Origin of the sequence: Halorubellus salinus (genome assembly GCF_020567525.1) — an archaeon.
GTDB classification, from domain to species: Archaea; Halobacteriota; Halobacteria; order Halobacteriales; family Natrialbaceae; genus Halorubellus; species Halorubellus salinus.
Map to the genome: position 1 here is coordinate 1 of NZ_JAJCVI010000004.1, position 109725 is coordinate 109725.

The following is a 109725-nucleotide window of genomic DNA, read 5'->3' on the forward strand; positions in this document are numbered from 1 at the left end:
GGCGGCCAGAGCGGTGGGGTGACACCCGTACCCATCCCGAACACGGAAGTTAAGCCCATCTGCGTACCGGGGAGTACTGGAGTGCGCGAGCCTCTGGGAAACGCGGTTCGCTGCCTCGCATTCATATCTTGAAGCCTGCCATCCCCTTTGGGGGTGGCGGGCTTTTCGTCTTTAATGGGGAGTGGTGATGCTGTCCGTGGATTGTGTGTGTTTGTGTTCGCGGAGTGGCGACGCTGACCGTGGATTGTGCTGTGTGTTTGTGTTCGCGGAGTGGCGACGCTGTGCTGGGTTGTTCTTGGGGTGGCGATGTTGTGGTGGGTTGTGTGTAGTCGGACGCGACGCCAGCTGCGAGCCACGCCCTCCCCAGCCGACACTGCTCGGCCGGGCTCGCGGTGCTCGCCCGGGCCGAGCGGTGTCCCTCGCGTGTGTGTGCGCGACCCCGCTTCCCGGTGGTCGCGGGTCGCGCTCGCTCGCGCGCCGTGCTGATGGTTGGGGGTGGTTTCGTGAGGGTGTTCCGCTATGCTTAAATTCGGTGAGTCGGTAGGTGTAGATGCGCCAAGGTGGCAGAGTCCGGCCGAACGCAGCGGCCTGCAGAGCCGCACCCCCGCCGGTTCAAATCCGGCCCTTGGCTTCTTCGTGTGTTGGCTGGTGAGCGCGAGCTGTGTGGTTGGTGGTCGTGTGGTGGGTTCGTCGTGGTGAGTTAGAAACCGTTATACCGAGTGCGTACTTCGCTTCGGTTATGCAACGACGAGCAGCGGCGGCGTACATCGCGTTCTTCCTCGTGATCGCTGCCGGGTCGTACGCGTTCATTGCGACGGCGGACGCGCCTGCGATCACGATCAGTGGTGATGATGTCCGCGAGATCGAGGCGGGCGATACTGTCACTGTGGATGACCGGACGTATACGGTCGCTGAAGTGAAGGCTGAACAGCAGGAGGGTGGTGATCACGGTGGTGGTGGTGGCCTCAAGTACACTATCCGTTTCGAGTGGACGAACGATTCTGCCCGGTATACGGAGTCGTGGGCGGCGAATTCGACTATCGAGTTCGAGAATCAGACGCGTCGCGTCCTGGTGGAGAACGGGACGGATCGCTTCGAGCTTCGGTGGGAGCCGACGGCGCAGTTCCGGCCGGCGTGGAGTGAAGGGGTTCTCTATATCGACAGTGAACCCGAGCAGGGTGGTCGCCAGGACGTTGCGGTGACGTCGTATATCGCGAACTCGTCGAACGAGTCGGTGCAGCCGGTGCGGTTCTCGGAGAGCGATTCGTTCGAGCGTGCTGGGAACCGGACGACGATCGCGAGCGTCTCGAATACGAGTGTCGTGCTGGAGTGGACTGCGCCGCGGACGAATTCGTTCTCGACGACGAACAATCAGAACCTCTCGTTGAACGAGCAGCCGTACGTCGTTCACTTCAAGAACAACGACACTGTTCTGCTCGGTGAGGGGCAGGCTGCGCGTGAACAGCTCCGGGATTCGATCCGGATGAATGACCGGTTCCACGACCGTATCAATGGTGTCTGGGGTGTGACGATCGGGAGTGGGAGTACGCTCGTGCTCCTCATCGCGCTGGCGTTCCTCCCGCGGAAGGAGTGACTCGGGGTTCGTTCCCCGTCGATGGTTGCTCGCGGTCTTCTCGGTCGATTGTCGATGGTCGTTCGCTGCTGCTGTGACTCGCAGCGGTCGGACTACGGCGACCGCCCCGCTGCTCGTCACGTTCGTTCCTCGCGGAAGCGGGCCGGGAGGGACTTGAACTGAAGCGAGACGGTCGCCCTCGCTTCGCTCGGGCGCTGCGACTCGCAGGGTTCAAGTCTCGGTGGCGGCTCCGCTCGTCACGTTCGTTTCCCGAAGCGCGAACGCTTCGACGTCCCGCTCACGACGCTCGCGGGACCCTCGCGGAAGTGGGCCGGGAGGGACTTGAACCACGGTCACTTTGCTCGCTCCGCTCGCTTCGCTCCCTGATTCAAGTCCTCCCGCGTCCGAGTCGCGCTGCTCACCGTCGTTCGCAGCGCGACGTAGCGGGCCGGGAGGGACTTGAACCCCCGACCGTCTGGTTAAAAGCCAGACGCTCTGCCGGACTGAGCTACCGGCCCTCGTTCCTGATTTTCGGACCCGTGTATTTAAGGGTTGTCGATACAGGGGAGAACGCTTAGGGCGGTGCTGGGTGAGCGTTCGTGCATGGATGGTTTCGAGGTGACGGAGGCGGGCGAGGTGCGGTCGATGCTTTCGTCGTTCGTGGAGTACGCGTCGACGCCCGGTGAGGAGGCGGCGGTCGTTGCGTGGTTCGAGCGATGCCTCGACGACTGGGGGTTCGAGACGGTGACGTGGGACGCTGATGCGACTGTGCTTGCGGGACATCCGTCGTTCCCGGACGACCCGACGGAGATCGACGTCGATGGTCGGCCGAGTGTCGCTGGTGTCCTCGAGGTCGGGGACCCCGAGGTGGGGCGGACGCTCGTATTGAACGGGCACGTGGACGTCGTTCCTGCAGGGGAGGGGTCGTGGTCGAGTCCGCCGTTCGAGGCGACGTGGTCGGATGGGGCGGTGACGGCGCGTGGCGCGGCCGACATGAAGGGCGGGTTGGTCGCGGCGGCGTTCGCTGCGCGCGCGGCCGTGACGCGAGTTCGTGACCGTGGACTCGATGGTCGTGTCGTCGTCGAGGGGGTTGCGGGCGAGGAGGAGGGTGGTATCGGGGCGGGGATGGCGGCGCTGGAGTCGCCGTACGAGTTCGAGCGGGATGCGTGCATCGTCGCGGAGCCGACGGAGTTGGCGTGCGTGACTGCGGTCGAGGGGAGTCTGATGGGTGAGATCACGTTGGAGGGGCGGAGTGCGCATGCGGCGACGCGGTGGCGGGGGGAGAGCGTCCTCGATCACTTCGAGCGCGTTCGCGAGGGGCTGCGGGCGTTCGAGCGCGAGCGCGACGACGCGGTGACCGATCCGCGGTACGAGCGGTTCCCGATCAAGTGGCCGGTGAACGTCGGGACGGTGCGTGCGGGCGAGTGGGCGTCGTCGGTGCCGGCGGCGTTGTCGGCGGGCGTCAGGGTCGGCGTTGCACCCGGTGAGACGGTCGCTGGCGTCGAGGAGGCGCTCCGCGAGCGGCTGCGGCTGGTCGCGGACGCGGATGCGTGGACGCGCGAGCATCCGCCGGCGTTCGAGCGTGACGGTATCCAGTTCGAGGCGGCGGCGGTCGATGCGGACGAACCCGTGGTCGATGCGCTCCGTGGGGCGATGCGCACTGCGGGGTTGGACGACGAGCCGCGCGGGGCGACGTACGGTGCGGATTCTCGACATTACGTCGCGGCGGGGATTCCGACGGTGTTGTTCGGGCCGGGGAGTATCGACCAGGCGCACTTCCCGGACGAGACGATCTCGCTCTCGGAGGTCCGTGCGGCAGCGGACGTGCTCGCGGACGCGACGGTCGAGTTCCTCGCGAACGAGTAGGGTCAGCGGCGGGCGTCGGTCTCGTAGCGGTCGGGTGCGTACGCGGCGAGTGCGTCGGCGAGGACGCTACCGGGGGGTCGGCTTTCGAGTGCGGCTTGCCGGCGGAGTTCGCAGTAGGCTGCTGGTGGGATGGTGACGTCGAGGTGTCCGGGCGTGACGCCGTGTGCGCGGAGGGCGTCCTCGATGGGGGTGTCGTCGTCGACGCTGCTGGCGATGGTGCGGACGTCGCGCACGGTGAGGTCGGCGTCGAGGATCGCCCAGGCGAGGTGGAAGCGTGCTTCGCCGGCGAGGCGGGCGACGTGTTTCGCGGCGGTCGGCGCGATGTCGCCGCGCGCGACGTGCAGGCGGACCGAGCGCGGGAGGTCGTGGACGCGCGCCCATTTCCGGATGAAGGAGACGCTGGCGGCGCCGTCGGTGCGTTCGGCGGCGATCTTGTACGAGCCGACGCCGCGGACGAGTGCGGCGCAGGCGGCGGCGCCGCGGAGGACGTAGACGTGGTCGTCGTCGCCGACGCTGCTCGTCGCGAACCGGGCGACGGTTTCGGCGGCGAGCGCGACGCTCTCGGGGTCGTCGGGGTCGAACTGGACGGCTTCCTCGGGGGTCTGCCCCGTGACGTCGGGGTCGCCGCGGATGACGGGCTTCCCGACTGGTGATTGGCGGTCGGCGCGGGGAGCGTCCTCGTCTGGCATCGACCTGTGGTTGGGGGCGTGGCGAGAAAAGTCGTGGGTGCTAGTCGTCGCGCGTCTCTGAGAGGTGCTCCCAGATCTCGGTGCAGCCGGCGCCGGGCTCGACGTCGCGGAGGTGTGCGTCGTCGCGGTCGCCGTCGTGGTCGTCGCTGGTGGCTGGGCCGTCTTCGACGGACTCCGGTTCTGCTTCGACGGACTCGCGTTCCGGGTCGGTGGGTTCGGATTCTGTGTCGGTGGGTTCGGTGGGTTCGGGTTCGGCCATCGTCATGTGTCCTCGTCGTGGAGTTCGGGTGCGACGTCTGCGGGCGCTGTGACGCTGGTGGGTCTCGTGGTCGCGTGGTGGGGGTGGTGCTGGTGGTCGTCGGGTGGATCGTCGGCCGGCGTGTCGGTGGGGGTCATCGGGTCGTCGTATGTGGTGGGTGTGGTTAAACGAGTTCGTGGCGTCACTCGTCACCGGGGCTCCCGGGTACCGGACGATGTTCCCGGTATCTCGGTCGGTCGAGGTGGTGGCTAATCGCGTGCCGTGAGCGGGTTCGTGGTGGTTCGTGGTGTCGTGGACGGCACGGAGGTTTGCGGGCCCCGACGAGACCTAATGCGCGCGGTGTCGAGGGTGGGTATGCCGACTGAATTGCGCGTGCTCGACGATGGTGCGTGGGTGTCCGTCGATAACGAGCGGCGGGTGCCGACGAGCGACGTCTGGCGGTTCGCGGCGACGGATTTCTGTGCGTGTGCGACCGCGTTCGTGCTCCTGGAGGCGTTCACGGACGTGGGCGTCCAGGGCTGCGAGGTGACGGTCGACGGCGTGGGTCGGTGCGTGGATTGCGGCGAGAAGCACGCGTTCTCGGGGCTGGGTGTCGGCCGGGTACTCGAGGGCTCGTTCCGGCCGTATCCGCCGGATGGGGTGCGTGCGGGGAGCGAACCGACGGTCTGAGTCAGGTGAGGTCGACGGGCTGTGTCGAGCCGGGTCGGCGTGTGCAAGTTTCTCCGCTTTTGGGGAGTACCGGGGAGGTATGACGAGACGATTGCGGGTATGACCCCGTGACGCGTGGCTTCGGGTACGAATGGCGACGGACGTCGAGGAGTGGAAGGCCGAGGTGTACGGGACGGACATCCGCGAGCACGTCGAGCGCTTCGCCGAGGAGGGCTGGGCGTCGATCCCGGACGAGGAGCGCGACGCGTGGTTCGAGCGGTTCAAGTGGTACGGGTTGTACCACCAGCGCGCGGGCCAAGAGTCGTACTTCATGATGCGCATCGGGACGCCCGGTGGCGTGCTCGAACCCGGCCAGCTCCGGGTCGTCGGCGAGGTCGCGAAGGAGTACGCGACCGGTCCCGTGTCGAACCCCGAGTTCGGGGACGCGTGGGCGGACTTCACGACCCGGCAGAGCATCCAGTTGCACTGGATCAAGGTCGAGGACATCGTCGACGTCTGGGACGAACTCGAGAGCGCGGGCCTGTCGACCGTACAGGCGTGCGGTGATTCCTGGCGGAACATCGTGTCGTGTCCGGTCGCGGGGAAGGACGCCAACGAGCACGTCGACGCCCTGGCGACGGTGCACGAGTTCCAGCGGGAGTTCAAGGAGAACGACCGCTACAGGAACATGCCCCGGAAGTGGAAGGTCGCGGTGACGGGGTGCCGTGAGGGCTGCGGGCAGGGCGACATCAACGACCTGGCGTTCGAGCCGGCGTCGAAGGACGGCGTCGACGGGTACAACGTCCGCGTCGGCGGTGGGTTGGCGCGCAACGAGCCGCGGCTAGCGCGGGACATCGACGTGTTCGTGCCCCACGAGCGGGCGGCGGCGGTCGCGGACGGGATGTCGGCGCTCTTCGAGGAGTACGGGAACCGCGAGGATCGGTACTCGGCGCGCATCAAGTTCCTCGTCGACGAGTGGGGCGCGGAGAAGGTCCGCCGGGTCCTCGAGGAGGAGTTCGTGGACTTCGAACTCCAGTCGGCGGGCGAGGGCTTCCGGGAGTCGTACAGTTACAACGCGGGTCGGGACGGCGACGGGCACGACGACCACGTGGGCGTGCACTCGCAGGCGGACGGGACGAACTACGTCGGGTTGAACGTCCTCGTCGGGCGGATGGGCGTGGACGATGTCCTCGAGCTCGCGGACCTCGCGGACGAGTACGGGAGCGGCGAGGTGAGGCTCACGCAACGCCAGAACGTCGTCGTCACCGACGTCCCGGACGAGGACCTCGACGACCTCCTCGCTGCGGACCTGCTCGACGACTACGAGCCCGACCCGAGTCCGTTCATGCGTGGCTCCATCGCCTGTACTGGGACCGAGTTCTGTTCGCTCTCGATCGTGGAGACGAAGAACCGGATGGTCCGGTACGCGCGCCACCTCCGCGATACCGTCTCCCTCCCCGACGAGGTCGAGGACTTCCACGTCCACCTCTCGGGGTGTACGGCATCCTGTGCGCAACCGCAGATCGCGGACGTCTCCCTCAGGGGGATGAAGACGCGGAAGGACGGCGAGCCGGTGGAGGCGTTCGACCTCGGGCTCGGCGGTGGGCTCGGTGAGAACCCGCGGTTCGCGGACTGGGTCGGCGAGCGCATCCCGGCGGACGAGGTCCCGGGCGCCATCGCGAACCTCGTCGAGACGTACGAGCGAGAACGCGAGGGCGCGGAGACGTTCAGGGACTTCGTCGAGCGCCACGACGAGAGCGACCTGGAGGACCTCGTCGAGCCCGAGGAGACGAGCTACGAGGACCCGATGATGCACAACACGAAGCGCACGTGGTACCCGTACGCCGAGGACGACGACATGGCGGCGTCGCCCGCGCCGACGGACGGCGACGGCGTCCCGCTGGACGCGGCGACCGGGGACGACTCGGCGCCCGCGGACGACTGATGACGGGAGCGACGCCGACGTTCGCGGGGGTGCGGTGATGGTCGGACGACTGATGAAGGTGAACGCGTACACGACGCTCGACCTCGTCGACTGTCGGGTCCGCACCGCCGACGACGAGGCCGCAGGGCTCGGCGTGGCGAACGCGACGAGTGCGCGCGAGAACCCCGAGCACGTCCGGCTCCGGTTCGAGGCGGACGGGCAGCCGGAGGGCGTGGCGGCGCACGTCGACGAGCTCGAACTCGACCCCGAGCAGGCGCGCGCGCTCGCTGCCGACCTGGAGTCCCACGCGGCGAAGGTCGAGGCTGCTCGGAGCGGCGAGCACGGCGACTGAGTGGGCGTCGTCGACGAGTGCGTTCAGTCGCCGTGGACGAGGTCGGTGACGTCGTCGGAGAACTGTGGGCGGAGCGTGAGTCGGGCGTCACAGCGCGGGCAGTGGACGGCGACGCCGTAGCTCCGCTGGCGTTCGGTCCAGTCGCCGTCGACGGGCGCGGTCCGGTCGCAGTCGGGACAGAAGAGCGTCGCTTTCGGTGGCGTCGCTGGAGGCGGGTCGTCGCTATCGCGTCGCTGGAGGAGGTCTCGGGCGGTCATGGCTGTGGCTAGTGGCTGGAGAAGCATAAGTTCCCTCTGAGCGTGTTTCACCATGGCAAGCGTCGCGCTCACGTGGCTGGAACTCGGGGTTCTCGAGCGGTCAGCCGAGGGTGACGTCGAGGTAGAGCATGACGACGACGCCGACCATGAGGCCGGCGGTGGCGATGCGTTCGTGGCCGCCCTGGTGGGTCTCGGGCACGATCTCGTCGCTGATGACGAACAGCATCGCGCCGGCGGCGAACCCCATCGCGTACGGCAGGAGGGGGGCGACGAGCGTGACGGCGAGCGCGCCGAGGAGACAGAGCGGTATCTCGACGAGCCCGGAGCGGACGCCGGTGAAGACGGCGTACGCGCGCTTGTCGAACCCGGCGTTGATGGCGGCGACGGAGACGGCGAGGCCTTCGGGGACGTTCTGGATGCCGATAGCGAGCATGAGCGCGAGCGCGTCCGCGAGCGCTTCGGTCCCTTCGGCGCCGGTGGCGTTCGCGGCGTTCCCGAACCCGACGCCGACGGCGAGCCCTTCGGGCATGTTGTGGAGGGTGATGGCGAGGATGAAGAGGACGACGCCGGCGACCTTCGACTCGTCGACGGGCGTCTCGCTGGCGTCGTACCCGACGTCGTCGCGGCGCTTCCCGGTGAGGAGGTAGTGCGCGTGGGGCACGAACCGGTCGGCCTGGTCGAGGAAGGCGGCGCCCAGCAGGACGCCGACGAGCACGGGGATGGGGTCGCCGCCGGCGGCGTCGATGCCGGGGAGGATGAGGCTCGTGAACGCCGCGGCGAGCATCACGCCCGCCGCGAACCCGAGCGACCCGTCGAGCGCGCGCTCGCTCGGGTCCTTCACGAACAGCACGAGCGACGCCCCCAGGAGGTTCAGGCCCGCGATGACGAGCCCGCCGACGAGCGCCTGCACGAGGAGGCTGTCGCCGACGAGTTCGACGAACAGGTCCGTGGCCGCGGTCATTCGAATCGAGCGACGCCCGCCGAGGCCTTCAAGCTATTGCGCGTCGTGCGACGGGGAGACGACTTCGATCTCGAACCGACGTTCGAGCGTCTCCTCGCCGTCCAGTGCGCTGACCGCGACCGCGTACTCGCATCGACCGGGGGTCTCGTCCGCTGCGACGTCCACGGGGACGCTGACGGTGACGTCGCATCGTCGCTCCCACGTCCATATCTGCGGGTAGGAGTCCATCACGCCGGCGGTCGGTCCGGGGTCGAGGGTGGCGTCGTTCAGGTGAAGTGCCACGCCCGGGGTCTCGTGACAGTACGCGGTGAACTGGAAGCGCTGTATCCCAGTCGTCCGGACGAGGACGGTCGCGCTGGCGCCGGCTTCGACGGTCGGTTCGTCGCCGTCGACGTCGAGTTCGTCGTCGTCCGTTCGAGTCGTTCCACCGGATGCGTCCAGACAGCCGGCGCTCGCGCCGACCGCGAAGGTGCACGCACCGGCGAGGACGTCGCGGCGCTCCATACTTGACGTAGCGCCGGCAGCCGCAATAACGTTCTCCATGCTGAAACGTCCGTTTTCGTCACGCGAGCCCTGGTCGCCCGCATTTCGGTGGCGCGGGTCCCGTCAGGCGGCGTCGTCGAGGCTCGCGACTTCGTCGTCGCTCAGGTCGATGCCGCTGGCGGCGACGTTCTCCTCCAGGTGCTCGATGCTGCTCGTGCCCGGGATGGGGAGGATGACGTCGCTCGTGTGCAGGAGCCAGGCGAGCGCGATTTGCTCGCGCGTCGCGTCGTGTGCGGCCGCTATCTCGTCGACCGCCTGGTCGTCGTCGAGGTCGCCGGCGGCGAGGGGATACCAGGGGATGAACCCGGCGTCGTTGTCCTCGCACCACTCGAGGACGTCGCGCTCCTCGCGGTAGGAGAGGTTGAAGCGGTTCTGCACCGTTGCGATGTCGACGACGTCGCTCGCACGTTCGAGCTGCTCGACGCTGTAGTTCGACACGCCGACGTGACGGATGACGCCCTCGTCCTGGAGTTCGGCGAGCGCGTGCAGGGAGTCCTCGACGTCGACGTCGGGGTCGGGGCGGTGATGCTGGTAGAGGTCGATGCAGTCGACGCCGAGGCGGTCGAGGCTCGCGAAGTGCGCGTTCTTCAGGTAGTCGGGGTCGCCCATCGGCTTCCACTCGCCGTCGCGGTTCCGCAGGAGGCCGCCCTTCGTCGCGACGAACACGTCCGGGTCGTCGTAGGGATGCAGCGCTTCGCGGATGAGGCGCTCGCTGACGCCGGGGCCGTAGGAGTCCGCGGTGTCGACGAAGTCGACGCCGAGGTCGGTCGCGTGGTGGAGGACGTCCCGCGCGGCGGCCTCGTCCTCGGGCGGGCCAGTGATGCCCTCGCCGCAGAGGCGCATCGCCCCGAACCCGAGCCGATGCACCTCGTCTGTCCCGCCGATTGCGAACGTGTCGGAGTGATTCTCGACCATACCGAGTGGTCGCTCGCCGACGGGGTAGGCGTTTCCCAACCCCCACGGTGATGCCGGCTTCGAATCGGCGGCTGCGTGTCCGTTCGTGGTGCCGCGAGGCGAGCGCCCTTGAACGTCCAGCCCCTCGATTGGGGTATGAGTGGTTGGTCCGAGTCAGACGTGCCGGAGTGCAGCGAGATGACGGTGGTCGTGACGGGCGCGAACAGCGGTATCGGGCGGGAGGCGACGCGGGCGCTCGCGGCGCGTGGCGCGACGGTCGTGATGGCGGTCCGGAGCGTCGACCGCGGGCGCGACGCCGCCGAGGGCATCCGCGACGAGATCGCCGAACGCGGGACGGCGACGCCGGGGAAGCTCGACGTCCGCGAGTGCGACCTCGCGGACCTCGAATCGGTCGCGTCGTTCGCCGACCGCGTCCGCGAGGACTACGACGCCGTCGACGTGCTCGCGAACAACGCGGGCGTGATGGCGATCCCGTACGCGGAGACCGCGCAGGGGTTCGAGAAACAGTTCGGCGTGAACCACGTCGGGCACTTCGCGCTCACCGAGGCGCTCCTCCCGCTGCTCGCGGCGAGCGACGGCGAGGCGCGCGTGGTCACGCAGTCGAGCGGCCTCCACGAGCGCGGCGACATCGACTTCGAGCGGGTTCGGCCGCGGACGGCGGACCCCGTCGACGAGCCCGAGCGCGGGTACGACGAGTGGGCGGCCTACGGGCAGAGCAAGCTCGCGAACGTGCTGTTCGCGCGCGAGCTCGATCACCGCCTCGACGACGCTGACGTCGAGGGCGTGACGAGTACGGCGGTGCATCCAGGGTACGCGGCGACGAACCTCCAGAAGCGCGGCCCCGAGGAGCGCGGCTCGGTCATTCGGAAGTACATGATGGAGGTCGCGAACGCGGTGTTCGCGCAGTCCGCGGCCGACGGCGCGCTCCCGCTCCTGTACGCCGCGACCGCGCCCGACGTCGCGGGCGGCGCGTACTACGGCCCCGGTGGCTTCATGAACATGCGCGGCAGTCCCGAGCGCCAGGAGCCGAGCGCGCGAGCGCTCGACGACGACCTCGCGCGCCGCCTCTGGGAGGCCAGCGAGGAACACACCGACATCAGCTACGAGTTCGACGCGCTCGCCGCCTGAGCGCGACGGGACGCCAGTTCGTCCGTCTCGTCACTCGCCGGCGGCGCAGTTGTTCGGCCCGAGTTCCAGTTCGAACGCTTCGCTGTCGTCGACCGCTTCCTGGCCGAGGTTCGTGGCGATGATGCGCTCGTAGTTGTTCGGCCGCGGGGGCATGCCGTCGAGGATGGCGTCGACGAAGTCCTCGCGGTCGCGCTCGAACGCGGGCAGGCGCTCGCGCAGGGCTCCGACCGTGGCCGCGTACGTCCCGTCGGCGCGGGGTTTCGCGCTCTCGCTCGTGTGCCCGGGCGCGACGAGGACGTCGTCGTCGAGTGCGGCGATCTCCTGGATGGTGTCGTAGAGCTGGCGCGCGGCGTCCTCCGCGCCCGCGTCGCCCTCTTCGAGGTCGGGGCGCGCGACGCTGTCGGTGAATATCGTGTCGCCGGTGAGGAGGACGTCGCCGACGCGGTAGCCGAGGGTCTCGCTCGTGTGACCCGGGAGCGCGACGGCGTCGACGGTCGCCGACCCGACGGCGAGTTCGTCGCCCGCCGAAATGTAGTCGGCGTCGCCCGCGTAGCCGCGGTCCTCGGCGCCGGCGGGGACGAGCGCGGTGGCGTCGGTGGCGTCGGCGACGGTGGCGACGCCGGAGACGTGGTCGGCGTGCACGTGCGTGTCAACGGCGGACACGAGCGCGGCGTCGCGGTCGTCGGCCGCGGCGACGTACTCGTTCGCGAACGCCCGCAGCGGGTCGACGACCATCGCCTCGCCGTTCGAGACGATCACGTACGCGAGACAGCCCGAGCTGGGGCGGTGGAACTGCACGACCTCGACGCCCTCGGGGAGGTGCTCGCTCGGGAGCGACTGGGACTCGTAGAGGCCGGCCCAGCCGCGCATCCCGTCGTCGAGCGCGACGATGTCGTAGCCCTCGTCCGCGAGGAACTCGGCGACGTACAGGCTCGACAGGCCCTTCGCGCAACAGGTCACGATGGGGTCGTCGTAGGACTCGGGGAGCGCGTCGACGAACGACGTGGGCGCGCTGGTCGCGGGGTCGTCGCCGTCGATGAACGCCGTGAACGGGACGTTGATGGCGGTGACGGTGTCGCCGTCGATGTGCCACGTCTCGTAGTCGTCGGGGCGGCGCGTGTCGAGGACGACGACGTGCTCGCCGGCGTCCAGTCGCGCCTTCAGTGTGCTCGCTGTGATCTCGGGGACGACCGCGTCGACGGTGGGGAACTGCTCGGTCATGTACGGGAGGACGCACCCCAGACAGAAAAGTGCGACGCGGACAATACCGGTGCGGCGTCGTCGTCGGGTTCCGCGACGGCTGGTTCGCCGTCGGTCGTCGCCGGACGTGCTCGCGTCGGCGATCGGTGGTCGGCGAAGACGCGGGTGCGTCGGCGATCGACAGTGGTCGCGTCAGTCCTCCAGCGACCCCCGGAGAACCTTCGCGGCGGTGAGGACGGGGTCCCAGACCGGCGAGAACGGTGGGGCGTACGCGAGGTCGGTGCGTTCGAGGTCGCCGACGGTCATGCCGGCTTCGAGCGCGGTGGCGACGGTGTCGATGCGGACGGCGGCGCGGTCGGTGCCGGCGATGGCGCCCCCGAGCAGGCGTTCGCTCTCGCGGTCGGCGACGAGCGTCACCGTCGTCTCCGCTCCCCCCGGGTAGTACCCCGAGCGCGACCGCGTCGTTATCGTCTCCTTCACGGGGTCGAACCCGTAGTCGCGGGCTTCGTCGAGGTCGGTGATACCGGAGCGTCCGACCTCCATCTCGAAGGCCTTCGTGACGGCGGTGCCGGCGACCGTGCCGACGGGTTCGCGGTCCGCGGGCGAGACGCCGCCGTGCCCGCCAGCGTCGCCGTCGCTACCGGTGTCGTGGTCGGTGCGGGCGACCGTGGTGCCGACGGCGCGCCCGGCGCGGTTCGCGGTGAGGCCGAGGGGCACCCACGTCGACTCGCCCGTGACGGCGTGGGTCATCTCGGCGCAGTCGCCCGCGGCGTAGACGCCGTCCACGGACGTCGCGCCGAACTCGTCGACCGCGACCGCGCCGCTCTCGCCGAGCGCCACGGGCGTGTCTTCGAGCAACCCGGTGTTCGGGGCGATGCCGATGCCGACGAGCGCGAGCTCGCAGGACAGCGTCGACCCGTCCGCGCACGTGAGGCCGCCGACGCGCCCGCTCCCGTCGTCCTCCAGCCGCCCGACCTCGGTGTCGAGGTGGAGGGTGACGCCGTGCTCGCGTAGCGTCTCCTCGACGCGTTCGGCGATGGGGTCACCGAACGATTCGAGGACGTGACTGGGGCGCTGGAAGAGGTGGACGTCGAGGTCGTGTGCGCTGAACGCTTCGGCCATCTCCACGCCGACGTACCCGCCGCCGACGATGGCGACGGTCTCCGGGGGTTCGAGCGCGCCACAGCGCTCGACGCGCTCGCGGTCCACGTACGCCTCGCCGCCGACGGCAGCGAGGTGGTCCGCGTCCGTGTCCATGAGGAGCGCTCTCGTCGCGGCGGCGTTGTCGAGCCCGTGCATCGGGAGTGCGGCGTCGAGCTCGTGACCGTCGATGGGGTCGGTGACGGCGTGCGCGCCCGTCGCCACGAGCAGGTCGCTGTACGGTTGCTCGAACTGCCCGTCCGGGCCGTCGACGCCCACCGTCCTCGCGTCGGTGTTCACGCCCGTGACCTCGTGCTCGCGCCGCAGGTCCACGCCGCGCTCGTCGACTTCCTCGGGCGACAGCGACAGGAGGTCCTCGAGCGTCTCGACGACGCCCTCGACGAAGTACGGCGTCCCGCAGTGCGCGTACGATATCCAGCGTCCCTTCTCGAACACGACGACGTCACGCTCGGGCGCCTCGCGTTTGGCCTTGCTCGCGGCACTCAATCCTGCGGCGTCACCGCCGACGACGACGAACGGGTCCGGCATACCCCAGCGTGCGCGTGCCAGCGACAATATCCTTCCCCCGGAATCGCCCGCCGCGCGCACGACCGCGGGCCGCCCTCGGCGCGCTCGCCGGCGGGCTGGGTAGCGGGCTGGGTCGGTCCGACGGGCGGCGACCGTTCCCGGCGTCAGACGACGGCGTCGCTGGAGTCGACGGGCGTCACGGAGTAGTCGACGGTCGTGGTGCCCTTGGTGGCGCGGACCTTCCCGACGAACGCGGAGATCTCCTCGAGGCTGCCTTCGAGCACGAACAATTCCATGCACTGGTGGTCGCCGACGTGATTGTGGAAGTTCGACTTCACGAGACCCTCGTACTCGTGGCGGAGGTTCATCATGCGTTGCTCGGCGTTGCTCGTCTCGAAGTCGAAGAGCACGGTGATGACGCCGATGAGTTGGCGGTCCTCGAGTTGCTTGTCCTCGAACTCGCCGAGCAGGTTCCGCGCGCCCTCGCGGAGGACCTCCGACCGGCCCGTGTAGCCGTGTTCGTCGGCGAACTCGTCGATTCTGTCGAGCAGTTCCTGGGGCATCGAGACGCTCGCAACCGTCATGATACTAACGGAGGTGCTTTCAGTTAATAAGGATTGGTAATCCCGCGGCGGTCGACCCGTCCCGCGGGTGGATTCGAGGTCAGGCGGTGCCGGAGCCGTCGCCGGGTTCGTCGGCGCGCTCGTGGCCGGCCCAGCCGGCGGCGAACGCGAGGACGCCGACGACCGCGCCGGCCGCGACCGCGGTCGTCGTCTCCAGCGACACGACGTCGACGTAGACGACGGCGCCGACGGCGACGAGCGCGAGTCCGAACGCGCCGACCGCGTCGACCGCCCAGCGCGCCGGCCCGGCGAGCTCCTCGACGAGGAGCGCGACGACGACGAACGCGAGGATGGCGGCGAGCGCGCCGGCGCCGACGCCGACGATGCCCGCGCCGATGTCCGCGGTGGGCGCGAGTGCTTCGATGACCGCGACGGCGACGACGCCGAACGCGACCACGGCCGACCCAGCGGCGACGAGGAGACGGTGGAGTAGCATGACTGGAGAGACGCGTCCCAGCGTCAAATAGACCGAGTACAGGTCTCAAACCCCGAGAAACGCACGATGCGGGCGTCTTTTCGGGACCGCGCGCTCGGCGTCGGTCGGGCAAGCGATCGCTTCTCGGAGTCGGTCAGACGAGCCGTCGTTTCTCGACGGTCACGCGATAGACGGTGCCCTCGTACTCGACGTACACCATCGCTGCGACCACCTCGTCGCTGGTGGAACTGACGCCACCCGGCAGCGACGCGACGGTCCGGTTCAGCGTCCCGAACTGCTGCTCCGAGACGGTGACGAGCGCGTAGCCGTCCGCGTCTTCGGCGGCGCGGGACAGCGCCTCGTGCACCGCGTCCACGTCGGCGAGTTCCGGCGCCGACGCGTCCACGGTCGACGCGTTCCCCGGTGCCATGTCGGTGGCTGCCGCGGCCACCGAGTACTCGACGCTCGTTCCTGGGCCACCACCCGGGCCGGCCTGGCAGCCGGCGAGCGCGACGACGAGGACGGTGAGGACGGCGGCGTGACGAAGCCGGTGCACAGCCCCGCTTTCGTCGACTGGCGTGTAAAAGCTCCTGCCTCGAAATCCCGGCCAGGCTCCGGCGTCCGCTACGGCCAGAGCCCGCGGGTCGCGTGCGCGTCCGCGACCCGGGAGAGCGCGACGACGTACGCCGCCTCCCGCCACGTCACGTCGCGAGCCTCGAACTCCTCGCGGACGCGACCCCAGGCCGACTGCATCTCCGCGTCGAGCTCCTCGTGAACGCGCTCCAGGCTCCACGTCCGACGGTTGATGTCCTGGAGCCACTCGAAGTAGCTGACGGTGACGCCGCCCGCGTTCGCGAGGATGTCCGGGATCACCGGTATCCCGCGCGCCGCGAGCACCTCGCTCGCGCCGCTGGTCGTCGGCCCGTTCGCGCCCTCCACGACGAGGTCGGCGGTCACGTCGTCGGCGTTCTCGGTCGTCAGGACGTTCCCGACGGCCGCGGGGACGAGGACGTCGACGTCCAGTTCGAGGAGTTCGTCGTTCGTCACGGTCGCCGGCGCGTCGTGGCCGAGCACCGCTTCGGGCTCCTCGTCGTGGGTCGGGATGGCGTGCGTGTCGAGCCCGTCCGGGTCGTAGATCCCGCCGTTGACGTCGCTGACGGCGACGACGTTCGCGCCCCAGTCGTCGAGGAGGCGCGCGGCGTTCGCGCCGACGCTCCCGAACCCCTGGACGGCGACGGACGTCCCGGCGAGGTCGTCGCCGTAGTACTCGACCGCCTCCCGCGCGACGAGCGCGACGCTCCGCCCGGGCGCCGAATCCCGGCCCTCGCTCCCGCCGACGACGGGCGGTTTCCCGGTGACGACGCCGGGCGTCGTCTCGCCCTCCTGCATCGAGTACGCGTCCATCAGCCACGCCATCGTCTGCGGAGTCGTCCCCATGTCCGGCGCGGGGATGTCCGTGTTCGGGCCGATGACGTCCCGGAGCTCGCCCGCGAACCGGCGCGTCAGCCGCTCTAACTCCGCGTCGCTGAGCGATTTCGGGTCGACGGCGACGCCGCCTTTCGCGCCGCCAAAGGGCAGGTCCATGACGGCGCACTTCCAGGTCATCCACATCCCGAGGCCGACGCACTCGTCGCGCGTCACGTCGGGGTGGTATCGCAGGCCGCCCTTGAACGGGCCGCGGACGCTGTCGTGCTGCGCGCGATACCCCGTGAAGACGTCGACGGTGCCGTCGTCGCGCTCGACCGGGACCGTCACCTCGTGGACGGCCTTCGGGTGCGCGAGGCGCTCGACGATGTTCTCGTCGACGTCGAGCAGGGTCGCGGCGCGCCGGAGCTGTCGTCGCGCGGTCTCCAGCGCGGACTCGGGCTCCGAGCCGTCGCTCGCGGCGGCCGCGTCGTCGTTCGTGGTTGATGTCGACGCCATCTCACTCGAGGGGCGTTCGTCGGTTCCGGAGCGCGCCCGCGCAGTCGGGGCACGTTCCAGGGTTGTCTTCGGCGACGACGATACTACCGCACTCGAAGCACTCGTACGGCGACGCTTCGTTCGGGTCCTGTCGTACGTCTTTCATGGTTACTCGAGCACCGCGTGGGTCGGCGTCCTCGCTTCGTCCGCTCGGCCCGCGCCACGAGTGCTCGCCCCGTCCTACCAGCCCACCGCAGGAGTGCTCGGTCGTTGGTCATCGAACCCCGCGACGAGATGGGGGTTGACGTCTAAACCCGCGAGGGTTCGACCCCGGACTCGCCGCCCGTGAGGCAGTCACGGTTCTGGCGGCGTCACCGGCGCGTGGTCGTCGACGAGCGCCGCGAAGAGCTTCCGCTGGACGGTCCGGACGTGCTGGTAGAACGCCTGCGGGGACACACCAAGCGAGTCCGCGACCGCCTCGCCGGTCGCCTGCCGCGGCGACTCGAAGAACCCGCTGTAGTACGCGGTCTCGAGCACCTCGAGCTGTCGGTCCGTCAGGCGGTCCAGCACCGTCGCGTAGAACCCGTGCTCGGACGGCTGGTCGCGCGTCTGCTTCGACGCGAGTTCCACGTCGTCGAACCGCTCCTCGACGAGGCGCGTGACGTGGCGCGCGTCGACGCGACCCGGCACGTCGACGGTGAGCGTCGTTCCCCCAGGGCTCGACTCGACGCGGTGGACGACGACGCCGTGGTCGGCGAACTCCGCGGCCAGGAACGGCCCCGCGAGCGCGAGCCGGACCACGCCACCGTCGTCGCCGCCGGCCATCCGCCGAGCGTCCTCGACGCCGGCTAGCGACGACGCGGCGTCGACGACCGCGTCCACCGGTGCGCCCTCGACGGACGCGAACACCTGACTCCCCGTCGCAGTCTGCCGGACGCCGCCCTCGTACGCGACCGTGCAGTCCGCGGCCGCGGCGAGGTCGGCGAGCACGAACGAGCGGTCGGCGACCGCGAACTCGACGCGCGTCGTCGACGCCGTGAGGAGCGCTCGCTTGCGCTCGCTCGCGCTGATGGCGGCCGCTATCGTCTCCGCGAGCTCGGCGAGCACCGTCCGTATCGTCTCGTCGAACGCATCCGGCGTCTCCGCGTACACCGTCAGGACGCCGTGGGTCACGTCGTTGTACGCGAGCGGGACGCTCAACACCGACAGGAAGTTCCGCGCGAGCGCTTCCTTCCGCCAGGCGGCCGCACGCAGGTCCGCGGCGACGTTCTCCACGACGCAGGGCTCGCCGGTCGCCGCCGCGCGCCCCGCCGGGTCGACGCCCGCGTCCGCGACGTCGACCGTCCGCGCGTCGAGGTAGTCGTCGTTCGCACCCGCCCACGCCGCCGGTTCGACGGTGTCCGTCGTCGCGTCGACGCGCCCGACCCACGCGAACCGGAAGCGGTCGTCGGCGGTCAGGTGCTCGCAGACCGTGTGATCTATCTCCTCGCGCGTCTCCGCGGCCACGAGCGCCTGGTCGATCTCCCGGATCGTCTCGTTGATGCGGTTCAACGCGGTGAGCTCGTCGTTACGCGCCTGGAGCTCTCGGTCCTGCCGGCGGAGCCGGGACTCCCGACGCACGCGGTCGAGCGCCGCCTCCGCGGTCGCCGCGAGCAGGTCCGCGAGCTCGCGCGTGACGTCGTCGAACGCGCTCACGTCGGTCGACCCGGCGACGAACACGCCGTGGTTCCCCAGGGGGATGTACGCCGCACTCCGGAGGTCCGTCGCGGGGTTCGCGAGCCGGTCGGCGTCGTGGACGTCGTCGAAGAACAGCGACTCGTTCTCGACGAAACTGTAGCTCGTCAGGTCTCGGCCGTCGGCCTGGACCGACGGGAGCGCGCCGTGGACGTCCCGCATCGCTCGCGTGTGCGCGGCCGGCCGCAGGTGGTTCTCGTCGGCGTCGAACAGGTACACGGCGCTGGCGTCGAGGTCGAGGACCGACGCGGTGTCGTCGACGACGTGTTGCGCTATCTCCTGGTCGGTCTCGGCGTACAGGAAGTCCCGCGCGGTCTCCTGGAGCGTGGCGAGCGCCTGCTCGCGTTGCTTTCGCTTCGTGATGTCGCGGCAACTGTAGAGGATGGTGCCGTCCTGGATGGCGACCTCGCGGACGTTCACGAGGAGCGTGTGCTCGCGCCCGGCCTTGTCGGTCGCGGTCGTCTCGATGTTCTTCAGGACGCCGTCGTCCGCGAGTGCCTCGCGGTCGAAGAGGTCCTCGCCGAGGAGCGCGTCGATCGTCCCGAGGTCGCGGATCTCGTCGGCGTCGTACCCGAAGATGAAGTGGACGTTCGGGCAGACGTACGTGTACTCGCCGGCCTCGTCCGTGATGAGGACGGTGTCGGTCATGTTGTTGAGCGTGACGCGATGCAGTTCCTCGGACCGCCGGAGGTCGCGTTCGAGCGCGACGCGGTCCGCGATGTCGACGCCGTCGACGACGACGGCGACGAGGTCGCCGCGGTCGTCGGTGACGGGGCGCGCTGACAGTTCGACGACGCCACCGGTCGCGTCGTCGTCGCGGACGACGACGGCGTGCCCGAACTCGCCGTCGAGCGCGGTCTCGACGATCCGATGGACGTCCTCGCGAGCGCCCGCGTCGTCGCTCGCGTCGTGGTCGGTGGCGAGCGACGGCGTGGACGCGCCCGGGTCGGGGCCGACGCTCGCGGGCGCGTCGGTCCACCACGGGAGCGTCCAGAACGGGTCGCCGACGAGCGCGTCGACGTCGGCGTCGACCGCGTCGCGGGCGGCGCCGTTGACGCGAGCGAGCGCGCCGTCGGGGTCGAGCACCCACGTCGCGGTGCGGTCGTCGTGGAAGATGGCGTCGAACTGGTGGGCGCGGTCGCGGCGCGTCCGCGACCGGCGCGCCGCCCGTATCGCGCGCTCCGTGCGTTCGAGGACCGCGTCGATGCCTCGGTCGGTGGCGACGTCTCGGTCGTCGTCGACGGCGACGTACTCGGTCGCGCCCGCGGCGACCGCGTCGCTCGCGAGCGCCTCGCTCCCGTCGGTCGCGGCGAGCACGACGGGGAGCGTGGTCGTTCGGCCGCGGACCGCGTCGACGAGGTCGACGACGGTCGCGTCCTCGGGGGCGTCGTCGGCGAGGACGGCGTCGACGTCCTTCGCGGCGAGCGCGCCGAGGGCGTCCTCGCGGGTTCGAACGCGGTCGACGGTCGCGGCCGTCCGGTCGCGGAGTGCGGCCGCGAGCGTCGTCGTCCACGTCGTCGTCCCGACGAGGAGGAGCGTCGACGCGTCCAGTACGGTCTCGCTGTCTGTGGTCGAGTCGTGCATGCTGGGGGAACCTGCGTGGGGGACGCGGGCGCGATGCGTGCGTCTCGACTCGCTCTAGCGTCCTCGCGACTATAACCCTCGGTATTGACATCGAAACCCCTCGAACCGAGACGGGTTTACAGTTAAACCAGCGGCTGTGCGGGGCTGCGAGGGGTCAGATCGAGACGACGTCGCCGACTGCGGGCGCGCTCGCGTCGTAGCCGTCCGCGCGGAGGTCCTCCGCGAAGCGCTCGCAGTCGTCGCCGTGGTTCACGAGCACCTCGCTCTCGCGGTACGCGTCGAGGAACTCGCGGAGCCCGGCCTCGTCGGCGTGCGCGGAGAAGTCGTACTGCTCGACTCTGGCGCTCACGGGCATCCGGCGGCCGTCGAACTCGGCGCTCCCGGTCTCCAGGAGGTCGCGGCCGGGGGTGTCCTCGACCTGGTAGCCCGTCATCGCGACCAGGTTCGTCGGGTTCCCCGCGACCTCGGGGACGTACGTCATCGCGGGCCCACCGGAGAGCATCCCGCTCGTCGTGACGATGGCGGCCTTCTGCTGGCAGATGCGCTTGCGCTGCCCGTCCCGGCCCGTGACGAAGCGGGCGTGACTCGTCGCGCGCTGGAGGGCGTCCGCGTCCCGGACGAACCCCGGGTAGTTCCCGAGCATCCGCGTCACGTCCTTCCCCATGCCGTCGACGTAGCACGGGACGTCGTGCGCGTCGCACACGAGGAGCATCTCCTGGGTGCGCCCGATGGCGAACGCCGGGACGACGACGGTCCCGCCCTCCCACAGGGTCTCCTCGACGGACTCGACGAACCGGCGCTCGACCTCGCTCCGGGCGTCGTGACTGACGCCGTAGTACGTGGACTCGCAGAGGACGACGTCGGCGTCCGGGCGCGCGGTCGTCCCCGAGACCAATCGTTGAGCGTCCACGTGGAAGTCGCCCGTGTAGAGCAAGCGCGTGTCCCCGTCGTCGACGAGGACGTGCGCGCTCCCGGGGATGTGGCCGGCGTTGAAGAACGTCACCTCGTAGCCCGCCGCCTCGAACGGTTCGCGGTAGCCGTGGGTCTCCGAGACCTGCGTGAGCCGCTGGACGTCGGTCTCGGTGAACGGGCACTGGAGGGTGCCGCCGTGGAGCTTCAGGGTGTCGCGGGCGAGGGTGAGCGCGAGCTCTCTCGTAGGTGGCGTCCAGTGCACTGGCGGACGCGCCGTTCCGGAGAGCAGGGCGGGGACCGCGCCGGCGTGGTCGAGGTGGCCGTGGGAGACGACGACCGCGTCCGGGTCCGGCGTCTCGATTGGCGTCTGCATCGGCGTGCCCGTCAGCAACCCGAAGTCCAGGAGGAGCGAGTCGTCGACGAGGATGGCGCTCCGACCGACCTCGCGGGCACCACCGAGGAAGCGAACGTCCATGCTGCGTTGAGAGAGCGAAGTCACCGGAGGCACTTGCGTTCGTCGCTCCCGGACGCCGTAGCGTCGCGGTCAGTCGTCGGCCGGTCCGACGTCGGGGAGGCGCGCTGGGTCGATGCTCGGCGGGGCGTCGTCGTCGCCGGCGCCGGTCGTGACGATGAGGCGCATCCCGCGACGCACGCTCATGTCTATCTCGTGGACCTGGTCCTCGGGGAGGAGGACGAGGCGGCCCGCGGTCGGGTTCGGGCTGTTCGGGAGGAAGACGTTGTACACCTCCCCGCCAACGAACTGCTCGACGGATTCGGGGCTCTCGCCGGTGACGAGGCCGATGGAGTACACGCCCTCGCGCGGGTACTCGACGAGGACGACGCTCTCGTAGGCGGTGTTGCGTTCGACCAGCGAGTCCGCGACCTGACGGATGCCGCCGTAGATGGTGGAGACGAGCGGGATGACGTTCACGACCCGGCCGACGCGCCCGAACAGCTGTCGGCCGACGCTCATGTTCGCGAGGAACCCGAGGAGGACGACGCTCCCGACGATGAGGACGACCGCGAGGAGCTGCGCGGCGACCTCGACGTTCCCCGTGTACTGCGTGAGTCGCGTCCCGGCGACGACGGGGTTGACGAACTGCAGCGACCAGTTCACGAGCAGCCGCAGGACGTACAGCGTCAGGGCCAGTGGCGCGATGAGGATCATCCCCGAGACGAAACTACGCTTCAGCGCGTTCGTGACTCGCATACTGGCGTGTAGCCCCGAGCCCTGTAAACCGTGTCGGGCCCTTTGATGGGGCTCGTGGACGACGTGGACGTATGAACGCCGTCACGACGCTCGTTCCGTCGCTCGTCGCCGTGGTCGTCCTCGTCGCAGTCAGTGCATTGTTCTCCAGCAGCGAATCGGCGCTGTTCTCGCTCTCGGACGACTGGGTGACGGGACTCACCGCGGACGGCGAGACGACCGACGAGCGCGCCCTGGACGCACTCCTCGAGGACCCGCATCGGTTGCTCGTGACGATACTCGTCGGGAACAACGTCGTGAACGTCGCCATCTCCAGCATCGTCACGCTACTCGTCGTCGAGTTCGTGCCCTCGGGCGTCGCGGTCGTCGTGGCGACGCTCACTGCGACCGTCCTCGTGCTCGTGTTCGGCGAGATAGTCCCGAAGGCTTACGGGCTCGGGCACGCCGAAACCTGGAGTCTCCGGGTCGCTCGTCCGCTCGCGCTCGTCGAGCGCGCGCTCGGCCCGGTCGTGACGATGTTCGACGCGAGCACGCGTCGGCTGACCGCGCTCGTCGGTGGAGACCAGCGCATCGAGGAGCCGTACCTCGACGAGTGACCCCCGCGGTCGAGAGCGGCCGGCTCGCTCGCGAGTCGGTCGACGCCGCTAGTTCAGCGTCCAGAACCCGGCGGTGAGGTACGTCGCGAACAATACCCACGCGAGGTAGGGGAGCATGAGGGCGGTCGCGCGGCGGTCGACGCGGTCGAACAGCGCCATCGTCGCGAGGATGGCGGCGTCGAGCGCGAGGATGACCGCGAGCCCTGCCGCGGGCGACCGTGCGCCGAAGAACGCGAACGACCAGGCGACGTTCAGTGCGAGCTGGACGCCGAACAGCGCGAGTGCGCGGTTCCGGACCGGGTGGTCGCGTCGCCGATAGACCAGGTAGGCGGCCGCGCCGATGGCGGCGAACAGCACGGTCCACACCGGCCCGAACACCCACGACGGCGGCGTCAGCGGCGGCGCGGCGAGCGTCGGGTACCACGACGCGACGTCGCTCGCGGTGAACGCCGCGGGAACGATGCCTGCGAGCTCCGCGACGACGATAGCGGCGAGGAGGCCGGGGACGTCCCCTCGACCGAGGTCGTCACCGACGGACGTCGTGCCCATACCGCTCTAGACGCGTTCCTTCCGCATAAAACGAGCGTGCAAGCGGCGAGGGGATGGGCGACAGCCGGGCCGTTCCCGCGGAGTCGTTCACCCGGCGACCGGGGTTCGCGCTCGCCGAGTCGATGGAATTACTGTCGCCGGCACCCTGACTGGAGGCGTGTACCAGGGGTCGCGTCGCGCGGTCGTGAATCCGGTGAGTGGCAGTGGCGACCACGCGGACTACGTCGAGCGCCTGCTCGTCGGGCGCGGGTTCGAGGTCGAACGCACCCAGGGCGAGGGTGACGCTGTCGCGTTCGGGCGCGACGCGGTCGCGGACGGCGTCTCGGAGGTCTGCGTCTGCGGCGGCGACGGCACCATCAACGAGGTCGTTCGCGGGCTCGCGGACGCGGGCGGACTCGGGGACGTGACGCTCTCGGTCGTCCCGGTCGGCACCGCGAACCTCCTCGCGGGGAACGTCGGCATCCCGGACATCCGGCGGGGCGTCGAGATCGCGGACACGGGCGACGTCCGGAGCCTCGACGTGGGGTTCGCGGACGGTCAACCGTTCCTCGTCTCCACCATCGCGGGGTTCCCAGCGGACGCAAGCCTCTCCGCGAGCAGCGACCTGAAGGCGCGCCTCGGCCCGCTCGCGTTCGTCGTCACGGGCGCACAGGAGGCGATAGAGTGGAACGGCATCGACATCGAACTCGAGGCCGTCACCGACGCGGGAACCGAGGAGTGGACGGGCGAGGCGCTCTGTCTCCTCGTCGGGAACGCGCGCCGGTTCGTCGCCGAAGGCGGACAGGGCGACATGGAGGACGGCGCGTTCGACGTGGCGGTCGTCGAACAGATGCCGGCGGCGAACGTCGTCGCGGAGGCACTCGGCCAGCGTCTGCTCGGGCAGGATACGCCGGGCGTCACGCACCTGCAGGCGAGCGAACTCCACGTCACCGCCGACCACCCCATCCGGTTCAGTCGCGACGGGGAACTCGCCGAGCACGACGGCCTGAACCTGTCGGTGCGCGAGGGCGCGCTCGACCTCCGCGTCGGCGACAGCTACGAACCCGACCCCGTGTAAAAAGGAACGGCCCGAGTGTGGCGGTCGTGCGACCGGTTATCCGAGCAGGTACTTCAGCCAGCGGTTGTTCTGGACGACGTCGAGTTGCTCGATGCGTGCGTCGAGGCCGAGGATGCGGCCGGCGCCGAACGCGCCGAGCCCGAACAGGAGCACGGCGTACACGATGTGGTCGTCGACGACCCAGCCGTGCGCGAGCGGGAGCCCGGCCATGAGGCCGCCTTCGAGCGCTGCGGCCCAGTAGAACAGCATCATGATTGCGCCCCAGAATGCGCTGAACCGGACGAACGCGCCGAGGATGAGCGCGAGCCCGGCGAGTGTGAGCCCCCACATGTTCAGGATGTCGATGAGGGGACTGCCCGCCATGTTCGACCATACCCCCATCAGGGGGTTGCCCTCCGGGATGGCGTTCGCGAGGAAGCCCGCTGCCGTCCAGTTGTTCGCCGGGTCCGCGTCGAGGTACGTGACGAGTTTCGTCACGCCACCCTGGAACAGCACCCACCCCATCACGACCCGCATGAGGAACATCGAGTACCCCACCCAGTGCTCCGAGTATTCGAACGTGACGCCGCGACCGAAGATCTCCGTCTCGAGTCTGTCTTGCGTTGCCATGCATGTGGGCTGTCACCAACCAACGGTATAACTGATGCAGTTCTTTCATATGTCCGGAGGGCGGTAGAATCGTCCTAACTGCTCGAAATACTCGATAAGGTCTGCTCGAACGCCGGCTTCGAACGAGCCTACCAAACCAGTTAGGTATCCGAACAGGTTAGGCAGCGTCCGACCGCCGGTTCGACTCGACGGTCGTCCGACGACCGATGTCCCTGCAACGCTAGCCCCACGCTACCGGTACGGGTCCTTGCCGACGTCGGGCGGTCGTCGGATGGTGAACTGCGCGTACCGGTTCCCGTACGCGAGCGCGAGCGACCCGACCCACCAGTTCCAGCGTTCGACCGCGTCAGTGCAGTCGTCGGGCGCGTCCGAGAGGTGGTCGACGATGACGTCAGCCGTCAACTCGGAGCCGGCGTCCTCGCGATAGTACCCGCTGTCCCGGAGGTCGACGGCCTGCCTGACGACGACGCGAGACTCGCCGCCGTACTCGCGTTCCAGCGCCAGCTCCAGTCGACCCGGTTTCACGACGGGAGATACGAGCGCGGCCCCCATACGTGCGTCGGCCCACCGGCTCCACGAGCATCCGGCGACCGCCAGGTCGCCGGTTCCGTTGCGGTAGCCGTCGCTGTGCGGTGTGGCCGCGGTCGCGTTGCGGCCGCGGTGGCGGTGCGGCGGCGGTGCGATGCGACCGCGGTCGCTGTGCGGTGCGGCCGCGGTGGCGTTGCGACCGCGGTGCGGTGGCGGTGTGGAGTCGTTGCGGGTGCGGGTTCTGCGGTGGGTTCGCGTCGATATGGCTGCGAGCCGGGTTTCGATGGTGTTTTTTACGCGCTCCGTCTGGGTCCCTCTATGCCCAGTTTCAACGTCGTGGTTGGTGACCCCGAGTCGGGGCTCGCGCACCAGCTCGAGGTCGATGGACAGGATGCGAACCGTTTCGTCGGGAAGGAGATCGGTGACGAGGTCGAGGGGAGTGCCGTCGGGCTCGACGGGTACACGCTCGAGATCACGGGCGGGAGCGACGACGCTGGTCGCCCGATGAGCGGCGACGTCGCCGGCCCGAACCTCAAGGAGGTCCTGATGAAGGCGGACGGTGTCGGCTACAATCAGGATCGCGACGGGAAGCGAAAGCGCCTCACGGTTCGTGGGAGCGAGATCAGTGACGCGGTCGTCCAGATCAACGTCACCGTCGCCGAAGCCGGTGAGGAGTCCGTCGAGTCCCTCCTCGGGCTCGAGGACGACGAAGACGAAGCCGACGAGTAACGCCGTTCTCGGGTTCGGTGCGTCGTAGGTTTCCTGAGGGCGTTGCCCTCGGCGCGCACCGGGCTCTTGCTTCTCGAACCGGATAGCGACGCGTCCGGCGTCGTCGTCGCGTCGCAGTGTCGGCGGCGAGTGCGGTCGGAATCGAGCGTGTGCGCGTTCTCGGAGTTGATTCGTCGGGAGCGACGGGTTTAGGCGTCGCCGTCACGCAGAGGAAGTATGGCCGACCGCGTTTCTTCGGATGCCGTGCCGACGGTGCGAGCGACGCTCGTGAAGCACGGTGCGATGGATCGGTTGCGGGTGGAGATACCCGCCGACGAGATGGATCGGTTCCCGGCAGGGGACGTCGTCCGTGTGGTCGTCGACGGTGACACGCGTCACGCCGAGGTCAAGCGTCACCTCACGGACGATACGTACCTGCTCGCTGGTGCGTTCGACACGCCCGACGACGCGCGCGACCGGTCGGGCGAGGACCGCCTGGCGGCGTGGTGCGAGGACGTGAACCGCCAGCCGGGCGGGTCCGTGCTCGTGGACGTCGTCGAGGAAGGGTTCCTGTACGGGCTGCGCGCACCCGGCGAGAAGTCGTTCTACACGGCGCACGAGGCGCCCGACGAGAGCCTCGCGGACATCGCGGAGCAGGTCGAACGCGGCGAGTGACGGTCGTTCGAGCGACAGTCGCCGTCGACGACCGCGTGGGGTTCTCGTGGTCGTCACTCGGGGGGCGAGTCGAGTAGAGTAGGTGAGGTAGATTCCTAGAGGCGGGGGAGGAACGAGTACAGCAGGAAGCCAAACGCGAGGTGCTGGACCATCGTCCGTTCGACGGTCTCGCGGACCTCGCGTTCGTCGTCGATGGCGTACTCCTTCGTCCGGACCTTCTTGTGCATCTTCAGGACGTCCTCCTCCTCGAGCTGGTGGAGGCTCGGATAGACCGTCCCGGGGCTGAGTTGTGCGTCGAACAGCCGCGTGAGGTCGGAGATGAGCTCCTTCCCGTGGGTCTCGCCGCGCAGCGAGATGAGCATGAGGAGTATCTCGTCCAGGTTCTCCTTGACGATGTCCTCCTCGAAGTCGACGTCGTCGGTCGGGAGTGCCGCCCGGACGTCGTCGAGCATTTCGTCGAGCTCGCGCTCGACGGTCTTGTCGTCGGCCTTCGGCGTCGACCCGATGAGCAACTCCACCTCGCTGCTCTCGTCGTCGTCGCTCGTTGCCGATGCGGTCAACTCGTTGAACACGCTTTGTGCGTTGTCGGATTCCTCGTACATCAGTCGTCACCTTCCCTCCGAACCGGCCTCCCCCTGAGACACGACCCACGTACCCACGTAGCGTGTCAAGAGACCGTTCCAGAGTACACTCGTACATTGTAGCTATCACACATAAGTGGTGTGGCCGTTATCCGGCAAGTGACAGTTTTATTCTGGCGTCTGGGGATGTAGACTAACCATTCCGGATACGGTCCAAACGTCGGCTATATGGGCTATATATCCGGTTCTGTGGAATCGGGACTCGACTCAGAAACTAAAAACGAATGGGTAGTGTATAAGAAATCTGCCTGTAATTTCGGCGTGGGCGTGAATCACGAGCATGCGATGGGAGCGCCCGAACCAGGCCCACGCGAACCCGGCTCCCGCGGAGACGCGAACGACGACCGAACCGTCGCCGACCGATTCGATTTTTGCGGATCGATTCGATCTTCGCCGATCGAGTCAATCGTCGCCGATCGCTTCGATGACCTCCTTGCGCGCACTCCGGTCACCGAGTTGCTTGTCCACGCGCCGCTCCGCGAGTCGCGCCAACATCAGGTGCTCCTCGAGGTCGTCGCCCGCGATCTTCGCGACGTACTTCAGCGACCGCGCGTGCGTCCCGAACGGCGTCCCGGAGAGCGTCTCCAGGGGATACTCGAGCGTCGCCGGCTCGTCGTACTTCTTGTTGTGGATCTCCGAGAGCGACAGCCCGCGGATGTACCGGATCATCTCCTCGCGGACCTCGCTCGAGATCCACCCGAGGCGTTCGTAGTACCGTAGACAGTTCAGCGCGCCACTCGTCCCGAACGTCTCGCCGAGATACCGTGCCCACTGCATCGTCGTCTCCATCCGGTCCGCGGACTTCGATATCGACCTGAGGTACGGTTTCTCGCGCTCCATCCTTGCACGAACACACCACCGCTGTCCACTTCAAGCGTCGCGTGAAATCGAGACCTGAGTCGTCCCCTTCGGAACCGCCGCCGGGAGGCGGTTAGACCGTGATGAGGGCGTCGACGACCATGCGCGTCACGACCGCGGTGAGCGCGCCTGTCCACGTCAGCATCACGAAGTGCACGTATCCACTCACCTGGTGGCCGCGGTCACTCACGCGCACCATCACCGACGACAGGAGCGCGTTCAGGACGATCGTCAGGAGCAGGAGGAACTCGATGACCTGCAGGTCGTACCCTTCGACGTTGATGAGGAAACTCATCCGACCGAGGTCACCCATGTCGTCCATGATGGTGATCATCATCTCGACGGTCTCCAGCCCGACGAAGAACGCGAACACCGACGCCGCCGTCAACCCGTAGAGGACGCCGATGAGCGTCGTCGTCGCCTGCTTGCGTTGCTCGCGGACCTTCATCACCTGACTGTGGTTCCGCGAGATGACCTGCCCGAGGTGCTTCGGCTCGCCACCCATCCGACGTCCCTCGACGTACATGTCACCGAACTTCTGGATGAGGAACGACCCAGTCTCGGCGGCGAACAGGTGCCACGAGCGCGTGGTGTCGATGCGCATGTGCAGTCGCTTGTAGAGGTTGTCGATGTTCTTCGTGAGCGCCCCGAAGTCCTTCTTCCGGAGCGACTCGAGGACGCTCCCCGTCGACGACTGCTTGACGGACTCGACCGCGCCGAGTGCGCGCACGAAACTCGGGAACTCCTCGTCGCGAACCTGCACGCGCCGTTCCTCGCGCCGAACGCTCCACCCGGGGATGATGAGCGGCGTCACCGGCAGCGCGGCCATCACCGGCAACGGCAGGACGTCCGGCGAGACCGGTGCGTACCCGAGGAGGACGACGCCGACCGCCGCCGCCAGGACGATCGACAGCCCGACACCGAGCGCGAGCCGCGCCTTCACGTACCCGAGCGGGTACGTCAACGACTCCGGCTCCCGGTACCACAGCGGGTCGTTCGGTGAGACGGTGTGGACCGCGTACACGAACCCGGCCTGGACGATGACGAACAGCCCGATGACGGCGCCGACCGCGACCGTCGGGTCGATGCCGACGATGACCGGGATGACGATCGCGAACACGAGGACGAACGCGGTCGACAGCATCATCGACAGGTACAGCTCCTTCATGACGTCGAGCTTGTTCAGGTCCGCCTCGTACCGGATGACGAACTGCTGGATGATGGAGTCCTGCTCGTCCATCAGGAACTCGCTTATCTGCTGGCCGGACCCGACCGTGTACGCGAGCCGTTCGAGGAAGTCACTGAGGAGGTCGGAGTTCACCTGGTTCGCGCGCATCCGGCAGGCGTCGTCGAGGCTCTGATTCCACGTGTCGACGAGCGCGACCAGGTGCCCCATCTCGTCGGCCAGCGCCTGATACTCGTCCTCGCCCGCCAGCGTCCGGAAGATCTGGACGCGGTTGATGTTCGTCATCGACAGCACCGTGATGTGCGTCAGGAACAGGTGGAAGCGCTGCCGTATCTGCTTCCGGGAGCGGTCCTGGACGGCCTTCGGGTAGAGGAGTGCGGCGAACACCGCGAACACGCCGAGGCCGACGAGCGGCCCGGCGACCGTGAGCGGGAGCGAGACGACGAGCGCCGCCGCAATCGACCCGACGGCGAACAGGACCGACGGCAGGACGACCACGAGCAGGTACGTCCGCATCGGCATGTCCATCCGTCGATACGACTGCTGGAGGTCCTCGAGGACCGTCCGGATCGATATCCCGCTGTCCGATTGTGCTGCCGCCGACATGATGTTACATCGTCACGCTCTGCAGTCCGGTGACGTCTATCGGGAGGCCCTCCATGCCGTCGCGCTGGTAGCCCTCGATGGCGTCGTTGACCTCGTGGTACCCGAGGACGTCCGCGTCGATGAGCTGGCGGATGATCTCCGCGCGCCGGTCGAGCTCGTCGTATATCTTCCGCGTGTCGTTGTACCCGAGCAGCGTCGCGATCTGTTCCTCGAGCACGTACGAGTTGTTCCGGCCGGTGAACTCGACGTTGTCCTCGCGCGGGTCCCAGTTGAACGCCTGGCGCGTGATGACGCCGTCCTCGTAGTCGCTGTACCCCTCTATCTCCTGTACGGAGGTGACCCGGCGGAGGACGTCGTCGCCTTGCTTCACGCGGTTCTGGAAGAGCGCGACGTCGCAGTTGTCCATGAACGTCTCCGGGACGTTGATCGGTGCGCCCGTGAACCGCTGGATCATCGAGACGATGTCCGACGCGTGGAACGTGAGCATCACGGGGTGCCCGGTCTGGGCGGCCTGGAACGCCATCTGGCCTTCCGCCCCACGGACCTCCCCGACGATGATGTAGTCCGGGCGCGACCGGAGCGCGGCCGCGACCAGGTCGAACATGTCGACGTCGCTCGACTCGTCCTCGCCCTGCCCCTCGCGCGTGAGGAGTTGCTGCCACGTGTCGTGGGGCGGGATGACTTCGGCGGTGTCCTCGGCGGTGTATATCTTCGAGTCCTGCGGGATGAACGACAGGCTCGCGTTCAGCGTCGTCGTCTTCCCGGACGCCGTCTCACCGACGACGAACACCGTCTGCTCGTTCTCCAGACAGAGCCAGAGGTACGCCGACAGCTCGGGGCTGAGCGTCCCCCACTTCGTGATCTGGAATATCGAGAGCGGGATCTCGTCGCCCTGCCGGATGGTGAGCGACGGGCCCTTCACGGAGACGTCGTCGGAGTAGATGATGTTGATACGCGACCCGTCCGGGAGCGTCGAGTCGACGATGGGGTTCGAGTCCGAGATGGGCGAGTCCATCCGTTCGCCCATGTTCCGCAGCCACGTGTTGAACGCGTCCGGGTCCCCGAAGTCGACGTTCGTCTCCACCATCCCGAACGTCCCGTGGTCGATGTTGCACTGGTGCGGGCCGATGACGTGGATGTCCTCGTTCTGTGGGTCCTGCATCACCGGATCGAGCGGGCCGAGGCCGACGATGTCCCGCTGGAGGTGGTACCGGAGCGCCTCGTACGTGCGCTGGTCGACCGTGACGGACCCGCCGAGCCCGCCGGAGAACGACCCGATGGCGCCACCGACCGACACCACCTCGTCGAGGAGTGCGTCCAGGTGCGCCTCGAACTCGTCGTCGTCGTTCGGCGCTGGCCGCGACACGCTCCGGTCGAGGATGCGCTGGCGGGCCTGCGCGTACACCTCGCGCTGCTGGTCGTCGAGCTGCGGTTCGATACAGTAGTACGTCTTGCTCACGCCGAGGTCGCCGTACACCTGGACGAACACCTCGTCGCTGATGCGATAGCAGACGTTCGGTCGATCGGCCTCGTAGTCGCCGACGTTCTCGACGAACAGCGGGTACTCGCCGAACTCCGCGTGGAACTCCTCCAGGTGATTCTGGAGGTGCGGGTGGTCGTCTGCGTGCTCGCGCAACTGCGTCGTCATCCGCTGAGTACCGTGTTCTGACATAGGTGTGTTAGGCGATCGTCCGGTTCACGATGGTCAGTCCACGCCCCTGCTGGACGTTGAACGCGATCCCGTCGTCAACTGGCTGCTTCATGTTCGAGAACCGGCGGACGCGAACGTTCCGCCGGATCTCCTGCCCGACCTCCTCCGTCTCGATCTGCATGAAGACGTCCGCGGTACTCCGGATCGGGCGGAGCGCGCGCTCGGTCGTCGACTCCGGGTCCGCGGTCAGGACGACCGTCTTCCCGCGACTCGTCATCCCCTGCAGGAACGTGAGGACGCTCTCCATCTCGTGGTCCTCGTCGCCGTGCGCGGCGATCGCGTCGAACCGCGGGTCGTTCCGGAGGAACGCCGAGAAGGCGTCGACGACGATGACGTCGCCCTGCCAGAGCGTGCTCGGTTCCGTGAGCTTCGACAGGAGCTCGCGGCGGTCGCCGCCGCGGTGCGTGTCCACGTCCGCGTGCAGGAACAGTACCTGCCCGGAGAGCATGTGGTCGACGATGTCGTACGAGAGCGAGTGCATCTGCTGCATGAAGTCCGCGGCCGTCAGCTCCGTGGAGACGTACGCGACGAACGTGTCCTCCTCGGCCATCCCGTAACACATCCGCTGGGTCCACACGGACTTCCCGGCGCCGTCGACGCCCTCGACGAGCACCAGGCTGCCTTCGGGGATGCCGCCGCCGACGGCGTGATTCACGCGGTCGGTGTCCTCCAGCCCGAGCGAGTAGTGACCGTTCACCTTCATACGTAGAAGGTGAACACCTCCCGGTCGCCGTTGATGACGAGCACGATGCGGTGCTCGCCCGGCGACAGCGACTCGTCGACGTCGAGACGCAGCACGGTTCCGGGCCGCCAGCTCGACCCGTCGAGGACGGTCATCTGCTGGTCGCTCGCGGGGACGTACTCGCCGTCGACGAGGACGTCGACCTTCCCGGGTTCGGCCGGGAGCGTGTTCGACCCCGTGTTCTTCACGAGTACTGACACTTCCGTGTTGCCGTCGTCGTACACCGCACTCGACCCGGGGTCGGAGATCACCTCGATCTCGGTGTCGATGCGTTGCTCGGCGTCCACGCTCCGCGTATCTATCGCGTCACTCACCTCCGCGACGTTCGTCACCATCGTCCCGGCGACGCTCGCCGCGATGATCATCGCCGCGATGAAGAGGATGAGACTCGACACGGGACTACTCGCCATCGCCGTCACCTCCGTCGCGGTGCGGCCGTACGCCCGCGTCGCGGTGCGTCCGTACGCCTTCGCCGCCGTCGATGTAGGTCGTAGCGTGGCTCATATGTCGGTCTCCGTCTCCGCGATCCCGAACTCGGTGACGACCTTCACGCGATCCGGCCGCGTCGACGTCGACACCTCGATGCGCAGCGTCTCCCCGGGCACCCAGATGGTGCGCGTGCCGTCGCCGGCGACGCTCGTCGCGTACCCCTGTCGGTACGCGCCGTCGACGAGAACGTCCGTGTCCGCCACGGACAACGTCCGCGACCCCGTGTTGTTCACCCGCACCACGAGCGCGTCCGTCGTCGCGTTGTACGTCACGTTCCCGAGCTCGATGTCCGAGTTCCGCTGGGACACCGCGCGATCACCGCGGTCGTCGACCGCGGTCTGCACGCGCTCGTTCGCGGCACTCATCATCGGGTACGCGGTACTGATCGCTATCAGGACGCCGACGAACAGGACCGCCATCGACCCGCTCGTACTGAAACCCATCCTATAACCCCGTGTCGTCGATCGTTCGCTGGACCGCGTCCAGCTTCATGATGTACTCGTAGCTCTCTGCGTGATCCTCCGCGGTGAGTTCGTTCGGGTCGCGACTCGGGTCGACGTTCATGTCGAGGTCCGGCCCCGAGATGACCGACTCCAGGTACGCCTTGACTCGCGGACTGATCCACCCGATCTCCTCGTAGTACGCGACCGCGCGCAGCGTCGCCGCCGGCCCGGCCGTCGACACGAGACTCGTCAACCACTCGAAGACGATTATCTCCGTCGCGTACGTGTCCGCGAGCCCCGCGAGCGCGACCGCGCCACTCGACGGGGCGTCCTCCCGGTCCCACGAATCGGCGTCCTCGCGCCACGTGCCGGCGTCGCGCCGAACGTCGTCGAGTTGCCCGCGTTGACTCGCCGGTTCCGGGTCGTGTTGACTCATCGATTCCTCGGCCGTCGTCGGCTCGACCTCGATCTCGTTGTCGACTGGTTCATCGTCCTGTCTCCCCGCGGCATCCGCCGCGTCCTCCTTGACGGCGACGGTCCCGCCGTCGTCCGACGCCGCAGCCGCCTCCTCGTCGGCCGCCTCGTCCCCCGCCGCGTCGTGTTCCGCGCGAAGGTCGTCGAGGCCGACCGTCACCGCGTCGTCGTCCGTCGCCTCCGCCTCCGCATCGTCTTCCTCGTCCTCCTCGTCGTCGGCGTCCGCGCCGTCGACGACCGCCTCCACGACCTCGCCGTCCGGATCCGGTTCCTCGCCGCCGACGACACCGAACCCGTCGGCGTCCGGGTCGGCGTCGCGCGTCGGCCCTTCCATGAACGGATTCACGTCGGCGGTCAACTGGTCGTAGATACCGAGCAGCTGGCGGACGGTGTCGTTCACCTCGTTCAGTTGCTCGGCGACGTCCTGCTGGGAGCCCTTGATGGTCTCCAGCTCGGACTGGTTCTGTTGCATGCTGCCTTCCATCTCGTCGAGGCGTCCTTCCAGCGCCTCGACCTGCTCCTCCTGGTCGAGTTCCTCGAGCTCGACGTCGAAACTGGACTCGGGCGGACCCGACGCGTCCTCGCTCCCCTGCGCGTCGTCGGACTCGGAGCCGGAGCCACCGCTGGCGTCGTCGCGGCCAGCGCGATCTTGGCTCCCCTCCGAACTCAGGAAGTCGGCGAGGACGTCTCGAAGTCCCATCTGTGGTGTGATTCGTGGTCGTGATTCGAGCGAGTCGGCCCGAGCGATACCGGATACGCCACCTGTCAGTACCGTGTAGACGACTAAAGAAGCGCGTACACCCTCGCCCCGCGTTTCGAGGCGTGAGTCGAGACTCGAATCGGCCAACGAGGGCATACACGTCTTGAATAACCGAACTCGCGTTCACGTACTCGGGGGCACTCCCCCCGTATCTCGTGATGAACCTTCCCGACTCGCCCCGGCACGGGGCTCGTGGCCGCTCCCGGTCGTCAGCGGACGACCAGCGAGCTGCCCAGCCCTGTGGCCGACGGACGGCCGAGTCGGGGACAGTGCGTCCTCACGCGAGGGCGTACGCGAGTCGGGTACGTTCGGTCACGGATGGTGAACTACCGATGCACGTACCCGAAGCACACGACAGACGCGGTCAAGTCGGTATCGGGACCCTGATCATCTTCATAGCGATGGTCCTGGTCGCAGCCGTCGCGGCAGGTGTCCTCATCAACACGGCGGGGATGCTCGAAGCGAAGGCGTCCGATACCAGTCAGGACTCGCAAGCACAGGTCTCCAATCACATCGTCGTCGTCAGCGCGGTCGGCGAGGTCGACTCGTCGAGCGATAGCGTCGACACCCTGAATCTGACGTTGATGAAGGCAGCCGGCGCCGGCGACATGGACCTGGAGAAGGCGTCGTTCGAGTACATCTCGGACAACGCCGCGGTCTCGCTGAAGGAGAGCCACCCCGCGGTGAATCTGACGAACACCGATGGCAGTGGTTCGAACGTCCTGAACAGCAGAGACGACCGCATCGTATTGACGATTCGCGTCGACAACACCGACCTCGAAGGGCCAGGTGGACTCCGGTCAGGCCAGAAAGCGATGCTCACTATCGTCACGGCTTCGGGGGCGAAGTCACTCTACGGAGTGAACGTCCCGCAGACGATCAGCAACGAGAAGTACGTGAAGGTGTGAGCGCTGCTGGCGGTGCCCCTCGCGGGCACACGATAGAAAACAACGTATGACCACGAACGAACCCGACACGAACGACACGACGCCCGAACGTGCTCGCAGCGGCGGCAGGTCCTCTGAACGGTCCGGGGGCGTGCTGTCGCCCGACGAGCTCGCGCTCGACGACGACGAGCACGTTCGACAGCTCGACGACGACCGCTACCTCGTCTCTACCGGCGGGACTGGGTCGTCGCCGAGTGGTGGGCGAGCACGCCCGACCCGCTCCGATGGGGGTCAGGTGGTGACCGACGGGTCGCCGTCGCCCACCGAGGCATTAGCGCAGTCGCCTGCTGGGTTCGGAGTCGATCTGGCCGTCAAAACCGAGGCCGGTGTTTCGAGACGCCGGGTAACGTCGAACGACATTCGGGAGGTGTTCACCGAGATGCTACGCTGGTACGCGCTCCAGCTCGATTCGGACGCGGATCCGGCGGAGACGCTCGCGGTGTTGCGGGCAGCCTCCGAGCTAAACTTCTGAGCGATTACTGATACTTTCTGGTAGGTTTTCCAACTTGTTAGCGGCGGCGTTCGGCCGAACGAAATCACACGAACCACACACAGGCAGCGGTATACGAGCACCGTTCTGGGCCTCGTTTCGAGACCTGAGTCGCGCCCCGAAACGGCGACCGAACTGATACAGCCCTTGATAGTAACCCGGATACATGCACTATTCGGGGCGCATCCCCACACGACAAAGAATGATAGTGGAAAACCCTACGAACGACGACGAACGCGGTCAGGTCGGCATCGGCACCCTGATCATCTTCATTGCCATGGTGCTGGTCGCCGCGGTCGCAGCCGGCGTGCTCATCAACACCGCCGGACTGCTCGAGGCCTCGGCCTCCGACACGGCCTCGGACTCGCAAGCACAGGTTTCGAATCAGATCACGGTCGTCAGCGCCGTCGGAGAGACCGACAGCAATGACGAAATTCAGTACCTGAACTTCACGGTCATGAAGTCCGCGGGGTCGGGAGACATCGACCTCGGGAACACGAGTGTCCAATACCAGAGCGACGACAAGGCTGAGACGCTCGGATTCGGTACCTCAGGTGGCGCGAACACGTTTATTGTGACCGCCACGGATAGTGATACTGCACTCACGGCGTCGGATGACATCGTCCTGAACGACACGGACGAGCGGAAGGTCATCACGATCAACCTCGCTTCAGGCGCAGTCGACGACACGCTCGCAGAGGGCGAAGATGCGACGGTGAAGTTCGTCGACCAGTCCGGCGCGACCACCATCTACGGTGTCGATGTGCCGAACACGGTCAGCGGTGAAACGTACGTCTCGGTGTAAACAATGATGCAACTTCAAGAATCCATGGAAGGTGAACGCGGTCAGGTCGGTATCGGCACCCTGATCATCTTCATCGCGATGGTCCTGGTCGCTGCGGTCGCAGCCGGCGTGCTCATCAACACTGCCGGACTGCTCGAGGCCTCGGCCTCCGACACGGCCTCGGACTCGCAAGCACAGGTTTCGAATCAGATCACGGTCGTTAGCGCCGTCGGGGACGTTGATAGCGGTAACGTTGCCGAGCTTAACTTCACGGTCATGAAGTCCGCGGGTTCGGGAGACATCGACCTCGCGAACACGACCGTTCAATACCAGAGCGATGCCAAAGCCGAGACGCTCTCGTTCGACACCTCGGTTGGTTCGAACTCGTTCATCGTCTACAATACGGACGGGGACACGGCTTTGACGGTTGCAAGCGATGACCTGGTCCTCAACGAAACCGACGAGCGGAAGGTCATCAGCATCGATCTCAGCGGGAGTGGTGTCGACGACGTCCTCGCCGAGGGCGACGAGGCGACGGTGACGTTCGTCGACCAGTCCGGCGCGAGCACGATCTACGGCGTGAACGTCCCGGACACGATCAGCGGCGAGAGCTACGTGGCGGTCTAACGGCACATCATCGACCCGGTATCGTCCGGGTGAGCTCGTCCCCGGGCGCATCCCGCTCCGGCGTTGACGCCGGGGATGCGCCGGTGGCACGCGGCAGGATGTGTGCGCCGCTGGCAGCGCGTCTGGCGCCGGCCGGATGCGCTCGTGGACCCGCCATCCGAACCGAGGAATGATAGTGGCGGACCCAGTTCGAGGCACGACACACCGACGCCGTCACGCACGCACGTGACGGAGGCGTGGTCCCAGGAGGCCCACGCCGCGTCGGTCCGGTACGCACGAACGATCGAGGAATCGCGAACGACCATACGCTTCGGCGTATCCCACATCGGTAGGCAACCCGAGTCGGCCCGCAACGAGCCGACTCACAGTTCACCCAACGCGCGGCCGGTCTCGCGTGACGACGCGACCACCGGCCACTCGCAGTCTTTCTTTCGACGCCACGCTCGACAGCGACAGCCGGCGGAATCCTGCGCAGTCGCCGCGGCGCGTGCACGCACGTTGCGAGCGCCGGGAACACGCGGAGTTTTTCAGCCTCGACCGTCGAGTACGTCCCATGACCGACGTCAGTGCGCGCCGGGAGGCGTTCCTCGCCGGCGACCAGCCCGACGACGTGGCGATCTACCTCGCGGACGACTACGTGGACGACCTCGGACGCCTGGAGAAGTACGGCGTCCGGACCGCCGAGGGTATCGTCATCGTCGTCGACGGCGAGAGCGGCCGGAACGCGTTCCACGCCGCCACCGGGATGGACGCGATGAACTTCGCGCAGGGTGCTATGGGGACCGAGAGCGAGATCGGCCACGACCTCACGACCGGCGAGTGCCCGGACGCCGAGAACGACCCCGACACCGACCACGTCGTCCAGTTCGTGTTCGCGTTCAGCGAGGACGAGAAGGACGACGACGAGTTCGACGGCCTCTACACCGAAGGGGACGTCGTGCACGCCTACGCGCACTGTGCGTGCGGCGCGTCGTACTCCGACAAGTGGCTCGCCGCCGAGGACTGACCGCGAGTCGCCACCGACGGCTCCGGCTCGGTCCGCGAACCCGCGTCAGAACGTGACGTCGCTGCTGTCGACGACCTCGCCGAACAACCAGTCGGCGTGCTCCAGCGCGTACGTCTTGTGGTCGTCTTCTATCGCACCGATGGCGTCCTCGACCAGGACAGGCCGATAATCTCGAAGGCCCGCGGACCCGGCGGTGTGGAGGACGCAGACGTTCGCCAGCGTCCCGCAGAAGACGAGGTCGTCGATCCCGCGTGCGGACAACCACCCGTCGAGTTCGGTGTCGTGGAACGCGTCGTACGTGTGCTTCTCGACGACGTGGTCGTCCTCGTGGACGTCGAGTTCGTCGACGAGCTCGGCGTCCCAGGAGTCCTCGAGGACGTGCTCGCCCCACTGCTCGAACTCGTCGTAGTAGTGCGCGTCCTCGAACTGCTCGGGCGGATGCACGTCGCGCGTGAACACCACGCGAACGCCGGCGTCGTGCGCCCGGTCGACGAGGTCGCTGACCGGCTCGACGGCGTCCTCGCTCCCGGGCGCGTACAGGCTTCCCTCGGGATGACAGAACCCGTTCTGCATGTCCACCACGACGAGCGCTGCGGAATCCGAGTCTGCGTGCATACGTGAACGTCCGCCCGCCGCCCTCCTAATCCTTCGGCTCCGACCGACGACCAGACCCGGTACGTCCCGTCAGCCGACTCCGCCAGGGCCGGCCACCAGGTGCCAGGTCGCTTCGACCGGGCGTTTCTTTAATTCGTAGCCCCCGATGATAGCTATGAAGCGACTGGCAACCGTCCTCGTGGTCCTCGCCGTCGTCCTCGCCGGCTGTAACGCGCCAGCCGGCCCCGGAACGACGACCGGCGACGCGACCGAAGCGACCACCGTCCCCGAGACGACCAGTACCGCGCCAACCACGACGGCCACCAACGACAGCGACGACGCACCAGCCGATCCGAGCGAGGACGTCCTCGGATGGGAGGACGGCGTCTGGGCGAACGAATCCATCGACGTCGACCAGTCCGACGGCCTCACGGACGAGGAGATAGATGCGTTCGTCTCCCGCGCGATGGCGCGCGTCGAGGTCATCCGGAACAAGGAGTTCACGGAACGCGTGCCCGTGGACGTCATCCCGCGTAGCGAGTACGCGAACCAGTCCAGTAGCTCCGGGACGCCGAAAGCGCAGTCCGACTGGAACAACCAGGTCTGGGAGGCGCTGTTCATCTCCAGCGAGGAGAAGAACGTCACCGACCAGATCTCGCAGTTCTACTCCTCGGGCGTCGGCGGGTACTACAGCCCGAGCGAGGACGCCATCGTCATCATCTCGGACAACCCCGACACGCCAGTGATCAGTAACGCGACGCTCGTGCACGAACTCCAGCACGCCCTCCAGGACCAGTACTTCGACCTCACGCAAGCGAAGTACCGTGCCCCGACCCAGGACGGGAACCTCGCCGGTGACGGCGTCATCGAAGGCGACGCGAACTACGTCGAGTACGTGTACGAGGACTACTGTATCAACGGCACGTGGGACTGCGTCGCCACGCCCTCCAGTGGCGGTGGTGGCGGCGAGTTCAACTTCGGGATCTACGTCACGATATTCAATCCCTACGCTGACGGCCCGAACTACATCGACCGCCTGAAGCAGGCCGGTGGCTGGGAGCTCGTCGACGAGGTCGTCCGGAACCCGCCGGCGTCGACGGAGACCGTCATCCACGCGCGGACGCCGGACGAGGTGGAGCCACCCGCGACCATCGACTACGAGGACACCGCGACCGACGGCTGGGAGACGTTCCCCGGCCAGGGCGTCGATGGGTACGATACCGTCGGTGAGGTATCGATCTACTCGATGTTCTGGTACGCGTCGTACCCCGAGCGCGCCGGCGGGCTCGGCCAGGACATCGTCGACTGGCGCGCGCTCCTCAGCGCCGAGGGCGAGTTCGACCGCTACAACTACAGCGCCCCGCCCTCTGACGGGTGGGCGGGCGACCGCGTGTATCCGTACACGTCCGCGGACAGCGACGAGGACGGCTACGTGTGGGTGACCGAGTGGGACACCGAGCGCGACGCCGAGCAGTTCCGGACGGCGTACCTCGAACTCCTGAACGGGCTCGGCGCGGAACAGGTCGACACGAACACGTGGACGGTCTCGGAGGGCGCGTACGCGGACTCGTTCCGCGTCGTCATGGACGGGACGCGCGTCGTCGTCGTGAACGGGCCGGACGTCGACGCGGTCGACGCCCTCAAACCGGAGTACGCGTCCGGGTCGACGAACGCGACCGCGCCGACGAACGCCGTCGCGGTCCTCGCCTGATCGGTGACGGAGGTGGCCGGGTCGCCGCGTGAACGCGCGACCGGCCGCGACCGCTCGCACCACTCCTTTTACACCGCGGCCGCCAAGTGCACGTGATGCGTCGCGTTCTCGTCGTCGCCGCACTCGTCGTCGTCGTCGCGCTCGCGGGCTGTTCGGGACTCCTCGACGTCGGCGGCATCGAGGAACCCGAGTCGAACCGACCCGACCCGAGCGAGGACGTCCTCGGGTGGGAGGACGGCTACTGGTGGAACGACTCGGTCGCCGTCACCGCGAGCGACGGCCTCTCGAAGGGGGAACTCGAGGTCGTGACTGCGCGCATGATGGCACGCGTCGAGCGCATCCGCGGCCACGAGTTCACCGAGGACGTCCAGGTGAGAGTCCTCTCCCGCGAGGAGTACCGCTCCGGCGGGAGCGACGACCCGCAGGGGACGCCGACCGAGGAGCAACTCTGGGAGGCGACGTTCGTCGTCGGCGAGGACGCCGGGGTCGCGGCGGCGTTCGACGAACTGTACGGGTCCGCGGTCCAGGGGTACTACACGAACGGCCGTATCGTCGTCATCGGGAGCGGCTCGGACCTCGGCATCTCGCGGGCGACGCTCGTGCACGAACTCGAGCACGCACTCCAGGACCAGCAGCTGACGCTCCGCGTGGACGGTCGGACGCGCGACGCGACCCTCGCCGGCCGCGGCATCGTCGAAGGCGACGCGAACTACGTCGAGTACCGCTACGAGCAGCGGTGCGCGAACGGGACGTACGACTGCGTCGACGTCCCGGAAAGCGAGGGCGGCGGCGCACCGCCGGCGTACAACCGCGGGCTGTTCGCGTCGACGTTCGTCCCGTACGCCGAAGGGTCGACGTTCGTCGCCGCGCTCCACGACCGCGGCGGCTGGGACGCCGTCGACGCCGCCTTCGACGCACAACCCGAGAGCACCGAGCAGGTCATCCACCCCGACGCGTATCCCGACGAACGCCCCGACGACGTCGTCGTCGACGACCGGTCGAACGCGGCGTGGAACCGCGTCGGGAGCCCGCAGGTCGTCGGCGAGGCGACCGCGTACGCGATGTTCTGGTACAACGGCCAGATCCCGAACGAGCACTACGCGAGCAACGACGACCCGCTGTCGCGGTTCACGTACGACCACCCCATCACGGCGGGCTGGGGCGGCGACGAACTGGTCGCGTACGAGCACGACGGCGCGTACGGGTACGTCTGGAAGACGACGTGGGACAGCGACGCGGACGCTCGCGAGTTCGCCGACGCGTACCGCGAGCTCCTCGGGTCGAAGGACGCGACCGTACGCGGCGACGGCGTGTTCGTCGTCCGCGACGGCGCGTTCGCGGACGCGTTCCGTGTCGTCCGCCGCGGCGACACCGTCCTCGTCGTGAACGCGCCGACGGTCGACGCGCTCGACGGCGTACACGAACCCCGAAGGCAGGGCTTCGCACGCGCTGGGACCGACTCGCTTTTCGGCGGGCCGCTCGAAGCCCGCGTATGAGCGAGACGTTCGACACGATCCCCGACGACGCGGTGCTGTCGGGGCGGGCGACGGACGCGTACTTCGACCGGACGGTCGAAGCACTCGAAGGTGCTGGCCGGAACCCACACGTGGTCGCCGAGGTGACCGCAGACCAGTTCCCGGACGGCGAGTTCGAGGTGTTCGCGGGCGTGAAGGACGCCGCAGCGCTCCTCGAGGGACGTGACCTGGACGTACACGCGCTCCGCGAAGGCCGCGTGTTCGACGGCGGGCCGGTGATGCGTATCGCGGGCGACTACCTCGAGTTCGCGCGCCTGGAGACGTCGCTCCTCGGGTACCTGTCGCACGCGAGCGGGTTCGCCTCCGCGGCGCTGCACGCGCGACGTGCGGCGCCCGAGTCGAACGTCCTCTCCTTCGGTGCACGCCACGTCCACCCGAGCATCGCCGCGGTCGTCGAACGGAGCGCGCTCCTGGCGGGCCTGGACGGCTTCAGTCACGTCGCCGCGGGCGACGTCCTCGGACGGGAGGCGAGCGGGACGATGCCGCACGCGCTCATGCTGTGCTTCGGGCGCGGGAACCAGGAGGCTGCGTGGCGCGCGTTCGACGACGCGGCGCCCGCGGACGTCCCACGGATCGCGCTCTGTGACACGTTCACCGACGAGAAGGACGAGGTGCTGCGTGCGGTGGACGCACTCGGCGACGACCTCGACGGCGTCCGCCTCGACACCACGGGCAGTCGCCGCGGCGACTTCGCGCACATCGTCCGCGAGGTCCAGTGGGCGCTCGACGTACGCGGCCACGACGACGTCGACGTCTTCGTCTCGGGCGGACTCGGGCCCGCGGAACTCCGCGAACTCCGAGGGGTCGTGGACGGGTTCGGCGTCGGGAGTGCCATCACGGACGCGAACCCCGTCGACTTCGCGCTCGACATCGTCGCGGTCGACGGCGAACCGGTCGCGAAACGCGGGAAACTCGGCGGCGTCAAACAGGTGTACCGGACCGCGGACGGCGCACATCACGTCGGGCTCGCCGACCGCCCCGGCCCCACGGACGGCACGCCACTCCTCGAAGGGCTGCTCGACGACGGCGAACTCGTCCGCGAGTTCGACCTCGCGGACGCGACCGACCGCTGTCTCGCCGACGCCCGCCGCGTCGACTACTGACGCGTCGCTCGTAGCGATTGCTGCAGTCGGGTGGCGAGCAGGCGACTCGTCGCGGCCGCTCGCGTCGACGCGAGTCGCACTCCCGCCTGGACGTCGACGCACCCACGCGTCGGGCACGCCGACGGTCGCCGCGGCTCCGCACTTGAACGTTCGCTCCAGAACCAGCACGCTGCAGGGCGCTCGACCGCTAGCGGAGCTCCTGGACGCTCCCGTTGGGTTCGCGCTCGCGGAACACCTGCCCGTCGAACAACGTCACCATGACGTCCTCGCGCTCGTACGCGTTCGGCGCCAGGCCGGCCTTCCGGCAGACGCGCGCGAGGTACTCCTCGGGACTCCACCCGTGCTCGAGGGGAACGGTGGGGTAGAGCCATCCGGACTCGGTGCCGGTATCGATGGCGGCGCCGTGACGCCCGATCTCGATGTCCGCGACCGGGTCGTCGGTGAGGACGACGTTGTTCACGTAGCACAGCGAGACCGTGAGGTTGTCGAGCTCGGAGGGCGTGATCTCGGAGCCACACGAGTCCTCGCTCGCCGCCTTGATGGCGGCGTCGACGATGACGTGGCCGACGCGTTCGTCGCTCTCGTAGCCGCCCGCGCACCCGCGGAGGCTCCCGCGGCCGCGAGTGGACTCCAGGCGGACGAACGCGCCAGTTCGCTCGTAGAAGGCATCACGCATACTCCCGGGTTGTTCGCGCTGCCCGTTGACGACGAACGACTCGACGGCCTCACGAGCGAGTTCGACCGCTCGCGCACCGTCATCGTACGAGAAACTAGCGGTTGTCGCCTTCGACATACACGTATTACCGGGAGGAACGCTCTTGAACGCTTTCGTTTCGACTCGACCGGTCACCGCAGGAGTTATCCACGCAAGCGGTCTACGTCGAGTCGGTAGAGAGAGCCCGGCCACCGCTGCCCTTCGCGGGGCGAGCGAGGAAAGTCCCCCCACCGTCCGGGCAGGCGACTGGACGCAAGTCCAGAGCGGGAGACCGCTGGCGCTGGAACAGAAACGAGACCACTCGCCGCGAGCGATGAGGCGCAAGCGGTGACGCGAGTCACCGCCTGGCGCGAACGGCGCGAGCCGTGAGCGCGCGAACCGACCCGCGAGGGAAGGGAGTTGACCCGCCGAGCGAAACGGGGTCCTCGGACCCCGATGGCGAACGGGCATCCGCCCGTGAGCCGCGACCGGCGAGAACGGGTGGAACGGCGAATCCTCGCCGGTGCAAGTCCACACCACAAGGTAGCTCGGACACGGATGTGGACGCTCAGCCGAATGCCGGGCCGAACAGAAGGGGGCTTACTCCTCTCAACCACAACACTTCGTCGAGCGGTCGCTGTGCGGTGCGCCCAGCGGGCGCGCCGTCGCAACCGCTCGCAAAACGTCGGTGACAGGGCGATCTATCCGAGACCTTCGAACGGTGGGTCGCGTGGCCGAGCGTCGGCTGGGGAGGGCGAGGCTGCGGTACGGTCGCGGTGACCCACTCCGTGCTGCCACCACCCGAAAGATACCTCGCATCCTGCCGAGAACGCGCTCGCATGGACGAACTCGCTCGCACGAACCACGTCTACGAGAACGACAGCGACGCGTTCGTCGAGAAGTACGAGACCGAATCGATCGCCGCACGCTTCTGGGACGACGTCGACCCGAAGTTCCCCGGCGACCGCGTCCTCGACGTCGGCTGCGGCCCCGGCCCCGATACCGCGACCTTCGCAGCCCACGACTACGAGGTCGTCGGCTTCGACCTCACTCGCGCCTTCCTCGAACGCGCCACCGAGACCGTCGACGCCCCGTTCGTCCGCGGGGACATGCGTGCGCTTCCCTTCGAAGCGAACGCGTTCGACGGCGTCTGGGCGTCCGCGAGCCTCGTGCACGTCCCCCGCGACGACGTCCCTGGGACGCTCCAGGAGTTCCGGCGCGTCCTCACCCGGCCCGGGACGCTCGTCGCGACCCTGAAGCGCGCGGGCACCGACCGCCACGTCGACGACGACCGGTACTTCGAACGCTACCGTAGCGACGAACTCCGCGCGCTCGGCACCGACGCCGGACTCGACGACGTCACCGTCAGCGAGAGCGGTGACCGCTGGCTCGAACTCACCGCGCGCATCGACGACTGACCGCGGCGAGGCGGTCGCGAGGACTACCCCTCGAAATCGTCCTCCCACCGGAACACGCCGTTGCGCTGCACGACCTCCCCATCGACCGCCAGGCGCGACTCTTCGCTCACGTCCGCGATCATGTCCACGTGCACCGCCGAGTCGTTCCCCGACTCGCCCTCGGGGAGGTTCGCGTCGTACGCACGCCCCACCGCCAGGTGGACCGTATCACGCATCTTCTCGTCGAACAGGATGTTGTCCGTGAACCGGTCGATACCCGGATTCATCCCGATACCGAGCTCGCCGAGCCGACGTGCGCCCTCGTCGGTATCGAGGATGTCCCCGAGCACGTCCTCGTTCACGCCCGCCGAATACTCGACGACCTCGCCGTCCTCGAAGACGAGGTGGACGTCCCGCACCTGCTTCCCGCGGAACGTCATCGGCACGTCGAAGCTCACCTCGCCCTCGGTTCCATAGGGTGCCGTGAACACCTCGCCGCTCGGCAGGTTGCTCGAGTTGTACGCGACGCTCGCCGCCGAATTGACCGCGGTCCGCCCCTCGATCGACATCGAAACATCGGTGTGGTCGCCGACGACGAGCCGAACCTCGCTCCCCGCGTCGAGAACCTCCTTCATCTGCGCCATCTCGTCCGCCAACGCCTGCCAGTCCCGGAGGATCGCGTCGTACACGAAGTCCTGATAGGCCTCGTACGACATCTCCGCCTGCTGGGCGAGCGCCCGCGTCGGATGCAGCGTCGACACGTAATCCAGGTCCATCCACGCCTCCCGGAGCGCCTCCTGGGCCTTCGAATGTGCCGCCCGCGTCTCCCCGTCCACGTCGACGGTCGCACTCGTGTTCCGACTCGCCCCCAACCGCAACCCGACGTCCGCGTTCTCGACGAGTGCCAGCTCGTGCTCGCCCACCTCGAAGTCACCCGGATGCGCCCGCAGGTACGCCCGACTCGCCTCCGCCGACGCGTACAACTGCACCATGTTCGCCCCACGCTCACCGATAGCCTCGGCGACCGCGACCGCCAGCTCGTGCGCGCCCTCGCTCACAGACACCACGACGTCGTCACCGGACTCGATGCGCGCACTCCAATCGACGAGCACCTCGGCGTGCTCCCGCACTCGCTGATCCATACCCGACCCACCGACCGCCACCCACAAAACCAGTCCGCATCCACCGCCCCACACCACGCGAACCCGCCTACTGCTTACGCACCGTATAGTTCGTCCCCACCTCGTTCATGTTCAACTCGTCAGCACGCCGCTTCGCCGACTTCCGATCCACGAACGGGCCCTCCACCTCACGCGAACCCACCATCACGTAGTAGTCGCTCATCGAACCCCCCTATCCAGTCCACGACAAAGAGTCTCACGACTATCCGCTCGCGGAGAGGTCAACCGGAACAGGCGAGCATGGGCCCTGACGGGATGATTCAGTGCGGTATCGTCTCTCCGAGAGCTCTCACCGAGCCGTCTAAACTCGGGTCCGCCACTCCGTTGAGCCGATGACGTTTTTCGATACCCAACTCCCCAGTATCGCGCAAAAATAACGTCAGAATTTCACCAATTGTGACGAAAAAGACGACCAACAGCGATCCCCCCGCAATCGCAAGGGGAAGGCTGTCAGGAGACACAGATAGGCTCGTGGAGACGAGATCTACTGCGGACAGCGCTCCGACCGTCCGTGTTTCTCGGACCACAGCGTCGTCGTCGGGGAGACTACGGGACCAGACGACGGGATCCCCGAGTTGTGGCATGGATCGTCCGCACCCTTAATATCGCGTGCGTCGCCGTCGCTGCGTTTATGACCTATCGTTTGACAATCCACTGGGTGGATACGCTATATAATGGTCGACCCGACAACTGCACCGCTCGCTGAAACCGTCTCACATCTCCTGCTCGCGGCTGGCCTCGGTGCGCTTATTGGTCTGGAACGGGAGCAAAGCGAGTCGGGCGGATCGTTCGCTGGGAGCCGAACCTTCCCGCTGATTGCACTCTATGGGGCGCTCGTTCAGGCGTTTTTCCCGGCCGTGCTTCCGCTCGCTGTGGGAACGCTCGTCGTGCCTCTCACCGTAGCCTACGTCGGAAAAATCTGGTACGAAGAGGATATCGGCTTGACGACGCTCGTGGCCGCCCTCGTGACGGTCATCCTCGGTGCAATGGCGATGTATTCAGACCAGGGTGCGGTCGTCGCTATCATCGCCGGCGGCGCCGTCACAGTGCTCCTCTCGGTGAAGGATTCGATACACGAGTTCGCTGATCGGATCGAAGAGAACGAACGGCGGGCGTCGGCGAAGTTTATTCTCGTCGTCCTCGTCGTGCTACCTGCTCTTCCCGACCGGTCGCTTGACGTCCTCTATGGGCTCAATCCGCGGTTCATCTGGTTGATGGTCGCCTTCGTCACTGGTCTCGGATTCGTGGCGTACGTACTCGGACAAGCGCTCGGTCCCGAACGAGGGATCGCCCTCACCGGAATCGTCGGTGGTTTCGTCTCGTCCACGGCAACGACGGTCTCGATGGCGGAGAAGACGACCCAGAACGCGACGCTCTATCACGTCTGTGCCTTCGCGGTCGTCACCGCCTCGATCGTGATGTTCCCCCGAGCACTCCTCGAGATCGCGGTTGTCAACCCCGATCTGCTCTCGAGCGTCGCGCTACCACTGGGAGCGATGACTGTGGTGGGGGTGGTTGCTGCCGTGGGGTTGTACTGGCGGACTGCATCCGACGAGACTGTCGAACCGGAAGAACTCAAGAACCCACTTCGCCTGCGGCCAGCCCTCCTCTTCGGGGCGATATTCGCGGCCGTGTTGCTCATCTCCGAGTATGCCAACCAGTGGTTCGGCGCATCGGGCGTGTACGTGACGGCGTTCTTCTCTGGTCTCGCCGATGTCGACGCAATGACGATAACGTTGAGTCAACTCGCCGCGGAAGGAACAGTCTCGACAGAGGTCGCCACGACGGGGATCGTGATCGCGGCTATCGCAAACACGTTCGTCAAGGCCGCATTAGCGTGGGTTCTCGGCACCCCCAGGTTGGGCCGACTCGTGTCGATTGTGCTCGGCATCGTCGTCCTGAGCGGTCTGACCATTCTCGTCATTTGAACTGAACGATTGTCCAGGAACATCCACGTCGAATATCGTCTCGCAAAGGTGCGGGAGGCCAACTACTTCACCGGAATCGAGCATCTGGACCCGGGAGAGAACCCAACTTCTATGTAATCATCAAGCAATCTTCGTGGACAACGGATAGATGAGTCCTCTCTCATTCCTCTTTTCTTTGAGCGCCGGATGGCCGCTCCGGCTTCTCCCGGGACAGTTGCCGGTCTCGCTCGACGTGGTCGTCGTACTGGCAATCATCGCCATCGTCTTCGTCCTCTTCGTTACCCAGCCGGTACCGATCGACGCCACCGCGGTCGGCCTCATGGTCGTACTCGTCCTCCTCGGCGAGTGGACAGGCGTGTCGCCGGAGCAGGGAGTCTCTGGATTCTCGAATCCCGCCACGCTCACCGTACTGGCGATGTTCGTCCTGAGTGAAGGTGTCCGACGGACCGGCGTTATCCAGATCCTCACGCGAAAATTGATTGCGTTCGCCGGGGACGACGAGTTCCGGCAGTTGCTCGCCACGGTCACGCTCTCCGGACCGCCGGGCGGGGTGGTCAGCAACGTCTCGGTCGTCGCCGTGTTGATCCCCGCCATAATGAACCTCGCTCGGCAAACGAAGACGTCGCCCTCGAAGCTCCTGATTCCACTGTCGTTCGCCTCGATGCTCGGCGGCATGCTCACCGTCGTCGGGACGATAACGAACCTCCTGGCGAGCGAGGTGTGGGTCCAGGTGGGTGGTCCCGACGCACAGCCGTTCGATCTGCTGGAGTTCACGCACCTTGGCGCTATCGTCTTGCTCGTGGGGATCGTGTACCTGCTCACCGTCGGTCGATATCTCACCCCGGCACGGATCGAGCCGGCGGAGTCGCCAACCGACGCGTTCGGTATGACCGATTATCTCACCGACGTCGTCGTCATGGAGGACTCGCCGCTCGTCGGTTCCCGGGTCGGGGAACTGAGCGAGCGGGACCTCGATCTCGACGTGTTCCAGGTCGTCCGAGGTAACCGGACGCTCGCCCGCGGACTCGGATCGGAACGGATCCGGGCCGGCGATGTCCTGTCCGTCAGGGCCGACCAGGAAACCCTCCAGGAGGTCATCGAGCAGGACCACCTGCAGCTGTTACCGGAGGTCCTGGAGGCGGCCACGGAGGACGATGCGTCCCTCCCGCCCGGCTTCTCGCCACGGCATCACGGCTGGGAGCCGCCCGACGCGGAGCGTAGCGACTCTCTCGCCGAGGATGAGACGTCTAGCGAAGACACAGAAGAGGACGGCGACGAGACGGATGGAGAAGCTCCCGACGAGGAGATCGAACTCACCGAAGTCGTGCTGTTGCCCGGGCCCTGGTCGAGTCGGCGCAGCGGTGTCGCAGACTTCGAGCGCGACTACGACGTGACAGTCCTGGCGATCCGACGCGGCGACGAGGTGATCCGTCAGCGCCTCCGAGAGGTCCGGTTACAGGCCGGCGACGTCATCCTCGTCCAGGCGCCCGATCAAGTGCTCGATCGCGTCGCGAGGGACACGAACGTCGCCGTCGCGGGCGAGGACAGGTGGGAGGACTTCGACCGGTCGAAGATCCCCATCGCATTGGGGATCCTCGCCGGTGCTCTCGGACTCGCGGCACTCAACGTCCTCACACTCATGGTGAGTGCGCTGACGGGCGTCGCGGCGATGTTCTTCACGGGCATCCTCACGCCCGAGGAGGCGTACGAGGCCGTCGACTGGGAGGTGATCTTCATGGTGGCGGGTGTCATCCCGCTCGGTATCGCGGTCGAGGCGTCCGGGACGGCGGCCCTCATCGCCGACCTTGTCGTTTCTGTCAGCGGTCTCCTTCCCGTGATAGCGGTTCTGGGGCTGTTCTACCTAGGAACTGCGATCATCACGGAAATGATCAGCAACTCTGCCAGCGTCGTGTTGTTGCTACCGATCGGGGTCGAGGTTGCTGGCCAGCTCGGCGTCAACCCCTTCGCGTTCGTGATGGCCGTGACCTTCGCGGCCAGCACACCGCTACTGACGCCCGTCGGCTACCAGACGAACCTCATGGTCTACGGTCCAGGCGGGTACAAATTCACGGATTTCGCACGCGTCGGCGCACCCTTACAGTTGATACTAACTGTCGTGACGACTGTTGGTATCGTGTTTTTCTGGGGCCTGTGACTTTAGTACAGAGGTTCGGATGCCTGTGGCCTTGGGGAGTACTCGTTGACCAACCTATTTCACTGAGATGACAGGTACGCCAGCACGGCGAATTACACGTTCGGTAACACTACCGAGGAGGAACCGACGTATACCCTTCCGACCGTGAGTCCCCATTACGATGCAATCGACATCGTGCTCCTCCGCATATCTGACAATCTCGAGATAGGGTGGGCCAGTCAATACCGAGGTTTCAGTCGGCAAGTACGTCGACGATTGGACCTTCTCGAGGGCGAGGTCTAACGCCTTCTCTCCGATTTCTTCAAGCGCTTCTCGTAGCCTCTCGACTCTCTCGCCGTTGATTACCTGTCCTATCTCAGCGACGTAGATGATATGCAGTGTCGCGTCGACAGATCTCGCCAGTTCTCCCGCATGTTCAACAGCAGTATGTGCACACTCGCTCCCATCAGTTGGAACGAGTACTGAATTGATGTCTGCATCGACAACCGTCTCCTCGTGAACGGTCATGACTGGGACGGGAGACTCGCGTAGGGTTAGTTCTGCGACGCTCCCGAGGACAGCCCGGCTGAGGCTAAGTCCACTTCTGCCCCGAGTTCCCATCACAATACAGTCGATACTGTGTTTGTCTGTGTAGGTGAGGATCTCTTGATGAATTGACTTTGTCTTTTCAATGACCGCCCTCGTGGCCTCGACATCAGAAGAAGCAGCCAATTCGACAGCCGTTTGTACTGCTTCCTCGCCACTTCGGTCGGGGGCGTTGACACCATCAGTATCAGTGGAGGGTTGGTCGTGGTCGAGGACGTGAATCACGTGTAGTTCCGCGTCAAACTGATTGGCAAGTGTAACAGCTGCTTCAGCCGCGGTCGACGAGGCTTCACTGCCGTCAGTCGGCAGTAGAATGCGTTGGTACATGCTTTTTTTATCTAACTGGGCTATTGGACGTTGTCGAGATAAACGGTTCTCCTACCCGCGGTATCATCCCGGTTCTTGGACGGTTAGGTATCGAACCTGTACAGCTACGTTGCGACCTGCAATCTCATCAATACGGGTGTTCAAACGATCACCCAGTTCTGGTGGGGCTTCTCCTCGAGGAGCACCGATCAAGATAGTTACCTTGGAGGGACGCTGGGCGAGGAGATTCTCCGAATATTCGAACTGGACCTCGAGTAAAACGAACTCTGAATAAACCGGTTCCTCGAGAATTGATTGGATATCATTTTGAATCGATTGCTCGGAAGTGGCAGTCTGATACGAGGAGAACGTAACAGTTCCGAGGAATGCAGAAAGGACCAAAATGCTAATCAGGAGAATGCCAACGCGTTTGACGAATGTCTTTCTCGTCTGCTCCATACGGAACCATTTCTCAGGCCGGTATCCCATATACCAGAGCACAAGAAGTGCGGCGAGATTGATCGAAAGGACGTTAACGAGGAGCAACACGCCGGAGCCCACCGCGAGTGCCGTATTCCCCCACGCGATGGCGATCCCGACCGTCGCTGCGGGAGGGACGAGTGCCACTGCAATCATGACGCCAACTAGTGCCGACGAGAGTCCCGAAGCAAGGCTAATCACTCCAGCGGCACCGGACCCGAGGGCAACCATGAGTGACAGGACGTCCGGGCGAAATCGTTCTCGTATTTGCGAGATAGACAGGATATCTAATCCAGGTGGGACGAGATTCCCTGTTCTGATGAGAATCGCGAAAAGAGCGGCACTCGCTACTGTGAGTATGGCCCCGATGATCTGCAGCTTGACACCGTCTCTAAAGAGGTCGCGGTCCCGGAAGACCGTGCCAACGCTTGTAGCCATTGCGGGGCCAATGAGCGGTGCGATCACCATCGACCCGACGACGACCGCAGCAGAATCCAGAAGCAGTCCTGCCGTCGCAATAATCGCACTCACGATTGTCATGCCAGCATATATCGGCATGGACGCTGGGACGAGCTCCTCAGCAGCGCTTTGGAGTTCTTCGCGGGCGATCTGCTCCGGTCTCTCTTCATCTTCCGTGAATTGTTCCTCGAGTTGGTCGTAATCGCGTGAAACAACGGTTTGCGTCTCGACTGTCACTGTAACCGCGTCGTCGTTTATGCCCGTTTCCCGGAGACGATCCAGGATGGGTTCGACAGCATTCGTCGGGAGCGGAAAATGAAGGGCACAGGTGTATTCACGGTTGCTCGTTTCATCAGTGAGCGTATAACTGATGCCTTCATCGTCCAGAATATCGAGAACAGCGTCCTGCTTCCCTACAGGGACAGTCACAAAAACGAGCCGAGCCATAGGTGCTACAACTCGCCCGCACCCGATAAATGGTCTCCCGTCTGGTTTTGCCCCCTACCGATATCGAAGGGTGGCGACTGTTCTGAGCCGAATCTGGCGTTGGACAACAGGATCGAACACGCATTCGTGACGGGACGTCTCCTCTCACGGCGTGAGAAATCCTTCGTGTAGAGAAAAATGGGTCAGGGGACTTCCCTGAGCGACTCCAAGTAGATTCAGTGACTCTGAATGCCATCGTGTATTGGTCTGAAAGGCTCTGGTGAATCACTAGACGGGCGGTCGGCGCGCTCGTCGTCGTAGAGGCGGTCCTGCGCGACGAAGTACAGGCGGAACAGGGGCGTCGTCTCGAGGCGATAGCTCGGGACGGCCGACGAGTCCGGGGGCAGGAGTGGCTGGTGCTGGTAGTCGAAGCACGTGGTCCACGTGTCGCCGCCGATCTCGAACGTCGACGTCGGCTTTCCCGACGCCCGCCAGCCGTCGTGGTCCTTGCGGACGGAGTCGAGCGCGTAGTACGGCTTCAGCGCGTACTGCATGAAGTGCAGGTGCGCGTCGAACTCGTGGCACTGGGGCCGGACGAACTCCTGGAAGCTCACGGCCGGCCCCCGTAATGATCGAGGCGCTCCCCGGGCCGACGCCAGTCCCAGGAGGTCGTCTCGCGAGCCTCGACGTCGTAGAGACGAGAGGCGCGGACGAACTCGGTCACGCGAGCATCACCCCGAGCGGCACGAGCGCGCCAGCGAGCAGCAGGAGGAAGCCGAGCGCGGCCCGGAGCTTCGGGTTCACTCGCCGTCACCTCCTTCGGTCGGCGCGGACCGCTGGCCGCCACCGAGGCGCTCGAGGCGACGCGAACAGCCGTTCCGATGGCCGGCCTCGGAGACGCCGTCGGTGAGGCGGGTGCAGCGGGCGCCACACTCGGGACACCGGAACTCGCGCGAGGTCCGAACCTGCGGCTTCGCGGTCTCGCGAGCACGAAGGACGTCGGCGGTGATGCCGATCTGGTCGGCACTCACGCGCACCACCTCCCGAGGCGGGTTTCGGCTAGGAAAACCCGCCGACGGCAAGGGTGGGCGTGTGCTCGTCGGTTGAAACCCTCCTGAGGCGGCCGCGAATCGAGAGCGCCAGACGCCTCTATCCGGCCAGTACAGGCGCTAAGGAGCGAGGTTCCGCGAGCACTCAGAAACGGGTTGCTCGCGAGTGGGCCCTGGCGGATTCGAACCACCGATCACCCGGTGTCCCACAGTCGTGACACCCACGCCACCGCGACGTTTGTATCAACGAACTGATATGAGCCGGGGGCTCTAACCAGACTAAGCTAAGGGCCCTCTGTCGGCGTTTACAGACAGACCCTCTTGAGTCTGCCGGATACGCACCGTAGCGCCGTCTAATCAGTCACTGCCCGCCCTGGCGTGCACGAATCTCGGTAACCAGTTCCTTCGCCCCCTCGACGACGACGCAATCCAGGCCCTCGCGCTCGTAGTGGTCGAGTTTCCGCTCGAAATCCGCCTCGTTCGGACGCTCACCCGCAGCGAACCCGTTCACCTCGACCCAGAGGTCGACCTCCGGCAGGTAGAGGTCACTCGTCCAGTTCGTCTCCGGGACTTCGGGATGAACCTCGTACACGACGTCTCGTTCGTGCAACGCGGTCGCGACAGCCAGCTCCAGTCGGCTGTCGAGCGTCGCTCCCTGCGGTCCCTCGCACGAGACGCCGTACCGCTTGCCGGCGTCGACGTCCGCACGTTCGCACGCCTCGCGCCACGACCCGAACCGCTCTTTGATGGTATCGTCACCGTATGCACCCCGCTCGGCGTACTGACGTGACGTCAGGTGGTCGCTCTCGACCGCCTGCTGGACCGCACGGAGGTCCTGTAACATCTCCGCCGTCTCCTCGGGTCCGTACGCCTCTGGCTGTCCACGTTCCAGTCCCACATCTTCGAGCAGGTCGTTCCAGCCCCTATCGAGTCGCTTGTATATCGTATTGAGCGACGGGAATCGGTCGTCGTTCGCCGCCTCCTCGGTCGTCGGCGCCTCGCCATTCTCGGCAGCATACGCCAGCACGGCCTCCCGCAAGTCCGCGTAATCTCCATCGTCCGTCGCTCCGGTGTGTTGGTTCCCGTAGAACTCCCCCATCGAACGAATTCACGCACTGAACCACCATAAAACTACCATATTAATAACATATTGGTTCGCTTGGTGCCTCCCCGAGCGTCGGTTGCTTCGACAGACCACGGGTGCCGCGTTAAGAGTACTGCGAGGGTGAGAGTCCGGCGGCTATGGGGTGGTTGGTGTGGGAGGAGCGCCGTCGCCAGGACTCGAACCTGGGACAACCACGTTAACAGCGTGGTGCTCTACCATCTGAGCTACGACGGCTTCTGCATTACTGTGTTGACGCGGGTCGCTGTATAGGGCTTTCGTTTCGCCGTCGGGCGTGTGGGGGTGTGTCGTGTGGTTTGGGCGCGCTGGCGTGGCTGGCTGTGGTGGTTTCGATGGGTTTTCCGTTCGAGGCGGTGAGTGGTGTGGTATGAGCGACGAGGCCGACGCCGGCGAGGGTGACGACGCGTTCGAGCGCGTGGTGGGCGAGGTGCGCGAGTGGGTCGACCCGGACGAGGGCGAGTGGGCGCGGATGCGCGAGGTGGCGGGCGAGCTCGCTGCGCGTGCGGAGGCGGCGGTCGCGGACCTGTGTCCGGCGGCGGACGTGATGCAGGTCGGGTCGACGGCGCGTGGGACGTGGATCGCGGGTGACCGCGACGTGGACCTGTTCGTGCGGTTCCCGCCGGACGTGGACCGCGAGGACCTGGAGGCGTGGGGGTTGGCGGTCGGGCACGCGGTCCTTCCGGATGGGCGCGAGGAGTACGCGGAGCATCCGTACGTCAAGGGCGAGTACGAGGGGTTCGACGTGGATTGCGTGCCGTGTTATCGCGTCGACTCGGCGAGCGACATCCGGTCGGCGGTGGATCGGACGCCGTTCCACAACGAGTACCTGGAGGCGCGACTGGACGACGACCTGGCCGCGGACGTCCGCGTCACGAAGCAGTTCCTGAAGGGGATCGGCGTGTACGGGAGCGACCTGAAGACCCGCGGGTTCTCGGGGTACGTCACCGAGTTGCTCGTCCTCGAGTACGGTGGGTTCCGCGAGTTCGTCGAGGCGGCCGCCGAGTGGCAGCCGCCAGTGCTCCTCGACCCCGAGGGGCACGCGGCGGCGTCGTTCGACGACGCGCTCGTCGTCGTCGACCCGACGGACCCCGAGCGGAACGTCGCGGCGGTGTGCTCGACCGCGAACGTCGCGCGCCTCCAGCATCACGCGCGAGCGCTCCTCGACGACCCGACCGTCGACCGCTTCCGGCCGCGCGACCCGGACCCGCTTCCGGCGGACGCGGTCCGCGAGCACGTCGCGCGTCGCGGGACGACGCCGGTCGCGCTCGACTTCGCGCCACCGGACCTGGTCGACGACCAGCTGTGGCCGCAGCTCCGCCGGTCGCTCGACGGTATCGTCGACGAGCTCGACCGCCGCGGGTTCGACGTGCTGCGGGCGGCGACGTTCGCGACCGACGACCGCGAGCGCGCGGCACTGTTCGCTGAACTCGAGGTCGTGGAGCGTCCGACGGTGACGCGCCACGACGGCCCGCCGGTGCACGTCGACGCACACGCGAAAGGCTTCTACGAGACGTACGCGGCAGACGCGGACGCGTACGGGCCGTTCGTCGACGAGGACCGGTACGTCGTCGAACGCGACCGCGAGTTCACGACCGCCACGGCGCTCCTGGAGAGCGACGCCGTGTTCGACGTTCGTCTCGGGACGCACGTCGAGACCGCACTCCGCGAGGAGTACGACGTGCTCGCGGGCGACGCGGTCGCGGAACTCGCCGACGACTTCGGCGTGGAACTCGCTGCGTACTTCGACCCCGCGCCCTGACAGCGAGTCGGTCCGACTCGCTGTCAGTCGTCGAGCCCGTGGAGGTCGCGGGCCTCGTCGAGGAGGTCGCGGACGTCGTCGCTGACGTCCTCGTCGGTCGGGATGGGGTCGCGGCCGTCGAACGTCTCGTGGACCATCGCCACGCCCTCCGCGAGCACGTCGAGGCCGTAGCCGCCTTCGAGCACGAACCCGATCGGGGCGTCGACGGCGTCGGCGAGTGCGCGAAGCCGGTCGGTCATGATGGCGTACCCTTCGGTCGAGACGCGCATCCGCGAGATGGGGTCGTGTCGGTGCGCGTCGAACCCGGCGGAGACGAGGAGGAGGTCGGGGTCGTAGCGTTCGATGGCTGGTGCGACGACGTCCGCGATGGCGGCGGCGTAGTCGGCGTCGCCCGCGCCAGCGGGCAGCGGGAGGTTCAGCGTCGTCCCTTCGCCGTCGCCCTCGCCGATCTCGTCCACGTCGCCCGTCCCAGGGTAGAGTCCAGCTTCTTGCAGGCTCGCGAAGAACACGCGGTCGTCGTCGTACCAGATGTCCTGCGTGCCGTTCCCGTGATGGACGTCCCAGTCGACGATCGCGACGCGGTCGACGTCGCGCTCGACGAGTGCGTAGTCCGCGGCGACCGCGACGTTGTTCACGAAACAGAACCCCATCGCGTCGTCCTCGACGGCGTGATGCCCGGGTGGGCGACCCAGCGAGAACGGCGTCTCGCGGCCCTGGTCGCCGTCGAGCGCGCTCTCGGCGACCCACTGCGCGATACCCGCGCTCTGGAGGATGGCGTCCCAGGACTCCGCGACCGCGACCGTGTCCGGGTCCCAGTCACCGCCGCCGGCCGCGCAGAACTCGCGGAGCTCCTGGACGTAGTCGGCGTCGTGCACGCGCTCGACCGCCGACAGCGCCGCGGGGTCGGGTTCGACGTACGCGACGCCGTGCTTGCGCTTCAAGCCTTCGCGGATCGCGCGCAAGCGGTCCGGCGTCTCCGGATGCCGCGGCCCGGTATCGTGGTCGAGGCACGTCTCGCTGTAACCGAAGTTCATCTGGAGGTCACTCGAAGAGCGCGAAGTACGTCTCGATGTCTTCAGCCTTCACTGTACGTCTGTCGGCGTGTCGCGCGAGCGTCGCCGCCGCGCTCGCGACGTTGTCCGCGTAATCCTCGAGGATGTCTGCGAGCGCGATCCGGGCGTCCATCGACACGCGATACGAGTTCCCGATGTCGATGCGGGCGATGCGGTCCACGGGCGCGATCGGGAGTTCGAGGTCGTCGCCGTCGAGGTCGGCTGTCACGCCGAAGTCCGACGCCATCAGCGTCTTCCGGCCGTCCTCGGTGGCGACTTTGGCGGCGTCCACGGCGAGGTCGGCACCGTGCTCCTGGATGCGTCGCGCCAGTTCCTCGGCGGCACCGGCGCTCACGCGGAGATCGCCTGCGTTCCGTCGAATGATCGTATCCACCGGCGCGAACGGCAACTCGACGCTCATACACAACCCCGGGTTCGGCCACGCCTTAGTAGTTTCCGTAAACGTAACGAGGGCGACGGAGAACTGCCGTCGCGGACGCTCGATACGTTACGGCGATTATCGGTTCGACGGCTCCACGAACGCGACGCCACTCCACGGTCAGACGACGTCGTCGGCGTCGACGCGACCGTCGACGAGGTCGCCGCGGACCGTGACCTCCTGGCCGAGGTGGACGTCCGCCTCGGTGTCGACGCTCATCGTCTCCTCGCCGTCGTCGAGCACCACTGGATTCCCGGCCTGCACGACGGTCCCAGTGAACTCCACGCGCTCGCCGTCCTCGCGGGACTGCTGGGCGGCGACCGCGCCACCACTCCCGCCCTCGCTCGCCGACGTCTCGTCGCCCGCGGACGACCCGGTCCCGGTCGACGCGTCGCCGTCGTCGCCGTCGTCCGCGAACGCGTCCAGACCGGTCGCCTCGTCGCGCTCGCCGTCAGCTTCGGCGGCCGCGCTCGTCGCGTTCCCGTCCAGTACCGTCACCGACGACCGCCAGCCAGCCGACGCTTCGAGGTCGTCCTGCCAGCCGTCCTGTATCTCGACGTCCGCGAACGCCACGCGGTCCCCGGGCCCGATGTCGTAGTCCGCCTTGTCGCCCCAGAGCGCGACGCGGATGTCCCCGGAGTCGTCCTGCACGCGCACGTTCCGCACCTGGCCCTCGCTGCCGTCGTCGCGGTCGAACGTCCGCTTCGGGTCCGACGACCGCACCACGCCCGCGATGTCCACGGTCGTATCGAGCTCCAGCTCCGCGATCGGGACCGACTCCGGCTCGTACGCGATCTCCTCGTCGAGCCCCTCGATGGCGCCGCGCTCGCCGACGTGCAGTTCGAGGTCGCCGTCGCGCTCGCGCGTGTACCCGTCGACGACCTCGACGCTATCACCCGCCGCGACCTCGTTCACGGTCTCCGCCTGCCCGTCCCACATCGTCACGCGAACGCGCCCGGTCTCGTCGCCGAGCACGAGGTTCGCGACCTTCCCCTCGCTCCCGTCGTCGCGGTCGAACGTCCGCACCGACTCCGTATCCAGGACCTTCCCCTTCACGTTCACGTCCGACAACCCGAGCGAGAGGCCGTCGATCGTACTCTCACCGGAGACGTCGACGTTCACGTCCGTATCCGGCGCCGGCTCGACGTCGTCGACGTTCACCTCGACGCCGTTGTAGCCCTCCTTCGGTCGGCCACCGACCTTGAGGACGTCACCGACCTCGAGCTCCTCCTCGGCCGCGTCCGCCTTCTCGTCCCAGAACGCGAGCCTGACGCTCCCCGTCTCGTCGGCGACCTCGACGTTGATGACGCGGCCGTCCGGCTGGTCGTCGCCGTCGCGCTCGAACGCGCGCTTCTCGCCGACCGACGTCACCTTCGCGACGAACTTCACCTCCTCCATCCCCGGTTCGACGTCACTCACACCCTCGACTTCGCCGTCCTCGAGTTCGTGCGCGACGAGCATCGCCGCGGACTCCTCGTCGGCGAGGCCACCCATCTGCTCGACCTTCGCCTCCACCGCCTCCCGGAACTCCTCGATGGAGACGTCTGTCTCGAGGTCCTCGTAGACGTCCTCTATCGCGCCCATAATCGTACGGTTTCGCAGGGTTGGCCGCCGCTTAAGCGTTGTCCTCTCGTCGTTTCGGCGGCCCCAGTCCGCGGCGGTCGTCGTCGGCGAATACTCGGCATCGACGACCCTTGCGCGGACCGCTACAAGAACCCTCGGCCCGCGGCAGCGCCAGAACCGACCGGGTGGTCGTTCTAGCGCGTCGCGTCAGCGACGACCGTCGTCTCGCCCTGGGCCTTGTGCTTCACCGTCACCGACTTCGGAACGCCGTTCTCCGTCCCGATCCCAGCCGTATACTCGACCATCCCGAGGCACTGCTGGCACGCATCCTCGTCCGTCTCCACCGCTTCGAACGTCACGGTCAACGCCCCGTCACTCAACTCGACGTCCACGAACGCCGCCTCGTGACACGGATCACTCGTGGGTATCTTCCCGTCGACCGACACCCCACTGTCACCGAACGACGCGGTCGCGGAATTCTCGCTCCCACATCCCGTGTTCACGGTCTCCAACGACCGATCCCCGAGCGACACCGACTGTTCGGTCGTCGGCGCCGCAGTCTCAGTCGGCGCCGTCGTCGTCGACCCACCACCATCGCCCTCGTCGGTCGTCGACTCGTCACCACTCCCTGTCCCGTCGCTCAAACACCCAGCGACCGCCAGAGAGCCAGTCACCACACTCGCCCGTTTCAACAGCGTACGTCGCTTCATACATCACCGAAAGACTCCTGTTTTCAAAGCCCTTTCCCACGGTGAAAAATTACTTTCAGCCAACCCGCGCGCTAGCAGCCCCCACGCGCCGCCCCGCGATTCCACCCACCAACATCGTAACCCTCTTGTGTACCACCGCGAAACGTAGAGATGAGTCCGGGTAGGGTAGTGGACTATCCTCTTGGCTTGCGGAGCCAGGGACCGGAGTTCAAATCTCCGTCCGGACGTTTTCAGCGGACAACAACGACGAGCGTAGCGAGGAGTGCGTCCGCTGAAAACGGACGCGCGGAGATTTGAGCAGGGAGCAAATCTCCGATTTGCGACCGAGTTCAAATCTTCGTCCGGACGTGCCCCCGCTCGCTGCGCTCGCGGGGACTCCGTCCGGACGTTCTTGTGCTTCTTCGACGAGCGTGAGCGGTGTCTGGGCGTCGGTCGCGGCGTCGTGTGCGGGGTCGTGGTGGGACTGAAGGCAAGGTGGTTTGGGGGTTGGGCGAGTACTGGTTCTCGTGCAGACGAACGTTCGTGCGGGTGTGGCGTTGTTCAACGACGGGTACTATCACGCGGCCCACGATCCGCTGGAGGCGGCGTGGTTGGTGAGCGACCGCGACGACACCGATGGGCGATTCCTGCAGGGGCTCGTGCAGTTGACGGCGGCGGTGCATCACGCGCGTGGTCGGAACTGGGAGGGGTGCGTGGGGCTCGCGGAGAGCGCGCTCGCGTACCTCGACGACGTCCCCGACGCGTACGGTGGGGTGGACGTGGCGCTCGTCCGGCGCGTGCTCGGGACGCTCGCGACCGACCCCGAGGTCGTCGAGCGCCGGTCGATGCCCGAACTCGCGGTCGACGGGGAGCGCGTGACGCGCGACCGCCTCGGCCTCGACGCGGTCGAACTCGTCGCGCAAGCGCTCGCCGAAGAGCGCGGGCTCGACGAGACCGTCGTCGAGCGCGCCGCGGCGTACGCTCGCGAGGACCGCGAACGCGACGCGGGTGCGGGGGAACTCGCCGCGAGCGGTCGGAACGAGGCCGCGAAGCTCGAACGGTTCCTCGTGGACTTCGCAACCGCCGACGACGACTACGGGATCGTCTACCAGCGACTCGTCGACCACGTCGAGCGCCGCGACCACCGCGCCAGCGACGTCGACGGACTCTTCGACTGACAGCGGCCGCTCGCTCGGCTACGACCGTTCGTTCGCGTGGTCACTCGCCGCCGGCGCGACGCTTCCAGTCGCGTTCCTGCGTTCGCTCCTTCACGTGCCGTTGGCCGTCGGCGACCTCGTCGCTGGCGCGTTCGCCGAACGCGACGATGTCGTCGAGGAACTCGTCCTGGTACGTCTCGAGGATGTCGTACGACCAGCGACCCTGGTCGTCGGGGTGCGCGCTCTCGATGACGCCGCGGGGCAGGAAGTCGTCGCGGATGGCGTTCGCGAGGTCGTCGTGCCCGGCCTCGCGGAGGCGGTGTTCGGCCTCGGCGAGGTGGTCCATGCCGCGGCCGGTCGCGTGGTGGAACGCGACCAGGTGGCCGTGCGCGCGGTGCAGGTGCTCGATACCGAGGTCTATCTCGTGGAGTGCGTCGATCTCGACCGACGACAGCCCAGAATCATGTGCTTCGTTACCGGTGGACATGTATATGGGTACGTGCTGCTCGGACTTAGCGTTCCGCCAGTTCCAGGGTCGCGACGAGAACTCTCACGGAACCAACACCTATACCGCTGGCGTCCGTCGACCGGAGTATGCCAGACGAGACCGTGCACACGTCCACGCGGATGGCGTCGCGAGAGGCGATCGGCGCGTACCTGCATCGCGTCGCGAACGCGTTCGAGCGCGGCGACCCCGCGCCCGTCGACGACGGCGTCGCCGTCGACCTCCCCGCCGAGGCGGAGATGGAGGTCGACGTCGAACGAACCGGCGAGCGCCTCACGTACGAACTGGAGTTCGCGTGGCCCGAAGCCGACGGCGGCGTCGACACCGACGCGAGCGTCGACGACGGCGTCGACGAAGACGCCGGCGGCCCCGACAGCCAGGCGACGTTCGAGCTCTACGAGGACCGTGCGAGCGAATGGCGATGGCGGCTCCGTCACGACAACGGGAACATCATCGCCGACAGCGGCGAAGGCTACGGGAAGAAGGCAAACGCCCGGAACGGCATCCAGAGCGTCCAGCGCAACGCCGCCGGCGCCGACGTCGACGAACAGGACTGAGCGACGAGAACCGGAACCGTCGACGAGCGTGCCGGTTCTCCCGAACGCTCAGGCGTCTGGGAACGTGGCAGAGTTGTCCATCGGCTCGTAGCCGAGGACCGCCTTCGCGTTCTCCAGGCTGTAGTACTTCCGGTCGTTGTCGCTGATGCCGTACACGATCTCGTAGTCGTAGTCGGCTTCGATGCAGCGCTGGAAGAGGTGCCCGCAGTCGCGGTAGGAGAGCCACATCGCCTGCCCGCGCTCGTAGTCCTTCGGCGGGTGTTCCTCGGTGAGGTTCCCGATGCGGACGGAGACGAAGCTCAGGTCGTGTTCGTCGTGGTAGTATCGACCGAGGAGTTCGCCGGTCGCCTTCGAGACGCCGTAGAGGTTCCCGGGGCGCGGAAGTTCGCTCCCGTCGAGCAGGAAGTCGTCGTGCTCGCGGTAGAGGTCGGGCTTGCGTTCGGTCTCGAAGTGCTTGACGGCGTGGTTCGAGGACGCGAACGCGACCTTCTCGACGCCCTCGTCGACCGCGGCCTGCAGGACGGTGTGCGTGCCGTCGATGTTGTTCGAGAGGACGCTCGACCACGGCGCGGTCTTCCGTGGGTCGCCCGCGAGGTGAACGACCGCACCGCAGCCCGCGACGGCGTCGCGGACCGCGTCCTCGTCCGTGATGTCCGCGACGACGAACTCGCCGGGGTAGTCGTCGGGGTCCGTCGGCGGGTCGCGGTCGAGCAGGCGCCAGTCGTACTCGTCGCCGGCCCAGTCCAGGAGCGCGGTGCCGACGTGCCCGCGAGCGCCGGTGAGGAGGACGGGGTCGTCCATTCGTGTGAGCGCAGGCGCGGCGGCGACAAGAAGCGTCCGGTTCCGTTCGACCGCGACCCGAACGGGTTTCCGAATCCGGGCCGACCGTCCGCGTATGACTGCCGACGACGAGAGACCGGCCGACGTATCCGACGACGAGACATCGCCGAGCGATGCGGCACCGCCGACGACCGGCGAGGCGGCGACGTTCGAGGCGGGCATCAAGTTCGGGTCGCTCTATCATCAGTTCGCGGGGACGCCGGTGTCGCCGGCGAGCGCGGATAGCCTCGCTCGAGCGATGGAGGAGGCCATCGAGAACCAGCCCCATTGCGAGGACGTCCAGGTCGCGATCCGCGGCGACGCGCTCACGGCCGCCATCGACGACGCGGGCGCGGACTACGTCGAACTCACGGGGTCGCTCGTGGACGTCTCGATGCGCATCGAGTACGAGGACGTGACGGTGTACACGAGCATGGCGATGCAGGACGGCTACCCGCTGATGCAGGTGGACTCGGTCGAACGCGACTGACCAGCGGACGCGAGCGCCGAGGAGCCGGGTCGCGCCTCGGGAGTCGGTCGTCGCGGCGCGGGACCGCACCTCGTCCGGAACCCGTCGTCGCGGCGCGGGACCGTACCTCGTCCGGGGTCGGTCGTCGCTGTCGGTCCACGACTCGGATTCGGCGTCGAGGGGCGCTCTCGAAGCCGATTTCACTTTCACTTTCAGGCGGGTATTTAACCTCCTCGCGGGCGTCGGTCGTGGCATGAGTCAGACCAGTCTCGACGACGACGAGCTGTTCGGCGAGATGGCGTCGGAGATGCGCGAGGACGTCGAGGACGCGCTGGAGAAGGCACGCGAGAACCTCCCGGAGGCGGACGACGTCTGGGAGACGGACGCGGACAACGTCCTCGGCGTCCTGAACGGGCTGCGGTCGGCGCTCGACGTCGGCGACGCCGAGGACCACCTGCGGGACGCGAAGAAGGCGTTCGTGATGGGGAAGCGCGCGGACGCGTTCGAGGACGCCGAGGACCTCGAGGAGGCCATCGAGACCGTCGAGGACCTCGTCGGGACGATCGAGGACGCGCACGACCAGGTCGGTGACCTCGCGTCGACCGTGCCGGAGCTCCGCAGTACGCTCGAGGACGCACACGCCGACGAGGACGAGGACGACGAGTAGCGTCGCTGGTCGACTGGGCGGTCGCGTGACGGCGTCGGTGTGTTCTCAGTACTCGTCTTCGAGCGACCGGAACGGCGCGTGGTCGACGGTGTTCGTGGTGACCGAGAGCGGGGCGACGCTGACGTCGCCGTCGGCGAGCGCTCGCCGGTCGGTGCCGACCGGGTCGGTCACCGCCTCGTCGCGGTCGGGGCGGAGTGGGTCGTAGAACGCGCTCGTGACGGCGTAGCCGTCGTCGCGTGCGTCGACGCGCAGCGAGTAGTCGTGGACGGGTTCGGTGAGCCGCAGGTGCGTGTCCGCGGTGGTCCTGGTGGGGACGTTCACGCTGAGGTACGCGTCGCTCTCCGTGAGTGCGCGTGGGTCGAGTGCGTCCACGAGGCGGCGGGTGACGGTCTGGGCGTCGTCGAACGCGCTCCGGTCGAAGTCGACGAGCCCGCCTTCGACGGGGTCGTACGCGGAGACGGCGATGCCGGCGTGGCCGAGGAACGCGGCTTCGGCGGCGGCACCGACGGTCCCCGAGCGCCCGACGTTGTCCGCGCCGACGTTCGGACCGTCGTTGCAGCCGGCGACGACGAAGTCCGGGTCGTCGACGACGTGCAGGCCGTACGCGACGCAGTCCGCGGGCGTGCCGGTGACGGCGTGCCCGCGGTCGTGCTCGTGCACCTGGAACTCGCGGGTGGCGCGGCGGCCGACGCCGCTCTGGTTCGCTGCGGGCGCGACGACGGTGACGTCGGCGACCTCGCTGAGGGCGTCGTGGAGGGCGGCGATGCCGGGCGCGTCGATGCCGTCGTCGTTGGTGAGGACGACGGTCGGGTCGGCGGCCATGGTCGCGAGTAGTCAGCGAACGTTCCAGAAGGTGTCGGTCCATCGACCGACGAGCGGTTGGTCGGTCAGTTCGCCGCGTGGGTCACGTCGAGGGTGGCGGTGACGGCGACGGTCGTGTCGGCGTCGAGCGACACGGTGGCTTCGAGCGGGCTGTCTCCGGTTCGGTCGACGTGTGCGTCGCCGACGAGCTGGGGGATACACCAGTACGGTCGGTCGACGAGGTCGACGCCGCGGTCGACGGCGAGCGCGAGCGTTCGCGGGTCGGCGAGGAGGGCGCAGCCGACGGGGAGCGTGAGGTGGTTCCCGCACGTCTCGCAGTCCGCGACCGCGTGGATGGCGTGCCCGTCGCCGCGCGTGTCGGTCTGGTTCGCGGTCGCGTCGTCGACGGTCGCGAGCGCCGTCTGCATGCGGCCGGCGCATTCGGGGCAGACGCCGTCGACGGCGAGCGCGAAGTGCGAGCGGACGCGGTCGTCGAACGCGGCGAGGAGCGCGTCGACGCCGCCGTCGTCGAGGTGTGCGCCTGCGGCGCCGGGTGGGAACGGGTAGCGCGTGAGGACGCGCTCGCAGTCGTGGCACGCGACGGCGAGCCAGGCGTCGCCGTAGCTCGCGTGCAACGCGGCGGTCCGGCAGTGCGCGCACTCGCCCGGGACTGGCGTCGGGCCGAACGCGGGCTGGTCGGTGTACGTGCCGGCGGCGAGCGCGGCCGCCGCCTTCCATCCTGGGTAGCGAAGGCGATAGCCGTCGCCGGTCTTCGCGACGAACGCGCCGACGAGCGCGTCGAGGTGGTACGCGAACTGCGCGGAGACGTCGACGCCAGCGCGCTCGCGTAGGGTCGCGAACGACGTCGGGTACGGCGTCTCGGGGTCGGCGTGCGCGTCGAGGAGCGCGCGGAGGATGGCGACGCGGTGCTCGTTCCCGGCGAGCGCGAACGCGTCCGCCGCTGCGTCGTCTCCACTCACATCCGTACTCGCGCCGCCAGGCCCAAATCGGTTCGTGTCGAAATAACTACTAAAACGCGGGGTAGATTACGGTTACAACGCACCAGCCCGTGTCTCGTCTCGATGCGAACGCCGTCCCTGCCGTCGCGGCCACCCACGCTCGTCGCGAAGTACTATCTCTATCAGGCGACGATGACGTTCGGGTTCTTCTCGCCCATCTGGGTCGTGTTCCTGCTCTCGCGGGACCTCTCGTACACGCAGATCGCGCTCCTCGGGTCGCTCTCCGCGGGCATCTCCGTCGTCGGCGAACTCCCGACGGGCTACGTCGGTGACCGCTGGGGGCGCCGCACGAGCCTCCTCCTCGGCGCCACGCTCCTCGCCGGCTCCGTGTACGCGCTCGCGGTCGCCCAATCCTTCGCGGGATTCGTCGTCATCTACGCGCTCTGGGCGCTCGGCGGCGCGTTCCGCTCCGGGTCGGGCGACGCCTGGCTGTACGACGTCCTCGACGAACGCCTGGACGCCGACCGGTACACGACCGTCCGCGGCCGCGGCGGCGCCGTCAACATGACCGTCGGCGCCGCGTCCATGCTCGGCGCCGGCGCACTCTACGCGATCGACCCCGCCCTCCCGTTCTGGATCGCTGGAACGGTGAACGTCGCCGGCGTCGTCGTCCTCCTCACGATGCCGACCGTCGACCCGACACCGTCCGACGGCGACGACGGAGCCGGGGACGATGCCGACCTCGGTATCCGCGAAACAGCGAGCGTCCTCCGCACGGAACTGTTCGCGCCGCACGTTCGCTCGGTCGTGCTCGGCGTCGCGTTGTTCTTCGGCGCGACCATCACCGCGGACAGCTTCGTGCAACCGATCGCCGTCGACCACGTCGGCCTCTCACCGACCGCGCTCGGCCCGCTCTACACGGCGTTCTCGCTCGTCGCCGCCGTCGCGAGCTACAACGCCGACCGGCTCCAGTCCGCGCTCGGGCGACGGTCGGCACTCTGGGTCGTCCCCGTCGTCGTCGGTGCACTCCTCGTCCTCCCCGTGGTCCTCGCGCCGATCGTCGCACTCCCGGTGTTCTTCGTCCTGAAGGCCAGCAAGCAAGCGCTCCACCCCATCGCGAGCGGGTTCGTCAACGACAACGTCGACTCCGTCGGCCGTGCGACCGTCCTGTCCGCGGCGTCGATGTGCTACGCAGCCGTCAGATTCGTGCTCAAGCCGCTCGGCGGTCTGGTCGCGGACGCCTTCGGTCCGCTCTCGGCGTTCGCCACCATCGGTGCGTTCCTCGCCGCTACCGTCCTCGTCACGCGCGGTCTCGCCGCTCTCACCGAGACGACCGAGGCAGACGCCCCGGTTCGCGCCTGAGCGGTCGACCGGTCAGTCGCTCGTCCGGTCGGCGAGCGCGTCGAGGACGCAAGCGAGCGCGTCCGCTGCGTCGTCGAGCATCGCCTCGCCCGTCGCGGCGTCACCGTCGCGCGGGTCGCCGACGACGCCGTTCGCGCTGAACGCGTCGGTGTCGTGCGCGACGTTCACGCCCGCGACCCAGTCGCCCCACCGGTCGCTCGCGCCCGCCGCGGCCTGCTCGACGCGGTCCTCTCGCACGAGGTGTGGGGCGACGTGCCGGAGGAGCGCCGTCTCGCGCCCGCCGCCGTGCCCCATCGGAACGTCGACGTCCACGACGTCGAACCACGTGAACGCCGCAGCTGCGGCGGTACCGTCCCGCGTCAGACGTGCGGTCACCTCCCGCAACGCGTCGACGTTCCCGCCGTGCCCGTTCACGAACACGACCACGTCCACGCCGTGACTCGCGAGGCTCTCCGCGGTCTCGCGGACGTACGCCCGGAACGTGTCCGGCGACACCCATAGCGTCCCCGCGAACGCCCGATGCTCCTCCGCGACACCCACGGGGATCGTCGGCGCAAGCGCAACGGTCGCGTCGTCGTCCTCGCGCTCGTACGCCTCGACGCCCGCCTCCGCGACCGCCTCCGCCGCCATGGCGTCCGTCCCCAGGGGCGCGTGCGGGCCGTGCTGCTCGGTGCTCCCGACCGGTACCACGCCGACCTCGGGGTCGGCGTCCCGCACGTCCGTCCACGTCGCATCCGCCAGGTCCATACCACGCACGTCGCCCCCTGGTCGCAAGAAACGCACGCCCCACGCACCCGGCCCCCCACCACCCTTCTCCGCGCCACCACCCTTCCCCGCGCCACTCCCGCCACCCTATTCGTTTCGGGCGTGGACATATGCAAACTCGACGCCAACGTCGAGACATGACGCGCACCGTCGAACGCGCCAGCACGGACCCGGCAGGCGACCAGCCGACCCCGCTCTCCGGCGAACACGACGCCGACGCCGACGAGTACACCGTGTACCCGACGTGTGCCAGTGACGACGACCTCGTCACCACGTGGCTCACCGTCGACGCCGACGCCGTCGTCGACGCCACCGACTGGCGGTGACGGTACCGCCCACTGGCGTCCTGCGGTCCCAGCCACCTGGAACGACCTGTCGTTTATAATCTAACGCGCGGCCAACCGTCACACGAGGCGAGACTCCATGGCCGCACCCACCTCCACGCCAGACCCCGGCACCGACGACGACACCGACCCACTCGTCCAAGCACGCCGGTCACGCGACGACGCGGCCTCCGACCCGCCGACCACCGACGTCGAACTCGTCACGCTCGTCGACGACACCACCGACGGCGAACGCCACACCGTCTGCCCCGCCGAGAGCGACGCCACCGACCTCGTCACCACGTGGCTCACCGTCGACGCCACCGTCGTCTGCGACCTCCAGGACTGGCGGTGACGACCGCGGCGACGCGGACCGTCGGCGTCATCCGTCGCCCGACCCAGACCCGCCGGCCGAGTCGTCGCTGACCGCGTCGCCAGCCCCCGCCTCGGTCCCGCCCACCACCTGCAGCGTCACCACGAACGCCGCACCGCCCTGCGGAGCGTCTCGAATCCGGACGTCGCCGTCGACCGCCGAGACGAGCGTATCCACGAGGTACAGGCCGACACCGGTGCCCTCGCTCGCGAGTCCCTTCGCGCCACGGCCGAACACCGCATCGCGCTGGTCCGGCGGGACGCCCGGCCCGTCCTCCGCGACCGTCACGCGGACCACGTCGCCGTCGACGTCGACCGACACCCAGACCTCGGGGTCGTCGCCGTCGTTGTGGACGACCGCGTTGTTCAGGAGGTTCGTGAACACCGACGACAGCAGGTCGTTCCCGTGCACGAGAACGGACGGGACGTCCGCGACGTGGAACGTCGCCGCCGGGAAGTTCGACCGCGCCTTCGCCACCTCCGCATCGAGCACCGCCGGGAGCGACAGCGGTTCGCCGTCCATCGACCCGCCGCTCGTGATGGTCTCCATCAGCTCGCGGACCGTGTCCGTGATGTCGACGACGTGCGTCGCACTCTCCATCACGAGCTCGTAGTCCGCCGTGGCGGCGTCGTCGAGGTGTGGTTCGAGCAACTGCGCGTGCCCGTGGAGGACGTTCATCTCGTTCCGGATGTCGTGACGGACGATGCGGTTCAGGACCGTGATCTCGCGCTCGCGCTTCCGGCGTTCGGTGATGTCGCGGAACACCGCCACCGCACCAACCCCCTCCTGGAACCGCGACCGCTCCACGTCGAAGTACCGCTCCTCGTCGTCGACGACCAGCGTCACCTCGTCGCTCCCGAGGACGCTCGCGCCCGCCGCCCGACCGCCGTCGACCGCCGCCGCGTCGTCGCGCTCCCCGACGTCAGTCGTCGCGCCACCACCGTCGCTGGCGGCAGTCCCCGGATCACCGCCGCCGGTGTCGTCGCGGTCGGCCGTCGCCGCGACGTCGAGCACGTCGTCGAGGAACGCGCCCGTGACCGACCGCCCGCCGACGAGCGCGACCGCCGACGGGTTCGCGTCCACCACGCGCCCGTCGTCGTTCAGCACGAACACCGCGTCCTCCATCGTCCGGAACACCGTCGTCCGCGCCACCGGGAGCGTCTCGAGCAACTGCAGGCGCTCGACCGCGACGTAGAACCCGACGACCTTCACGGTGCTCGTCACCGCCAGCGTATCCAGCGGCACCACCCGAAACCACCACAACACCACCCCGCCCATCACGAGCGCGATGGTACCGACGAGCACGCTCGTCTGCACGCGGAACCCCACTCGGTCGTGGAACACCCGCACGAGCAACGCCACGCCGACCACGATACACCCCACCATCACCGTCGCGTACACCCAGTACAGCGGCCCGAACGACGGCACGAGCAACCCGCCGTCGAGCCCGGTCACCGAGTACAGGAGGCCGTCCCGACCGTTCGTCCACGCCGCCGCCTGCGTCAGCACCACCACCACCGACAGCAGTCCGCCGACGCGCCAATCCACGAGGTCCTCGTTGTCCGTGTACTCCACCGCCATCAGCATGTACCCCACCGCCATCGCCGACACCCCCAGGAACCGCCAGTTCCACCAGAACAGCTTCGTCCCGAAGTCCGTCGCCGACACCTTCAGCGCCACCACCGCCGACAGCAAGACCACTCCCGACACGTCGAGCAGGAACCCCTTCGCCGCGCGACGGTCGCGATGCCGCCACAGCAACCCCCATAGCGTCCCCGACACCACGAACGCGACCACGTAGGGAAGCACCAGGGGCGTGAATTCGTATGACACCTTGAACCACTCGCGGAGACTCACCGCATGCTATGGAGGACACCATCAAATGCCTGTGGGAACCCCCGCCGACGCACGGACCCACCACCCCACCGACGACCACACGCCGAACGCGACGGACGCGAGCGCGGAAACGACGTCCCGGCAGACACCGGACGCCAGAGCGGCCAACGACGCGAGAAACCGGCCACCAGCAGGCAGCCACACGCTCGTGGCGGCAGGAGGAACGGGAAACGGCGTCCTGGCGGACGCCGTATGCTGGTGCGAGCAGTTCAGTCGTCCTGGTCGACTTCGATACGGTTCTCGCGGTTCTTCGCGCGTTCGACGAACTCCTGGGGGAGCTGGTCGATCTCGCCGGCCTGGACGCCCCAGAGGTGCGCGTAGAGGCCGTCGTTCGCGATGAGGTCGTCGTGCGTGCCGCGTTCGACGATGCGGCCGTCCTCGAGTACCACGATCTGGTCCGCGTCCTTGATCGTCGACAGCCGGTGCGCGATGGCGAACGTCGTGCGGTCCTCGGCGAGTTCGTCGATGGAGCGCTGGATGAGCATCTCCGTCTCCGTGTCCACGTCCGAGGTCGCCTCGTCGAGCACGAGCAGGCTCGGGTCCTTCAGGATGGCGCGCGCGATCGAGATGCGCTGGCGTTGCCCGCCCGAGAGCTTCACGCCGCGTTCGCCGACCTCGGTATCGTAGCCGTCGGGGAGGTTCTGGATGAACTCGTGCGCTTCCGCCATCTTCGCCGCCTCCACGACGTCCTCGCGGTCCGCGTCGAACGTCCCGTACGTGATGTTCTCCTCGACCGTCCCGTAGAACAGGAACGTGTCCTGGCTCACGTACCCGATGTGCCGGCGGAGACTCGGGATGGTGACCTCGCGGAGGTCCTGCCCGTCGATCTCGATACCGCCGTCGTCGACGTCGTACATCCGGAGCAGGAGCTTCAGGACCGTCGACTTCCCCGCGCCGGTCGGGCCGACGAGCGCGAGCGTCTCCCCGCCGTCGACGTCGAAGTCGATGTCCTCGACGATCATCTCGTCGTCGTCGTAGCCGAACGACACGTCGTCGTACGTCACCGCGCCGTCGTCGACGACGAGGTCGCTCGCGTCCGGGTCCTCCGCGATCCTGGAGGGTTCGTCCATCAACCCGAAGATGCGCTCGGAGGAGGCGCGAGCGCGCTGGTACATGTTGATGATCTGCCCGAACTGCGCCATCGGCCAGATGAACCGCTGACTGAGGAGGATGAACGCGACGAACTCACCGGGCGAGAGCGTGCCCGTGAAGATCCACGGCGCCGGCTGGCCGTTCAGCGTGTTGAACACCCAGAGGCCGCCGACGAAGAACGTCACCACGAATCCGACGCCCGCGAGCACGCGGAGCGCGGGGAAGAACTTGATGCGGGTGTTGATGGCGTCCCAGTTCGCGTCGTAGTACTCCTGGCTGACGTCGTCGACGCGGTCGGACTCGAAGTCCTCCGTGTTGTACGTCTTGATGACCTGGACGCCACCGAGGTTGTTCTCCAGCCGCGAGTTCAGTTGGCCGACCGACGAGCGGACGTCGGCGTACTTCGGCTGGATGATGTTCACGAACTTGTACGTCGTGAACCCGATGAGGGGGACGACGACGAGCGTGACGAACGCGAGCTGGGCGTTGTAGTAGAAGAGGATGGCGGCGATCCCGAGTACCATCACCGAGAGGCGGAACGCGGAGTTCATCCCGTCGTTCAGGAACCGCTCCAGGCGATTCACGTCGTTACTGAGGATGGACATCATCTCCCCGGTCTGCTTGTCCGCGAAGAAGTCCATGTTCAACCGCTGCATCTTGTCGTACGTGTCGGTGCGGACCTCGTGCTGGATGTGCTGCGCGAAGCTGTTCCACCCCCAGTTGCGCGTCCAGTGGAACGCCGCCCCACCGAAGAACCCGAACGCGATGAGCCCAGCGGACAGCATCAGTTGGGCCTCTGGGTCGTTCAGCGGCAGCCAGGCGTCCGGGACGAGCCACAGCGAGAACTGCTGGTCGCCGTCCGGGTTGAACGTCGTGTCGAGCGCCATCGCGAGGATGACCGGCGGCATCAGGTCCAGCAGGCGCGCGACGACGCTCGAGAGCAACCCGACGACGAACGCGAGCCGGTTCTCCGCGCCGTACTCGAGGAACAGCCGCTTCATCGGGTTCTCGGCCTGCTCGCGTTGTTCTTCGAACGGGTCGTCGTCGGCGTCGTCGAGTTCCATTGACTTACTCCTTGAACTGCGGACGGTTATGGCTTGTTACGTTTCGAAACCGTTGCCGGTAGTCCGACCGGCGAGCGCGGTGCTCGATCTGTATCATGGCTGCATCGTCGAACCCTCGTACAAAAAATCGGTCTGTGGTTCGGTAACGTCTCACGGTTGCGGTCGAGGTTGCCGACTCCGTCACCGGAGCGGTTCGGACGCCAGCCGTCGTCGACGCTCGCCGCGAGGCGTCACTTCGGGCAGTCCGTGCGATTCGCCGTGCCGTACGTCACGTTCACGCGGTCGCCCGCGTCGATACCGTTCGCGGCCGCGTACCCTCGCGGCACCTCGAGCACCCACTTCGCGCGTCCCGGCGCGCGGATGGACTCGCCGTCCTCGCCCGGCTCGGGTGCCCGGAGCGACGTCACCGAGTTCACGCGGCCGTCCGCGCCGACGTAGACGATGTCGAGCGCGAAGTCCATGTCGCGCATCACGTACGTCACGTTCTCCTCGCGCGGATGCACGAACCACATCCCGCTGCCGTTCGCGAGCGACTCGTGGTCGCTCAACCCCGTGATGCGTTCCGGCCGCCGATCCGCGACCTCCACCACCACGCACGTCGTCTCACCCGTCTCGGCGTCGGTCACGGCGACCACGCCGACCTCGTGGTTCGTCGCCCACGGGAGCGCGAACCCGCCGAGCTGGTAGACGACCGCGGCGACGAGCACGACGAGGACGAGCACCACCGCCGCTCGCCCCGCCTGCGTTCGGTCCAGTTGCACGCGCGAACCGACGCACTCGACGAGGAAAGCGCTTCGGAAGCAAGCGAAAGCGGTATGAAGACGCGTCCGCTCTCGTCGACTGCGGGCACGTGGTCTAGTTGGTCATGACGCTTCCCTTACAAGGAAGAGGCCGACGGTTCGACTCCGTCCGTGCCCACTCACCCGGCCGGCACGCAGCCGCGTGAACCGGTCGCGCACCCGCGAAGCACTTTTCGGGCGTTCGCGACACCAGTACGCGTATGCATCCGACCGTCGACGTCCGCCCCGCCACCTTCGACGACGTCCCCGGTATCCGCCGAGTCGCCCACGACACCTACCACGCCGCGTACGGCGACCTCGTCGGCGCCGACGCGCTCGACGCCCAGCTCGACGAGTGGTACAGCGAGGACGGCGTCGAGAACCGCGTCCTTCGCGACGCCTCGACGCTCCTCGTCGCCGACCACTCTCGCGACGGCGTCGTCGGGTACGCCTCCGGCGGCCCGACGCCCGCCGGCGACGACGACCCGGACCCACCCGTCGACCAGGCGATGCTCTACACGTGCTACGTCCACCCCGACCACTGGAACGACCGCATCGGCCACGCCCTCCTCACCGCCATCGAGGACGCCCTCCGCGACCGCGAGTTCACGCGCATGGTCGTCCCCGTCCTCGCCGCCAACGACCGCGCCCGCCAGTTCTACGCCGACCACGGCTACACGCACACCCACGACGACACCATCACGTTCGCCGGCACCACGCTCGACGAAGCCATCCACACCGGCGACCTCTGACCGATACCGCACCGATTCGAAATCCTTTTACAACGAACCGCCCGACGTAGAAGCGTAAGCCGCCTTAGCTCAGACTGGGAGAGCACTCGACTGAAGATCGAGCTGTCCCCGGTTCAAATCCGGGAGGCGGCACTTCTGGCGTGAACAAGACGACGAGCGCAGCGAATCGTCCGTGAACGCCAGAACGCCACCCGAACGGATCTGAATCAGGGAGCGAACGCAGTGAGCGACCGTGGTTCGTAATCCGGGAGGTGGCACGTTTCGAACCCGTGAGCGACAGCGACCGGGTGAGGAGACGACGCGGAGTGGAGTGTCCGTGTTGTCGTGTGGCGTGTGGGTGCGTCGACGGTGGTGGTTTCGATGGTGTATCGTAACGTTTTCGCGTGGGATTCGCGGAGTGGTGGTCGTGTATCGCGTGCCTCGGCGTGTTGGTCGTGCGGGGTTGGTGGTGACGCCTGTGGCGTTGGTCGTGGGTGCGTTCGTGGGGCCTGGGGTGGTCGAGCTCGGGTTTGGTGGGGTGCTTGCGGTGGTGGGCGTGCTCGCGGTCGTGGTCGATGGCCGTCGTACCTTCGAGCAGGGGTTCGAGTTCGGTGACGGGCCCGAGTTCGTGCTCGACGACGGTGCCCTTGCGGCGGTTCTGGCGACGGTCGGTGCTGCGGGAGCGACGTACGCGTTGAGTGTGCACGTCGGGTTCGGGCCGGTCGTGGCGTCGGCGGTCGTCGGACTCGTGGCGGGGGTGGGGTTGGTGGAGGCCGACGCGGCGGCGTACTGCGGGTCGTTCGTGGGGATGGTGTCGCCGGGCGTCTTCCCGTCGGTCGCGGCGGTCCTGGTCGCGGGACTGATCGCTGGTGTCGCGTTCGTCGCCACGCGCGAGTCGTTCGCCGGGTTCGGTGGGAAGTTGGGGACGCTGGCGTTGTTCGGGTGCGCGACGATGGGGCTGGTCCTGGGCGTCGAGTACGCGGCGGCGGGTGGCGTGTCGTGGGCGAGTGCGCTCGTGGTGGTGCCGACGGCCGTGGTCGCGGCCGTGCTCACGGTGGCGTTGCGCGACCGGTTCGGGCTCGGTGCGGTGGTCGCGTCGGCGCTGGTCGGGGTGGTGGCTGGCGTCGCGCTCCCGGCCGTCGTCGCGGGCGGTGGCGGGCGGTTGGCGGCGGTCGCGTTCTGCGCGTCGTTCGTCGGGATGTCGTCGCGCGAGCGACTCGGGAGCGCGCGCTCGGTCGCGGTGGCTGGCGCGGTGTGCGGGCTCGTGTTCGTCGTCGCCGCACCCGCGTTCGCTGGTGCGGGCGGGAAGCTCGGGACGACCGCGTTCGTCTCGTGTCTGGCGGTCGCGGGCGGAGACCGCGCCGTTTCGGTGGTCCGCGACGGCGACGGCGCGCCGGCGCTCCGGTAGCTGGGTCGTCCCGTGACGTCCGTCCCGAAGCGACGGTATCGGGGAAGCGAACCGTTTTGCGGGTTCGTTCGCTTGAGCTACGCATGAGCGAGCGTTCGTCTGGGTTGTCGCGGTGGAAGCGACCGCTGTTGTTCGTGATGGGGCCGCTGTACGTGCTGGCTGGCGTGACGCACTTCGTTGCGCCGGACGCGTACGAGCGCGTGGTGCCGCCGGGGTTCCCGCGGCCGCGCGAACTCGTGTACGCGTCGGGGGTCGCGGAGATCGCACTTGGCCTGGGCGTGCTGCATCCGGAGACGCGCGAGGCGTCGGCGTGGGGGCTCGTGGCGCTGCTGGTGGCGGTGTTCCCGGCGAACGTCTACATGGCGGTCGGCGACGAGGCCGTCGAGGAACTGCCGGGCGGCGTCGAGCCGTCGGACGCGGCGCTGTGGGCGCGACTCCCGCTCCAGGCGGTCCTGGTGGCGTGGGCGTGGTGGTACACGAAGCCGATGGACGACGCCGTCGAGGACGACGCCGTCGCTGGCGAGGAGACGTCGGCGTAGGGATTCGACGCGGGCGTCCGTGCTTTCTCGGTGCCGGAGGTCGTAGCGCCGCGTATGGTTCGCGTGTTCGTGAGCGACGGCATGGGGATGCTGGAGGGACTGGAACCGATGGTCGGCGAGCGGTCGCGTGGCGACGTCGAGTTCGCGTGGACGGTCGTCGACGACGTGGACGCGCTGGTGTCGGCGGCGGCGGACGCGGACGTGCTCGTCGTCGGGCCGGACGCGCCGGTGACCCGCGAGGTCCTCCAGCGGGTCGAGCCGGCGGTCGTGGTGCGCGCTGGCGTCGGCGTCGACAACGTCGACGTGTCGGCTGCCCGGGACCTGGGTATCGTGGTGACGAACACGCCGACGTACTGTCGCGAGGAGGTCGGCGAGCACGCGCTCTCGTTGACCCTCGCCGCGGCACGTCGGCTGTCGACGTACGACCGGGAGACGCGCGCCGGCGAGTGGGAGTGGCGGACTGCGACCGCACCACGGCGGCTCGCGGCGTCGACGGTCGGGTTCGTCGGGTTCGGCGCGATCGCGCGGTCGGTCGCGTCGGCGTTCGTGGCGCTGTTCGACGACGCGGTGGCGTACGACCCGTACGTGGACGCGGCGCTGGCGGCCGAGCACGGCGTCTCCCTCGCGGAGTTCGAGGTGGTGTGCGAGCGCGCGGACGCGCTCGTGGTGTTCGCGCCGCTGACCGACGAGACGCGCGGGCTCGTCGACGCGGACGCGCTCGCGGCGCTCCCCGAGGACGCGGTCGTCGTGAACGTCGGCCGGGGCGCCATCGTCGACGACGACGCGCTCGCGGCGGCGCTCGACGACGGCCCGGTCTCGGCGGCGGCCCTGGACGTCCTCCCGACGGAGCCGCCCGTCGATTCGCCGCTCGTCGGCCGCGACGACGTGCTCGTCACGCCGCACGCGGCGTGGTACTCCACGGAAGCCGCGAACGACCTCCTGGCGACGGTCGCGGAGACGGTCGCCGCGGTCGTCGACGACGACTCCGTCCCCGAGCGCGTTCGCGTCGCCTGACCGCGACGCCGGGCGGGGTCGCCGCCAGGACGAGATGCGACGCCGGGGTCGTCGACGGCTGTCGAGGTTTTTGTGGCTGGCCCGCGACGTACTCCCATGACGCGTATCGCGCTCATCGCGCACGACGACGAGAAGCCCGAGATGCTGGACTTCGCGGCGACCCACGAGCCGTACCTGTCGACGATCGACATCGTGACGACGGGGACGACCGGCGAGCGCATCCGCGACGAGGTCGGGCTGTCGGTCGACCGGAAGGCGTCGGGGCCGATGGGTGGGGACCTCCAGATCGGGGGGATGGTTGCGGAGGACGCGCTCGACGCCATCGTCTTCCTGCGGGATCCGCTCACCGCGCAACCTCACGAGCCCGACATCTCCGCGCTCCTCCGCATCTGTGACGTGCACGACGTCCCGCTGGCGACGACGCGCACCGCAGCGGAGTACGTGCTCGCTGGCGTCGCTGCCGAAGACGGCGTGGAACTCACCGAGTGACTGGCTGCCTGGCTGACCCGTCGGTCAGTCGTTCGCGTCGGCGCGTTCGAGGTCGGCGAGCGCGTCGTGGAGGCGGTGGTTTGCGTGCGTGCCGTGGATGAGGTGGGCGGCGCCGGTGGCGGTGGCGGCGTTCCACCAGCGCGCGAACCGGCGGCGGGCGCTAAAGCGCGAGGTCATCGCGACGGCGGTCCGCCACGCGCTACTCCGGCACTCGTCGATGGTGACGACGGTGAGCCACTCGTCGACGCGACCGAGGTGGTCGTCGACGGCCGCGATGCCGGGGGCGTCGCGCGCGGCGAGCGCGTCCTGGGTGTCGTCGACGAGCGCGTGGATGACGTCGATGACGGCGTCGTGGTCGGCGCGGCGCGTCCGCCGGTCGGCGTCGATGCCGGCGTCGACGAGCGCGAGCGAGAGGTCGTAGTTGATGTGCGCGTTCACGCCGAGCGCGGCGTCCTGCGCGACGAGACAGCGCTCGGCGCGTGCGGCGTCGAACGCGAGCACCCACGGTGCGGGAACGGCGTCGACACGCCCGGTCTCGTAGCGGTGGACGGCGCGCCGGTAGTGGTTCGCGAACGCGACGAGGTACGCGCGCACCCACTCGGCGTCCGCGAACTCGCCGCGGTCGACGCGGTCGGCGACCGCACCCGTCATCCGCGCGTAGACGGAGAGGAACGTCTCCCGGCGGTCGCCGGTCGCCGCGAAGCGGTCCCGGAGCGCGACGAGTCGGTCGTGGGCGTCCGCGACGTCGACGTACGCGTCGGCGGTGAGCGCGACCACTTCGGGGTCGGCGCTGCCCGCGGCGTCGTCGCCGCTCGGCGGTGCGTCGTCGTCGCCGGTACGTGCGACGCGGTCGCCGGTGGGCGTTGGCGTGCGGACGTGCGTCGCGGCGGCTCGCAGTGCCCGCCGCCGTCGCGACCCCGGGGCCGCCCTCGGTTGCATACCACGTACAGACGGGCTGGAAGCATAACGATGCGTGTGGTCGACGGGAGGCCGTGAAGGACGGGGAAGTCGGTCAGTCGTCGCTGGTGGGGTGTGGGCGTGCGAGTGGCGACGTCCTCGTCGACGACGGTCCGACTCCGACCCACCGCCAACGGCCACGTCGGTTCGTCACCACGCCACCGAACCGGTGCGCTTTTTCCGGCATCGGCCGTCAACTCGCAGTCCCGCTCATGGACCTCGACACCTTCTGGTACTACACGCGCTGGCACCACGCTGCCAACCGCAGGCGCTACCGCGCACCCGCCACCCCGCGACGGCTCGTCGACGCCGACCCCAGCGACGTCGAGCACTACACGAACGCCCTCCCGCTCACGCACGGCCTCGGACGCGTCCGCGGCGGCGACTGGGACGCCGACCAGAACCGGACGCCGCTCCGCGAGACCGACACCTACCGCGGCCTTCGCGAGCGCTTCGAAGACGGCCGCGACTGGGTCGACACGGCGCTCTACGCGCAGGCCGTCGACCGGTTCGACGACCAGCCCCACGTCCGCGGCTACGAGAGCATCGAGGCGTTCCGCGAGACGCGACTCCCGTACCTCGACGACCTCCACGACGCCATCGCGACCGAGGGCTACCGGGCGAACGCGGCCGCCGCGGAGGCCACCGACGACCGGGAAGCCGGTCACGTGCCCGCGGACGCCGACAACCCCTTCGAGACCGCGTACGCGAACAGACTGGAGCCACTCGTCGTCGTCGCTCGCGACGGCGAGTTCGTCTGGATCGAGGGCTACCATCGCTTCGCCGTCGCGGACCTCCTCGACCTCGACGCGATACCGGTACAGGTGCTCGCGCGCCACGAGCGCTGGCAGCGCGTCCGCGACGCGGTCGCTCGCGACGGTGTGGACGCGGCCGACCTCCCCGCGGGCGTCGCCGCGACCCACCCCGACCTCGCGGACGTCGTCGACGACTGACCTCTCGACCGCTAGTCGGCCGAGGTTCGCGACCATCACCGATTAATTCTTAACGCATCGCTCGGAACGTTGATACGATGACGGTCCTCTCAACCGAAGACGAAGGCAAGTTCCTGATGGACGCCGAAGGCGAACAGATCGGCATCGTGACCGAGGTCGACGCCGAGGCGCAGGTCGCGTACGTCGAACCGGAACCCGGCATGGCCGAAGCCATCGTGCAGGGCCTCGGGTACGGTGACAAGGACGACGACGACATCGAGGTTCCCGCCGAGAGCGTCGAGACCGTCACCGACACCGAACTCCGCGTCAGCACCGACCTCTAGCGGTCGCGGACCCGACCTCGTTCTGTCGACGACGACCCGGGAGCGACGGCGTCGAGCACCGGCGTCGGCCCCACGGCTCGCCGGCGTCGACCGCGCCGACCGCGTTCAGTGGGTTCCGCGGACGTCAGTACTGGACGACCGCGTTCAGGATGCCGGCGGTCTGGCCGACGCCGGCGAGCGCGATGGCGGGGAGCGCGAGCGCGACCCCGCCGACGCTCCCGTAGAGGAACGCGAGCGCGCCGACGCCCGAGAGGACGCCACCGGCGGTGTACACCCAGTCCGCCTCCTCGCGGTCGAGCACCCGACCCGTGTAGGCGAGCGCGATCGCCGGAACGAGCAACCAGCCGAACACCGTCGCGCGCAGCAACGTCTCGCCGGCGTCGGTCGCGAGCGCGTACGTCCCGACGAGCGTGATGCCTGCGCCGACGACGATGACCGCGAGCCACGCGCGCAGGACCGGATGCGTCTGCATGTCCCGCCAGGACAGCACGGCGAACGCGACCAAGACGACGTCCATCACGACGTGCGCGACCAGCGCGGTGTGCGGCGACGCCACCTCCAGGTGCGCGAGCGCCGCGAACGTCCACGCGAGCGGGACCAGTCCGGCCGGTGCGGTCTCGCGGACGCGACGGAGCATCCTACGCTCGCTCGCGGACGACGTCGACGGCGTCCGAGAGCGCCGCGTCGTCCTCGAGCGCCGAAAGCACCTCGCTCGCCGGTTCCTCGAGCGCGAACGCCGGCCGGCCCTTCCCGACCGCCGACGACTCCCCGTCGTCGACGCGCACGACCGGCCCCTCGACCTCCAGCACGTTCAGGCCGCGTGCGACCGCCGCCTCGTCGAGCGACCCGACGACGGCGTCCGCGAGCGCGTCCGTGCAGTCACCGCACGCCGTCCGGACCGCCGGCGCGTGCGCCGGCGTCTCCTCGACGGCTTCGAGCGATGTGAGTCCCAGCAGGACGACCCGGTCCGACAGCGACAACGACGAGAGCTCCGAGTCCATACCCGTCCGTGCACGCGGCACACTCAAAGGAATACTGGTGGTTCGCGTCCGGCGAGAAGCGCCCGCGGCGTCGTGGTCACCTCAGCTGTCCGGCCCGGCCTTCTCGGTCACCCGGAAGTCCGCCGGCGGTGCGAGGATGCCGGCGACCGTCCCCATCGAGTGCACGACCGTCACGACGGGCGCGAGCGGGAGCGCGAGCGCGAGCGGCACCTGGTCGGCGTCGTCGTAGTACAGGACGCCCCGCAGGTACCAGAACACCGTGAACGCCGCGAGCAGGACCGACACCGCGAGGAACAGCGTCGCGTAGACGACGGTCGCGCCGAGCAGCGACAGCGGGACGACGACGAGCGTCACGACCGGCGACAGCGCCCACGCGTAGTTCCGGACGCGCGTCAGCACGCGGTATCGCGTCGGCAGGAGGCTCGTCGCGTCGAGGTTCCCCGCCGCCCAGCGCCGGCGCTGCTGGAGGATCTCCGTGAGGTTCGGCGGCGCCTCGTTCCGACACACCGACTCCGAGAGCGCGAAGTCGACGTCGAGCTGGCGAGCGGCCGCCCACACGAACGCGGTGTCCTCGACGAGCGTCTCGCGGTCCCACGTCACCGCGTCCTCGACCGACGACCGGACCGCGATACCGCCACCCCACGCGAACAGCGGGACCGAGAGCCGCGCGAACGCGCGCTGTTCTATCTGGACGCCCATCCGGTAGACGTCCGCGAGGTACGAGAGCGCCGACCCCGTGTGTCGCGGGCGTTCGCGGAGCTGGACGACGTCCGCGTCCGGGAGGCCCTGCCAGTCCGTGAGGAGGCTGTCCTCGTCGAGGTACAGCACGTACTCGCGGTCCGTGTCGAGCGTGCGGCGCGCCCACTCGATGGCGCGGCCCTTCCGGACGGCGTCGCACTCGAAGTCCTCGGGGACGACGTGGACGTCGGCGCCCGCGACGTCGATGGCGTCCTCGGCGACGACGTGGACGTCGTCGAGGTCGTCCGGGAGCGAATCGACGGTCGCCTGGACGACGTCTTCGGCGTCGATGGTGAGGACCCGCACCTGGACGTCGTCGCCGCCGTACTCGGCGGGCGGGGGCTCGTAGCCCGCGCCGACGACGTACGCGAGTGCGAACCAGACGACAGCGGTCCCGGCGAACAGTGCGGCGGTCGTCCATAGCGTCAGCTCGAAGAGCGATTCGACCGTGCCGGCGGCCAGGGGCGTGACGCCCGCCGTCGCCGCGCCCGCGAGTACGAGCACGGCGGCGACGACGGCGAGCGCGACGCGTTCGACCTTCATCGTGGGCGAGGCGTGGCACTCGGGGGCCTTCAACGGGTGACGCAGTTCGGGCCGGTTCGCCGTCGTTCGACGGGATTCATTCCGTTCAATCGCCTGCAGGCTTCGGGCTGGGTCACGAACCGGGACTGGATCACGTGCGTCGAGCCGACCGCCGAACGCGCTGGCGAGACCGATGGCTTGAAGTTCTGGACGGTTCCAGGGTAGCGTCCGCAGTTCCCGACCCGTCTCGGGTCGCGGCCACGCGCGCTCCTCGCAGCACGGCTCCGTTTCGACTGCACGCCGGCTAGCCTGCGGGTTGTCGGTCTCGACGAGAAATCAGGGGGTCTGGGTGGGCTCACTCTTGGGCGGCTTCGACGTCCGCGCGCCGGTAGGCGTTCCCGTCGGCGTCGTACACGACGTACGCCGTCATCGGCGCCGGATCCGGCAGCTCGACGTCCCCGAGGCGGCCGTAGTGCGCGACCTCGGTCAACGCCTCCCCCGGCGGTTCCTGGTACTCGATGCGGACGAGCGCGTACCCCGTCATCGGGTACATCGACTCCCGCTCCTCGCGCGCCGTCTCGAACCCGTCCGGTCCCTCGTCCTCCGCCGCCGCGTTACCGGGCGTCGACTCCTCCTCGTCCCAGGTCGCGTACTCGTCGGTCCCGTCCTCGACCATACCCAACCCACGGCCGCCTGCCACGAGAACGCACCGGTCTACTGACACTGTCCCGGCTCGTCGACCCCGACCCCGTCCCGCGTTCGACGTTCGTCCGACTCCACCACGCAGAGCAATCGATAACTGAACAAAAAACCTAGAGATGTCCTAATATGTGGCCGTATGGCTCTTTTTTGGTAACATTAGTTCCAGATGTTGTGCTAGCCGGTATACTTATGAACTTATGTCCACAAGCAGTAGTCGCGGCGACAGGCCGCGTCGGTATCGTCAGGATGGCATCGTACGCCGTCTCTGTGAGCACGCGCAACTCATGCTAGACGGTCGTGAGTGGCTGCACGACCGTCATCCACGATTCTCAACCCGCGAGCGCCGCCGCCGCGGCGACGAACGGACCACACCACGAGAGTATACCCTACACGACGCGTCCTGTGCAATGCACTATCTATACATATAATGCCATTCTAGGAGTTTCAACAATCCCAGGCATACGCTTATATCCGATGTCGTCGACACTCCAATCGTCATGAGCATCCAACAGTCCGCCGCCATCGCAAAGCCCCAGACCCTCCCCGAGGACATCACCTCACCGCGCGCGAAGCTCGTCTACCTGTACCTCGACGTCACCGAGGTCGCGACCGTCGAGGACCTCCAGGGGTGCCTCGACATGAAGAAGATCGACCTCCTGAGCGTCCTCAACAGCCTCACGAGCGCCGGGCACGTCGAAAGCGACGACGGCACGTACGCCGTCACCGCCTGAGGACACCCCTCGACGACGTCCAGCACGCGTTCGCGGATCCGCGAACGCCGACCACCGGTGCGCACTCAGATCCCTCCTCGGATGCTCTCTCGACCACACCGAGTCACTCGCTCGCACGTCTCACGAGCCGGTCGCTCGCCGACCCAGCGACCCGAGCGACGCGGCGGTTCGCTTCGAAGCGCTTAACTGCGCGCTCGGCGGACGTTGCCGTAATAACCATGAGCGACAAGCCGGCGTCGATGTACCGGGAGATCTCGAAGCCGCCGTACACGCGGCGCGAGTACATCACGGGCATCCCTGGGTCGAAGATCGCACAGCACAAGATGGGTGACGCGGGGAGCGACCCCGAGGACTATCCCGTCCAGATCAGCCTCCGCGTCGACGAGGAACTCCAGATCCGCCACGGGAGCCTGGAGGCCGCGCGCCTCTCGGCGAACCGGCACATGATCAAGACGCAGGGCGAGGGGAACTACAAGATGATCCTGCGGAAGTTCCCGCATCACGTCATCCGGGAGAACAAGCAGGCGACGGGCGCAGGTGCGGACCGCGTCTCCGACGGGATGCGTCAGGCGTTCGGGAAGGTCGTCGGGACGGCCGCCCGCATCCAGAAGGGCGAGCGGCTGTTCACGCTGTACTGCGACGTGGACCAGGCCGACGCCGGCAAGGAGGCGTTCCGGCGCGCGTACAACAAGATCAGCCCGCCGTGTCGCATCGACGTCGAACGCGGCGAAGAGCTCCTCATCTCGTAACGACGCGCTCCGTTTCTCGCGTCGCCCGCGCCTCGAACCAGGAGCGTGAGCGCTCGCTCGCGTTCGTGACTTCGGCGCTTCGTGACTTCGGCGCTTCGTGACTTCGGCGCTTCGTGACTTCGGCGCTTCGTGACTTCGGCGCTTCGTGACTGCGACGTCGGCGGTCGCGTCGTCGACCGCGGGCTTTTGTAGCGCGCCGCCCGAACGAGCGGCCATGCTCCGCCTCGCCGCCGCGAACCGCCAGGAGACGTTCGAGCGCATCCGCGAGCCGCTGCGCGAACGCGGCATCCGCGTCGAGCACGTCCCGGTCAGCGAACGCACCGTCGACCTGACCGGCGACGGCGGTATCGCGGGCGTCGACGTCGCGCTCGACGCGTTCGACGCCGGGTTCGTCTACCCCGGGCGGCTCATGGAGGGTGCCGTCGCGGACGCGCTGCTCGAGGTGCCGTGGGTGAACGGTCGCGACGCCGTCCTCGCGTCGCGGAACAAGGCCGGTGTGCTCGCGACGCTCGCCCGCGAAGGCGTTCCCGTCCCCGAGACGACGCTGGTGTCGAACCCCGTGGACGAGGCCGACCTCGTGGCCGCGTACGAGCGATTCGACCCGCCCGTCGTCCTCAAGCCGAACTCGACGACGCGCGGCATCGGCGTCGCGAAGGTCGGCGACGCGGACTCGTTCCTCGGCGTCACCGACTACCTCGATCTCGTCCACGACTACCGCGCGACCGGCGACAAGGCCTTCGTCGTCCAGGAGTACCTCGCGGACGCGACCGACTACCGCGTGATGGTGCTCGACGGCGAGTACGTCGGTGCCGTCGAGCGGTCGCTCCCCGACCGCGAGCGCGCTCGCGGCCGCTGGAAGCACAACGTCCACCGCGGCGCCGAGGCGACCGGCGTCGACCTCGACCCCGAGTACCGCCGGCTCGCCGAACGCGTCGCCGACGTCCTCGACGTCGACCTCCTCGGCGTCGACCTCCTCGTCACGCCCGAGCGCGCGGTCGTCAACGAGACGAACGCGCGCCCGACCGTCGACGCCGCAACGAAGTACGACGACGGCTTCTACGACCGACTCGCCGCGCTCGTCGAACGCACCGCTCGCGAGGACCGGGACTGAGAGCGCGTCCTCGCGAGCGCGAACGCGATGCGTCTCGAGGCCGTCGTGCGCGAAAGAAGCCGCCGTAGCCCGCGGTTACTCGAGGTCGATACCCGCCGAGGAGTCCGCGCGGTCGAAGACGACCTCGAGGACGCCGTTGTTGTACGTCGCGGTCGCGGAGTGCTCGTCCACGCGCACCGGGAGCGACACGCGTTCGTCGTACTGTCGGTGCTCGGTGTGCGCGCTGATGGTGAGCGTTTCACCGTCGCACTCGAGCTTGATGTCGTCCTTCTCCACCCCGGGAAGGTCGCCGACGACCCGGATCTCGTCGTCGGTCTCGTGGACGTCGACGTGCGTGTCGGCACCGAACCCGGCGTCTCCACCGTCGAAGTGCACGTCCGAGCCGTCCCCCATCATGTCGTTCATCATCCGCTCTATCTCTCTGAAGAAGTCGTCGAACGGCTCGTCGTTGTCGTCACGCCGCATGCCTCCCAGTAACGTCAGCGTACTCAAAAGCCTTCTGTCCGCGGGAATCCGTGTCATGGTCTCCGGCGTGTCGACGTGAACGCTGACGGCGAGCGCGTGGTGCTCCCGCGACGTCGGTCGCGTTGGGGGTAGGTTGATGACGGCCGCGCTCGCGCTTGTGGCATGAACGACCCGTTCGACGCGATGTCGTACGTTCTGCGGTCCCGGAACCGCTTCGCGATCCTGGAGGCGGTCGCGGACCGGCCGTGCGAGCGGTCGGCGCTCGTGGTGAGGACCGAGAGCTCGCGGGTGACGGTCGGTCGTATCCTTCGAGACTTCGAGGAGCGAGCGTGGGTGACGACGGACGGCCGCGAGTACGTCGCGACCGTCGAGGGGCGAGCGCTCGCGAACGCGGTCCGGGCTGCGCTCGACGAACTCAAGGGCGTCGAGCGCGTCGCGCCGCTGCTCCCGGAGTTCCCGCTGGAGGACGCCGTCCTCCCGCGGGGTGCGCTCGCGGCGGCGTCCGTGACGACGCCGAACGCCGCACAACCGCTCCGGCCGACGCAGCGCCTGACCGAACTCGGAGCGAACGCGGACGTGGTCCGCACCTACGCCGTCGGCATTACTGTGGAGGCGACCGAGGCCCACCTCGAACTCGTCCGGGACGCCGGCCAGCACCTCGAGTTACTCGTTCCGACGACCGCGCTCGAGGCGGCTCGTCAGACGTCGGCGGTCCGCGAGCCGCTTTCGGCGCTCGTGCGGACGGACGCTGTCGTCGCGGTCTGCGACCCGGACCCGACGTTCCCGTTCGTCGCCCGGTTCGACGACCACGCGGTGCTCGCGGCGACGACCGACAACGGGACCATCGCTGGCATCGTCGAGTGGGAGACCGACGAGATGGCGGCGTGGGTCGACGACCGGCTCGACGACCACCTCGCGGCGAGCGACCCGTTGACGCCCGCGGAGTTCCCTCCCTGACGACGCTCAGGGGCGTTCACGCCGTGACCGAGCGGTCGCGGTGTGACGGCGCGACCACCAAGTAAGGTCTTGACGTCGATGCCCGTGGTTGTTGTATGTATACGGTGGGAAGCCGTAACCAAAGGGCTCGTACCTGGGTTACACTCGCTGTGGTAGTTGCGGTGGTCGCGAGCACGGTCGTCGTCGGACTCGGGCCGGCGACGACGGCGAACGCGGCGTCGTCGACGATCGTCGTCGCGGCGGACGGGTCGGGTGACTACGAGAACTTCTGGTTCGCCATCGACAACGCGTCGGCGGGCGACACCGTCGAGGTCAAGAGCGGGACGTACTCGTTCAGCGGCGGAACCGACCTGAACGTCCTCGACAAGCCGCTGACGATCCGCGGTGACCCGGCGCCGAACGCGGTCGGTCCGGGCGCGGACGCGCCCGTCCTCGCGGACTACAGGTTCGGTGTGCCGTTGACGCTCACCGCGAACGCGTCTGGGACCACCATCGAGGGCATCGTCTTCGAGGGCACGTACGCGAGCAGCGGGCTCTCGCTCTCGCTCGCCGCCGACGAGACCCTCTCGGGCGTCGTCGTCCGTGACAGCGAGTTCCGCGGTATCGACCGGACCGGCAAGGTCGGTATCGACGGGGACGAGATCGACGGGAGCCTCGACTCGTTCGTCGTCGAGCGCGTCCGGTTCGCCGGCTCGGGCACGGACGGCGGCCGCTTCGGCGTCCAGGTGACCGACGGCGGCGCCGCGGCGAGCGGGACGACGTACCGGAACGTCGCGTTCCTCGACAACGAGTTCGAGAGCGTCGGGCAGGCCGTCGAGATCCAGCAGGGGACCGACGAAGGCGGACTTTCCGACGTCGTGTTCCGTGGGAACGTCGTCGAAGGTGCGCTCGACACGATGGACTACGGGTTCGCGCTCGACACGTACGCGCGGAACGCGAGCATCTCGGGGCTCACCATAGCGGACAACGACGTGAACGTGTCCTACACGCCGTTCGACGTGACGACGCGCGACGAGGGCCACGACGTCACGGACGTGCTCGTGACCGGGAACGACTTCGAGACCCGGAACGAGCAGGCGATACTGTCGGTCGCCGGTGAGCCGTCGACGCCGGGGACGATGGCGCGCGTCGCCATCGAGAACAACACGTTCACGTCGAGCGGCGACATCCGGAACGTCCTCCTCGTGACCGCGAACGACGGCGTCGCGGTGTCGGACCTCGTCATCTGCAACAACATCATCAACTCGACGGGGGAGGCGGACGCGTTGAGCGTCGCGTTCTCGGAGGCCTCGGGCGTCGACATCAGCGGGAACGAGATGAACGGCCCCGACACCGGGTCGAGCGGGCTCGGTATCTTCGTCGACGCGCCCGACCAGTACACTGGCCTCGTCGTCGAGGACGTCTCCATCGACGGGAACGTCATCGATACCGGCGGGGAGGGGCTCACGTTCCACACGCAGACCGAGGCGGGCGTCCTCCGGAACCTCTCCATCTCGGGGAACGTCGTCACGGGCTACAATCAGGTCGCCGTCTCGCTGATCGGGTCGATGCCGAACGGGACGTTCAGGGACGTCGCGATCCACCGGAACCGCGTGCGGATTCCGACGTCGAACGTCGCGGGCATCAACGTCTTCGGCGCGGGCGAGGCGGAGACGAAGTACTTCCCCGCGAAACCGTTCACGTTCACGAACGTCTCGGTGACGCGCAACGACGTGACGGCGGCCGAGCAGGCGTTCTCGCTCGAGACGCGGAACGCGCGGTCGACGGACGCGGTCCGCGTGGACGGGAACCGGCTCGCGATGACCGCGACCGGCACCGACCTCCCGGGTGACCCGAACGGGATGACGCTGGAGCTGTTCGGGACGGATGCGGTCGACGACTTCGACCTGAACGTGACGAACAACACGGTCACGGGCGCGCCGACGTACGGCGTGTCGGTGACGGCGACGGTCGGACAGACGACGCGGTCGAGCGCCTCTGTTCGTCTCGTCGGGAATCACCTGAACGACAGTGGGGTCGCGGCGCTGTACCTGTCGACGGCGGACTCGCAGTACCGGACGCGGGCGGGGAACGTCACGGTGACGGGGAACAACGTGACGAACAACACGGTCGCGTTCTACAGCGACGCGTGGGGGACGCTCGCGGCGACGGGGAACTACCTCGCGGGGAACGCGGTGACGGCGGACGGACAGGGCGCGGTCACGACGAACACCGCGGGCAGTGCACTCGCGCTCGACGTGTACGACCCGGCGACGGACGGCCCGGACGGCGTCGTGGTGTCGTGTCCGACGGTGACGTCGGGCGCGGACGAGTCGTTCCTCCAGGGCGACGACACGCCGCCGGTCACGTCGTTCGAGGTCTCGCCGACGACGGTCGCGGTCGGTGAGGACGTGTCCGTCAACGCGAGCGAGTCGACGGACGACGTCGCTATCGCGGGCCACGTCTGGACGTTCGGCGACGGCACAACGACGTCCGGCGAGAACGCGACCCACAAGTACGCTGCCGCTGGGGACTACACGATAACGCTCTCGGTGACGGACGAGGCCGGGAACGTGAACTCGACGACGCGCTCGGTGACGGTGGAGGCCGCGACGACGACGACGAGTCCGCCGCCGACGACGACGAGTCCGCCGCCGACGACGACGAGTCCGCCGCCGACGACGACGAGTCCGCCGCCGACGACGACGAGTCCGCCACCGACGACGACGACGACGGAGTCGAGTCCGCCGCCGAAGTGGAGTCCACCGGCGACGCAGCAACCGACGGAACGTCCAACGACGGAACGCCCGACGACGGAACGTCCAACGACGGAACGCCCGACGACGACGGAGCCGACCACGACCGCTGTACCGCCGACGGCGACGGCCACCGCAGCGCCGACGACGACCGCTGTACCGCCGACGGCGACGGCCACCGCGGCGCCGACGACGACCGACGCGGCGACGACGGCAGCGCCCCCGACCGCCACCGGGACGGCGACGGCCATCGACGATGCGACGACCGCGCCGACGACCGCAGCGTCCACGACCGACGGGTCCGCGGCACCGACCACGAACGCCTCGGGCGGGACGGCGACCGAGACGCCCGACGAGGGGAGCCCCGGGTTCGGCGTCGCCGTCGCCGTCCTGGCGGTCCTCGCGGCGCTCGCGGTCGGTGTCCGGCGTCGCTGACGCGTCGACGAACCGTCACGGCGACTGACCGAGCGGTTCGCCGTGCGACGACGGACCCGATTCGATGACGAACCGGATTCTATGGGCGACCGGCGAGCCGATAGCGGACGCTCGCGGTCGGCGACCGGAGGAATCTGCGGTTGATTGAAGGAATCTGTGGTTGGTGCGTGGAACGCGGTGGTCGTCGCGGTGGTCGCGCCGCCTACAGCCCTACGCCCATCGCGTCGTTCGTCGTCTCGATACTGGATGCCTGGTCGTCGGTGCCGAGGACGGCGCGGATGGCGTCGACGTTCTCGGGGACGACGTCGGACTCCTGGTGGATGGCCTGGAACAGGTAGAGGTCGTCGTCCTCCATCGTGACCGATTCGCCCCAGATGCAGTTCTCCCAGACGTCCGCTCGCGGCCGGCCGCGGTCCATCGCGTACTCCTTGATGGCACCGGCGCCGTCGAGGTCGAGGTGCTCGGGGATGACGAACGTCCGCGATTCGCGCTCGAGGAGGTCCCGCACCGCGTCCGCGCTCGGGCGGTCTTCGAGGGTGACGTTGATCGAGTGCATGTGCATGAGGGTCGCGGGGACCTTCAGGCCGAGCGTGTCGATGTCGAGGTCCGGGAAGATGGTGTTCACGTCCGGGCCGTGGTGGCTCGGGAGCCCGACCGGGTTCGGGAGGATGTCGTTGATGGGGCCGCGTCCGGTCTGGGCGGGGTCGCCGCCGCGGCGGACGAGCGTCGCGCGCACCTTCTCCACGCCGTAGGCTTCCTCGAGGGGTTTGACGAGGCGACTGAGGCCGGTGGTGTTACAGGAGACGACGCGGACGACGTCCGCGCCCTCGACGGTGTCGTAGTTCGAGCGTGCGTTGAAGCTCGCGTCCGCGGCGTCGGCGTCCTCGCCGCCCTGGAGGAGCGCGGGCGTGTCGTGCTCGCGGTACATCGCGACGTTGTCCGCGCCGATACCCGAGGGGCAGGCGTCGACGACGATATCGGCTTCGGCGACGAGTTCGTCGACGGTCCCGGCGAGGTCGATGCCGGCGTCGTCGAACAGCTCGATGCGGTCCTCGATGGCGGCGTACAGCGGGTAGCCCTTGTCGACGGCCGTCTCGGCCTCGAAGTTCGGGCGGGTCTTCGCGACGCCGACGACCTCCATGTCGGGTTGTGCGCGGACGGCGTCCGCGACGCGCTTGCCGATCGTTCCGTACCCGTTGACCGCGACCTGTATCATGCGCGAGGCTGCGCCGGCCAGCGTCCTAATAGTTCCGAGTGCAGTCGCGTCGACGCGCGGAAAGCCCGGAAGAGGGACTCGCGAGCGAGTACCTTTCGAGCGTCCGTCGGGACGTGGGTCGGCGATGTCCCTCCCCGGCACAGCTTTATTTCACAGGGCAAATGTTTATTACCTATGCTGTTGTCTCGAAATCTAACGTGCTTGCAGCTGCCACCTTCGTCGCCGGTCTCGTGCTGTTCGTCGGCGGCGTGAACGCCGTCCGCCCGCCCGCCGAGTACAGCGAACGGCCGGCGCGGCTGTTCGCCGTCGGCGGCCGACGCTCCGCGCTCAGCTACGTCCAGACCGACGGCGCCGTCCTCGGCGTCGTCGGGCTGTTCGCGATGCTCGCGTCCACGCTCGTCTGACCGTGACGGGACCCGTCGAACTCGGCACCGGTCTCGCCGCAACCGGCCTCGTCGCGCTCGCCATCGGCGCCCTCCAGCTCCGCTCGCCGACGTTCTGGCTCGCGTTCGCGTGGGGTATCCCACCCGGGCCCGAGCCCGGGTGGCCCGAGTACGCGGTGCGCGTCTTCGGCGGCGTCTTCGTGTGTCTCGGGCTCGCCGCGGCCGCCGGCGGTGCGTTCGTCGTCTCGACCGCGCTGTAGCGTCCAGCTCGTGTCGTGCGCTGCGTGGGTCGCCCTCGTCGCTACGCGCGTCGTGGCCAGACGACAAGACCTAATCCGGTTCCGTTCGGAGTCCGCGCCATGAGCGACCTTTCGGCGCCGGCGCGAACCGCCATCGAGCAGTGCATGGACGTCAGTAGCGGCGAGAGCGTGGTCGTCGTGACCGACGACGAGCGCCGCCCCATCGGCGAGGCGCTGTACGACGCGGCCCTGGCCGCGACCGACGACGCGACCATCCTCCAGTACCCGCCTGGCGAGAACCACGGCGAGGAACCGCCGGCGGCGGTCGCGGCGGCGATGGCCGCTGGGGACGTGTTCCTGGCACCGACGTCGAAGAGCCTGAGTCACACGCGAGCGCGGTCGGCGGCGACCGAGGCGGGCGCGCGCGGTGCGACGCTCCCCGGCATCACCGAGGACGTGTTCACGACCGGCTTGGACGCGGACTACGAGCAGATCGCGGCGCACTGCGAGGACGTGCTCGCGCAGGTCGCAGACGCCGACGAGGTCCGGGTGACGACCGACCTCGGCACGGACATCACGTTCGAGGCCGGCGAGCGCGAGTGGCTCGCGGACACCGGGATGGTGCACGACAGCGGGGACTTCTCGAACCTGCCCGCGGGCGAGGTGTTCGTGGCGCCCGAGACCGCGAACGGTCGGTTCGTCGTCGACGGGACGATGATGCCGTACGAGCGCCTCGACGACGACCAGACGCTCGCGTTCGACGTCGAGGACGGCCAGGTCGTGAACATCGAGGACGACCGCATCGCCGAGCAGTTCGCGGACCTCGCCGAGGAAGCCGGCGACGTCGTCTACAACCTCGCCGAGCTCGGTATCGGGACGAACGTCGCCGTCACGGACCTCGTCGGCTCCGTCCTGCTCGACGAGAAGGCCGCCGGAACGGTCCACATCGCCATCGGCGACAACGCCGGCATCGGCGGCGACACCGACGCGCCCATCCACTCCGACGGCGTCATCCAGGACCCGACGGTGTACGCCGACGAGGAGGTCGTAGACCTCCCAACTGTCGAACGGCCGTAGGCCGTGAGACGGCGAGGCGGTCGACCTGCCACAGCCCTAGCTCGCTCCGAGAGCACTCGCGAGCGGCGAAACCACTTTGACGCCTCCGCGGGTGGGTGCGAGTATGCGAGTACTGCTTGGAGTGGCCGGTAGCGAGGAGTCGATGCGGGCGCTCGAGTCGACGGTCGAGCGCGCGGTCGAGGCCGGCGACGACCTCACCATCGCGGTCATCGAGAAGGACGACATGGCGCAGTCACCCGACGACGTCGCCGACGAGGCGCGCACGGTCGCGGAACGCCACGGCCTCGACGTCGACGTACGATACCTCGAGGGCGACCCGGGCGCGTCGCTCGTCGACACCGCCGAACGCGAGGGGTTCGACGAACTCGCGATCGGCGGCGGCACCGAGAGCCCGATGGGGAAGATCCGCCTCGGGCCCGTCACCGAGTTCGTGCTGTTGAACGCCACGACGTCCGTTCGACTCGTGCGATGACCGGGAATCGTGCGTACCCCGACGACGCGACGAGCGGGTTCCCGACGCCACCGCGGTCGTTCGCGGACCGCGAGGACCGCGAGATCCGTATCGACGCGATCGACGAATCGCACCTGGACGCGGTCGCGGAGATGTACGTCGCGTTCGACCCCGCCGACCGCGCGCAAGGCATCCCGCCGGCGGGCGAGGAGCGCGTGTACGACTGGCTGGACACCATCTTCGAGGAGGGGCTGAACGTCGCGGCGTTCCACGGCGACGACGTCGCCGGGCACGCGACGCTCGTCCCCGACGAAGCCCACGGGGAACCCGGCGAGCACGCGTACGAGCTCGCCATCTTCGTGCTGCAGGCGTACCAGCGCGCCGGCATCGGGCGAGAGCTCCTGGAGACGCTCCTCGGGCATGGGGCGAGCGAGGACGTCGACCGCGTGTGGCTCACGGTCGAACGCTGGAACAGCGCCGCCGTTTCCCTCTACCGCGACGTCGGCTTCGAGACCTGCGGGAGCGAGAGCTTCGAACTCGAGATGAGTCTCGTGCTCGACACCGACCAGTAGCGACCCCGAGACTTCGGTGCGTCTCTCAGACGGAGAGGAGCGGCTGGCTCGCGTAGAGGAGGACGTACTCGGCGGCTTTCGCGAGGACGTCGCCGCTTTCGCTCATGGATTCGCGGGGGACGACGAGGAAGTCGGCGTCGACCTCGTCGGCGGTGTCGAGGACGACGCTCCCGGGGTGCTGGGTCTTGCGCGTCGTCGAGAAGCCGTACGCGGTGGAGTGCCGGAGTTCGACGCCGTGGTCGGTGGCGATGGGTGCGACGTCGTCCATGAACGACTGGCTGTCGCTGGAGACGTCGTCCGCTTCGACCGCTCCTTCTTCGACGGCGCGCACGACGTCCTGACCGACGACGTACACGGCGTACACGCTGGCGTCGTACTCGTCGGCGATGGCGACGGCGTACTCGACGGCGCGGACGGACTCGTCGCTGCCGTCCACGGGGACGAGGACGGTGTCGACCGAGAGCGCCTCGGCTGGCGCGGGCGTACTCATGGCCGGCAGTGCGACGCCGGGCACCAAAAAGGTGCGTGCGTTCGCGTCGCGACTGCCCCGGCGGGGTCGTGGTCGGCGTCGACTGAGGGTGCGTCGGGTGGCTTTAAGCCACGGCCGGTCGTTCCCTCTGGTATGTTCGATTCGGTCGTCGTTGCGACGGACGGCTCCGAGAGCGTGCAGCGCGCGGTCGACGTGTCCCTCGACTTCGCGGAGCGGTTCGACGCGACGGTGCACGCGCTGTACGTCGTGGACGCCTCCGAGGTGGAGTCCTCGCCGGAGTCGGTGCGGGACGAACTGCGGAGCGCGCTCGAGGCGGACGGTGAGGCGGCGCTGTCGGCGGTCGCGGAGCGCGCGAGCGTCGACGTCACGACCGCGGTCCGCGAGGGCCGTCCGGCGGCGGAGATCACGGCGTACGCTCGCGAGGTGGACGCGGACGTCGTCGCCTCCGGCACGCGCGGTCGGCACGGCGAGAATCGGTTCCTCATCGGAAGCGTCGCCGAGCGCGTCGTGCGGACGTGCGACCGCCCGGTGTTGACGGTGCGGCAGCTCCAGGAGGAGTAGCGAGGGGTCGGCGACGACCAGCCGGTGCGTTTCGCGACCGCCGCGAGCGCGTTCCCGAGGAGCGGCTGGCGGGTCCAGGGGGAGGCGTGGCGGCGGAACGCGCGGAGACGATGCACGGTCGTCCTGCAGGCACCTGATTCAAGTGCCTGCTGGTGGATACCACGAGACTGACCGTCCGGCCCGTGCACTACGATGCCCAACGACAGTCGCTTGTCATATCAGGGTGGGGTATTTATGAGTATGATTCTTACGGTGTCGCATGGACCGGGGGGTAGTGGAACGCCGGCCGTGCCTACCGATACTGGCGCTCGGCGTCGCCTACCTCCTCTTCGCGGTCGTTCACGTCACGCGGACCCCGACGGATCTCTTCGCGTCCGCGGTCGAATCGTCGCTGCTCGGTGCGTTCGCCGTCGCCATCTGTTACGGGAGCCGACGGGTCGCTCGACTCGATCTCGACGTCAGGGAAGGCGTCGAGGCGCTCGCGGTGGTCGTCGCGGCGGCGCTCGTCGGCGTCGTCGTCGCCGCGACGCTCGTCGCGATGCAGCAGGTCGAGGGCGTCGACCTACAGAACGTCCCGGTACTGGTCGTGACCGGGTCGGCGGCGACCGGCACGCTCGGCGTCGCCGCGGCCGAGTACCGCGAACGGCTGCGCGCCGAGCGGAGCGAGCTCCGCGACCAGACCGTCACGGTCGCCCGCCTCCACCGGCGTGTCACCGTCCTGAACCGCGTCCTCCGGCACAACCTCCGGAACGAGATAACCGTCATCAGCGGGTACACCGAGCTCCTCTGCGACGCCGAGGCCGACGTGGCGAAGCGCGAGCTCGTCGAGACCATCGACGAGCACACCCGGAACGTCGACCGGCTGAGCCGACAGGCCAGGCGCCTGCACCGCGTCTGGGAGACGGACGAGACCCTCCCGGTCGACCTCGCGGACGTCGTCCGCGAGAGCGTGCACGACGTCGCCGCCGCCCACGAGAGCGCCGCCGTTGCCGTGGACGTCCCCGAGTCGGCCGTCGCGGCCGTCCACCCGCACTTCCGGTTCGGCGTGCAGGAGGCGATCGAGAATGCTATCATGCACAACGACCCCGGGACGGACGTCGCGGTCACCGTCGAACGCACGCCGGACGCGGTCGTCGTCGAGGTCGTCGACGACGGCTGTGGCATCCCGGAGGATGAACTCGTGGCGATTCGTGAGGGCTCTGAGGACGCGCTCACGCACTGCTCTGGCCTCGGCCTGTGGCTGCAGTACTGGACGGTCGTGCTCTCGGACGGGTCGCTCGCCTTCCGCGAGAACGACCCGTCCGGGACCGTCGTGGAGATGCAGGTTCCGCCAGCGTCAGCGTAGTCGACGGCACCGCCGACGCGCGAGCGCGGCGACGCGAACCGCCGCCTACTTGCCGCCCGCTCGCCTCCGTCGGGTATGGACGAGTCTCTCATCGAGCAGGACGACATGTCGCTCGCGCGGAAGTCGGTACTCCCCGGGACGGGGTTCTTCGTGCCGGACGAGGTCGACGAGGAGCGCCGGGAGCGCGAGGCCGCCGAAGCCCTCGACGGGCAGTCGGTCGCTGTCGTCGCGGACCCGGACGCCGACGGACTGGCCTGTGTCGCACTCCTCCGGGAGGCCTACGGCGACGCCGGCCTCGTGCCGGCGGGCCCGCACGACCTCGAGGAGGGCATGGAGCTGGTCGCGGAGTACGGCGAACCCGGTATCGACGTGTTCGTCTGCGACCTCTGCCCGGACAAGTTCGAGTACGTCGACGAGGAGCTCTCGGCGCTCGTCGAGACCGCCGCGTCGGTGCGGTGGTTCGACCACCACCAGTGGGACGACGACGTCGCCGCACAGGTTCGCGACGCGGGCGTGGACCTCGTCGTCGGGAACAGCGACGAGGAGTGCACCGCCGACGTCGCCGTGCGCTCGCTGGACTTCGACTTCGACGAGCAGTACGTCGACCTCGCCGCGGTGACGCGCGACCACGACCTCTGGCTGCGCGAGGACCCGCGGAGCGACGACCTCGCGGACCTCGCGTACTGGCTCGACCCCGAGGAGTACATCGAGATCGTCCGCGAGGGCGGCGCGGACCTCCCCGCGGACGCCCAGGAGTTGCTCGCGGAGCGCCGCGTGGAGAAGGAGGCGCTCATCGAGAAGGCCGTGGACCGCGGCGAGATACGCGAGGTGAACGGGTGGACGGTCGGCGTGACGTACGGCCGGTGCTCGCAGAACGAGGTCGCCGAGGCGTTCCGCGAGCAGGGCGCGGACGCGAGCGTCGTCGTGAAACCCGCGGGGTCCGCGAGCATCCGCGGCACCGACGCGTTCGAGCGCTGCCACGAGGTCGCCGCGCAGGTCAACGGCGGCGGCCACCCGAAGGCCGCGGGCTGCAAGCCCGACATCTACGACGACATGCTCGACTACGCGCACCACTGGACGACCCGCGGCGCCACCGCGAAGCAGGTCATCCTCGACGGCTTCCGGTACCTCGAACCCGAGGACGAGAGCGGAGCGGACGAAGCCGACGAGGACGACGTCGACGCGGACGCCGAGTGACGCGGAGGTTTACGTCTCGCGTAAACCTAGCGCTGTATTTCACTCGGTGACGGGGTCGAACTCGACCGCGACGTGCTCGCCGACCTCGAACGCGAGGTCGTGCCCGACGAGCTTCACCGCGTAGTCGCCACGCTGCCCGCAGAACAGCGAGATGCCGTGGACGGGCTCGGCGTTCGCGCGCACGCTGACGGGCCGCCACGCGACGTCGTTCGCGCTCCCGGGGCTCGCGACGGCGTCGCCGACGTGCTCGCCGAGCAACTCGACGCGTCCCGTCGCGTCGGAATGGACGCCGCCGGCGTCGTAGTGCTGGAAGCCGCCGTCGAGCGCGACCGTCTCGCCGTCGACGTCGGCGGCGAGCCCGTAGAACGCGCCGGCGTCGTCGTCGCCGCCGCTCGGGTTCGGGAGTTCGGGGGCGTCCAGGAGCGCGTACGTCTCGTTCGCGCCGACGACGGTCCCGGTGCCGTCCCAGTCGAGCGGAACCGGGTCGACGCCGACGTCGAGGGGGAGCGATCCGCCAGCGCGGAGGTGGTTCTGGTCGTGCCGGCGGAACCCGACGTGGAGGTGGTTCGGGACCCAGCGCGCGAAGAACCCCGCGCGGACGAGGTCGCCGAGGTCCTCGCCGCGCTCGACGCGGTCGCCGACCGCGACCGAGGGGTCGACGTGCATGATGCGAGCGACGACGTCGCCGCAGTCGACGACGACGAGATGGTCCTCCGCGGGCGCGTACGGCTTCGGCGGCGCGCGCACGGTCTCGGTCGCGACGACGTCGCCGGTGACAGGGCTCGGTGCGGTGCCGTCGAGCGGGTACAGGTCGACGGCGCACCCGTGGTCGTGCGCGGCGTACGGCGAGTTGTACAGCGTGTACCGCCGGTAGCGTTCGAGCGCCCCCTGCGGGAGGGAGACGACGCCGTCCTCGTCGACCGACACCGCGGCTTCGACGGTCATGCTCGGTCGCGGGTTAGTGGCGACGTGCCTAAACCGGCGCGGTCCGACCGCTGTCGTATGGAACCGATTCCGTCGACGCTCGTCGTCCGCGGCCGGCTCGCCGACGCGCTCGCGGACGGCGCGGCGACCGCCCAGCTCCGCGACCGCGTCGCAGAGACCGGCCAGCCGGTGGTCCGCGTGTGGGCGCCGGCGCGCATCGTCGCGTTCGGCCGTCGGGACACCCGGAGCGACGGGTACGACGCCGCCGCGGCCGCGGCGCGCGAGCACGGGTTCGAGCCCGTCGAGCGGAGCGTCGGCGGTCGCGCGGTCGCGTACGACGGCGAGACGACGCTCGCGTTCGCCCGGGTCACGCCCGTCGACGGCGTCCGCGGCGGCCTCGACGAGCGCTACGACGCCCTCACGCGCGACGTCCGCGGCGCGCTCGCGGCCCTCGGCGTCGACGCCGTCGATGGCGAACCCGCGGAGTCGTTCTGTCCCGGCCAGCACTCGCTGCGGACGCCCAACGGTGGGAAGCTCGCCGGCCTCGCCCAGCGCGTCACCCAGGGCGCCGCCATCACGAGCGGCGTGCTCACCGTCGCGAACCACGACGAACTCGCCGCCGTCCTCGAAGACGTCTACCGGGCGCTCGACGTGCCCTTCGACCCCGCGTCCGTCGGCAGCGTCGCGCGAGCGGGTGGCCCAAGCGACCCGGACGTCGTCCGAGAGGACCTCGAGGACGCGCTCGTCGGCGACCGCGAGCGCGAGGTCGTGGACGTGACGGCGGTCGTCGACGCGTAGGCGTCGCCGACGACGCGTCGGCGCTCGCGGACCGGAGGGTTCAGGGCGCTCGCCGGTGACGCGTCGCGTATGCTCTTCCGGAACGCGACGCTCGCGGACGGCGAGACGGTGGACGTCCGCGTCGAGGACGGCACGATAACGGCGGTCGGGGACCTGGGCGCGTCGACTGCTGCCGACGAGACGGCCGTGGACGCGTCGGGCAAGCACCTGCTCCCGGGCGCCATCGACGCGCACGTGCACTTCCGACAGCCGGGGTACGGCCACAAGGAGACGTGGGAGACCGGGTCGCGGTCGGCGGTCGCCGGGGGCGTCACGACCGTCGTCGACCAGCCGAACACGAGCCCACCCACCACGACAGGCGAGGCGTTCGACGAGAAGGCCGCGTTCGCCGACGCCAGCCACGTCGACTGGGGTATCAACGGTGGCGTGACCGCGGACTGGGACCCCGAGAGCCTCCTCGACCGGGCCGTGTTCGCGCTCGGCGAGGTGTTCCTCGCGGACTCCACGGGCAACATGGGTATCGACGCCGAGCTGTTCGCGGACGCGGTCGCGAAGGCCGGGGACGCGGACGTCACGGTGACGGTGCACGCGGAGGACGCGACGCTGTTCGACGAGGCCGCGCTCGACGACGCCGGCGACGGCGTGGGGCGGGACGCGAACGCGGACGCCTGGAGCGCGTACCGGACCGCCGACGCCGAGGCTGCGGCGGTCGAGCGCGCGTGCGACGTCGCCGCGGACGCCGACGCCGCGCTCCACATCGCGCACACCTCGACGCCCGAGGGCGTCGACGCCGCGAGCGACGCCGGTGCGACCTGCGAGGTCTCCCCGCACCATCTCCTGCTCTCCAGGGCGGACCTCACCGGCGACGACGCCCCCGACCGACCCGAGGACCGCCAGCCCGGCGACCCGCTCGGGACGTACGGTCGCATGAACCCGCCGCTGCGGAGCGAGGCGCGTCGCGAGGACGTCTACGAGCGCGTCGCCGACGGCACCGTCGACGTCGTCGCGACCGACCACGCACCTCACACCGTCGACGAGAAGGAAGCGACGCTCACGGACGCCCCGAGTGGCGTCCCCGGCGTCGAGACGATGCTCCCGCTCCTCCTCGAGGAAGCCCGCGCCGGCCGCCTCGACCTGGAGCGCGTCCGCGACCTCGTCGCGACGAACCCCGCCGACGTCTTCGACCTCCCCACCAAGGGCGCCGTCGCCGAAGGGATGGACGCCGACCTCGTCCTCGTCGACCTCGACGACCCCACCACCATCGACGGCGACGCCCTGCACTCGAAGTGCGGGTGGACGCCGTTCGAGGGCTGGCAGGGCGTGTTCCCCGAGCGCGTCTACCTCCGCGGCGACCTGGCGTACGACGCGGGCCGCGACACCGGCGGCCCCGACGCCGACGACGCCTTCCCGGCGGGCGCTATCGGCGAGAACGTCAGAGAATAAGCCGCGACGCGACCGCGCTCAGACGCCGAGCGCGACGAACTCCACGACGCCTGTCGCGAGCATCGCGCCACCGCCGAACCCGCCGACGCGCGCCATCGCACGCCGCGAGTCCGCCTCCGTCCAGTCCGTGTTCGTATCCAGGTGCTCCTGCATGTTCTCGAAGCCACGCCCAGCCATCGCCGACCCCGACCACCCCAGGAGTCCGAGGCCGAACGCGAGCGTGCCGAGCGCGAACGCGAACTGGGCGGCGCCGACGACCGCCCACCCGCCGGCGACGACGAGCGCAGCGAGCAACGCCGCGCCGACGACCGCGCCAACCGCGACCGCACCACCGACGAGCTTCGCGCGCGGCCACGCGTACGCTCGAACGCGCTCGCCCACCGTCGCCTCCGCGTCCATCGCGATCAGTCGACCGCGTCCTGCATCCGCGGGTCCAGAGCGTCACGCATCCCGTCACCGAGCAGGTTGAACCCGAGCACCGTCAGGGCGAGGAAGAGCCCTGGGAAGAACGACATCCACCAGCGCCCGGACTGCAGGCCGAACTCGACGCCGTTCGCGAGCATCTTTCCCCACGACGGCGACCCCGGCGGCGCACCGAAGCCCAGGAACGACAGTGCGGCGATGTCGATGATGGCGAGCCCGAAGTTCAGCGTCGACTGGACCGTGATCGGCGCGAGCGTGTTCGGCATGATGTGCCGGAACAGGATGCGCGGGTCCTTCGCGCCCAGCGCCTCGGTCGCGTCGATGTACTCGTCCTCCAGGACCTTCAGCGCCGCTCCACGGACGACGCGCGCGAACCGTGGCGTGTACACGAGCGTCAACGCGATCACCGCCTTCCAGAGCCCCGCGCCGAAGATCGCGACGAGCGCGAGCGCGAGCAGGAGCGACGGGAACGCCAGCAGGACGTCCATCGTCCGCATGATGACGTTGTCCGTCACGTCCCCGTAGTACGCCGCGAGGATACCGAGGGTCACGCCCAGGACCGTCGAGATGCCGACCGTGATGGTCCCGAACTTCAGCGCAATCCACGCGCCGTACATCGTCCGCCGGAAGATGTCTCGCGCCGCCTGGTCCGTCCCGAACAACAACTCGTTCGCCGCGGCGGGCCCGCCAGCCCACCCGGGCGCCGCCCGGTCCGGGAACGACCCGCCGAGCCGCGAGGACTCGAGCGCGCCGAGGTCGTAGAACACCCTCGCGTAGACCGCTATCAGCAGCATCGAGAGGATGATGCCGATCCCGATGAGAGCGAGGCGATTCGAGAGCAAGTCGCTGAGGAACGGCGAACTCAGGATACGCTGGAGGCGACCGCGTTCCTCGCGTTCCGCGCCGACGTCGGTGGTTTCGGTACTCATGTTACTGTTGGATTCTGGGGTCGAGGTAGCTGTACGTGATGTCGACGCCGAGGTTCACGAGCGTGAACAACAGCGCGAACGTCAGGACCGCACCCTGGACGACCGGGTAGTCCGTCGCGTTGATGGCGCTCACGATGAGCGTCCCGATACCGCCGATACCGAACACGGTCTCGGTGAGGACCGCGCCACCCAGGAGCGTCCCGAACTGGATGCCGACGACCGTGATGACGGGGATCATCGCGTTCCGGAACCCGTGCTTCATCACCGTTATCTTCGCACCCTGGCCTTTCGCGCGAGCGGTCCGCATGTAGTCCTGCCTGATGACCTCGAGCATCGACGACCGCATCATCCGCGAGACGAGCGCCATCGAGTACACGCCGATCGTGATCGCGGGCAGGAACAGGTGCGAGACCGCGGACAGCCACGCGACCGGTCGACCGAGGAGGAGGGTGTCGATGGTGACCATCCCCGTCAACGGCAACTCCATCCCGAGGAGCGTCCAGGAGTTATCGAGGAAGATCGTCGACCCGATGCGGCCCGCGGCCGGGAAGATACCGAGGTAGCCCGAGAAGAACAGGATGAGGAGCGGCCCCGACCAGTAGATGGGCACGGAGATACCGGCGAGTGCGCCGATACGCGTCGTGTGGTCGAGCAGCGAGTCCTGCTTGATCGCCGAGAGAATCCCGAGCGGGAGGCCGAGTGCCAGCCCGATGAACTGCCCGTAGAGCGCGAGCTCGATGGTGACGGGGAGGCGAGCGATGAGCACCTGCCGGACCGGGTTCCCCTTCGAGACCTGATACGAGTTCCCGAAGTCGAACTGGACGACGTCGACGAGGAATCGTCCGTACTGGACGAGTATCGGGTCGTTCAGCCCGAGGTCCTGGCGGACCTGTCGGACGACCTCCTCGGACGCGCGCTGGCCGGCGATGATGCGTGCCGGATCACCACCCGAGAGATGGAGGATGGCGAACACGAACGTCGACACGCCGAACAGCACCGGCACGAGCAACAGCAGTCGCTTCGCGATGAATCGCTTCGAGACCATTCCTGTGTTGCTTCGTCACACAGACCCTCTCAATAAAACACTTGCCATCGACACCCGAGAGTCGACGCCGTCATCCGATTCTTCCAACCGCCATCCACTCCGAAAACACTCCGAGCGTTGACTCGAACGACGCGGGTCCACTCGAACGCCGTCCTCGGACCCGAACGAACCACTGCCGACCGCGACAACGACGATAGCGGCCGACGGCCGGTGCGACGACCGGCTTACTGTAGCTCGACGAGCTCCAGGTACGGACCGCCGACGGAACTCACGGTGAACGAGTCCGAGACGACCGCCTCGTTGATCGCGCGGATCGTCTTCGCGTGATCCACGAAGATCCACGGCGCCTCGTCGTGCGCGAGCTTGCTCGCCTCCTGGTACTTCTGCTTGCGCGTCGCCTCGTCGTACGTCGACTGACCGTCACGCACCAGCTGCATGTACTCCGTGTTCGCCCAGCCACCGACGTTCAGGGTGCTGTAGCCTTCCGTGTCGAAGCTCACCCAGTCCTGGCCGTCCGGAACGGCGTCCATGTCGACCTTCGGGTCGAGGAGGACGTACAGGAAGTTGTCCGGGTCCGCGTTGTCGGTGTACCAGCCGAGGAAACACGCGTCGTGGTTCCCCGCGGACGTGTAATCGAGGTACGAGGAGAACGTCGAGAACTGGTTGATGTTCACCGACAGCCCGATCTCTTCGAGGTCGGACTTCACCTGGTTCGCCGTCTGGATCGGGCTCGGGTTGTACCCACGCGGGTTACTGAACGTCGCGAGCTCGAACTCGATGTCCGTCGCATCGGCTTCCTCGAGCAGCGACTCCGCCTGCTCCTTGTCCGTCGGGTACGGCTCGACGTTCGGGTTCCGCCCCATGACGCCCTCCGGGAGCGGCTGACCCGTCTGGACCGCGAAGCCCTGGTAGATGTCGTTCACGATCGCTTCCGTGTTCACCGCGAGACTGATGGCGCGGCGGACGCGGCGGTCGCGGAACGCCTCCTTGCGCGCCATGTTGAACGCCATGTACCCCGTGTTGATGCCGGGCTTGGACTTGATCTGGGCGGTGTCAGCCTCCTCGATGGTCGTCGAGGACTCCGCGCCCAGGTTGTCCGTGATGTGCGAGTCGCCGTTCACGACGTCCTGCGCACGCGAGGAGTTCTGCCCGATGGTCTTGAAGATGACCTCGCCGACGTTCGGGCCGTCGCCGAAGTAGTCGTTGTTCGCGGCCAGGCGAACGCGCTGGTTCGAGTTGTCGAGCTCGTCGAACGAGAACGGCCCCGTCCCGATGGGGTTGGTGCCGAGCTCGGTCTGGTCGTCCAGGCCAGTGATCTGGTCCTGGGAGAGGATCGCCGCGGCGAACATCGCGAGGTTACGGAGGAACGGCGCGTACTTCTGCGTGAGCGTGAACTCGACGGTGTACTCCGAGGAGGCGTCGATGCTGTCGACCCAGTTCCCGAACGTGAACCCGGCGTACCCGGAGGCGTTCTCCGTGCCGAGGTAGTACTCGTAGTTCTCGTCCGTGAACCGTCGGATGGTCGCCTTCACGTCCGCGGCGGTGAAGTCGCTGCCGTCGTGGAACGTGACGTCCTCCTTCAGTTCGAGCGTCGCGGTGGTCCCGCTGAGACTCCAGCCGTCGCTCTTCGCGAGCCCGTCGCTCAGGGCTCCGCCGCTCCCGGGCTGGAACTGGATGAGCTGGTCGAAGATCTGGTTCGTGACCTTCGCGACCTCCCCGCTCGTGGTCTGCTGGGGGTCGTAGTTCTCGGGGTGGTCGCCGCGTGCGTACACGAGCGAGCCACCGCCGCCGCCGGTCAGACTCGAGATACAGCCAGCGGTCGCGGTGGTCGTCGCCGCCGCGGTTGCCGCACCGGCTGTCTTCAGGAAGTCACGTCTCTCCATACCGTTGTCACCATCTGCCATACCCAACGCCACCAAGGCCATCTATATAAACATACGTGATACCCCGTCGCGCGACCTGGGAGCCTGATAGCGAAAGCTGCCGCTTACGGATTACGGGCAGTATATAAATTTAGGATGACCGTACTCTACGTGCCGTCGCCGTCGACCGACGACACGTCCGCCGCTCCAGAGACCGCGTTCGCCGGCTGCTCGTAGAGGTGACACGCCGCCGGATGCTCGTCGTCCTGGAGGACCGGGCTACGCGTCTCGCAGACGCTCTCGAAGTGATCCGCGAGCGTCGCCGCCGCACCCTCCCAGTCGTCCCGCGCCAACTGCTCGAACGCCTCGTCGAGCAACGCGCGGGACTTCCCGCCGACGACCGACGGGTCCTCGAACAACTCGCGCCACAGCACGTCAACGAACGCGTCCACGGAGGCTGGCATACTCCCACTGCCGTCGACGGCCGTTCCGCCGTCCGTCGCCGTCACCTGGGACTCCTCCGCCGCCATGTCCCACGCCAACGCCAGGTCGATGGACTCGTCCTCGATGCGCTGCCGGACGCTCATCACCTCCCGGTAGGCCTCCTGGGGGAGGTCGACGTGCTCGGGCGGGATGACCTGCGGGCAACGCGTCCGGAAGTGACAGCCCGACGGCGGGTCGATCGGACTCGGTACGTCCCCTTCGAGGATGACGCGGTCGTCCGTGTTCACGGTCGGGTCGGGAACCGGAATCGACGACAGCAACGCCTGCGTGTACGGATGCTTCGGGTCCGCGAACAGCGACTGCGTGTCCGCGACCTCCACGACCTCGCCCAGGTACATCACCGCGACGCGGTCGGAGACGTGCCGGACCACACTGAGGTCGTGCGCGATGAACAGGAACGTCAACCCGAACTCCTCCTGGAGGTCCTCCAGGAGGTTCAGGATCTGTGCCTGCACGGACACGTCCAGCGCACTCACGGGCTCGTCGCAGACGATGAAGTCCGGGTCGACCGCGAGCGCTCGCGCGATGCCGACGCGCTGGCGCTGCCCGCCGGACATCTCGTGGGGGTACCGGTCGACCTGGTCGCGCGACAGTCCGACCTCGTCGATGAGCTCCAGCACGCGCTGGCGCTGCTGTTCGCGTCGACTCTGCCCCTCCGGCGGTCGCTCCTCGGGCAAGTCGTGGATTTTCAGGGGCTCCATGAGAATCTGCCCGACGGTCATCCGCGGATCCAGGCTCGACAGCGGGTCCTGGAAGATCATCTGCATGTCCCGGCGCTTCGCGCGCAAGTCCTGCCCGGACAGGTCCGCGAGGTCCTCGCCAGCGAACACCACGCTCCCGTCGGTCGGTTCGAGCAACCGGAGGACGGTCTCGCCGGTCGTCGACTTCCCACAGCCGGACTCGCCGACGAGCCCGAGCGTCTCGCCCTCGCGGATGTCGAAACTCACGCCGTCGACCGCCTTCACGCTCTGGGGCTCCCGCGACAACCACTTGTCGAGGAGGTCGTCAGCCCGCGAGAAGTGCTTCTTGAGGTCCCGCACCTCGACGAGCGGCTCGCCGATCGCGGTCTCGTCGTCCGACCGGATGCCCTCCTGGCCGCTCGCGTACTCGCCCTCGTCGAACTCGTCGAGCACGCACTTCGAGACGTGGTCGACGCCCACGCCGCCGTGCTGCTTGTAGGGGATCTCCTCGCCGACGCACGCCTCGTGCGCCCACGGACACCGGTCCGCGAAGTGACACCCCTCGTCCATGTCGATGAGGTCCGGGACGTTCCCCTCGATAGGCGTCAACCGCTCCTTGTCCTCCCGGGGAATCGACTCGAGGAGCGCGTACGTGTACGGATGCGACGGGTTCGCGAAGATCTCCTCCACGGGCCCCTCCTCGACGACGTTCCCCGCGTACATCACCGCGACGCGGTCGCACGTCTCCGCGACGACGCCGAGGTCGTGCGTGATGAACAGGACGCTCATCCCGCGCTCGTCCTGCAGTTCGTTGATGAGGTCGAGGATCTGCGCCTGGATGGTGACGTCGAGCGCGGTCGTCGGCTCGTCCGCGATGAGCAACTGGGGCTGGCACGCGAGCGCGATGGCGATGAGGACGCGCTGACGCATCCCCCCGGAGAACTCGTGGGGGTACTCGTCGAGCCTGGCGGTGGGCTCCGGGATGCCGACCTCCTCGAGGATGTCGACGGTGTCCTCGAGGACCTCCTCGCGCATCGCATCTCCGCTGAACTGCGGGAGGATCTCTCGGACCGCGTTCCACCACGTGTCCGGAGAGCGGTCGCCGTACCGATGGAGGCGCAGGCTCTCCGCGACCTGCTCGCCGACCGTGACCGCCGGGTTCAGCGACGTCATCGGGTCCTGGAAGATCATGCTCATCTCGCCGCCGCGCACCGACCGCATCGCCGGTTCGGGCGCCTGCGTCAGGTCGACGACGCCTCGACTCTCGTCGACGAAGTTCGGCGCCTGCTTCGGGTACTCGTTCGCGAACCGTTCAGCGAGGTCGCGGTCCTGGAACTCGACGCTTCCCTCGGCGACGTAGCCGGGGTCGTCGACGAGCCCCATCGCCGACAACGCCGTCACGGACTTCCCGGACCCGGACTCGCCGACGAGCCCGACGGTCTTCCCTTCCGGGATGGTCAGGTCGAAGTCCTCGACCGCGCGAACGGTCCCTCGCTCGGTATCGAACCGGGTGTGCAGGCCGGAGATGGAGAGTAGATCAGTCACTATCCGCACGTGGCTCGGCCACCCGTGAAAAACGTTTCCACACGAACCCCGTCGCGTCCACGCGAACCTCGTCGGGTCGAAGATGCGTTCGTCGCGCCGACGAGCGGAGACTGGTGGTTCCGCCCGTCGGGCACGCGCTCGCTTCCAAAACCCTCTTGGAGCGCGGTCACGCGGAGTCGAGCATGAACGAGGACCACGTCGACGTCGACCCGGAAGAGCACCTGCCGCCCGAGGGCGTCCTCGACCACTGGGACGCGGTCGTCGCGGACATGGAGGCGACGGTCGAAGAGTACCGCGAAGAGGGGTGGGACGTCGTCGAGGTGTTCCCCGGCGACATCGCGCCGACGTCCGGGCAGCACGCGACCGTCGACCGCTTCGGCCTGGACCTCGTCGTCCCCGGCGAACTCGCGCGTGAGCTCTCCGAGCTCGTGACGGCCGACGACGCCGCGTTCGACGCGTGCTCGGTGTTCCGCGCGGTCGAGACCGGTATCGTGTTCCTCGTCATCGTCGTCGAGGATACCGACCGCGGCATCGCCGTGATCGCACCGGCGTTCTACGACAGCGACGACGAGGTCGCCCAGGACATGGTCGAGCGAGCGACTCGCGAGGGCGAGATGCGGACGCACGTCCGCGACCTCTCCTCGGAGCACGTCGCGACGTTCACGCACGACGACCCGTCGCTGTTCTTCCCGCCCGCCAAGGAGTGAACTCGCGTCCCAGCGCGCGAGCTCCGTGGCACGTTCGAACCCCGAGTCACCACGCAAAGTAGTCATATTTCCAACTACTGTCGGACATTGGTTGCCGGAGTGACGGCATCCG

Annotated in this window: 115 protein-coding genes, 7 tRNA genes, 1 rRNA gene, 1 other RNA gene and 1 pseudogene; 58 read left to right on the top strand and 67 right to left on the bottom strand. The window is 68.2% G+C overall.

Features of this window, described 5'->3' with window-relative positions; translation table 11 throughout:
• The 3 genes from rrf to LI336_RS11150 all read left to right on the top strand — a co-directional run.
• Positions 1 to 119: ribosomal RNA gene (rrf, locus tag LI336_RS11140) — 5S ribosomal RNA — on the top strand; the annotation flags it as partial.
• 435 nt (positions 120 to 554) lie between these two features.
• Positions 555 to 631 (top strand) — tRNA-Cys (locus LI336_RS11145).
• 108 nt (positions 632 to 739) lie between these two features.
• The gene (locus tag LI336_RS11150; RefSeq protein WP_227133217.1) at positions 740 to 1594 is read left to right on the top strand and encodes a head-tail joining protein; all 855 of its coding nucleotides are present in this window, start codon (positions 740 to 742) and stop codon (positions 1592 to 1594) included.
• Between the two features lie 423 nt (positions 1595 to 2017).
• On the opposite strand, the gene LI336_RS11155 is transcribed toward LI336_RS11150, so the two are convergent.
• Positions 2018 to 2091 (bottom strand) — tRNA-Lys (locus LI336_RS11155).
• An 85-nt stretch (positions 2092 to 2176) separates the two neighbouring features.
• Between LI336_RS11155 and LI336_RS11160 the strand changes: the two genes are divergently transcribed.
• Positions 2177 to 3439 (top strand): M20/M25/M40 family metallo-hydrolase, encoded by a 1263-nt coding sequence (locus LI336_RS11160; protein WP_227133218.1) that lies wholly within the window; start codon positions 2177 to 2179, stop codon positions 3437 to 3439.
• 2 nt (positions 3440 to 3441) lie between these two features.
• Here the strand turns inward: LI336_RS11160 and LI336_RS11165 are convergent, their stop codons facing one another.
• The 3 genes and pseudogenes from LI336_RS11165 to LI336_RS20165 all read right to left on the bottom strand — a co-directional run bounded on the left by LI336_RS11165 (position 3442) and on the right by LI336_RS20165 (position 4524).
• Positions 3442 to 4128 (bottom strand): DUF7119 family protein, encoded by a 687-nt coding sequence (locus LI336_RS11165; protein ID WP_227133219.1) that lies wholly within the window; start codon positions 4126 to 4128, stop codon positions 3442 to 3444.
• A gap of 40 nt (positions 4129 to 4168) precedes the next feature.
• Positions 4169 to 4270 (bottom strand): annotated as a pseudogene (locus tag LI336_RS20555) (DUF8595 family protein); the annotation flags it as partial.
• Between the two features lie 119 nt (positions 4271 to 4389).
• On the bottom strand, positions 4390 to 4524 hold the full coding sequence (locus LI336_RS20165) for a hypothetical protein (RefSeq protein WP_264475405.1): 135 nt from the start codon (positions 4522 to 4524) through the stop codon (positions 4390 to 4392).
• A gap of 217 nt (positions 4525 to 4741) precedes the next feature.
• On the opposite strand from LI336_RS20165, the gene LI336_RS11175 reads away from it, so the two are divergent.
• The 3 genes from LI336_RS11175 to LI336_RS11185 all read left to right on the top strand — a co-directional run bounded on the left by LI336_RS11175 (position 4742) and on the right by LI336_RS11185 (position 7311).
• Complete coding sequence (locus LI336_RS11175; protein ID WP_227133220.1) at positions 4742 to 5056, top strand: DUF8134 family protein; 315 nt, start codon at positions 4742 to 4744, stop codon at positions 5054 to 5056.
• A 130-nt stretch (positions 5057 to 5186) separates the two neighbouring features.
• Entirely contained in the window at positions 5187 to 6980 is a 1794-nt protein-coding gene (locus tag LI336_RS11180) for a nitrite/sulfite reductase (protein ID WP_227133221.1), read from the top strand.
• 37 nt (positions 6981 to 7017) lie between these two features.
• Complete coding sequence (locus tag LI336_RS11185; protein WP_227133222.1) at positions 7018 to 7311, top strand: DUF6360 family protein; 294 nt, start codon at positions 7018 to 7020, stop codon at positions 7309 to 7311.
• 23 nt (positions 7312 to 7334) lie between these two features.
• Here the strand turns inward: LI336_RS11185 and LI336_RS11190 are convergent, their stop codons facing one another.
• The 4 genes from LI336_RS11190 to LI336_RS11205 form a co-directional block, all read right to left on the bottom strand.
• On the bottom strand, positions 7335 to 7568 hold the full coding sequence (locus tag LI336_RS11190) for a DUF8106 domain-containing protein (RefSeq protein WP_227133223.1): 234 nt from the start codon (positions 7566 to 7568) through the stop codon (positions 7335 to 7337).
• A 100-nt stretch (positions 7569 to 7668) separates the two neighbouring features.
• On the bottom strand, positions 7669 to 8529 hold the full coding sequence (locus tag LI336_RS11195) for a ZIP family metal transporter (RefSeq protein WP_227133224.1): 861 nt from the start codon (positions 8527 to 8529) through the stop codon (positions 7669 to 7671).
• A gap of 33 nt (positions 8530 to 8562) precedes the next feature.
• The gene (locus LI336_RS11200; protein ID WP_227133225.1) at positions 8563 to 9033 is read right to left on the bottom strand and encodes a hypothetical protein; all 471 of its coding nucleotides are present in this window, start codon (positions 9031 to 9033) and stop codon (positions 8563 to 8565) included.
• A gap of 102 nt (positions 9034 to 9135) precedes the next feature.
• The gene (locus LI336_RS11205) at positions 9136 to 9987 is read right to left on the bottom strand and encodes an aldo/keto reductase (protein WP_227133226.1); all 852 of its coding nucleotides are present in this window, start codon (positions 9985 to 9987) and stop codon (positions 9136 to 9138) included.
• A 135-nt stretch (positions 9988 to 10122) separates the two neighbouring features.
• Between LI336_RS11205 and LI336_RS11210 the strand changes: the two genes are divergently transcribed.
• Entirely contained in the window at positions 10123 to 11115 is a 993-nt protein-coding gene (locus LI336_RS11210) for an oxidoreductase (RefSeq protein ID WP_227133227.1), read from the top strand.
• Between the two features lie 30 nt (positions 11116 to 11145).
• Here LI336_RS11210 and LI336_RS11215 read toward each other — a convergent pair whose 3' ends face one another.
• The 10 genes from LI336_RS11215 to LI336_RS11260 form a co-directional block, all read right to left on the bottom strand.
• A complete protein-coding gene (locus LI336_RS11215; protein ID WP_227133228.1) occupies positions 11146 to 12336 on the bottom strand; it encodes an MBL fold metallo-hydrolase in 1191 nt (396 codons plus the stop codon).
• Positions 12337 to 12507: 171 nt separating this feature from the next.
• Positions 12508 to 14004, bottom strand: a complete 1497-nt coding sequence (locus LI336_RS11220) for an FAD-dependent oxidoreductase (protein WP_227133229.1) — start codon at positions 14002 to 14004, stop codon at positions 12508 to 12510.
• A gap of 143 nt (positions 14005 to 14147) precedes the next feature.
• Entirely contained in the window at positions 14148 to 14567 is a 420-nt protein-coding gene (locus tag LI336_RS11225) for a CopG family ribbon-helix-helix protein (RefSeq protein ID WP_227133230.1), read from the bottom strand.
• Positions 14568 to 14646: 79 nt separating this feature from the next.
• Positions 14647 to 15042: a DUF8147 domain-containing protein gene (locus tag LI336_RS11230; protein WP_227133231.1), complete on the bottom strand. Its 396-nt coding sequence runs from the start codon at positions 15040 to 15042 to the stop codon at positions 14647 to 14649.
• A 133-nt stretch (positions 15043 to 15175) separates the two neighbouring features.
• Positions 15176 to 15577: a hypothetical protein gene (locus tag LI336_RS11235; protein ID WP_227133232.1), complete on the bottom strand. Its 402-nt coding sequence runs from the start codon at positions 15575 to 15577 to the stop codon at positions 15176 to 15178.
• A gap of 68 nt (positions 15578 to 15645) precedes the next feature.
• On the bottom strand, positions 15646 to 16944 hold the full coding sequence (gdhB, locus tag LI336_RS11240; RefSeq protein WP_227133233.1) for a glutamate dehydrogenase GdhB: 1299 nt from the start codon (positions 16942 to 16944) through the stop codon (positions 15646 to 15648).
• Position 16945: 1 nt separating this feature from the next.
• Positions 16946 to 17089 (bottom strand): rubrerythrin-like domain-containing protein, encoded by a 144-nt coding sequence (locus LI336_RS11245; RefSeq protein WP_227133234.1) that lies wholly within the window; start codon positions 17087 to 17089, stop codon positions 16946 to 16948.
• 188 nt (positions 17090 to 17277) lie between these two features.
• Positions 17278 to 20241, bottom strand: a complete 2964-nt coding sequence (locus LI336_RS11250; RefSeq protein ID WP_227133235.1) for a bacterio-opsin activator domain-containing protein — start codon at positions 20239 to 20241, stop codon at positions 17278 to 17280.
• A 154-nt stretch (positions 20242 to 20395) separates the two neighbouring features.
• Positions 20396 to 21628 (bottom strand): MBL fold metallo-hydrolase, encoded by a 1233-nt coding sequence (locus tag LI336_RS11255; RefSeq protein WP_227133788.1) that lies wholly within the window; start codon positions 21626 to 21628, stop codon positions 20396 to 20398.
• 69 nt (positions 21629 to 21697) lie between these two features.
• The gene (locus LI336_RS11260; RefSeq protein ID WP_227133236.1) at positions 21698 to 22363 is read right to left on the bottom strand and encodes a DUF502 domain-containing protein; all 666 of its coding nucleotides are present in this window, start codon (positions 22361 to 22363) and stop codon (positions 21698 to 21700) included.
• A 71-nt stretch (positions 22364 to 22434) separates the two neighbouring features.
• Between LI336_RS11260 and LI336_RS11265 the strand changes: the two genes are divergently transcribed.
• The gene (locus LI336_RS11265; protein WP_227133237.1) at positions 22435 to 22956 is read left to right on the top strand and encodes a DUF21 domain-containing protein; all 522 of its coding nucleotides are present in this window, start codon (positions 22435 to 22437) and stop codon (positions 22954 to 22956) included.
• Positions 22957 to 23004: 48 nt separating this feature from the next.
• On the opposite strand, the gene LI336_RS11270 is transcribed toward LI336_RS11265, so the two are convergent.
• Complete coding sequence (locus LI336_RS11270; protein ID WP_227133238.1) at positions 23005 to 23505, bottom strand: TspO/MBR family protein; 501 nt, start codon at positions 23503 to 23505, stop codon at positions 23005 to 23007.
• 193 nt (positions 23506 to 23698) lie between these two features.
• On the opposite strand from LI336_RS11270, the gene LI336_RS11275 reads away from it, so the two are divergent.
• Positions 23699 to 24562: a diacylglycerol/lipid kinase family protein gene (locus tag LI336_RS11275; RefSeq protein WP_497007372.1), complete on the top strand. Its 864-nt coding sequence runs from the start codon at positions 23699 to 23701 to the stop codon at positions 24560 to 24562.
• Positions 24563 to 24598: 36 nt separating this feature from the next.
• Here LI336_RS11275 and LI336_RS11280 read toward each other — a convergent pair whose 3' ends face one another.
• Both LI336_RS11280 and LI336_RS11285 read right to left on the bottom strand, forming a co-directional pair.
• Entirely contained in the window at positions 24599 to 25171 is a 573-nt protein-coding gene (locus tag LI336_RS11280) for a DoxX family protein (RefSeq protein WP_227133240.1), read from the bottom strand.
• Positions 25172 to 25402: 231 nt separating this feature from the next.
• Complete coding sequence (locus LI336_RS11285; protein ID WP_497007373.1) at positions 25403 to 25723, bottom strand: WNWW family protein; 321 nt, start codon at positions 25721 to 25723, stop codon at positions 25403 to 25405.
• A gap of 294 nt (positions 25724 to 26017) precedes the next feature.
• Between LI336_RS11285 and LI336_RS11290 the strand changes: the two genes are divergently transcribed.
• Positions 26018 to 26428, top strand: coding sequence for a 30S ribosomal protein S6e (locus tag LI336_RS11290; RefSeq protein ID WP_227133242.1), 411 nt, complete (start codon positions 26018 to 26020; stop codon positions 26426 to 26428).
• Between the two features lie 216 nt (positions 26429 to 26644).
• On the top strand, positions 26645 to 27082 hold the full coding sequence (locus LI336_RS11295; protein WP_227133243.1) for a DUF7112 family protein: 438 nt from the start codon (positions 26645 to 26647) through the stop codon (positions 27080 to 27082).
• A 95-nt stretch (positions 27083 to 27177) separates the two neighbouring features.
• Here LI336_RS11295 and LI336_RS11300 read toward each other — a convergent pair whose 3' ends face one another.
• The 8 genes from LI336_RS11300 to LI336_RS11335 form a co-directional block, all read right to left on the bottom strand.
• Positions 27178 to 27684 carry a PadR family transcriptional regulator gene (locus LI336_RS11300; protein WP_227133244.1) on the bottom strand — a complete coding sequence of 169 codons (507 nt, stop codon included), beginning with the start codon at positions 27682 to 27684 and terminating at the stop codon, positions 27178 to 27180.
• Positions 27685 to 28125: 441 nt separating this feature from the next.
• The gene (locus LI336_RS11305) at positions 28126 to 28563 is read right to left on the bottom strand and encodes a FlaD/FlaE family flagellar protein (RefSeq protein ID WP_227133245.1); all 438 of its coding nucleotides are present in this window, start codon (positions 28561 to 28563) and stop codon (positions 28126 to 28128) included.
• A gap of 91 nt (positions 28564 to 28654) precedes the next feature.
• Entirely contained in the window at positions 28655 to 30373 is a 1719-nt protein-coding gene (gene arlJ, locus LI336_RS11310; protein WP_227133246.1) for an archaellar assembly protein ArlJ/FlaJ, read from the bottom strand.
• 4 nt (positions 30374 to 30377) lie between these two features.
• On the bottom strand, positions 30378 to 32045 hold the full coding sequence (flaI, locus tag LI336_RS11315) for an archaellum flagellar ATPase motor FlaI (protein ID WP_227133247.1): 1668 nt from the start codon (positions 32043 to 32045) through the stop codon (positions 30378 to 30380).
• A gap of 7 nt (positions 32046 to 32052) precedes the next feature.
• Positions 32053 to 32787: an archaellum protein ArlH gene (gene arlH, locus LI336_RS11320; protein WP_227133248.1), complete on the bottom strand. Its 735-nt coding sequence runs from the start codon at positions 32785 to 32787 to the stop codon at positions 32053 to 32055.
• Positions 32784 to 33236 (bottom strand): archaellum stator protein ArlG, encoded by a 453-nt coding sequence (gene arlG / locus LI336_RS11325; RefSeq protein WP_227133249.1) that lies wholly within the window; start codon positions 33234 to 33236, stop codon positions 32784 to 32786. The genes arlH and arlG overlap by 4 nt, the downstream gene beginning before the upstream one ends.
• A 90-nt stretch (positions 33237 to 33326) precedes the next feature.
• Positions 33327 to 33758, bottom strand: a complete 432-nt coding sequence (arlF, locus tag LI336_RS11330; protein WP_227133250.1) for an archaellum stator protein ArlF — start codon at positions 33756 to 33758, stop codon at positions 33327 to 33329.
• A 1-nt stretch (position 33759) separates the two neighbouring features.
• Entirely contained in the window at positions 33760 to 34932 is a 1173-nt protein-coding gene (locus LI336_RS11335; protein WP_227133251.1) for a FlaD/FlaE family flagellar protein, read from the bottom strand.
• Between the two features lie 392 nt (positions 34933 to 35324).
• Here LI336_RS11335 and LI336_RS11340 point away from each other — a divergent pair, with 392 nt between their 5' ends.
• The 5 genes from LI336_RS11340 to LI336_RS11360 all read left to right on the top strand — a co-directional run bounded on the left by LI336_RS11340 (position 35325) and on the right by LI336_RS11360 (position 38846).
• Positions 35325 to 35900: a flagellin gene (locus LI336_RS11340; RefSeq protein WP_227133252.1), complete on the top strand. Its 576-nt coding sequence runs from the start codon at positions 35325 to 35327 to the stop codon at positions 35898 to 35900.
• Between the two features lie 130 nt (positions 35901 to 36030).
• Positions 36031 to 36411 carry a DUF7500 family protein gene (locus LI336_RS11345; RefSeq protein ID WP_227133253.1) on the top strand — a complete coding sequence of 127 codons (381 nt, stop codon included), beginning with the start codon at positions 36031 to 36033 and terminating at the stop codon, positions 36409 to 36411.
• Between the two features lie 220 nt (positions 36412 to 36631).
• A complete protein-coding gene (locus tag LI336_RS11350; protein ID WP_227133254.1) occupies positions 36632 to 37234 on the top strand; it encodes a flagellin in 603 nt (200 codons plus the stop codon).
• A gap of 24 nt (positions 37235 to 37258) precedes the next feature.
• Positions 37259 to 37840 (top strand): flagellin, encoded by a 582-nt coding sequence (locus LI336_RS11355; protein WP_227133255.1) that lies wholly within the window; start codon positions 37259 to 37261, stop codon positions 37838 to 37840.
• 553 nt (positions 37841 to 38393) lie between these two features.
• Positions 38394 to 38846, top strand: coding sequence for a DUF5807 family protein (locus LI336_RS11360; protein WP_227133256.1), 453 nt, complete (start codon positions 38394 to 38396; stop codon positions 38844 to 38846).
• A 45-nt stretch (positions 38847 to 38891) separates the two neighbouring features.
• Here the strand turns inward: LI336_RS11360 and LI336_RS11365 are convergent, their stop codons facing one another.
• The gene (locus LI336_RS11365) at positions 38892 to 39461 is read right to left on the bottom strand and encodes a cysteine hydrolase family protein (protein ID WP_227133257.1); all 570 of its coding nucleotides are present in this window, start codon (positions 39459 to 39461) and stop codon (positions 38892 to 38894) included.
• 145 nt (positions 39462 to 39606) lie between these two features.
• On the opposite strand from LI336_RS11365, the gene LI336_RS11370 reads away from it, so the two are divergent.
• The 3 genes from LI336_RS11370 to LI336_RS11380 all read left to right on the top strand — a co-directional run bounded on the left by LI336_RS11370 (position 39607) and on the right by LI336_RS11380 (position 43789).
• Positions 39607 to 41151, top strand: a complete 1545-nt coding sequence (locus LI336_RS11370; protein ID WP_438267280.1) for an Hvo_1808 family surface protein — start codon at positions 39607 to 39609, stop codon at positions 41149 to 41151.
• 95 nt (positions 41152 to 41246) lie between these two features.
• Positions 41247 to 42647: an Hvo_1808 family surface protein gene (locus LI336_RS11375; RefSeq protein ID WP_227133259.1), complete on the top strand. Its 1401-nt coding sequence runs from the start codon at positions 41247 to 41249 to the stop codon at positions 42645 to 42647.
• Positions 42644 to 43789 carry a nicotinate phosphoribosyltransferase gene (locus tag LI336_RS11380; RefSeq protein ID WP_227133260.1) on the top strand — a complete coding sequence of 382 codons (1146 nt, stop codon included), beginning with the start codon at positions 42644 to 42646 and terminating at the stop codon, positions 43787 to 43789. The genes LI336_RS11375 and LI336_RS11380 overlap by 4 nt, the downstream gene beginning before the upstream one ends.
• Before the next feature lie 187 nt (positions 43790 to 43976).
• On the opposite strand, the gene LI336_RS11385 is transcribed toward LI336_RS11380, so the two are convergent.
• Complete coding sequence (locus LI336_RS11385) at positions 43977 to 44582, bottom strand: TIGR00296 family protein (RefSeq protein ID WP_227133261.1); 606 nt, start codon at positions 44580 to 44582, stop codon at positions 43977 to 43979.
• A 94-nt stretch (positions 44583 to 44676) separates the two neighbouring features.
• Here LI336_RS11385 and rnpB point away from each other — a divergent pair.
• Together rnpB and LI336_RS11395 are read left to right on the top strand one after the other, a co-directional pair.
• Positions 44677 to 45098, top strand: an RNA gene (rnpB, locus tag LI336_RS11390) — RNase P RNA component.
• Between the two features lie 224 nt (positions 45099 to 45322).
• On the top strand, positions 45323 to 45901 hold the full coding sequence (locus LI336_RS11395) for a class I SAM-dependent methyltransferase (protein WP_227133262.1): 579 nt from the start codon (positions 45323 to 45325) through the stop codon (positions 45899 to 45901).
• Between the two features lie 23 nt (positions 45902 to 45924).
• On the opposite strand, the gene LI336_RS11400 is transcribed toward LI336_RS11395, so the two are convergent.
• From LI336_RS11400 to LI336_RS11405, 3 genes are all read right to left on the bottom strand, one after another.
• On the bottom strand, positions 45925 to 47022 hold the full coding sequence (locus LI336_RS11400) for an aminopeptidase (protein WP_227133263.1): 1098 nt from the start codon (positions 47020 to 47022) through the stop codon (positions 45925 to 45927).
• 67 nt (positions 47023 to 47089) lie between these two features.
• Entirely contained in the window at positions 47090 to 47224 is a 135-nt protein-coding gene (locus LI336_RS20170; protein ID WP_264475406.1) for a hypothetical protein, read from the bottom strand.
• A gap of 97 nt (positions 47225 to 47321) precedes the next feature.
• Positions 47322 to 47645, bottom strand: coding sequence for a hypothetical protein (locus LI336_RS11405; protein WP_227133264.1), 324 nt, complete (start codon positions 47643 to 47645; stop codon positions 47322 to 47324).
• Positions 47646 to 47735: 90 nt separating this feature from the next.
• On the opposite strand from LI336_RS11405, the gene LI336_RS11410 reads away from it, so the two are divergent.
• Positions 47736 to 48989: an MgtC/SapB family protein gene (locus tag LI336_RS11410; protein WP_227133265.1), complete on the top strand. Its 1254-nt coding sequence runs from the start codon at positions 47736 to 47738 to the stop codon at positions 48987 to 48989.
• Positions 48990 to 49137: 148 nt separating this feature from the next.
• Entirely contained in the window at positions 49138 to 51144 is a 2007-nt protein-coding gene (locus tag LI336_RS11415) for an SLC13 family permease (protein ID WP_227133266.1), read from the top strand.
• A gap of 54 nt (positions 51145 to 51198) precedes the next feature.
• On the opposite strand, the gene LI336_RS11420 is transcribed toward LI336_RS11415, so the two are convergent.
• From LI336_RS11420 to LI336_RS11450, 7 genes are all read right to left on the bottom strand, one after another.
• The gene (locus LI336_RS11420) at positions 51199 to 52056 is read right to left on the bottom strand and encodes a universal stress protein (RefSeq protein ID WP_227133267.1); all 858 of its coding nucleotides are present in this window, start codon (positions 52054 to 52056) and stop codon (positions 51199 to 51201) included.
• A 63-nt stretch (positions 52057 to 52119) separates the two neighbouring features.
• Positions 52120 to 53421, bottom strand: coding sequence for a TIGR00341 family protein (locus LI336_RS11425; protein ID WP_227133268.1), 1302 nt, complete (start codon positions 53419 to 53421; stop codon positions 52120 to 52122).
• Positions 53422 to 53636: 215 nt separating this feature from the next.
• Positions 53637 to 54014, bottom strand: a complete 378-nt coding sequence (locus tag LI336_RS11430) for a DUF7845 domain-containing protein (RefSeq protein ID WP_227133269.1) — start codon at positions 54012 to 54014, stop codon at positions 53637 to 53639.
• Positions 54015 to 54200: 186 nt separating this feature from the next.
• On the bottom strand, positions 54201 to 54431 hold the full coding sequence (locus tag LI336_RS11435; RefSeq protein WP_227133270.1) for a hypothetical protein: 231 nt from the start codon (positions 54429 to 54431) through the stop codon (positions 54201 to 54203).
• 185 nt (positions 54432 to 54616) lie between these two features.
• Positions 54617 to 54743, bottom strand: a tRNA-Ile gene (locus tag LI336_RS11440).
• Positions 54744 to 54810: 67 nt separating this feature from the next.
• Positions 54811 to 55548, bottom strand: coding sequence for a homing endonuclease associated repeat-containing protein (locus LI336_RS11445; RefSeq protein ID WP_227133271.1), 738 nt, complete (start codon positions 55546 to 55548; stop codon positions 54811 to 54813).
• A 167-nt stretch (positions 55549 to 55715) separates the two neighbouring features.
• Positions 55716 to 55788: transfer RNA gene (locus tag LI336_RS11450), tRNA-Asn, on the bottom strand.
• Between the two features lie 151 nt (positions 55789 to 55939).
• Here LI336_RS11450 and cca point away from each other — a divergent pair.
• Positions 55940 to 57331 carry a CCA tRNA nucleotidyltransferase gene (gene cca / locus LI336_RS11455; RefSeq protein ID WP_227133272.1) on the top strand — a complete coding sequence of 464 codons (1392 nt, stop codon included), beginning with the start codon at positions 55940 to 55942 and terminating at the stop codon, positions 57329 to 57331.
• Positions 57332 to 57354: 23 nt separating this feature from the next.
• Here cca and LI336_RS11460 read toward each other — a convergent pair whose 3' ends face one another.
• The 4 genes from LI336_RS11460 to LI336_RS11475 all read right to left on the bottom strand — a co-directional run bounded on the left by LI336_RS11460 (position 57355) and on the right by LI336_RS11475 (position 61095).
• Complete coding sequence (locus tag LI336_RS11460; protein ID WP_227133273.1) at positions 57355 to 58365, bottom strand: histone deacetylase family protein; 1011 nt, start codon at positions 58363 to 58365, stop codon at positions 57355 to 57357.
• Positions 58366 to 58372: 7 nt separating this feature from the next.
• Positions 58373 to 58804, bottom strand: a complete 432-nt coding sequence (locus LI336_RS20295) for a histone (RefSeq protein ID WP_227133274.1) — start codon at positions 58802 to 58804, stop codon at positions 58373 to 58375.
• Positions 58805 to 58942: 138 nt separating this feature from the next.
• Positions 58943 to 60406, bottom strand: coding sequence for a single-stranded DNA binding protein (locus LI336_RS11470; protein ID WP_227133275.1), 1464 nt, complete (start codon positions 60404 to 60406; stop codon positions 58943 to 58945).
• Positions 60407 to 60579: 173 nt separating this feature from the next.
• Complete coding sequence (locus tag LI336_RS11475; protein ID WP_227133276.1) at positions 60580 to 61095, bottom strand: hypothetical protein; 516 nt, start codon at positions 61093 to 61095, stop codon at positions 60580 to 60582.
• Between the two features lie 154 nt (positions 61096 to 61249).
• Between LI336_RS11475 and LI336_RS11480 the strand changes: the two genes are divergently transcribed.
• A tRNA-Arg gene (locus LI336_RS11480) sits at positions 61250 to 61322 on the top strand.
• A 279-nt stretch (positions 61323 to 61601) separates the two neighbouring features.
• A complete protein-coding gene (locus LI336_RS11485) occupies positions 61602 to 62252 on the top strand; it encodes a DUF309 domain-containing protein (protein WP_227133277.1) in 651 nt (216 codons plus the stop codon).
• A gap of 40 nt (positions 62253 to 62292) precedes the next feature.
• On the opposite strand, the gene LI336_RS11490 is transcribed toward LI336_RS11485, so the two are convergent.
• The gene (locus LI336_RS11490) at positions 62293 to 62718 is read right to left on the bottom strand and encodes a hypothetical protein (protein WP_227133278.1); all 426 of its coding nucleotides are present in this window, start codon (positions 62716 to 62718) and stop codon (positions 62293 to 62295) included.
• A 107-nt stretch (positions 62719 to 62825) separates the two neighbouring features.
• Between LI336_RS11490 and LI336_RS11495 the strand changes: the two genes are divergently transcribed.
• Entirely contained in the window at positions 62826 to 63293 is a 468-nt protein-coding gene (locus LI336_RS11495; RefSeq protein ID WP_227133279.1) for an HVO_2922 family protein, read from the top strand.
• A gap of 48 nt (positions 63294 to 63341) precedes the next feature.
• Here the strand turns inward: LI336_RS11495 and azf are convergent, their stop codons facing one another.
• Positions 63342 to 64094: an NAD-dependent glucose-6-phosphate dehydrogenase Azf gene (gene azf / locus LI336_RS11500; RefSeq protein WP_227133280.1), complete on the bottom strand. Its 753-nt coding sequence runs from the start codon at positions 64092 to 64094 to the stop codon at positions 63342 to 63344.
• Between the two features lie 94 nt (positions 64095 to 64188).
• Here azf and LI336_RS11505 point away from each other — a divergent pair, with 94 nt between their 5' ends.
• Both LI336_RS11505 and LI336_RS11510 read left to right on the top strand, forming a co-directional pair.
• Positions 64189 to 64602 (top strand): dihydroneopterin aldolase family protein, encoded by a 414-nt coding sequence (locus LI336_RS11505; RefSeq protein WP_227133281.1) that lies wholly within the window; start codon positions 64189 to 64191, stop codon positions 64600 to 64602.
• Positions 64603 to 64834: 232 nt separating this feature from the next.
• Entirely contained in the window at positions 64835 to 65248 is a 414-nt protein-coding gene (locus LI336_RS11510; protein ID WP_227133282.1) for a DUF5790 family protein, read from the top strand.
• Between the two features lie 45 nt (positions 65249 to 65293).
• On the opposite strand, the gene surE is transcribed toward LI336_RS11510, so the two are convergent.
• Both surE and LI336_RS11520 read right to left on the bottom strand, forming a co-directional pair.
• On the bottom strand, positions 65294 to 66070 hold the full coding sequence (surE, locus tag LI336_RS11515; RefSeq protein WP_227133283.1) for a 5'/3'-nucleotidase SurE: 777 nt from the start codon (positions 66068 to 66070) through the stop codon (positions 65294 to 65296).
• 65 nt (positions 66071 to 66135) lie between these two features.
• Complete coding sequence (locus tag LI336_RS11520; protein WP_227133284.1) at positions 66136 to 67029, bottom strand: DUF7351 domain-containing protein; 894 nt, start codon at positions 67027 to 67029, stop codon at positions 66136 to 66138.
• 102 nt (positions 67030 to 67131) lie between these two features.
• On the opposite strand from LI336_RS11520, the gene LI336_RS11525 reads away from it, so the two are divergent.
• The gene (locus LI336_RS11525) at positions 67132 to 68370 is read left to right on the top strand and encodes an MFS transporter (protein ID WP_227133285.1); all 1239 of its coding nucleotides are present in this window, start codon (positions 67132 to 67134) and stop codon (positions 68368 to 68370) included.
• Between the two features lie 12 nt (positions 68371 to 68382).
• On the opposite strand, the gene LI336_RS11530 is transcribed toward LI336_RS11525, so the two are convergent.
• Complete coding sequence (locus tag LI336_RS11530) at positions 68383 to 69117, bottom strand: creatininase family protein (RefSeq protein ID WP_227133286.1); 735 nt, start codon at positions 69115 to 69117, stop codon at positions 68383 to 68385.
• A 155-nt stretch (positions 69118 to 69272) separates the two neighbouring features.
• On the opposite strand from LI336_RS11530, the gene LI336_RS11535 reads away from it, so the two are divergent.
• Together LI336_RS11535 and LI336_RS11540 are read left to right on the top strand one after the other, a co-directional pair.
• Positions 69273 to 69461: a DUF7511 domain-containing protein gene (locus tag LI336_RS11535; RefSeq protein ID WP_227133287.1), complete on the top strand. Its 189-nt coding sequence runs from the start codon at positions 69273 to 69275 to the stop codon at positions 69459 to 69461.
• A gap of 97 nt (positions 69462 to 69558) precedes the next feature.
• On the top strand, positions 69559 to 69813 hold the full coding sequence (locus tag LI336_RS11540) for a DUF7511 domain-containing protein (RefSeq protein WP_227133288.1): 255 nt from the start codon (positions 69559 to 69561) through the stop codon (positions 69811 to 69813).
• Positions 69814 to 69840: 27 nt separating this feature from the next.
• Here LI336_RS11540 and LI336_RS11545 read toward each other — a convergent pair whose 3' ends face one another.
• From LI336_RS11545 to LI336_RS11555, 3 genes are all read right to left on the bottom strand, one after another.
• Positions 69841 to 71640 carry a histidine kinase N-terminal 7TM domain-containing protein gene (locus LI336_RS11545; RefSeq protein WP_227133289.1) on the bottom strand — a complete coding sequence of 600 codons (1800 nt, stop codon included), beginning with the start codon at positions 71638 to 71640 and terminating at the stop codon, positions 69841 to 69843.
• 296 nt (positions 71641 to 71936) lie between these two features.
• On the bottom strand, positions 71937 to 73883 hold the full coding sequence (locus tag LI336_RS11550) for an ABC transporter ATP-binding protein (RefSeq protein ID WP_227133290.1): 1947 nt from the start codon (positions 73881 to 73883) through the stop codon (positions 71937 to 71939).
• A gap of 230 nt (positions 73884 to 74113) precedes the next feature.
• A complete protein-coding gene (locus tag LI336_RS11555) occupies positions 74114 to 74644 on the bottom strand; it encodes a DUF192 domain-containing protein (protein ID WP_227133291.1) in 531 nt (176 codons plus the stop codon).
• A gap of 83 nt (positions 74645 to 74727) precedes the next feature.
• On the opposite strand from LI336_RS11555, the gene LI336_RS11560 reads away from it, so the two are divergent.
• The 7 genes from LI336_RS11560 to LI336_RS11590 all read left to right on the top strand — a co-directional run bounded on the left by LI336_RS11560 (position 74728) and on the right by LI336_RS11590 (position 78843).
• A tRNA-Val gene (locus LI336_RS11560) sits at positions 74728 to 74801 on the top strand.
• A gap of 82 nt (positions 74802 to 74883) precedes the next feature.
• On the top strand, positions 74884 to 75414 hold the full coding sequence (locus LI336_RS11565; RefSeq protein WP_227133292.1) for a GNAT family N-acetyltransferase: 531 nt from the start codon (positions 74884 to 74886) through the stop codon (positions 75412 to 75414).
• A 58-nt stretch (positions 75415 to 75472) separates the two neighbouring features.
• A tRNA-Phe gene (locus LI336_RS11570) sits at positions 75473 to 75546 on the top strand.
• 325 nt (positions 75547 to 75871) lie between these two features.
• Positions 75872 to 76801, top strand: coding sequence for a hypothetical protein (locus tag LI336_RS11575; RefSeq protein ID WP_227133293.1), 930 nt, complete (start codon positions 75872 to 75874; stop codon positions 76799 to 76801).
• Positions 76802 to 76884: 83 nt separating this feature from the next.
• Positions 76885 to 77340, top strand: a complete 456-nt coding sequence (locus LI336_RS11580; protein WP_227133294.1) for a DoxX family protein — start codon at positions 76885 to 76887, stop codon at positions 77338 to 77340.
• 54 nt (positions 77341 to 77394) lie between these two features.
• On the top strand, positions 77395 to 78354 hold the full coding sequence (locus LI336_RS11585; protein WP_227133295.1) for an NAD(P)-dependent oxidoreductase: 960 nt from the start codon (positions 77395 to 77397) through the stop codon (positions 78352 to 78354).
• A 96-nt stretch (positions 78355 to 78450) separates the two neighbouring features.
• Positions 78451 to 78843, top strand: a complete 393-nt coding sequence (locus LI336_RS11590; RefSeq protein ID WP_227133296.1) for a methylglyoxal synthase — start codon at positions 78451 to 78453, stop codon at positions 78841 to 78843.
• A 24-nt stretch (positions 78844 to 78867) separates the two neighbouring features.
• Here LI336_RS11590 and LI336_RS11595 read toward each other — a convergent pair whose 3' ends face one another.
• On the bottom strand, positions 78868 to 79782 hold the full coding sequence (locus LI336_RS11595; protein ID WP_227133297.1) for a DUF5995 family protein: 915 nt from the start codon (positions 79780 to 79782) through the stop codon (positions 78868 to 78870).
• Between the two features lie 230 nt (positions 79783 to 80012).
• Here LI336_RS11595 and LI336_RS11600 point away from each other — a divergent pair, with 230 nt between their 5' ends.
• Both LI336_RS11600 and LI336_RS11605 read left to right on the top strand, forming a co-directional pair.
• Positions 80013 to 80753, top strand: a complete 741-nt coding sequence (locus LI336_RS11600; protein ID WP_227133298.1) for a hypothetical protein — start codon at positions 80013 to 80015, stop codon at positions 80751 to 80753.
• A gap of 77 nt (positions 80754 to 80830) precedes the next feature.
• On the top strand, positions 80831 to 81076 hold the full coding sequence (locus LI336_RS11605) for a DUF8593 domain-containing protein (RefSeq protein ID WP_227133299.1): 246 nt from the start codon (positions 80831 to 80833) through the stop codon (positions 81074 to 81076).
• A 124-nt stretch (positions 81077 to 81200) separates the two neighbouring features.
• Here the strand turns inward: LI336_RS11605 and LI336_RS11610 are convergent, their stop codons facing one another.
• The 4 genes from LI336_RS11610 to LI336_RS11625 all read right to left on the bottom strand — a co-directional run bounded on the left by LI336_RS11610 (position 81201) and on the right by LI336_RS11625 (position 84013).
• The gene (locus LI336_RS11610; RefSeq protein ID WP_227133300.1) at positions 81201 to 81713 is read right to left on the bottom strand and encodes a hypothetical protein; all 513 of its coding nucleotides are present in this window, start codon (positions 81711 to 81713) and stop codon (positions 81201 to 81203) included.
• Between the two features lies 1 nt (position 81714).
• On the bottom strand, positions 81715 to 82077 hold the full coding sequence (locus LI336_RS11615; protein ID WP_227133301.1) for a hypothetical protein: 363 nt from the start codon (positions 82075 to 82077) through the stop codon (positions 81715 to 81717).
• 81 nt (positions 82078 to 82158) lie between these two features.
• The gene (locus LI336_RS11620) at positions 82159 to 83358 is read right to left on the bottom strand and encodes a glycosyltransferase family 2 protein (protein ID WP_227133302.1); all 1200 of its coding nucleotides are present in this window, start codon (positions 83356 to 83358) and stop codon (positions 82159 to 82161) included.
• A 334-nt stretch (positions 83359 to 83692) separates the two neighbouring features.
• Positions 83693 to 84013, bottom strand: a complete 321-nt coding sequence (locus tag LI336_RS11625; protein ID WP_227133303.1) for a hypothetical protein — start codon at positions 84011 to 84013, stop codon at positions 83693 to 83695.
• Positions 84014 to 84536: 523 nt separating this feature from the next.
• Between LI336_RS11625 and LI336_RS11630 the strand changes: the two genes are divergently transcribed.
• The 3 genes from LI336_RS11630 to LI336_RS11640 all read left to right on the top strand — a co-directional run bounded on the left by LI336_RS11630 (position 84537) and on the right by LI336_RS11640 (position 86630).
• Positions 84537 to 84770, top strand: coding sequence for a TrmB family transcriptional regulator (locus LI336_RS11630; protein ID WP_227133304.1), 234 nt, complete (start codon positions 84537 to 84539; stop codon positions 84768 to 84770).
• Between the two features lie 218 nt (positions 84771 to 84988).
• Entirely contained in the window at positions 84989 to 85519 is a 531-nt protein-coding gene (locus tag LI336_RS11635; RefSeq protein WP_227130881.1) for a 50S ribosomal protein L16, read from the top strand.
• A gap of 214 nt (positions 85520 to 85733) precedes the next feature.
• The gene (locus tag LI336_RS11640) at positions 85734 to 86630 is read left to right on the top strand and encodes an ATP-grasp domain-containing protein (protein ID WP_227133305.1); all 897 of its coding nucleotides are present in this window, start codon (positions 85734 to 85736) and stop codon (positions 86628 to 86630) included.
• 75 nt (positions 86631 to 86705) lie between these two features.
• On the opposite strand, the gene LI336_RS11645 is transcribed toward LI336_RS11640, so the two are convergent.
• Positions 86706 to 87095 carry an Hsp20/alpha crystallin family protein gene (locus LI336_RS11645; protein WP_227133306.1) on the bottom strand — a complete coding sequence of 130 codons (390 nt, stop codon included), beginning with the start codon at positions 87093 to 87095 and terminating at the stop codon, positions 86706 to 86708.
• A gap of 162 nt (positions 87096 to 87257) precedes the next feature.
• Between LI336_RS11645 and LI336_RS11650 the strand changes: the two genes are divergently transcribed.
• Complete coding sequence (locus LI336_RS11650) at positions 87258 to 88052, top strand: helix-turn-helix transcriptional regulator (RefSeq protein ID WP_227133307.1); 795 nt, start codon at positions 87258 to 87260, stop codon at positions 88050 to 88052.
• A gap of 149 nt (positions 88053 to 88201) precedes the next feature.
• Positions 88202 to 91222 (top strand): PKD domain-containing protein, encoded by a 3021-nt coding sequence (locus LI336_RS20415; protein WP_227133308.1) that lies wholly within the window; start codon positions 88202 to 88204, stop codon positions 91220 to 91222.
• A gap of 202 nt (positions 91223 to 91424) precedes the next feature.
• Here LI336_RS20415 and LI336_RS11660 read toward each other — a convergent pair whose 3' ends face one another.
• A complete protein-coding gene (locus LI336_RS11660; RefSeq protein WP_227133309.1) occupies positions 91425 to 92438 on the bottom strand; it encodes a type II glyceraldehyde-3-phosphate dehydrogenase in 1014 nt (337 codons plus the stop codon).
• A 197-nt stretch (positions 92439 to 92635) separates the two neighbouring features.
• Here LI336_RS11660 and LI336_RS11665 point away from each other — a divergent pair, with 197 nt between their 5' ends.
• From LI336_RS11665 to LI336_RS11685, 5 genes are all read left to right on the top strand, one after another.
• Positions 92636 to 92842, top strand: coding sequence for a hypothetical protein (locus tag LI336_RS11665; protein WP_227133310.1), 207 nt, complete (start codon positions 92636 to 92638; stop codon positions 92840 to 92842).
• Positions 92843 to 92844: 2 nt separating this feature from the next.
• Positions 92845 to 93081, top strand: coding sequence for a hypothetical protein (locus tag LI336_RS11670; protein ID WP_227133311.1), 237 nt, complete (start codon positions 92845 to 92847; stop codon positions 93079 to 93081).
• A gap of 99 nt (positions 93082 to 93180) precedes the next feature.
• On the top strand, positions 93181 to 94137 hold the full coding sequence (locus tag LI336_RS11675) for an aminopeptidase (protein ID WP_227133312.1): 957 nt from the start codon (positions 93181 to 93183) through the stop codon (positions 94135 to 94137).
• Between the two features lie 103 nt (positions 94138 to 94240).
• On the top strand, positions 94241 to 94609 hold the full coding sequence (locus LI336_RS11680) for a universal stress protein (RefSeq protein ID WP_227133313.1): 369 nt from the start codon (positions 94241 to 94243) through the stop codon (positions 94607 to 94609).
• A complete protein-coding gene (locus LI336_RS11685; protein WP_227133314.1) occupies positions 94606 to 95160 on the top strand; it encodes a GNAT family N-acetyltransferase in 555 nt (184 codons plus the stop codon). The genes LI336_RS11680 and LI336_RS11685 overlap by 4 nt, the downstream gene beginning before the upstream one ends.
• A 25-nt stretch (positions 95161 to 95185) precedes the next feature.
• Here the strand turns inward: LI336_RS11685 and LI336_RS11690 are convergent, their stop codons facing one another.
• Positions 95186 to 95650, bottom strand: a complete 465-nt coding sequence (locus LI336_RS11690; protein WP_227133315.1) for a universal stress protein — start codon at positions 95648 to 95650, stop codon at positions 95186 to 95188.
• Positions 95651 to 95782: 132 nt separating this feature from the next.
• Here LI336_RS11690 and LI336_RS11695 point away from each other — a divergent pair, with 132 nt between their 5' ends.
• The 3 genes from LI336_RS11695 (at position 95783) to LI336_RS11705 (ending at position 98753) form a co-directional block, all read left to right on the top strand.
• Complete coding sequence (locus LI336_RS11695) at positions 95783 to 96211, top strand: universal stress protein (protein ID WP_227133316.1); 429 nt, start codon at positions 95783 to 95785, stop codon at positions 96209 to 96211.
• A 259-nt stretch (positions 96212 to 96470) separates the two neighbouring features.
• Entirely contained in the window at positions 96471 to 97556 is a 1086-nt protein-coding gene (locus LI336_RS11700) for a sensor histidine kinase (RefSeq protein ID WP_227133317.1), read from the top strand.
• A 75-nt stretch (positions 97557 to 97631) separates the two neighbouring features.
• Positions 97632 to 98753, top strand: a complete 1122-nt coding sequence (locus LI336_RS11705) for a DHH family phosphoesterase (protein ID WP_227133318.1) — start codon at positions 97632 to 97634, stop codon at positions 98751 to 98753.
• Between the two features lie 39 nt (positions 98754 to 98792).
• On the opposite strand, the gene LI336_RS11710 is transcribed toward LI336_RS11705, so the two are convergent.
• Positions 98793 to 99698, bottom strand: a complete 906-nt coding sequence (locus LI336_RS11710; protein WP_227133319.1) for a DUF8155 domain-containing protein — start codon at positions 99696 to 99698, stop codon at positions 98793 to 98795.
• Between the two features lie 57 nt (positions 99699 to 99755).
• Here LI336_RS11710 and LI336_RS11715 point away from each other — a divergent pair, with 57 nt between their 5' ends.
• Entirely contained in the window at positions 99756 to 100475 is a 720-nt protein-coding gene (locus LI336_RS11715) for a lipoate--protein ligase family protein (RefSeq protein WP_227133320.1), read from the top strand.
• Positions 100476 to 100544: 69 nt separating this feature from the next.
• Entirely contained in the window at positions 100545 to 101918 is a 1374-nt protein-coding gene (locus LI336_RS11720) for a dihydroorotase (RefSeq protein ID WP_227133321.1), read from the top strand.
• Between the two features lie 18 nt (positions 101919 to 101936).
• On the opposite strand, the gene LI336_RS11725 is transcribed toward LI336_RS11720, so the two are convergent.
• From LI336_RS11725 to LI336_RS11745, 5 genes are all read right to left on the bottom strand, one after another.
• Positions 101937 to 102317, bottom strand: a complete 381-nt coding sequence (locus LI336_RS11725; protein ID WP_227133322.1) for a DUF7268 family protein — start codon at positions 102315 to 102317, stop codon at positions 101937 to 101939.
• A gap of 5 nt (positions 102318 to 102322) precedes the next feature.
• A complete protein-coding gene (locus tag LI336_RS11730; protein WP_227133323.1) occupies positions 102323 to 103270 on the bottom strand; it encodes an ABC transporter permease in 948 nt (315 codons plus the stop codon).
• 1 nt (position 103271) lies between these two features.
• A complete protein-coding gene (locus LI336_RS11735; protein ID WP_227133324.1) occupies positions 103272 to 104315 on the bottom strand; it encodes an ABC transporter permease in 1044 nt (347 codons plus the stop codon).
• Positions 104316 to 104539: 224 nt separating this feature from the next.
• Positions 104540 to 106219, bottom strand: coding sequence for an ABC transporter substrate-binding protein (locus tag LI336_RS11740; RefSeq protein ID WP_227133325.1), 1680 nt, complete (start codon positions 106217 to 106219; stop codon positions 104540 to 104542).
• 125 nt (positions 106220 to 106344) lie between these two features.
• A complete protein-coding gene (locus LI336_RS11745; RefSeq protein WP_227133326.1) occupies positions 106345 to 108906 on the bottom strand; it encodes an ABC transporter ATP-binding protein in 2562 nt (853 codons plus the stop codon).
• A 182-nt stretch (positions 108907 to 109088) separates the two neighbouring features.
• On the opposite strand from LI336_RS11745, the gene LI336_RS11750 reads away from it, so the two are divergent.
• The gene (locus tag LI336_RS11750) at positions 109089 to 109613 is read left to right on the top strand and encodes a DUF7529 family protein (RefSeq protein WP_227133327.1); all 525 of its coding nucleotides are present in this window, start codon (positions 109089 to 109091) and stop codon (positions 109611 to 109613) included.
• Positions 109614 to 109725: the final 112 nt, after the last annotated feature.

Bases quoted from the DNA above. Each gene is read 5' to 3' on its own strand.
- LI336_RS11645 (WP_227133306.1), bottom strand. From the start codon at position 87,095: ATGCGGCGTGACGACAACGACGAGCCGTTCGACGACTTCTTCAGAGAG.
- LI336_RS11475 (WP_227133276.1), bottom strand. From the start codon at position 61,095: ATGAAGCGACGTACGCTGTTGAAACGGGCGAGTGTGGTGACTGGCTCT.
- LI336_RS11580 (WP_227133294.1), top strand. From the start codon at position 76,885: ATGAGCGAGCGTTCGTCTGGGTTGTCGCGGTGGAAGCGACCGCTGTTG.
- LI336_RS11200 (WP_227133225.1), bottom strand. From the start codon at position 9,033: ATGGAGCGCCGCGACGTCCTCGCCGGTGCGTGCACCTTCGCGGTCGGC.
- LI336_RS11205 (WP_227133226.1), bottom strand. From the start codon at position 9,987: ATGGTCGAGAATCACTCCGACACGTTCGCAATCGGCGGGACAGACGAG.
- LI336_RS11650 (WP_227133307.1), top strand. From the start codon at position 87,258: ATGAACGACCCGTTCGACGCGATGTCGTACGTTCTGCGGTCCCGGAAC.
- LI336_RS11635 (WP_227130881.1), top strand. From the start codon at position 84,989: ATGAGCGACAAGCCGGCGTCGATGTACCGGGAGATCTCGAAGCCGCCG.
- LI336_RS11700 (WP_227133317.1), top strand. From the start codon at position 96,471: ATGGACCGGGGGGTAGTGGAACGCCGGCCGTGCCTACCGATACTGGCG.
- LI336_RS11610 (WP_227133300.1), bottom strand. From the start codon at position 81,713: ATGCTCCGTCGCGTCCGCGAGACCGCACCGGCCGGACTGGTCCCGCTC.
- LI336_RS11525 (WP_227133285.1), top strand. From the start codon at position 67,132: ATGCGAACGCCGTCCCTGCCGTCGCGGCCACCCACGCTCGTCGCGAAG.
- LI336_RS11640 (WP_227133305.1), top strand. From the start codon at position 85,734: ATGCTCCGCCTCGCCGCCGCGAACCGCCAGGAGACGTTCGAGCGCATC.
- cca (WP_227133272.1), top strand. From the start codon at position 55,940: ATGAGCGACGAGGCCGACGCCGGCGAGGGTGACGACGCGTTCGAGCGC.
- LI336_RS11190 (WP_227133223.1), bottom strand. From the start codon at position 7,568: ATGACCGCCCGAGACCTCCTCCAGCGACGCGATAGCGACGACCCGCCT.
- LI336_RS11290 (WP_227133242.1), top strand. From the start codon at position 26,018: ATGCCCAGTTTCAACGTCGTGGTTGGTGACCCCGAGTCGGGGCTCGCG.
- LI336_RS11630 (WP_227133304.1), top strand. From the start codon at position 84,537: ATGAGCATCCAACAGTCCGCCGCCATCGCAAAGCCCCAGACCCTCCCC.
- LI336_RS20165 (WP_264475405.1), bottom strand. From the start codon at position 4,524: ATGACCCCCACCGACACGCCGGCCGACGATCCACCCGACGACCACCAG.
- LI336_RS11735 (WP_227133324.1), bottom strand. From the start codon at position 104,315: ATGGTCTCGAAGCGATTCATCGCGAAGCGACTGCTGTTGCTCGTGCCG.
- LI336_RS11715 (WP_227133320.1), top strand. From the start codon at position 99,756: ATGGAACCGATTCCGTCGACGCTCGTCGTCCGCGGCCGGCTCGCCGAC.
- LI336_RS11585 (WP_227133295.1), top strand. From the start codon at position 77,395: ATGGTTCGCGTGTTCGTGAGCGACGGCATGGGGATGCTGGAGGGACTG.
- LI336_RS11245 (WP_227133234.1), bottom strand. From the start codon at position 17,089: ATGAAAGACGTACGACAGGACCCGAACGAAGCGTCGCCGTACGAGTGC.
- LI336_RS11605 (WP_227133299.1), top strand. From the start codon at position 80,831: ATGACGGTCCTCTCAACCGAAGACGAAGGCAAGTTCCTGATGGACGCC.
- LI336_RS11375 (WP_227133259.1), top strand. From the start codon at position 41,247: ATGCGTCGCGTTCTCGTCGTCGCCGCACTCGTCGTCGTCGTCGCGCTC.
- LI336_RS20170 (WP_264475406.1), bottom strand. From the start codon at position 47,224: ATGAGCGACTACTACGTGATGGTGGGTTCGCGTGAGGTGGAGGGCCCG.
- LI336_RS11540 (WP_227133288.1), top strand. From the start codon at position 69,559: ATGGCCGCACCCACCTCCACGCCAGACCCCGGCACCGACGACGACACC.
- LI336_RS11710 (WP_227133319.1), bottom strand. From the start codon at position 99,698: ATGACCGTCGAAGCCGCGGTGTCGGTCGACGAGGACGGCGTCGTCTCC.
- LI336_RS11410 (WP_227133265.1), top strand. From the start codon at position 47,736: ATGGTCGACCCGACAACTGCACCGCTCGCTGAAACCGTCTCACATCTC.
- LI336_RS11725 (WP_227133322.1), bottom strand. From the start codon at position 102,317: ATGGACGCGGAGGCGACGGTGGGCGAGCGCGTTCGAGCGTACGCGTGG.
- LI336_RS11660 (WP_227133309.1), bottom strand. From the start codon at position 92,438: ATGATACAGGTCGCGGTCAACGGGTACGGAACGATCGGCAAGCGCGTC.
- flaI (WP_227133247.1), bottom strand. From the start codon at position 32,045: ATGTCAGAACACGGTACTCAGCGGATGACGACGCAGTTGCGCGAGCAC.
- LI336_RS11490 (WP_227133278.1), bottom strand. From the start codon at position 62,718: ATGTCCACCGGTAACGAAGCACATGATTCTGGGCTGTCGTCGGTCGAG.
- LI336_RS11360 (WP_227133256.1), top strand. From the start codon at position 38,394: ATGACCGACGTCAGTGCGCGCCGGGAGGCGTTCCTCGCCGGCGACCAG.
- LI336_RS11600 (WP_227133298.1), top strand. From the start codon at position 80,013: ATGGACCTCGACACCTTCTGGTACTACACGCGCTGGCACCACGCTGCC.
- LI336_RS11255 (WP_227133788.1), bottom strand. From the start codon at position 21,628: ATGGACGTTCGCTTCCTCGGTGGTGCCCGCGAGGTCGGTCGGAGCGCC.
- LI336_RS11595 (WP_227133297.1), bottom strand. From the start codon at position 79,782: ATGCAACCGAGGGCGGCCCCGGGGTCGCGACGGCGGCGGGCACTGCGA.
- LI336_RS11225 (WP_227133230.1), bottom strand. From the start codon at position 14,567: ATGACGGTTGCGAGCGTCTCGATGCCCCAGGAACTGCTCGACAGAATC.
- LI336_RS11675 (WP_227133312.1), top strand. From the start codon at position 93,181: ATGAGCGACCTTTCGGCGCCGGCGCGAACCGCCATCGAGCAGTGCATG.
- LI336_RS11680 (WP_227133313.1), top strand. From the start codon at position 94,241: ATGCGAGTACTGCTTGGAGTGGCCGGTAGCGAGGAGTCGATGCGGGCG.
- LI336_RS11265 (WP_227133237.1), top strand. From the start codon at position 22,435: ATGAACGCCGTCACGACGCTCGTTCCGTCGCTCGTCGCCGTGGTCGTC.
- LI336_RS11615 (WP_227133301.1), bottom strand. From the start codon at position 82,077: ATGGACTCGGAGCTCTCGTCGTTGTCGCTGTCGGACCGGGTCGTCCTG.
- LI336_RS11690 (WP_227133315.1), bottom strand. From the start codon at position 95,650: ATGAGTACGCCCGCGCCAGCCGAGGCGCTCTCGGTCGACACCGTCCTC.
- arlH (WP_227133248.1), bottom strand. From the start codon at position 32,787: ATGAAGGTGAACGGTCACTACTCGCTCGGGCTGGAGGACACCGACCGC.
- LI336_RS11530 (WP_227133286.1), bottom strand. From the start codon at position 69,117: ATGGACCTGGCGGATGCGACGTGGACGGACGTGCGGGACGCCGACCCC.
- azf (WP_227133280.1), bottom strand. From the start codon at position 64,094: ATGGACGACCCCGTCCTCCTCACCGGCGCTCGCGGGCACGTCGGCACC.
- LI336_RS11175 (WP_227133220.1), top strand. From the start codon at position 4,742: ATGCCGACTGAATTGCGCGTGCTCGACGATGGTGCGTGGGTGTCCGTC.
- LI336_RS11160 (WP_227133218.1), top strand. From the start codon at position 2,177: ATGGATGGTTTCGAGGTGACGGAGGCGGGCGAGGTGCGGTCGATGCTT.
- LI336_RS11180 (WP_227133221.1), top strand. From the start codon at position 5,187: ATGGCGACGGACGTCGAGGAGTGGAAGGCCGAGGTGTACGGGACGGAC.
- LI336_RS11425 (WP_227133268.1), bottom strand. From the start codon at position 53,421: ATGGCTCGGCTCGTTTTTGTGACTGTCCCTGTAGGGAAGCAGGACGCT.
- LI336_RS11365 (WP_227133257.1), bottom strand. From the start codon at position 39,461: ATGCACGCAGACTCGGATTCCGCAGCGCTCGTCGTGGTGGACATGCAG.
- LI336_RS11695 (WP_227133316.1), top strand. From the start codon at position 95,783: ATGTTCGATTCGGTCGTCGTTGCGACGGACGGCTCCGAGAGCGTGCAG.
- LI336_RS11590 (WP_227133296.1), top strand. From the start codon at position 78,451: ATGACGCGTATCGCGCTCATCGCGCACGACGACGAGAAGCCCGAGATG.
- LI336_RS11445 (WP_227133271.1), bottom strand. From the start codon at position 55,548: ATGGGGGAGTTCTACGGGAACCAACACACCGGAGCGACGGACGATGGA.
- LI336_RS11730 (WP_227133323.1), bottom strand. From the start codon at position 103,270: ATGAGTACCGAAACCACCGACGTCGGCGCGGAACGCGAGGAACGCGGT.
- LI336_RS11535 (WP_227133287.1), top strand. From the start codon at position 69,273: ATGACGCGCACCGTCGAACGCGCCAGCACGGACCCGGCAGGCGACCAG.
- LI336_RS11215 (WP_227133228.1), bottom strand. From the start codon at position 12,336: ATGACCGAGCAGTTCCCCACCGTCGACGCGGTCGTCCCCGAGATCACA.
- arlF (WP_227133250.1), bottom strand. From the start codon at position 33,758: ATGGGTTTCAGTACGAGCGGGTCGATGGCGGTCCTGTTCGTCGGCGTC.
- LI336_RS11230 (WP_227133231.1), bottom strand. From the start codon at position 15,042: ATGCTACTCCACCGTCTCCTCGTCGCCGCTGGGTCGGCCGTGGTCGCG.
- LI336_RS11340 (WP_227133252.1), top strand. From the start codon at position 35,325: ATGCACGTACCCGAAGCACACGACAGACGCGGTCAAGTCGGTATCGGG.
- LI336_RS11335 (WP_227133251.1), bottom strand. From the start codon at position 34,932: ATGGGACTTCGAGACGTCCTCGCCGACTTCCTGAGTTCGGAGGGGAGC.
- LI336_RS11350 (WP_227133254.1), top strand. From the start codon at position 36,632: ATGATAGTGGAAAACCCTACGAACGACGACGAACGCGGTCAGGTCGGC.
- LI336_RS11295 (WP_227133243.1), top strand. From the start codon at position 26,645: ATGGCCGACCGCGTTTCTTCGGATGCCGTGCCGACGGTGCGAGCGACG.
- LI336_RS11280 (WP_227133240.1), bottom strand. From the start codon at position 25,171: ATGGCAACGCAAGACAGACTCGAGACGGAGATCTTCGGTCGCGGCGTC.
- LI336_RS11415 (WP_227133266.1), top strand. From the start codon at position 49,138: ATGAGTCCTCTCTCATTCCTCTTTTCTTTGAGCGCCGGATGGCCGCTC.
- LI336_RS11380 (WP_227133260.1), top strand. From the start codon at position 42,644: ATGAGCGAGACGTTCGACACGATCCCCGACGACGCGGTGCTGTCGGGG.
- LI336_RS11620 (WP_227133302.1), bottom strand. From the start codon at position 83,358: ATGAAGGTCGAACGCGTCGCGCTCGCCGTCGTCGCCGCCGTGCTCGTA.
- LI336_RS11750 (WP_227133327.1), top strand. From the start codon at position 109,089: ATGAACGAGGACCACGTCGACGTCGACCCGGAAGAGCACCTGCCGCCC.
- LI336_RS11405 (WP_227133264.1), bottom strand. From the start codon at position 47,645: ATGCCACAACTCGGGGATCCCGTCGTCTGGTCCCGTAGTCTCCCCGAC.
- LI336_RS11740 (WP_227133325.1), bottom strand. From the start codon at position 106,219: ATGGCAGATGGTGACAACGGTATGGAGAGACGTGACTTCCTGAAGACA.
- LI336_RS11210 (WP_227133227.1), top strand. From the start codon at position 10,123: ATGAGTGGTTGGTCCGAGTCAGACGTGCCGGAGTGCAGCGAGATGACG.
- LI336_RS11355 (WP_227133255.1), top strand. From the start codon at position 37,259: ATGGAAGGTGAACGCGGTCAGGTCGGTATCGGCACCCTGATCATCTTC.
- LI336_RS11260 (WP_227133236.1), bottom strand. From the start codon at position 22,363: ATGCGAGTCACGAACGCGCTGAAGCGTAGTTTCGTCTCGGGGATGATC.
- LI336_RS11185 (WP_227133222.1), top strand. From the start codon at position 7,018: ATGGTCGGACGACTGATGAAGGTGAACGCGTACACGACGCTCGACCTC.
- LI336_RS11460 (WP_227133273.1), bottom strand. From the start codon at position 58,365: ATGAACTTCGGTTACAGCGAGACGTGCCTCGACCACGATACCGGGCCG.
- LI336_RS11370 (WP_438267280.1), top strand. From the start codon at position 39,607: ATGATAGCTATGAAGCGACTGGCAACCGTCCTCGTGGTCCTCGCCGTC.
- LI336_RS11495 (WP_227133279.1), top strand. From the start codon at position 62,826: ATGCCAGACGAGACCGTGCACACGTCCACGCGGATGGCGTCGCGAGAG.
- LI336_RS20295 (WP_227133274.1), bottom strand. From the start codon at position 58,804: ATGAGCGTCGAGTTGCCGTTCGCGCCGGTGGATACGATCATTCGACGG.
- LI336_RS11150 (WP_227133217.1), top strand. From the start codon at position 740: ATGCAACGACGAGCAGCGGCGGCGTACATCGCGTTCTTCCTCGTGATC.
- LI336_RS11705 (WP_227133318.1), top strand. From the start codon at position 97,632: ATGGACGAGTCTCTCATCGAGCAGGACGACATGTCGCTCGCGCGGAAG.
- LI336_RS11220 (WP_227133229.1), bottom strand. From the start codon at position 14,004: ATGCCGGACCCGTTCGTCGTCGTCGGCGGTGACGCCGCAGGATTGAGT.
- LI336_RS11305 (WP_227133245.1), bottom strand. From the start codon at position 28,563: ATGGAGCGCGAGAAACCGTACCTCAGGTCGATATCGAAGTCCGCGGAC.
- LI336_RS11420 (WP_227133267.1), bottom strand. From the start codon at position 52,056: ATGTACCAACGCATTCTACTGCCGACTGACGGCAGTGAAGCCTCGTCG.
- LI336_RS11285 (WP_497007373.1), bottom strand. From the start codon at position 25,723: ATGGGGGCCGCGCTCGTATCTCCCGTCGTGAAACCGGGTCGACTGGAG.
- LI336_RS11270 (WP_227133238.1), bottom strand. From the start codon at position 23,505: ATGGGCACGACGTCCGTCGGTGACGACCTCGGTCGAGGGGACGTCCCC.
- LI336_RS11195 (WP_227133224.1), bottom strand. From the start codon at position 8,529: ATGACCGCGGCCACGGACCTGTTCGTCGAACTCGTCGGCGACAGCCTC.
- arlJ (WP_227133246.1), bottom strand. From the start codon at position 30,373: ATGTCGGCGGCAGCACAATCGGACAGCGGGATATCGATCCGGACGGTC.
- LI336_RS11720 (WP_227133321.1), top strand. From the start codon at position 100,545: ATGCTCTTCCGGAACGCGACGCTCGCGGACGGCGAGACGGTGGACGTC.
- LI336_RS11685 (WP_227133314.1), top strand. From the start codon at position 94,606: ATGACCGGGAATCGTGCGTACCCCGACGACGCGACGAGCGGGTTCCCG.
- LI336_RS11505 (WP_227133281.1), top strand. From the start codon at position 64,189: ATGACTGCCGACGACGAGAGACCGGCCGACGTATCCGACGACGAGACA.
- LI336_RS11300 (WP_227133244.1), bottom strand. From the start codon at position 27,684: ATGTACGAGGAATCCGACAACGCACAAAGCGTGTTCAACGAGTTGACC.
- LI336_RS11395 (WP_227133262.1), top strand. From the start codon at position 45,323: ATGGACGAACTCGCTCGCACGAACCACGTCTACGAGAACGACAGCGAC.
- gdhB (WP_227133233.1), bottom strand. From the start codon at position 16,944: ATGGCGTCGACATCAACCACGAACGACGACGCGGCCGCCGCGAGCGAC.
- LI336_RS11550 (WP_227133290.1), bottom strand. From the start codon at position 73,883: ATGGAACTCGACGACGCCGACGACGACCCGTTCGAAGAACAACGCGAG.
- LI336_RS11385 (WP_227133261.1), bottom strand. From the start codon at position 44,582: ATGTCGAAGGCGACAACCGCTAGTTTCTCGTACGATGACGGTGCGCGA.
- surE (WP_227133283.1), bottom strand. From the start codon at position 66,070: ATGGCCGCCGACCCGACCGTCGTCCTCACCAACGACGACGGCATCGAC.
- LI336_RS11565 (WP_227133292.1), top strand. From the start codon at position 74,884: ATGCATCCGACCGTCGACGTCCGCCCCGCCACCTTCGACGACGTCCCC.
- arlG (WP_227133249.1), bottom strand. From the start codon at position 33,236: ATGGCGAGTAGTCCCGTGTCGAGTCTCATCCTCTTCATCGCGGCGATG.
- LI336_RS11250 (WP_227133235.1), bottom strand. From the start codon at position 20,241: ATGCACGACTCGACCACAGACAGCGAGACCGTACTGGACGCGTCGACG.
- LI336_RS11165 (WP_227133219.1), bottom strand. From the start codon at position 4,128: ATGCCAGACGAGGACGCTCCCCGCGCCGACCGCCAATCACCAGTCGGG.
- LI336_RS11400 (WP_227133263.1), bottom strand. From the start codon at position 47,022: ATGGATCAGCGAGTGCGGGAGCACGCCGAGGTGCTCGTCGATTGGAGT.
- LI336_RS11625 (WP_227133303.1), bottom strand. From the start codon at position 84,013: ATGGTCGAGGACGGGACCGACGAGTACGCGACCTGGGACGAGGAGGAG.
- LI336_RS11510 (WP_227133282.1), top strand. From the start codon at position 64,835: ATGAGTCAGACCAGTCTCGACGACGACGAGCTGTTCGGCGAGATGGCG.
- LI336_RS11470 (WP_227133275.1), bottom strand. From the start codon at position 60,406: ATGGGCGCGATAGAGGACGTCTACGAGGACCTCGAGACAGACGTCTCC.